Origin of the sequence: Paenibacillus sp. AD87 (assembly GCF_001659845.1) — a bacterium.
Lineage (GTDB): Bacteria > Bacillota > Bacilli > Paenibacillales > Paenibacillaceae > Paenibacillus > Paenibacillus marchantiae.
Map to the genome: position 1 here is coordinate 4,598,587 of NZ_LXQN01000007.1, position 115,343 is coordinate 4,713,929.

General features: G+C 47.8%; 97 protein-coding genes and 1 pseudogene (2 of these 98 only partly in view). 39 read left to right on the forward strand and 59 right to left on the reverse strand.

Annotated elements, in window-relative coordinates; genetic code table 11:
• From gpAD87_RS20355 to gpAD87_RS20385, 7 genes are all read right to left on the reverse strand, one after another.
• Positions 1-1,821: the 5' portion of a transglutaminase domain-containing protein gene (locus gpAD87_RS20355; RefSeq protein ID WP_064640225.1), read on the reverse strand. Its footprint begins 813 nt before the window's first position; only the first 1,821 of its 2,634 coding nucleotides appear in the window; the start codon lies at positions 1,819-1,821; its stop codon lies off the left edge, out of view.
• Between the two features lie 7 nt (positions 1,822-1,828).
• Entirely contained in the window at positions 1,829-2,851 is a 1,023-nt protein-coding gene (locus gpAD87_RS20360) for a carbohydrate-binding family 9-like protein (RefSeq protein ID WP_064640227.1), read from the reverse strand.
• Positions 2,852-2,914: 63 nt separating this feature from the next.
• Positions 2,915-4,201: an alpha-L-fucosidase gene (locus gpAD87_RS20365; RefSeq protein ID WP_064640228.1), complete on the reverse strand. Its 1,287-nt coding sequence runs from the start codon at positions 4,199-4,201 to the stop codon at positions 2,915-2,917.
• 33 nt (positions 4,202-4,234) lie between these two features.
• Positions 4,235-5,830, reverse strand: coding sequence for an extracellular solute-binding protein (locus gpAD87_RS20370; protein WP_064640230.1), 1,596 nt, complete (start codon positions 5,828-5,830; stop codon positions 4,235-4,237).
• A gap of 41 nt (positions 5,831-5,871) precedes the next feature.
• Positions 5,872-6,780 carry a carbohydrate ABC transporter permease gene (locus gpAD87_RS20375; protein WP_063564587.1) on the reverse strand — a complete coding sequence of 303 codons (909 nt, stop codon included), beginning with the start codon at positions 6,778-6,780 and terminating at the stop codon, positions 5,872-5,874.
• A gap of 16 nt (positions 6,781-6,796) precedes the next feature.
• Positions 6,797-7,768 carry an ABC transporter permease gene (locus gpAD87_RS20380; RefSeq protein WP_063564588.1) on the reverse strand — a complete coding sequence of 324 codons (972 nt, stop codon included), beginning with the start codon at positions 7,766-7,768 and terminating at the stop codon, positions 6,797-6,799.
• A 1,195-nt stretch (positions 7,769-8,963) separates the two neighbouring features.
• A complete protein-coding gene (locus gpAD87_RS20385) occupies positions 8,964-9,887 on the reverse strand; it encodes an S-layer homology domain-containing protein (protein ID WP_064640232.1) in 924 nt (307 codons plus the stop codon).
• 359 nt (positions 9,888-10,246) lie between these two features.
• On the opposite strand from gpAD87_RS20385, the gene gpAD87_RS20390 reads away from it, so the two are divergent.
• From gpAD87_RS20390 to gpAD87_RS20400, 3 genes are all read left to right on the forward strand, one after another.
• Complete coding sequence (locus tag gpAD87_RS20390) at positions 10,247-11,989, forward strand: ABC transporter ATP-binding protein (protein WP_063564590.1); 1,743 nt, start codon at positions 10,247-10,249, stop codon at positions 11,987-11,989.
• Entirely contained in the window at positions 11,982-13,844 is a 1,863-nt protein-coding gene (locus tag gpAD87_RS20395) for an ABC transporter ATP-binding protein (protein WP_064640234.1), read from the forward strand. The genes gpAD87_RS20390 and gpAD87_RS20395 overlap by 8 nt, the downstream gene beginning before the upstream one ends.
• Before the next feature lie 105 nt (positions 13,845-13,949).
• Positions 13,950-14,465: a hypothetical protein gene (locus tag gpAD87_RS20400; protein WP_064640236.1), complete on the forward strand. Its 516-nt coding sequence runs from the start codon at positions 13,950-13,952 to the stop codon at positions 14,463-14,465.
• Positions 14,466-14,477: 12 nt separating this feature from the next.
• Here the strand turns inward: gpAD87_RS20400 and gpAD87_RS20405 are convergent, their stop codons facing one another.
• Complete coding sequence (locus tag gpAD87_RS20405; protein ID WP_064640238.1) at positions 14,478-14,909, reverse strand: Lrp/AsnC family transcriptional regulator; 432 nt, start codon at positions 14,907-14,909, stop codon at positions 14,478-14,480.
• Between the two features lie 127 nt (positions 14,910-15,036).
• On the opposite strand from gpAD87_RS20405, the gene gpAD87_RS20410 reads away from it, so the two are divergent.
• Positions 15,037-15,810, forward strand: a complete 774-nt coding sequence (locus gpAD87_RS20410) for an MBL fold metallo-hydrolase (RefSeq protein ID WP_064640240.1) — start codon at positions 15,037-15,039, stop codon at positions 15,808-15,810.
• Between the two features lie 219 nt (positions 15,811-16,029).
• Here the strand turns inward: gpAD87_RS20410 and arfA are convergent, their stop codons facing one another.
• Positions 16,030-17,535: an arabinosylfuranosidase ArfA gene (arfA, locus tag gpAD87_RS20415; protein WP_064640242.1), complete on the reverse strand. Its 1,506-nt coding sequence runs from the start codon at positions 17,533-17,535 to the stop codon at positions 16,030-16,032.
• A gap of 179 nt (positions 17,536-17,714) precedes the next feature.
• On the opposite strand from arfA, the gene gpAD87_RS20420 reads away from it, so the two are divergent.
• A complete protein-coding gene (locus gpAD87_RS20420; protein ID WP_082935196.1) occupies positions 17,715-18,623 on the forward strand; it encodes an ArsR/SmtB family transcription factor in 909 nt (302 codons plus the stop codon).
• Positions 18,624-18,711: 88 nt separating this feature from the next.
• Here the strand turns inward: gpAD87_RS20420 and gpAD87_RS20425 are convergent, their stop codons facing one another.
• The 5 genes from gpAD87_RS20425 to gpAD87_RS20445 form a co-directional block, all read right to left on the reverse strand.
• Entirely contained in the window at positions 18,712-19,512 is an 801-nt protein-coding gene (locus gpAD87_RS20425) for a C40 family peptidase (protein ID WP_063564594.1), read from the reverse strand.
• 426 nt (positions 19,513-19,938) lie between these two features.
• Positions 19,939-23,214, reverse strand: a complete 3,276-nt coding sequence (locus gpAD87_RS20430; RefSeq protein ID WP_064640244.1) for a glycoside hydrolase family 48 protein — start codon at positions 23,212-23,214, stop codon at positions 19,939-19,941.
• 77 nt (positions 23,215-23,291) lie between these two features.
• A complete protein-coding gene (locus gpAD87_RS20435) occupies positions 23,292-26,285 on the reverse strand; it encodes a glycoside hydrolase family 9 protein (protein WP_082935311.1) in 2,994 nt (997 codons plus the stop codon).
• A gap of 330 nt (positions 26,286-26,615) precedes the next feature.
• The gene (locus tag gpAD87_RS20440) at positions 26,616-28,352 is read right to left on the reverse strand and encodes a methyl-accepting chemotaxis protein (RefSeq protein ID WP_231952684.1); all 1,737 of its coding nucleotides are present in this window, start codon (positions 28,350-28,352) and stop codon (positions 26,616-26,618) included.
• A 200-nt stretch (positions 28,353-28,552) separates the two neighbouring features.
• Positions 28,553-29,104 (reverse strand): undecaprenyl-diphosphatase, encoded by a 552-nt coding sequence (locus gpAD87_RS20445; RefSeq protein WP_063564596.1) that lies wholly within the window; start codon positions 29,102-29,104, stop codon positions 28,553-28,555.
• Positions 29,105-29,288: 184 nt separating this feature from the next.
• Here gpAD87_RS20445 and gpAD87_RS20450 point away from each other — a divergent pair, with 184 nt between their 5' ends.
• Positions 29,289-30,278, forward strand: a complete 990-nt coding sequence (locus gpAD87_RS20450; RefSeq protein ID WP_064640246.1) for an LCP family protein — start codon at positions 29,289-29,291, stop codon at positions 30,276-30,278.
• 162 nt (positions 30,279-30,440) lie between these two features.
• Positions 30,441-31,691, forward strand: coding sequence for an acyltransferase (locus gpAD87_RS20455; protein WP_064640247.1), 1,251 nt, complete (start codon positions 30,441-30,443; stop codon positions 31,689-31,691).
• Between the two features lie 50 nt (positions 31,692-31,741).
• On the opposite strand, the gene gpAD87_RS20460 is transcribed toward gpAD87_RS20455, so the two are convergent.
• Complete coding sequence (locus tag gpAD87_RS20460; protein ID WP_064640249.1) at positions 31,742-32,476, reverse strand: hypothetical protein; 735 nt, start codon at positions 32,474-32,476, stop codon at positions 31,742-31,744.
• 219 nt (positions 32,477-32,695) lie between these two features.
• On the opposite strand from gpAD87_RS20460, the gene gpAD87_RS20465 reads away from it, so the two are divergent.
• Both gpAD87_RS20465 and gpAD87_RS20470 read left to right on the forward strand, forming a co-directional pair.
• Positions 32,696-33,643: a hypothetical protein gene (locus gpAD87_RS20465; protein ID WP_064640251.1), complete on the forward strand. Its 948-nt coding sequence runs from the start codon at positions 32,696-32,698 to the stop codon at positions 33,641-33,643.
• A gap of 36 nt (positions 33,644-33,679) precedes the next feature.
• Positions 33,680-33,940 carry an NHLP leader peptide family RiPP precursor gene (locus gpAD87_RS20470; RefSeq protein ID WP_231952686.1) on the forward strand — a complete coding sequence of 87 codons (261 nt, stop codon included), beginning with the start codon at positions 33,680-33,682 and terminating at the stop codon, positions 33,938-33,940.
• A 77-nt stretch (positions 33,941-34,017) separates the two neighbouring features.
• Here the strand turns inward: gpAD87_RS20470 and gpAD87_RS20475 are convergent, their stop codons facing one another.
• Both gpAD87_RS20475 and gpAD87_RS20480 read right to left on the reverse strand, forming a co-directional pair.
• Positions 34,018-35,877, reverse strand: coding sequence for a sensor histidine kinase (locus tag gpAD87_RS20475; protein ID WP_231952688.1), 1,860 nt, complete (start codon positions 35,875-35,877; stop codon positions 34,018-34,020).
• Positions 35,878-36,082: 205 nt separating this feature from the next.
• Positions 36,083-36,364 (reverse strand): hypothetical protein, encoded by a 282-nt coding sequence (locus gpAD87_RS20480; protein WP_063564602.1) that lies wholly within the window; start codon positions 36,362-36,364, stop codon positions 36,083-36,085.
• Between the two features lie 144 nt (positions 36,365-36,508).
• On the opposite strand from gpAD87_RS20480, the gene gpAD87_RS32260 reads away from it, so the two are divergent.
• From gpAD87_RS32260 to gpAD87_RS20490, 3 genes are all read left to right on the forward strand, one after another.
• The gene (locus gpAD87_RS32260) at positions 36,509-36,670 is read left to right on the forward strand and encodes a hypothetical protein (protein ID WP_017690239.1); all 162 of its coding nucleotides are present in this window, start codon (positions 36,509-36,511) and stop codon (positions 36,668-36,670) included.
• A 204-nt stretch (positions 36,671-36,874) separates the two neighbouring features.
• On the forward strand, positions 36,875-37,243 hold the full coding sequence (locus gpAD87_RS20485) for a hypothetical protein (RefSeq protein WP_064640255.1): 369 nt from the start codon (positions 36,875-36,877) through the stop codon (positions 37,241-37,243).
• A gap of 38 nt (positions 37,244-37,281) precedes the next feature.
• Complete coding sequence (locus gpAD87_RS20490; RefSeq protein WP_064640256.1) at positions 37,282-37,491, forward strand: hypothetical protein; 210 nt, start codon at positions 37,282-37,284, stop codon at positions 37,489-37,491.
• 177 nt (positions 37,492-37,668) lie between these two features.
• On the opposite strand, the gene gpAD87_RS20495 is transcribed toward gpAD87_RS20490, so the two are convergent.
• Complete coding sequence (locus gpAD87_RS20495) at positions 37,669-38,880, reverse strand: MFS transporter (protein WP_064641080.1); 1,212 nt, start codon at positions 38,878-38,880, stop codon at positions 37,669-37,671.
• 256 nt (positions 38,881-39,136) lie between these two features.
• Here gpAD87_RS20495 and gpAD87_RS20500 point away from each other — a divergent pair, with 256 nt between their 5' ends.
• The gene (locus gpAD87_RS20500; RefSeq protein WP_064640258.1) at positions 39,137-39,784 is read left to right on the forward strand and encodes a peptidylprolyl isomerase; all 648 of its coding nucleotides are present in this window, start codon (positions 39,137-39,139) and stop codon (positions 39,782-39,784) included.
• Positions 39,785-39,972: 188 nt separating this feature from the next.
• On the opposite strand, the gene gpAD87_RS20505 is transcribed toward gpAD87_RS20500, so the two are convergent.
• Positions 39,973-40,155 carry a hypothetical protein gene (locus tag gpAD87_RS20505; RefSeq protein ID WP_064640259.1) on the reverse strand — a complete coding sequence of 61 codons (183 nt, stop codon included), beginning with the start codon at positions 40,153-40,155 and terminating at the stop codon, positions 39,973-39,975.
• Positions 40,156-40,283: 128 nt separating this feature from the next.
• Here gpAD87_RS20505 and gpAD87_RS20510 point away from each other — a divergent pair, with 128 nt between their 5' ends.
• Both gpAD87_RS20510 and gpAD87_RS20515 read left to right on the forward strand, forming a co-directional pair.
• Positions 40,284-40,541: a YqkE family protein gene (locus gpAD87_RS20510; RefSeq protein ID WP_064640261.1), complete on the forward strand. Its 258-nt coding sequence runs from the start codon at positions 40,284-40,286 to the stop codon at positions 40,539-40,541.
• Positions 40,542-40,698: 157 nt separating this feature from the next.
• Positions 40,699-41,493 (forward strand): SDR family oxidoreductase, encoded by a 795-nt coding sequence (locus gpAD87_RS20515; RefSeq protein ID WP_064640263.1) that lies wholly within the window; start codon positions 40,699-40,701, stop codon positions 41,491-41,493.
• 156 nt (positions 41,494-41,649) lie between these two features.
• On the opposite strand, the gene gpAD87_RS20520 is transcribed toward gpAD87_RS20515, so the two are convergent.
• Positions 41,650-42,411, reverse strand: coding sequence for a YwaF family protein (locus gpAD87_RS20520; RefSeq protein WP_064640265.1), 762 nt, complete (start codon positions 42,409-42,411; stop codon positions 41,650-41,652).
• Between the two features lie 227 nt (positions 42,412-42,638).
• Between gpAD87_RS20520 and gpAD87_RS20525 the strand changes: the two genes are divergently transcribed.
• Positions 42,639-43,613 (forward strand): ring-cleaving dioxygenase, encoded by a 975-nt coding sequence (locus gpAD87_RS20525; RefSeq protein WP_064640266.1) that lies wholly within the window; start codon positions 42,639-42,641, stop codon positions 43,611-43,613.
• 103 nt (positions 43,614-43,716) lie between these two features.
• Here the strand turns inward: gpAD87_RS20525 and gpAD87_RS20530 are convergent, their stop codons facing one another.
• The 3 genes from gpAD87_RS20530 to gpAD87_RS20540 form a co-directional block, all read right to left on the reverse strand.
• Positions 43,717-44,430 carry a stalk domain-containing protein gene (locus gpAD87_RS20530; protein ID WP_064640268.1) on the reverse strand — a complete coding sequence of 238 codons (714 nt, stop codon included), beginning with the start codon at positions 44,428-44,430 and terminating at the stop codon, positions 43,717-43,719.
• Between the two features lie 248 nt (positions 44,431-44,678).
• A complete protein-coding gene (locus gpAD87_RS20535) occupies positions 44,679-45,524 on the reverse strand; it encodes a hypothetical protein (protein ID WP_064640270.1) in 846 nt (281 codons plus the stop codon).
• Positions 45,525-45,693: 169 nt separating this feature from the next.
• Positions 45,694-46,971: a methyl-accepting chemotaxis protein gene (locus gpAD87_RS20540; RefSeq protein WP_064640271.1), complete on the reverse strand. Its 1,278-nt coding sequence runs from the start codon at positions 46,969-46,971 to the stop codon at positions 45,694-45,696.
• A 321-nt stretch (positions 46,972-47,292) separates the two neighbouring features.
• On the opposite strand from gpAD87_RS20540, the gene gpAD87_RS20545 reads away from it, so the two are divergent.
• Positions 47,293-48,723, forward strand: coding sequence for an aspartate ammonia-lyase (locus gpAD87_RS20545; RefSeq protein ID WP_063564614.1), 1,431 nt, complete (start codon positions 47,293-47,295; stop codon positions 48,721-48,723).
• A gap of 158 nt (positions 48,724-48,881) precedes the next feature.
• Here gpAD87_RS20545 and rpoN read toward each other — a convergent pair whose 3' ends face one another.
• Positions 48,882-50,186 (reverse strand): RNA polymerase factor sigma-54, encoded by a 1,305-nt coding sequence (gene rpoN, locus gpAD87_RS20550; protein WP_064640273.1) that lies wholly within the window; start codon positions 50,184-50,186, stop codon positions 48,882-48,884.
• A 118-nt stretch (positions 50,187-50,304) separates the two neighbouring features.
• A complete protein-coding gene (gene pruA, locus gpAD87_RS20555; RefSeq protein WP_064640275.1) occupies positions 50,305-51,852 on the reverse strand; it encodes an L-glutamate gamma-semialdehyde dehydrogenase in 1,548 nt (515 codons plus the stop codon).
• Between the two features lie 244 nt (positions 51,853-52,096).
• Here pruA and gpAD87_RS20560 point away from each other — a divergent pair, with 244 nt between their 5' ends.
• A complete protein-coding gene (locus tag gpAD87_RS20560) occupies positions 52,097-53,020 on the forward strand; it encodes a proline dehydrogenase family protein (RefSeq protein WP_064640276.1) in 924 nt (307 codons plus the stop codon).
• Between the two features lie 222 nt (positions 53,021-53,242).
• Here the strand turns inward: gpAD87_RS20560 and gpAD87_RS20565 are convergent, their stop codons facing one another.
• Both gpAD87_RS20565 and gpAD87_RS20570 read right to left on the reverse strand, forming a co-directional pair.
• Positions 53,243-53,599, reverse strand: a complete 357-nt coding sequence (locus gpAD87_RS20565; protein ID WP_064640278.1) for a hypothetical protein — start codon at positions 53,597-53,599, stop codon at positions 53,243-53,245.
• A 58-nt stretch (positions 53,600-53,657) separates the two neighbouring features.
• Entirely contained in the window at positions 53,658-55,184 is a 1,527-nt protein-coding gene (locus tag gpAD87_RS20570) for a collagen-like protein (RefSeq protein WP_064640280.1), read from the reverse strand.
• A gap of 454 nt (positions 55,185-55,638) precedes the next feature.
• On the opposite strand from gpAD87_RS20570, the gene gpAD87_RS20575 reads away from it, so the two are divergent.
• Both gpAD87_RS20575 and gpAD87_RS20580 read left to right on the forward strand, forming a co-directional pair.
• Entirely contained in the window at positions 55,639-57,333 is a 1,695-nt protein-coding gene (locus gpAD87_RS20575) for a sigma-54 interaction domain-containing protein (RefSeq protein WP_064640281.1), read from the forward strand.
• A 93-nt stretch (positions 57,334-57,426) separates the two neighbouring features.
• Complete coding sequence (locus gpAD87_RS20580; RefSeq protein WP_231952690.1) at positions 57,427-59,376, forward strand: AraC family transcriptional regulator; 1,950 nt, start codon at positions 57,427-57,429, stop codon at positions 59,374-59,376.
• Between the two features lie 192 nt (positions 59,377-59,568).
• Here gpAD87_RS20580 and gpAD87_RS20585 read toward each other — a convergent pair whose 3' ends face one another.
• Complete coding sequence (locus gpAD87_RS20585) at positions 59,569-61,638, reverse strand: ATP-binding protein (RefSeq protein WP_064640285.1); 2,070 nt, start codon at positions 61,636-61,638, stop codon at positions 59,569-59,571.
• A gap of 344 nt (positions 61,639-61,982) precedes the next feature.
• Between gpAD87_RS20585 and gpAD87_RS31905 the strand changes: the two genes are divergently transcribed.
• Positions 61,983-62,267 (forward strand): hypothetical protein, encoded by a 285-nt coding sequence (locus tag gpAD87_RS31905; RefSeq protein ID WP_143021552.1) that lies wholly within the window; start codon positions 61,983-61,985, stop codon positions 62,265-62,267.
• A 54-nt stretch (positions 62,268-62,321) separates the two neighbouring features.
• On the opposite strand, the gene gpAD87_RS20590 is transcribed toward gpAD87_RS31905, so the two are convergent.
• Positions 62,322-63,992: a PucR family transcriptional regulator gene (locus gpAD87_RS20590; RefSeq protein WP_064640286.1), complete on the reverse strand. Its 1,671-nt coding sequence runs from the start codon at positions 63,990-63,992 to the stop codon at positions 62,322-62,324.
• A gap of 190 nt (positions 63,993-64,182) precedes the next feature.
• Here gpAD87_RS20590 and ald point away from each other — a divergent pair, with 190 nt between their 5' ends.
• A complete protein-coding gene (ald, locus tag gpAD87_RS20595; RefSeq protein ID WP_063567665.1) occupies positions 64,183-65,316 on the forward strand; it encodes an alanine dehydrogenase in 1,134 nt (377 codons plus the stop codon).
• Positions 65,317-65,467: 151 nt separating this feature from the next.
• Here the strand turns inward: ald and gpAD87_RS20600 are convergent, their stop codons facing one another.
• On the reverse strand, positions 65,468-66,385 hold the full coding sequence (locus tag gpAD87_RS20600) for a PD-(D/E)XK nuclease family protein (protein ID WP_064640288.1): 918 nt from the start codon (positions 66,383-66,385) through the stop codon (positions 65,468-65,470).
• 492 nt (positions 66,386-66,877) lie between these two features.
• Between gpAD87_RS20600 and gpAD87_RS20605 the strand changes: the two genes are divergently transcribed.
• Positions 66,878-67,561, forward strand: a complete 684-nt coding sequence (locus tag gpAD87_RS20605; RefSeq protein WP_064640289.1) for a hypothetical protein — start codon at positions 66,878-66,880, stop codon at positions 67,559-67,561.
• A 20-nt stretch (positions 67,562-67,581) separates the two neighbouring features.
• Here the strand turns inward: gpAD87_RS20605 and sigJ are convergent, their stop codons facing one another.
• From sigJ to gpAD87_RS20620, 3 genes are read right to left on the reverse strand one after another with little or no spacing between them, the layout of a single operon-like run.
• Positions 67,582-68,493 (reverse strand): RNA polymerase sigma factor SigJ, encoded by a 912-nt coding sequence (sigJ, locus tag gpAD87_RS20610; RefSeq protein WP_064640291.1) that lies wholly within the window; start codon positions 68,491-68,493, stop codon positions 67,582-67,584.
• Positions 68,483-69,802, reverse strand: a complete 1,320-nt coding sequence (locus tag gpAD87_RS20615) for a phytoene desaturase family protein (protein WP_064641082.1) — start codon at positions 69,800-69,802, stop codon at positions 68,483-68,485. The genes sigJ and gpAD87_RS20615 overlap by 11 nt, the downstream gene beginning before the upstream one ends.
• A gap of 58 nt (positions 69,803-69,860) precedes the next feature.
• A complete protein-coding gene (locus tag gpAD87_RS20620; RefSeq protein ID WP_064640293.1) occupies positions 69,861-70,760 on the reverse strand; it encodes a helix-turn-helix transcriptional regulator in 900 nt (299 codons plus the stop codon).
• A 197-nt stretch (positions 70,761-70,957) separates the two neighbouring features.
• Here gpAD87_RS20620 and gpAD87_RS20625 point away from each other — a divergent pair, with 197 nt between their 5' ends.
• Together gpAD87_RS20625 and gpAD87_RS20630 are read left to right on the forward strand one after the other, a co-directional pair.
• Positions 70,958-71,776: a sugar phosphate isomerase/epimerase family protein gene (locus gpAD87_RS20625; RefSeq protein ID WP_231952693.1), complete on the forward strand. Its 819-nt coding sequence runs from the start codon at positions 70,958-70,960 to the stop codon at positions 71,774-71,776.
• Positions 71,777-71,851: 75 nt separating this feature from the next.
• Complete coding sequence (locus gpAD87_RS20630) at positions 71,852-72,907, forward strand: Gfo/Idh/MocA family protein (RefSeq protein ID WP_064640295.1); 1,056 nt, start codon at positions 71,852-71,854, stop codon at positions 72,905-72,907.
• Positions 72,908-73,207: 300 nt separating this feature from the next.
• Here the strand turns inward: gpAD87_RS20630 and gpAD87_RS20635 are convergent, their stop codons facing one another.
• Positions 73,208-74,527, reverse strand: coding sequence for a glycoside hydrolase family 125 protein (locus gpAD87_RS20635; RefSeq protein WP_064640297.1), 1,320 nt, complete (start codon positions 74,525-74,527; stop codon positions 73,208-73,210).
• 248 nt (positions 74,528-74,775) lie between these two features.
• On the opposite strand from gpAD87_RS20635, the gene gpAD87_RS20640 reads away from it, so the two are divergent.
• The gene (locus gpAD87_RS20640; RefSeq protein ID WP_064640299.1) at positions 74,776-75,834 is read left to right on the forward strand and encodes a LacI family DNA-binding transcriptional regulator; all 1,059 of its coding nucleotides are present in this window, start codon (positions 74,776-74,778) and stop codon (positions 75,832-75,834) included.
• 149 nt (positions 75,835-75,983) lie between these two features.
• Here the strand turns inward: gpAD87_RS20640 and gpAD87_RS20645 are convergent, their stop codons facing one another.
• The 3 genes from gpAD87_RS20645 to gpAD87_RS20655 form a co-directional block, all read right to left on the reverse strand.
• Positions 75,984-77,582, reverse strand: a complete 1,599-nt coding sequence (locus gpAD87_RS20645) for a DUF4179 domain-containing protein (RefSeq protein ID WP_064640300.1) — start codon at positions 77,580-77,582, stop codon at positions 75,984-75,986.
• Entirely contained in the window at positions 77,563-78,135 is a 573-nt protein-coding gene (locus gpAD87_RS20650; RefSeq protein ID WP_064641084.1) for an RNA polymerase sigma factor, read from the reverse strand. Before gpAD87_RS20650 ends, gpAD87_RS20645 begins: the two co-directional genes overlap by 20 nt.
• Before the next feature lie 199 nt (positions 78,136-78,334).
• Positions 78,335-78,850: a mismatch-specific DNA-glycosylase gene (locus tag gpAD87_RS20655; protein ID WP_064640302.1), complete on the reverse strand. Its 516-nt coding sequence runs from the start codon at positions 78,848-78,850 to the stop codon at positions 78,335-78,337.
• 121 nt (positions 78,851-78,971) lie between these two features.
• Here gpAD87_RS20655 and gpAD87_RS20660 point away from each other — a divergent pair, with 121 nt between their 5' ends.
• Positions 78,972-79,892: an AEC family transporter gene (locus gpAD87_RS20660; protein ID WP_063567676.1), complete on the forward strand. Its 921-nt coding sequence runs from the start codon at positions 78,972-78,974 to the stop codon at positions 79,890-79,892.
• Between the two features lie 196 nt (positions 79,893-80,088).
• Here the strand turns inward: gpAD87_RS20660 and gpAD87_RS20665 are convergent, their stop codons facing one another.
• The 4 genes and pseudogenes from gpAD87_RS20665 to gpAD87_RS20680 all read right to left on the reverse strand — a co-directional run bounded on the left by gpAD87_RS20665 (position 80,089) and on the right by gpAD87_RS20680 (position 83,151).
• Positions 80,089-80,340, reverse strand: a complete 252-nt coding sequence (locus gpAD87_RS20665; protein ID WP_063567677.1) for a hypothetical protein — start codon at positions 80,338-80,340, stop codon at positions 80,089-80,091.
• Between the two features lie 247 nt (positions 80,341-80,587).
• Positions 80,588-80,842, reverse strand: a pseudogene (locus gpAD87_RS32265) (polynucleotide kinase); the annotation flags it as partial.
• On the reverse strand, positions 80,826-81,632 hold the full coding sequence (locus gpAD87_RS32270; protein ID WP_064640304.1) for a nucleotidyltransferase domain-containing protein: 807 nt from the start codon (positions 81,630-81,632) through the stop codon (positions 80,826-80,828). The pseudogene gpAD87_RS32265 and the gene gpAD87_RS32270, both read right to left, overlap by 17 nt.
• Before the next feature lie 25 nt (positions 81,633-81,657).
• Positions 81,658-83,151, reverse strand: a complete 1,494-nt coding sequence (locus gpAD87_RS20680; protein WP_064640306.1) for a TROVE domain-containing protein — start codon at positions 83,149-83,151, stop codon at positions 81,658-81,660.
• Positions 83,152-83,585: 434 nt separating this feature from the next.
• Here gpAD87_RS20680 and gpAD87_RS20685 point away from each other — a divergent pair, with 434 nt between their 5' ends.
• Together gpAD87_RS20685 and gpAD87_RS20690 are read left to right on the forward strand one after the other, a co-directional pair.
• Positions 83,586-84,941, forward strand: coding sequence for a helix-turn-helix transcriptional regulator (locus gpAD87_RS20685; protein WP_064640308.1), 1,356 nt, complete (start codon positions 83,586-83,588; stop codon positions 84,939-84,941).
• Positions 84,889-85,782, forward strand: coding sequence for a WYL domain-containing protein (locus tag gpAD87_RS20690; protein WP_082935199.1), 894 nt, complete (start codon positions 84,889-84,891; stop codon positions 85,780-85,782). The genes gpAD87_RS20685 and gpAD87_RS20690 overlap by 53 nt, the downstream gene beginning before the upstream one ends.
• Positions 85,783-85,933: 151 nt before the next feature.
• On the opposite strand, the gene gpAD87_RS20695 is transcribed toward gpAD87_RS20690, so the two are convergent.
• The 6 genes from gpAD87_RS20695 to gpAD87_RS20720 form a co-directional block, all read right to left on the reverse strand.
• Positions 85,934-86,431, reverse strand: coding sequence for a hypothetical protein (locus gpAD87_RS20695; protein WP_064640310.1), 498 nt, complete (start codon positions 86,429-86,431; stop codon positions 85,934-85,936).
• A 134-nt stretch (positions 86,432-86,565) separates the two neighbouring features.
• Positions 86,566-87,306 (reverse strand): hypothetical protein, encoded by a 741-nt coding sequence (locus gpAD87_RS20700; protein ID WP_064640312.1) that lies wholly within the window; start codon positions 87,304-87,306, stop codon positions 86,566-86,568.
• Positions 87,303-88,001 carry an ABC transporter ATP-binding protein gene (locus gpAD87_RS20705; protein WP_064640314.1) on the reverse strand — a complete coding sequence of 233 codons (699 nt, stop codon included), beginning with the start codon at positions 87,999-88,001 and terminating at the stop codon, positions 87,303-87,305. The genes gpAD87_RS20700 and gpAD87_RS20705 overlap by 4 nt, the downstream gene beginning before the upstream one ends.
• Complete coding sequence (locus tag gpAD87_RS20710) at positions 87,994-88,404, reverse strand: GntR family transcriptional regulator (RefSeq protein WP_064640316.1); 411 nt, start codon at positions 88,402-88,404, stop codon at positions 87,994-87,996. The genes gpAD87_RS20705 and gpAD87_RS20710 overlap by 8 nt, the downstream gene beginning before the upstream one ends.
• Before the next feature lie 189 nt (positions 88,405-88,593).
• Entirely contained in the window at positions 88,594-89,460 is an 867-nt protein-coding gene (locus tag gpAD87_RS20715) for an aldo/keto reductase (RefSeq protein WP_064640318.1), read from the reverse strand.
• 35 nt (positions 89,461-89,495) lie between these two features.
• A complete protein-coding gene (locus tag gpAD87_RS20720) occupies positions 89,496-90,065 on the reverse strand; it encodes an STM3941 family protein (protein WP_082935200.1) in 570 nt (189 codons plus the stop codon).
• A 344-nt stretch (positions 90,066-90,409) separates the two neighbouring features.
• On the opposite strand from gpAD87_RS20720, the gene gpAD87_RS20725 reads away from it, so the two are divergent.
• Positions 90,410-92,410, forward strand: a complete 2,001-nt coding sequence (locus gpAD87_RS20725) for a S9 family peptidase (RefSeq protein WP_064640319.1) — start codon at positions 90,410-90,412, stop codon at positions 92,408-92,410.
• Between the two features lie 351 nt (positions 92,411-92,761).
• On the forward strand, positions 92,762-93,973 hold the full coding sequence (locus gpAD87_RS20730) for a MalY/PatB family protein (RefSeq protein ID WP_064640321.1): 1,212 nt from the start codon (positions 92,762-92,764) through the stop codon (positions 93,971-93,973).
• A gap of 329 nt (positions 93,974-94,302) precedes the next feature.
• Here the strand turns inward: gpAD87_RS20730 and gpAD87_RS20735 are convergent, their stop codons facing one another.
• From gpAD87_RS20735 to gpAD87_RS20780, 10 genes are all read right to left on the reverse strand, one after another.
• A complete protein-coding gene (locus gpAD87_RS20735) occupies positions 94,303-94,905 on the reverse strand; it encodes an ABC transporter ATP-binding protein (RefSeq protein WP_064640323.1) in 603 nt (200 codons plus the stop codon).
• Positions 94,895-95,851, reverse strand: coding sequence for an oligopeptide/dipeptide ABC transporter ATP-binding protein (locus gpAD87_RS20740; RefSeq protein WP_064640325.1), 957 nt, complete (start codon positions 95,849-95,851; stop codon positions 94,895-94,897). The genes gpAD87_RS20735 and gpAD87_RS20740 overlap by 11 nt, the downstream gene beginning before the upstream one ends.
• A gap of 2 nt (positions 95,852-95,853) precedes the next feature.
• A complete protein-coding gene (locus gpAD87_RS20745) occupies positions 95,854-96,837 on the reverse strand; it encodes an ABC transporter permease (protein WP_064640326.1) in 984 nt (327 codons plus the stop codon).
• Positions 96,834-97,829, reverse strand: a complete 996-nt coding sequence (locus gpAD87_RS20750; RefSeq protein ID WP_064640328.1) for an ABC transporter permease — start codon at positions 97,827-97,829, stop codon at positions 96,834-96,836. Before gpAD87_RS20750 ends, gpAD87_RS20745 begins: the two co-directional genes overlap by 4 nt.
• A 41-nt stretch (positions 97,830-97,870) precedes the next feature.
• Positions 97,871-99,514: an ABC transporter substrate-binding protein gene (locus gpAD87_RS20755; RefSeq protein WP_064640330.1), complete on the reverse strand. Its 1,644-nt coding sequence runs from the start codon at positions 99,512-99,514 to the stop codon at positions 97,871-97,873.
• A 310-nt stretch (positions 99,515-99,824) separates the two neighbouring features.
• On the reverse strand, positions 99,825-100,346 hold the full coding sequence (gene nikR / locus gpAD87_RS20760) for a nickel-responsive transcriptional regulator NikR (RefSeq protein WP_064640332.1): 522 nt from the start codon (positions 100,344-100,346) through the stop codon (positions 99,825-99,827).
• Positions 100,347-100,454: 108 nt separating this feature from the next.
• Positions 100,455-101,348: a hypothetical protein gene (locus tag gpAD87_RS20765; RefSeq protein ID WP_157258499.1), complete on the reverse strand. Its 894-nt coding sequence runs from the start codon at positions 101,346-101,348 to the stop codon at positions 100,455-100,457.
• A 446-nt stretch (positions 101,349-101,794) separates the two neighbouring features.
• Positions 101,795-103,819 carry a hypothetical protein gene (locus gpAD87_RS20770; RefSeq protein WP_064640336.1) on the reverse strand — a complete coding sequence of 675 codons (2,025 nt, stop codon included), beginning with the start codon at positions 103,817-103,819 and terminating at the stop codon, positions 101,795-101,797.
• Complete coding sequence (locus gpAD87_RS20775; protein ID WP_064640337.1) at positions 103,794-104,696, reverse strand: ABC transporter ATP-binding protein; 903 nt, start codon at positions 104,694-104,696, stop codon at positions 103,794-103,796. The genes gpAD87_RS20770 and gpAD87_RS20775 overlap by 26 nt, the downstream gene beginning before the upstream one ends.
• Positions 104,689-105,078, reverse strand: coding sequence for a GntR family transcriptional regulator (locus gpAD87_RS20780; RefSeq protein ID WP_053783970.1), 390 nt, complete (start codon positions 105,076-105,078; stop codon positions 104,689-104,691). The genes gpAD87_RS20775 and gpAD87_RS20780 overlap by 8 nt, the downstream gene beginning before the upstream one ends.
• 477 nt (positions 105,079-105,555) lie before the next feature.
• Here gpAD87_RS20780 and gpAD87_RS20785 point away from each other — a divergent pair, with 477 nt between their 5' ends.
• Positions 105,556-106,428 (forward strand): futalosine hydrolase, encoded by an 873-nt coding sequence (locus gpAD87_RS20785; protein WP_064640339.1) that lies wholly within the window; start codon positions 105,556-105,558, stop codon positions 106,426-106,428.
• On the forward strand, positions 106,425-107,267 hold the full coding sequence (locus gpAD87_RS20790) for a 1,4-dihydroxy-6-naphthoate synthase (protein WP_064640341.1): 843 nt from the start codon (positions 106,425-106,427) through the stop codon (positions 107,265-107,267). Before gpAD87_RS20785 ends, gpAD87_RS20790 begins: the two co-directional genes overlap by 4 nt.
• A 261-nt stretch (positions 107,268-107,528) precedes the next feature.
• Here gpAD87_RS20790 and gpAD87_RS20795 read toward each other — a convergent pair whose 3' ends face one another.
• Both gpAD87_RS20795 and gpAD87_RS20800 read right to left on the reverse strand, forming a co-directional pair.
• Positions 107,529-108,149 (reverse strand): pyroglutamyl-peptidase I, encoded by a 621-nt coding sequence (locus tag gpAD87_RS20795; protein ID WP_064640343.1) that lies wholly within the window; start codon positions 108,147-108,149, stop codon positions 107,529-107,531.
• A gap of 21 nt (positions 108,150-108,170) precedes the next feature.
• The gene (locus gpAD87_RS20800) at positions 108,171-109,172 is read right to left on the reverse strand and encodes a Gfo/Idh/MocA family protein (RefSeq protein WP_064640345.1); all 1,002 of its coding nucleotides are present in this window, start codon (positions 109,170-109,172) and stop codon (positions 108,171-108,173) included.
• Positions 109,173-109,400: 228 nt separating this feature from the next.
• Here gpAD87_RS20800 and gpAD87_RS20805 point away from each other — a divergent pair, with 228 nt between their 5' ends.
• From gpAD87_RS20805 to gpAD87_RS20830, 6 genes are all read left to right on the forward strand, one after another.
• Positions 109,401-110,141 carry an ABC transporter ATP-binding protein gene (locus gpAD87_RS20805; protein WP_064640347.1) on the forward strand — a complete coding sequence of 247 codons (741 nt, stop codon included), beginning with the start codon at positions 109,401-109,403 and terminating at the stop codon, positions 110,139-110,141.
• A 9-nt stretch (positions 110,142-110,150) separates the two neighbouring features.
• Complete coding sequence (locus gpAD87_RS20810; protein ID WP_064640349.1) at positions 110,151-110,900, forward strand: ABC transporter permease; 750 nt, start codon at positions 110,151-110,153, stop codon at positions 110,898-110,900.
• Positions 110,901-110,933: 33 nt separating this feature from the next.
• Positions 110,934-112,652: a helix-turn-helix domain-containing protein gene (locus tag gpAD87_RS20815; RefSeq protein WP_064640351.1), complete on the forward strand. Its 1,719-nt coding sequence runs from the start codon at positions 110,934-110,936 to the stop codon at positions 112,650-112,652.
• Positions 112,653-112,854: 202 nt separating this feature from the next.
• Entirely contained in the window at positions 112,855-113,826 is a 972-nt protein-coding gene (locus gpAD87_RS20820) for a FecCD family ABC transporter permease (protein ID WP_064641087.1), read from the forward strand.
• A 2-nt stretch (positions 113,827-113,828) separates the two neighbouring features.
• The gene (locus gpAD87_RS20825; RefSeq protein ID WP_064640352.1) at positions 113,829-114,845 is read left to right on the forward strand and encodes a FecCD family ABC transporter permease; all 1,017 of its coding nucleotides are present in this window, start codon (positions 113,829-113,831) and stop codon (positions 114,843-114,845) included.
• A 90-nt stretch (positions 114,846-114,935) separates the two neighbouring features.
• Positions 114,936-115,343, forward strand: partial view of an iron-hydroxamate ABC transporter substrate-binding protein gene (locus gpAD87_RS20830; RefSeq protein WP_064640354.1) — the 5' end (the start) only. Its footprint extends 540 nt past the window's final position; the window shows 408 of its 948 coding nt (coding positions 1-408); the start codon lies at positions 114,936-114,938; its stop codon lies off the right edge, out of view.

Sequence of the window (115,343 nt, forward strand, 5' to 3'; positions counted from 1 at the left end):
TGCATCCTCCCAACCTTTGTCACTAAGATACTGCGGTTTCTGCTCGCTCGGATGCAATCGGGCCGGAATGCCCAAACTGCGGCACACCGCGACAAACAGAATATCGAGCGACTGTGGATCTCCCTTCATCAGGCTGTAAGTACCTACAGGATTTCCCTTACCTTTCAGGTTAGGAAGATCCTCATAATACGAATAGCTCTGTTCCAGCTTGCATGCAAGCTTCGAAGGATCTTCCCTGAACGCCGCTGTTTCTTCCTCGGAATAAGCATTCTGGAATACGGATCGATAAGGCACCATCATTTCATAGGAGACTCTTGGGCACAGGATGTACTGCACAAACGTCTCTTCTACCCATTGTCCACGCTGCGAAAGTGAACCTATAAGATGATCGTCCAGTGTCGGCCGAAAAGTGTCGATCAAGTCTTTTTCGTTCATCGACTCCAGCAACTGTAGTGGCCACTCACCAAATTCGCCGGAACATTCCTCTAGGAAAGCTGCGATTTCGCGGCTGTTGCCCCGTGCCTTCTGTAAAATATCCCATACCCGCTCCGGAGGCAGTCCTGCCAAACGAGCCAATGCAAATGCATCTTCCTCACTCAGGAATGTTTCTTCATATCCACTCCGAATCTTCGTACCATCCTCCAGGCGGCGGTTGTGATCCCGGATCTTCTCTTCCGGTAACGAAGCCACTACTTCTCCCTCCCCTTCCGGAGGAGGAACCATATCAAAATCCAAGATCCCTGATGGCTGCTCTAAAGAGTCCAACACGAGCTCAACATGATCGCTGTCCTGAGCTTTGAATAGAATTTCCCCCCACTTGTCACCACTAACCGCACGAATCAACAGGTCGCCATGACCTGTCTTAAAGGAGGCTTCTCCTTGTGCATCCGTCTTGATTTCGGCGATCGGATAAAATTCAGCACTATTGTATACCTCAAAGCGGACACTCGCTTCAGGCACGGGCGCACCCTGCTCATTTATCACCTTCACGCAGATGGTATGCGCTGGCGCATAGTTCTCCAGTAAATTGATCTCCGTATATCCCTTTTCGGAGAGTGTTATATCCTCCGGTCCCGGATAGTCGGCAAATATTCTCGTATTAATCAGCATGGCCCTGCGGGCTGGTGGACTGAACCACCCTTGATTCAATCCAGCTTCCGGCTCGCATGCCCCAATGTAATACCATTGGCCGTCCGCCCAGGCTTCTACCCAAGCATGATTGCTGTCACAGTGAGCCCAGCGTGGTGTGTAGACCTGACGGGCAGGTATGCCGATGCTACGAAGAGCGGCTACCGCCAGCGTGGATTCTTCTCCACAGCGGCCGCGGGCATTTCGAATCATCGTCAGTGGCGATATCGTTCGCAGATCACTGCCAATATAAGTCGCTTTTTCATGACACCAGTAATTGGTCTCCAGAATGGCATCCGCCATGGATAACTTCGCTGTCCGGTCGGCCAACTCGTCAAAGATAATCCCACGGAAATCTTCAATATTCTCTGTATTAATTCGATAGGGAAGCACAAAATGCAGAAATAGATGATCTGGTACGCGCTCCCCCCAAGGCACACGCTTGCGAATGTCCAGTGCCCGACGCACATGACTGAGGAACAGTTCCCCATCATAATCAGCCAGGTCGTTCACTGGCATGTAGGCATACACATATTTCAAAGCCCATGCCTCTTCTTCAGTTAATGGCTGCTGAAACACATGAAACAGCTTATCTTTACGGGTATCTGCAAAGTTTAACTTCTCCTGGAACTTCTGCTCGATCCGCTCCAAGGACTGTGCATCCATTGAGAACACCAAGGTTTGGCTGGTCATCGCTAGCTCACTCCTTCCACAGCTTTCCGTCTTCCCGAATACAGATTAAGGTAGTGCCATCCGAGGAAGGCGTACTAATCTGGAATAGGCTACGGGTCGTTTCAATTACAGGCTGGCAAATCAATGATTCCTCACCCATAAGTAACTTCACATCTTGTGTAAATTCACCATGGGCTTCATAATAATTGCGTTCACGGTAATAGAGTCTGCGAAGCTCCCATTTAATTCGTTCATCTTCTGGCAGCTCAAAGGGCTGATCCGTTCCGTCATCCGAAAATACGACATATCCCCATAGCTCCGGATAATGCATGTTGATAATACCCATGGGCGACCAGACCCAGTTGTCCTCCGGATAAGGTTTGCCTGTATCCGGATTCAGCACTTTGCGGTACTCACCATCCTGCACCTCAGTCTGCCATTCCACCCGTGAGAAGTTGACACGCCAGAACTCACCCGGTGCTGGCGGACGGTTACCTTCGGCACATTCCTTTAGGCTGGTCCAGGGAATCGCGACCTCGACGCTCCATTTTCGGTTATCGGCGCCAGGTGTGTTCAGCTCCCCATCGATATGTACGGCTGTCTTAAGACCGCTGATATCCCAACCGTTGACCGGAGGTCCACCATCCCGATATGGCTTCACCAATAACAGGTCCCATACTGTATTCAGCGCATTGATCTCGAACTCATAATATTGATGGGTATCCCCGTCGGGATCGATAAAAATCTCAAAATCATTGTCATAGAAAATAACAGAATCCCGCTCGGTCAACGTAGCCCATATCTGATCTTCAATAAGTTCGGCAGCAAAGTAGAAATAGTCGTCATCCCACAGCATTTTTACCCGAGTCTGTTTTCCGGGTTTCGGACGAAGATCCCCTTCGATATCAACGAAATCCTCCGTCCAATCGGCCGCACCCCAGAACGCCTTATCTACGCAGCCGTCCAGCATCAGCGGTTCCTGCGCACGCTTGCATATATAATGTTTGGGAGCATACTCAATCTTCGGCTCAGGTACTCCACTTTGGTTCATATCGCTCTCTCTCCGCTTCATGAGGGAAGGCATGCATCTATAGGTGCATGCCCTCCCGTAATGTTAGTTATGAGTAACAACGGCCCCTGAACCGCCGTACATTTCCAGTTCCTCGTCGAATTCGAGCTTAAGAACCGTCACCTGCTCATGTGTATCCTCCGGAGTCATTTTGATCCACGTTGTCCCCGGGATATTGAACCAAGGCACGCCCCCATGAATCTCATGGTTAAGTTCTTTGCCCGAATGCAGCACAGTAATCTTCTTGATCTTATTGCATAATCCCTTGATGCATACATTCTCTTTTGGATCGTCATAAACAAACAGGTACAATGTCTTTCTGTCCTCGGATACGGTGCTTCCCCCCAGATAATATCGAGGCATAATACCTTCGCCCGTTCCGAAGACGGCCTCTTCATGGGTTCGGATCCACGCTCCCAGCCCAAGCAGGATATCCTCCTGCCTCTCATCGATAGTGCCATCCTCGCGTGGACCGATATCCAGCAGCATATTGCCACCCATCGAAATACAATCACAGAACATCCGAATGATCTGATTTAACGATTTGTATTTATGGTCTGTTGGCACATAGCCCCATGATGTGTTGATCGTGGTGCAGAACTCCCATGGTCCCTCTGGTCTTGTAATCGGAATGCCTTGCTCTGGCGTTTTATAGTCTCCATAACCTTGAAGGCGGGAGTTGATGATGACATCCGGGTTAAAAGATTGCAGGTAATGCTTGAACTCCGGCAGATTCCACTGCTCGGCGCTCCGCTCCCAGTCCCCATCGAACCACAGCAGATCCACCTTTCCGTAATTCGTCATGATCTCTTGCAGCTGGTGGTTATTGAACTCAAGGAATTTCTTCCATTTCTCCTGATCCTGAACACCATCTACAGGACTTGAATGCCGATTGACATTGCTGAGATCCTCTGGTACCTTTCCACCTTCAAACACGCTAGGATAATCCGGGTGCGACCAATCAATCAGCGAAAAGTACATCCCAAGATGTATGCCTTTCTCCCGAATTGCTTCCGCATATTCCCTCACGAGATCCCGATTCGCTGGTGTCTGTTTAACGACATTGAGGTCACTATACTGCGTATCCCACAGAGCAACACCATCATGATGCTTCGTTGTCAGCACGGCGTATCGGGCTCCGGATTTCTCAATCAAGTCCGCCCACTTCTCCGCATTAAACTTCGATGCCGTAAAGCCGTCCAGCTGCTTCATGTACTCTTCGTAGGAGATCCTTCCATTATAGAAGGACCACGATTCCGAAACCCCGTCCACAGCATAGATGCCATAGTGGATGAATATTCCCAGCTTGGCCTCTTCAAACCATTTCTGCATCCTTGTTCACACCTCTTTCTGGAGTCCTTGTTCTTATTGGCCTGTGTTCCAGCGATCGTAGGCTCCTTGATACAGTTCAACGATACGGTCGCTGCCCATTTTTTTGATCTGCGCAATATACTTATCCCAGTTCTCAAGCGGCTCTTGGCCTGTTACGAACTTCGCTTCCATCTGCTTGACGTACGTATCCAGATCAGATAATAAAGCGGTCGCTTCGCTTTGCTCTTCATTTGTTAAATAAACGTTAGGGAACGGTGATTTTCCGATAGGTACCAACTTCTCTTGATTCTGCTGGTCAAGCCATTCATCAAATTCGGTGCGAAGACCTTTCGCTATATCCGGATCATTAATACCCGGTGTCAAAATGCCATAGTTCGGCGTGATTTTACCGCGATATTCCTCACGATCCCCGCCGCCAGGAACAGGCAGCCACTCTTTTACAAGATTTTCCTTGTCTTTGAATTTCCACAGCAGACCTTCAGGACCTTGATTGAACAGGGTAGCCCCATCATAGCTGTACATATAATCGATCCAACGCATAGTTGCCTCAGGGGACGGGTTGCTGCTAGTAATAGCAAAGGTACCACGTGCCGATATGCCTGGGTGTTTACCGTATACAGGTGAGTCTGCGATCTCACTCTTCACGGGTGTCATCAGCGGATGTTTTGTGCTAGGCTCGCCGCCGAGTGTGAAGTATGGATGGTAGTCATTGAACAGCGCAAGCTTGTTGCTTTCGCCTTTTGCTTTTTTCTGATCGCCGGTTTGGGAGAAGGTCTCATGATCCAGCAAATCTTCTTTCCACAAGCGGTTCATGAACGTCAGATAACCTTTGTAGCCTTCTTCTTGGTAAGGATAGTGAACTTTTCCGTCCTTATCCGCATAGATTCCTTCGTTGTACATTCCCCAGAATCCGAAGAAGTACATACGAAGATCATCCAGTTTTACAGAAGTAAGCGGAATTTCATCTTGTTGTCCGTTGCCGTTAGGGTCTTCTTCCTTAACACGTTTCAGGTACGTATATAATTCTTCCGTAGTCTTAGGTTCCTCTACATTAAGTGCTTTTAGGAATTCCCCGTTATACCACATTGGGCCTCTGTACCATACGGCAGCCGTATCGATAAATGGCAGTGCATACATATGTCCGTCAGGCGTTGTAAATGATTTGCGAACATCCGGGTTTTCGTCGAGAATCTTCTTAATATTGGGGGCGTAGCCCTCATCAATGTATTTTTCCAGTGGGATCAGAATGCCTTGAGTTCCATAAGTAACCTGCTCAGCTGGCTTGAGATCCGCAGCATAGAACATATCCGGTAAATCGCCGCTTGCGAATACCAGGTTCTTCTTTGTTTCAAAGCTGTCGATCGGCGAAAGCTGGTACTCCAGCTTGATGCCTGACAATTTCTCCATCTCTTGCAGGACTGGCATCGTGTTCCAGTCGGCAACGCCCGCATCCTGGGACATGACCTTTAACGTAAGTGGTTTGTCCACAATTGGGAATCCTTCTTTTTTGACCCCTTCGACATTTGAAGTCGCAGAACCTCCATCTTCATTGGAACCACAAGCTGCAAGCAATGCTGCTGATAGGGTAAGGCAGAGTACAATGGATGAAGCCTTGCGAAGCTTTTTCATGACGACAACTCCCCTTTTTTAGTGTGGATTATGGTTTAAGATCATCCCTTGACGGAACCGATCATAACACCCTGTACAAAGTAACGCTGAAGGAATGGATAAATCGCAATCACAGGTAAGGTTGAAACAATAATGACGGCATATTTGACCAACGCAGCAATTTCCGCTTTGGAATTCATCGCCGTTGCTGAAGAGGTATCGATAGCTCCACCGCCCTGTGCTGCCATCTCCTGAAGTACCAGGATTTGGCGAAGAAAGAGCTGCAGCGGATACTTCGAGGAATCATTTAAATAGATCATGGCACTGAAATAGCTGTTCCAGTGTCCGACTCCGTAGAAGAGCGCCATCACGGCAATGATCGGCATGGAGAGCGGAAGCACAATTCGGATGAACAACCGGGTGTTGGTACACCCGTCGATATGGGCCGCCTCCTGCAGCTCCTTGGGAATGGTCGATTGGAAAAACGTACGGCATACGATAATATTCCAGATAGATGCAGCTCCTGGCAGAATAAGCGCCCACATGCTGTTCACCATACCAAGATCCTTAATCAGCAGGTAGCTCGGGACAAGCCCTCCGCTGAAAAACATCGTTACCATAAACATCGCCATGAAGAATCCGCGTCCCACAAAATCAGAGCGGCTGAGCGCGTAGGCTGCCGGAAGAGTGACCATCAGGTTGACGAGTGTACCTACGACGGTATAGATGATCGTATTTTTGTACCCAATCCAGATGTTGGTATTCTCAAACACACGGGCATACCCTTCAAACGTAATTCCTTTGGGTAGCAGCCACATCTCACCGGAGCTTACAAATTTGGGATCGCTGATTGAGGCGCTAATGATGTATAACAGCGGGTAAAGCACAATGACGAGCGCTATCGTCAGATAGATGTAGTTGCACCATAAGAACACTTTATCGCTTCTGCTTTCCTTAACCGCGGTTGACATGTGTTTTCCCCTCCTTTTACCACAAACTGTTTTCACTGGTGCGACGTGCAATTTGGTTCACCGTAATCAGCAGAATCGCATTAACTACCGAGTTGAACAATCCTACAGCTGTGGAGAAACTGTACTGTGCATCGACCAGACCGGACCGATAGACAAATGTCGAGATAACATCGGATGAACCCATGTTCAACGGATTTTGCAGCAGTAAAATTTTCTCGAATCCGACGCCCAAAATACTGCCCATATTCAGAATTAACAAAATGGTGATCGTAGGGATGATCGCTGGAATGTTAATATGCAGAATCCGTTTAAACCGACTCGCACCATCCACCACGGCAGCTTCATGCAGTTGAGGGTCCACACCCGAGAGAGCTGCGAGGTATATAATGGTACCCCAGCCTGCACTCTGCCAGACACCTGAGAGTACGTACACCGTCTTGAACCACGCAGGGTCCGTCAGAAATTGAGGGGCCTGAAATCCAAGAGCCTCCACCAAATTGACAATCATGCCTGACGAAGGTGACAAGAAGGTAATGATCATACCCGACATGACTACGACCGAAATAAAATGTGGTGCATACGTGACCGTCTGTACGGTACGTTTGAAGAAGGAGTCCTTTACTTCATTGAAGGCTAACGCCAGAATAATCGGCAGTGGAAAACCTATAGCCAGCTCATACAAGCTGATACTGAGGGTATTCCATAACAAATCCCAGAAATAATACGAATTAAAGAAGCGGATAAAATGATCGAAACCAACCCACGGGCTTCCTGTAACACCAAGCGTCGGGATAAAGTTTTTGAATGCGATTTGTATGCCGTACATCGGCCCGTAATGAAAAATCAGAAAGTATAGAAATGCTGGCGCGATAAACAGATACAACTCCCAGTTTCGAATCATCCTTCTCCATAATTTATTTTTCTTGCGGTTCGGAATCGTGTACACCGATAGGTTTTGCGACAAGGCGGACTTCCCTTCTGGCTGCATCAGTTGTTTCCTCCTTTTCTAAATGAAAATCCGTCCGTTTTGTAAGAAGAGCGAAACACTCCTGTTCAAATGTAAGGAATGAGTCCCGGACCACATTTCTATCATGCGAGGCCCTTGTTTCCCTCGCGAATTGGTAACGCTTACATACTGAGTTTATGGATCATTTCCGAATTCGTAAATATGCTATTTCGATCTTCACTCTTAAAAACACGGAAAGTACTGTTAAAACAGGGGTTTACGCTTTTGGTTCCAGCTTGTCATTGTCATTTTGGAGACATAAAACATGTGGAATTTGACCCATTTCCCTCTTGAAGTTGTCGTTTGGAGTAGCTTCGCATGAACTTGAGAGATGTCCGATCTGAATGAAAGTTGAGAAACAGACCTTAAAGTCAAAACCCACATATGTTTAGGAAAGAGCTATTCCATGTGTAGGTCGCATTCTGGATTCACATCGGTCATACAGGTCGCAAGATCTTAGTATGCATAGCGCATTACCATCTTGAATGTAATAGAAGTTCCTCTTCATTGCTACTGCGTTTCGACCTCCTCCTCATGTATTTGACCTTCTAATGTCTTTCGGTCTACTTTTGTAATGGGTGAGGCGCACCTTTTCTCTCTTGATGCTTAGGAAAAGTAATAAGGATAGATTTAATTCAACCATATAAATGTAATATTTTCTATCATATATTTACCACCTGCATCAAGCTCCCTTATGGCTTGGCTTTATTCTATGAGTTTCTTCCCGTCTCCGTAAATATGTCGTTTTCACCCTTGGCTACAAGGCACATAAACGCAGATAAACACTGGGTATATCCAGTCATATATGTTGAATTTGCACATGACATGGAGATCTTGAATGAATGATAATTTCCGGATCAGGCCAGAAAAATAGCCGCTCCGTTAACACGAAGCGGCTTTATCGCTTATATAGATATTGATTTACATCTTATAAACGACACCTTTAATGTTATTTAACATCACATTAATTACCTTAATTCCACTTTTCGAATTACTTACGAGTTACAAAATGTAACATATATAAATAGAATCAATACTTTTCAGTCGGACTAATCAAGATTCGGACTGAAAGACAGCCGCTCTCCCTACGCAAGCTTTTTCATATCGATCGTCGGTTTCAAAAAAAATAAAAAAAGCGTGCTCCGATCTGAGATCGAAGCACGCTGGCAAGGCTTGATTATTTTCCAGAAGGCTGTACTTCTGCAGTGTATCCTGTTGGAATGTCTGTCTCTGCGGTTACATCGGTAATAACCATTGGATACATCATGTCCGGGTCAGGTTGGATAATCGTATACAGCACGATGGCACGTCCATCCTTCTCCAGTTTCACATCTTCAATCTTCAACCCATAACCAGGATGAGGCATTTGCGCGGTCAGTTTGACTTTTACCGTCTTGTCATCCACTTTGGTTGATGTCACGGTAGGCACAATCCCCTGTTGTCCTTCGCCTGGATTCGTTGGAGTCGGTTCTGTCGATCCGCCATTGCCGTGCTTATCTACAAATTCAAGTGCATTGAAGATCATGCTTGCAGCCTCCATACGGGTAAGCGACTGATCTGGACGGAAGTTTCCGTCCTTATCCAGTTCAATGATGTCCATGTTCAGCAGGTTCTGGACCGCAGATTTGGCGTCCTTACCGATTTTATTTTCGTCCTTAATATCATTATACAGCATGATCACCGGATATTCTCCGGTTGTGTTAATCCCTTCAAGGAGCAAAATGGCAAACTGCTCACGCGTCATTTTGGCCTGTGGATTCAACTCCACCGGAATGGACAAACCATTCTGTGTTGCAGCCTGAACCGCATCGGCGTACCAAGTCTTTGGACTAATTTTATTTTGTGCCGAAGCGGCAGCGTATTCATTTTTCAGACCAAAAGCGTTCACAATCAGTTGAACACCCTGTGGCTCGGACAATGCGAGATCCGGACGAAATAGATCCGCCGTTACTCCATTAACAACACCCTTAGAATGTAACGAGTCCACAATCGTTTTTTGTCCTTCATCTTTTACATCCGAAAATGCAAGTACCGATGCACCTCCTGCCGTCAAAGACACGCAGAGCGCAAGCGTTGCAGCCAATCCTTTTTTATGTTTCATTTCTTGGCACCTCCATATTTAGTAAACCCAATTTTTGACCTCTTCAATCCTACAGACGGCAGCCCCCCCTGAAATGTTTCAGTAAAATCGACATCTGGTGAATAAATGATGGAAATACTGCATATATCCCTTACCCTACGGGCGCCGATCTGCTTTCTTTCCATTATGCTTGCTTGCTTCGTTGACATCCTTACCGTTTAGCGCAAAAATAAGAATAGAGAATTCTAGCGAATAACGGATAAACTGCAAACCGGATCGCATAAAGTAAGAGGGCACGACGCGCTATTATCAGGTGTCGGCCCTTTTCTTGACTCCGATTCCAAACCGACTTTCACCCTGAACAAAGGAGAACAAATCTTATGTCCAAGAAAGGATTACTACGAGGCTATGTCATTGCCAACTGGCCCGTATATCTGTTCGCTGTACTACTGATTATTGCCTCCAATGTGGGTCAGGCGTCCTTACCCCGAATTCTGGGCAGTTTCACGGATCAACTCATGCAGAACACACTTCAGATGAATACGGTCATCCGGTACAGTCTTTCGCTTTTGGCTATAGCCATCGCTTATAATCTGTTATTCGGTACCGGACAATTCATGATCATGAAGCTCGGACGCCGCTTCGAATTCATGACACGCGAGCGCATTTTCGGCAAGTTTTCCGAACTTAGCGAGTACTATTTTTCCAAACAAGGAAATGGGAAACTGCTCAGTTACGTCATGAATGATGTTACCTCTGTACGTGAAGCCATCTCCAACGGCGTCACCATGATGACCAATGCAACATTTCTATTATTATCTTGCATCGTGATGATGTTGCTCAGCGGAATCCCGATGAAACTTATTCTGATCAGTATTGTGCCTTTGCTGGCCATTCCCTTTCTGGTCGTTTTTTTCGGTCCGCGAATTCGCAAGCGCTCTCGTGATGTGCAGGATGCTCTTGCAACGATGACGGAATCCGCAGAGGAACAGCTCGGTGGTATTCGTGTAACCAAAACATTTGCCATAGAAGACAGCGCCCGTGAACGATTTGGGTTCACAGTAGATGCAATCAAAAGCAAACAGCTGCGGCTTGTTCGTCTGTCCTCTCTATTTCAGGCCTTGCTACCGCTACTGGGTGCCATTTCATTGGTTGTCTCCCTGCTTGTCGGCGGAATTTTGACGATGCAGAATTCCATTACACTCGGAAGTTTTGTCGCATTGACGTTATATTTGCGTATCATCATGGGACCGCTTCAACAAATCGGTAATGTGATCAATACTATGCAGCGTTCTGGAGCATCACTTGAGCGGGTAAATGATCTGTTGACGGAAGTGCCTGACGTGCGCGAGCTTCCCAATGCGACAAGTCTCCAAGCCGTGAACGACATTACGATTGAGAATCTATCTTTCTCCTATCCCGGCAGTTCATCCGCTGCGCTCAAAAACATCAGTCTGAATATCCAGGCAGGACGAACCGTGGGTATTGTGGGTAAAACAGGTTCTGGTAAAAGTACCTTTGTGAAGCTATTGCTGCGTACATATGAGCCGCCTGAAGGCACAATCCGCATTAACGGCACCGACATCCGGCAGCTGTCGCTGGAAAGTCTGCGATCCCGCATTGCCTACGTACCGCAGGATGGATTCCTGTTCAGTACAACCATTCGGGACAACATCGCTTTTAGTGACCGCGAGGTTCCGCTGGACACCGTAGAGCACAGTGCACGACAAGCGATGATATACGAGAACATTATCCGGTTCCCTGATCGGTTCGATACCCTGCTGGGCGAACGTGGACTCACGTTGTCTGGCGGTCAGCGTCAGCGTACCAGTCTGGCGAGGGGGTTGATCAAAAAAGCGCAGGTGCTCATTCTAGATGACAGTATGAGTGCTGTGGATGCCGTCACCGAAAGTGGCATTCTACGCAGCCTGCGTGAGATTGGTAAAGGAAAAACAACGCTGATTATCTCCCACCGGATCAGTGCAGTCCGTCATGCCGACGAAATTATCGTTCTGGATGAAGGTCGAATCGCTGAACAGGGAACACATGCAGGGCTGATGGCCGCAAAAGGGTTATATGCTGCAACCTATCGTTTGCAGGAGGAGGGATTACATCATGACTGACCGTAACGCTGAAGTTCGTTCAGATGCGGGAGCCCAACCAAAACCGTCAGGCCATGGGTCCGGTTCCGACGCAGGCGCAGACCAGAATAAGCGGACTTCCTTCAAAGCGATGATGTCCTACGCCCACCCCCATAAATGGGCCTTTGCAGGTATCTTTTTCTGTTCGCTGCTGGGTATTTCCGCCGATCTGCTTCAGCCTTATCTGGTGAAGATCGCGATCGATGATCATCTGGCAATTGGTCAGACTAGTGTAGGCTTTCTTGTCCAGTTGGCAGCTATCTTTTTGGGGCTGGCTGTAATCAGCTTTATTTTTACCTATGTACAAAACAACCTGCTGCAACATGTCGGTCAGAACATTGTCTCTCGCATTCGTAAGGACCTGTTCAAGCATATCTCCAAAATGTCGATGTCTTTCTTCGATCGCTTCCATATCGGCAGTCTGGTGACGAATGTATCCAGTGATACGGAAACGATCAGCAGTTTCTTCACTCAAGTACTGCTAAGTCTCATCCGGGATGGCATGATGCTGGTGCTGATTATCGTCTTTATGTTCCAGCTCGATCCGGTACTCGCAGGGTACTCTCTCATCGTGCTGCCTGTGATCGCCATCGTTGCTGTATTATTTCGGAGCCAACTGCGCAGGGCTTATCAGAATGCCCGAACTCGTCTCTCCCGTTTGATTGCATTCACGGCAGAGAACCTGTCCGGCATGTTTTTGATCCAGGCGTTCCATCAGGAAGAAGAGCAGAAGAAAAGATTCACGGAACAGAACCAACTTCACCTGAAGGCCAATATCACACAAGCCCGTTCGAATGTCATATTCAACCGGACGTTTGATATCCTTGGCAATGCGGCGCTCGTTATGATGGTCTGGCTTGGAGGACGTGCCGTGCTGGGTGAATCATTGCAGGTGGGTGTGCTCTATGCGTTTATCAGTTACATCCGTCAGTTCTTCCAGCCAATTAACCAGATCACCATGCAGTGGAACACATTCCAGTCGACCACCGTATCCATGGATCGGATCTGGAACATTCTGAGTACCCGTCCGGAAGTCGCTGACCCCAAACCCGGGACTGCCTCCACACTTGAACCACGGAACGTGATGGGACAGATTGATTTTAATGATGTTTCGTTCGGTTATCGGGCAGATCACCCCCTGATTCAGCATATGAATCTGCATCTCTATCCAGGTGAAATGGTGGGCATTGTAGGCACTACAGGAGCTGGCAAAAGTACGTTGATCTCCCTGCTCAATCGCTTTTACGATGTGAATCAGGGCAGCATTGAAATTGATGGCATAGACATTCGCCATTTCCCGCAGGCCAATCTTCATCGGATCGTTGGTCTGATCCAGCAGGAACCATTCCTTTTCTCGGGCTCCATCATTGACAATGTACGAATGTTCCGCGAGGATATTACTAGAGAGCAGGCTATTCAGGCCTGCCGATTCGTCGGAGCACATGCCATGATTTCACGTTTGCCGCAAGGGTATGATACACGTCTTTCCGAACGCGGAAGCGGTCTGTCCGCCGGAGAACGTCAACTGATATCGTTTGCCCGAATCGTGGTCTTTCAGCCCCGAGTGCTTATCCTGGATGAAGCAACCGCGAATCTGGATTCGCATACCGAACAATTGGTACAACAGGCGCTGGAATCCGTCTCTCAGGGAAGAACAACAATTGTTATTGCGCATCGTCTCTCTACGGTCATGCATGCAGATCGGATTCTCGTTATGGAGAATGGTGAAATTGTCGAAGAAGGCTCACATCAGAAGTTGATTGATGCTGAAGGGGTATATGCTGATCTTTACACCCATGCTCGTGAAGCCGGTAATGATTCAGCTATTTCTGGATAGCTCATCGAACCAAATGGGGTTAAATAAACGTTGAACGTGCCGCTCTGCGATGCAGGCGGCATGTTTGATATATTTTCTGGGAAATGATGTTAAGGAGGCGTATTTATGAAACCTGAATTATATAAATCATCAGAGTCGAAGCTGGAGCATCGACAGATTGGCTATCGCCGTTTCACGGCTGTATGGAAAGGAGCAATATGTCTTCTGTTCTTGCTATTATGTGTCACCCTGTTATGGATCATCTATGAAGATCACGCTGAACAACTGGAGACATTATATTATTCCATCGCAGCCATTCTTGGCATGTGGTTTATCGGGCCCGTATTTTTTATGTTTCTGTCCCGGGCAATCGCAAGTTCCCCTGTGTTATTATCCTGGAATGATGAAGGGCTTCGTATCCTTAAACGGACCATTCCCTGGAATGAGATTCGTAAAATTGAGATTGGCTCTCCCGCCTTCAGCAAATGGATATTGTCTGCTTCCCCCATGATTGCCCTGTATTTGAAAGACGGCACCCGGCGTCATATCCAGACCGATCATTTGCTAACCAAAAAAGAGCTCAGTCGAGCAGTTGGTCTTCTGCAGGAGACGTTGCGTGAGAAACAGCAACAGGACATCTGAATTCAGCTCACATCATTCCGACTTTTCGATACCAACAGACAGGTTCATTCTATAATTTCCATACGGCAAAATGGCTTCCAGCAAACTGCCAAGCTGCTCCATTGTTCCTGTGCGTACGATCATCAGATAACAGCCCTCTCCGCTGACACGGTGAACCTCCACGATGTCTTCACGTGCAGCCATAAATTCACGGAAGGCGGCATGTAGGTCGCCGGAATTCAGAAAAATCGTTACAAATGCCTGCAGGCCCAAGCCGAGGCGTTCCGGGTTCCATTTTACAGTATAGCCTTCAATAACACCCAGATCATGCAGCTTGCGTACTCTCGCACCTACAGCCTGTCCGGTCAAATGTACCTCTTCGCCGATCTCTTTGTGAGAGCGTTTGGAGTCCCGGATCAGGCTTTTCAGTATGCGTATATCTGTATCATCAATCGTCTCATTCATCTATTTTGCAATCCTTTCAACTTGAAATTAAAGTGGCCTGTTTTCTTTCAGTGTGTTATTTACGCCCATAAACGGGTTGTATAACATATAGGATAATAACATTAATTCCCGAAGGAGTGCAGGTTCAATGAAAATTCAATTGATTCGTAATGCTACATTATGGTTGGAATATGGAGGTCTGAATATACTGGTTGATCCCATGTTGATGGATAAAGAAGTGATGCCTGCTTTCCCGAACACGCCCAATGAATTACGCAATCCTAGAGTCTCTTTACCCGAGACGGAAACGGATTATGTGAATCCGGATCTGGTGATCGTTACGCATACCCACCCCGATCACTGGGATGAAGCAGCAGCAAAGCAGCTCCGCAAGGATGTACCTCTGCTATGCCAGCCAGGAGATGAGGCCGTGTTCACTGGAGCCGGATTTACCAACGTTACCGCCGTGGATGAGAAACATGAGTATCATTCTGTACGTTTTGTCCGCACCTCAGGACAACACGGAACTGGAGAAATCGGCGAACGTATGGGCAAAGTGTCTGGTTTTGTATTGGAAGCTGACGAAGAACCTGTCTCCTATATCGCCGGGGATACCATCTGGTGTGAAGAACCCGCCGAAGCCATTCGTCAATATCGACCTGAGGTAATTGTGGTGAATGCTGGCGGTGCCCGCTTCCTGCAAGGAGATCCGATCACGATGGACGGGCCTGACGTAGCTGCCGTGAAACGCCATGCGCCGGATGCTCATGTCATCGCTGTGCATATGGATGCCATTAACCATTGCATGATGTCCCGTGTGGACCTCGCGAGTTATCTGGCATCCGAACAATTGGATGGACAGGTGCTCATTCCACGCGACGGCGAGAGCTTTGTATTCGGACCGGATACTGAGTTGAAATAAAATAAAGTTCATTGATACGGTGAGTGACTTTTAACAAACGGAGTATACTCTAGTAGTTCTCTCCATGGAACACGAAAAAAAGCTGGATGCAATTCGTTCGCATCCAGCTTTTATTTGCGTTTATAGTTGAGGAAAACAGCGATCCGAAGATAGTTGTGCCATCGGAGTGCTCTGTATCTCTGTGTAAGCCAGAATGATTCCCTCGTCTCATTTCACCTATTATTGAACTTTCAATCGGATTACATTCCACGATGCTTTGGCCAGGCTTGCCGTGATCAGTGTATCTGATACTTCTGCATCACCACGATTATGCGGAGCAACGCGATTCGGCTGTGCTGCGGTATTGGCTGCTTTTAGATCATCACTTTCCAGCACAATATGCTCAATCAAGCGGCACTTCCCAAAGCTGCGCAGATCCACTTCAAGCGGCAGTGATTCTTCCAGATGACGGTTTACGGCAAAAACAGTCACTTCACCCTGCTCTTCGTTATACACCGCAATGCCCTCCAGATAAGGAACATCCGTAATTTGTTTGGTGTCATATTTCGGGGACTGAATCAACGGTACAAGTGCCGTTCCACGTCCAAACACGGAAGCATGCATGAACGGATAGAAGATCGTCTGTCTCCATGCAGCACCACCATTATCCGTCATGATTGGAGCGATAACGTTGACGAGCTGCGCCAGACATGCCATCTTAACTCGGTCCGCATGTTTCAGCATGCTGATCAGCATACATCCCACAAGCAGTGCATCTTCATGGTTGTATACGTCCTCCAACTGTGGCGGAGCAATCTGCCATGGGTCCAGCTTCTTGTCACTTTCATTGGAGTGGTACCAGACATTCCATTCATCGAAGGACAGGAACATCGTCTTCTTGCTGCGCTTCTTCGCTTTGATATAATCACAGGTCGCTTTTACCGTCTCAATAAAACGATCCATCTCAAGGGAACGCGCAAGGAATGTTGGCGTATCCTGTTCAGCATTACCGTAATACTGGTGGAGCGACAGATATTCAACATGATCATACGTATGATCCAGCACCGTTGCTTCCCATTCCGGGAAGGATGGCATACCCAGGGATGAACTTCCGCAAGCGACCAGCTCAATCGTTGGATCTGTCCACTTCATCACTTTTGCCGCTTCAAGTGCAATCCGTCCATACTCTTCTGCTGTTTTGTGACCAATCTGCCACGGACCGTCCATTTCATTGCCAAGACACCAGGTTTTGATGGCATGAGGCTCTTTGTATCCATGTTTAATACGCAAATCACTATAGTAGGAACCTTCAGGATGATTGCTGTACTCCACGATGTTGCGGGCTGCGTCTACACCCCGTGTTCCCAAGTTGACGGCCATCATCACTTCCGAATTCGCCTGTTTGGACCAATCCACAAATTCGTTGAACCCGAATTCATTGGTCTCGATAGTTCTCCAGGCTAGTTCAAGTCTGCGTTTGCGTTCAGACACAGGCCCAACCGAATCCTCCCAATTGTAACCGGATACAAAATTACCGCCAGGATACCGCACTATCGGAACCTGTAGCTCCTTAACCATCTCGAGCACATCTCCACGGAATCCCGCTTCATTCGCTGTAGGATGACCCGGCTCATATATACCACCGTATACGGCACGTCCCAGATGTTCAATAAATGAACCGTATAAACGTTTATCAACTACGCCAATTGTGAAATCCTTGTCTACCGTCATTTTTGCTTTTTCCATCGTGAAGTTCAGCTCCCTAAGATTAATATAAAAATTAATTGATAATCTATGGATCAACGTTCATATTTATATTAAAATCGATTATGGCACCAATTTCAACCTGAATTTTGCAAAATGTTATTCTTTTCATTGGATTTATGTTTAACTTAATTCTATAAATCAAAAATGGAGGAACAGATGTGATCAGAGCAAATACCGATGCAGAATGGCTGCCCCTATACGAGGCACTCGCGAGTGAAGTCCGTCTGCAGATTATCAGGCTTGTCGCGGAGACCCCAATGAACGTGAAGGACATTGCCGCATCCCTCGGCCTGAGCAGCGCAATTGTAACCATGCATGTTCGCAAGCTTCAGGATGTGGGCATTATTCAGTCCAAAATGATTCGTAAGGATGGCGGCACGCACAAAATGAACAGCCTGGCAGTCGACTGGATTGGCATCTCTATGCCACAGGAAACGGGCACCATCCGCAAGCTTCATGAAGTGGCAATCCCTGTCGGGCATTACACCCATTTTGATGTGTATCCAACTTGTGGTCTGGCTACATCCAATCAGGTCATTGGACAGTATGATGATCCACGCTATTTTCTAGATCCCGAACGCATGCATGCCCATATTCTCTGGTTTGGACGCGGATTCGTGGAATACAAAATTCCAAACTATATCTTGTCAGGTCAACAGATCAGTGCCATTGAATTGTCACTTGAGATAGGTTCAGAAGCTCCTTCGGTCAACCCAAACTGGCCTTCGGATATTACCTTCATGCTCAACGGAATTCGACTCGGTGAATGGACAAGTCCTGGAGATTCCGGAAATGGACGAGGCATGTTCACCCCGGAATGGTGGAGCGACAGTGTCAATCAATACGGCATGCTCAAAGTGCTGCGGATCACCCATGAGGGCACCTTTATTGATGGACAGCATATGTCCGAAATTACGCTTGCGGATATTCCCGTGGAACGCAACCAGTGGACATTGCGCCTCTCCGTGGAGGAAGATGCGCAGCATGTGGGTGGGCTAACGTTGTATGGTCAAGGATTCGGCAACTATGATCAGGATATTCTGTTCCGTCTGTACTACCAGGACTAATAAACAACAAAAAGAACCTTCCATCCCCCGTATAGAGCAGAGATGGAAGGTTCTATATATGGTCATTATTGAATATGCATCCTGGAACTTAAAGTGCACTTCCACCGAACAAGAAACGGTACTCCCAATGTTTGCCGGAGATATCACTAATCGTTACACCGCCGCCAGCGTTGGAATAGGTGTGCAGTATTTTGCCGTCACCCAGATAAATTCCCGTGTGGGTAATCGTAGCAGTAGATTTGTTCACACTAGAATACGATGAAGCCGAGCTGCCTTTGTAGGACATAAAGTACATCAGGTCACCACGCTTCAGATTTTTCCAATTGGTCTGAACGGTACCATTGGCTTTCACATAAGCACCTTGTTTACGCGAATCGGATGGAAGCTTGATTCCAAGCGCATCAATAAATGCCTGGCGGACAAAGCTTGAACAATCGAACGTAGCCGTACTGTTACGACTTGCGCCAAACTCATAAGGCGTCCCCCAATATTTCATACCGGCAGCAATCACTTTCTCCACCGAAGCACTGCCTGTAACTGAACCAGACCCACTAGTACTGCCACTTCCTGTTGTCGTGTTGCCTTTCACAGCTTGTGTATATTTTGAAGAAGAAGATATGTATCCTGTCCGGTTACCGGAGTCCGTAACTTTATACCAGCCTGATCCGGATTTTTGCACTACCGTGACAGTCTCTCCTTTTGGCACCAAACGAACAATGCTTGCGGAAGAAGATGGCGATGTACGCAAATTAACTCCCCAGATGACTTTAACTTTTGAATTATCAACTGCCGCTGCTGATGCAGGTGTCGTTAATGCTCCTGTTGTCAGACTTCCCATCAGCATCGTTGCTGTTACACTTGCAGTAATGATCTTGCTTTTCCAGTTCATGATGTCGTGTTCCCCCTGATGTTACAGAATTTTAACCTGGCCTCATTCGCCGGGCTTGCCCCATTGTAAAACGGGCTGTCCATAACGATCATCAGTCCAAAGTCCTGTATTCGATCAGGCAGGCTTGAGCACTAAGAATCAGGGAAACCTCTCACACCAGTTGGCTAAAACTGCCGCAAATCTCTTCTTTTTCAAAGGTTAAATTATTGTAACTATTTGCTACGCTTCGTTTTGCGCAGAAAAGAGACCTAAACCGCGCATCACTTAGGACATGCGTCATATGACCTATATTTTAATATTTAAATTCTATATTTGGTAAACATTACTATGGTTCATTTCCCTATTATGAGTACCTGTAATCCTAAAATCATCATACAAAAAGCCGGAGATCTCTCCCCGGCTGTACTCTGTCTCAATATGAATCGACTATGGCTCAATCCCCCAAGCGTTGACTCCGCTAATATAAGCGGTCACTTTGTTCCAGGCGCTAAAGGCCGTTTTGGAAGCATCAAAAGAATAGTCATTGGTCTGATCAAAATTCGTCCAGTTGTTCTTCGAGAAGCGCCCCTGGATAATTCCCGTCTCTGCTCCGGCAGCCAGACTGCCTACCCCGGACTTAAAACCAATCTCCAGATACGTATCCGCTGTCCCTTTAGCCGGATCTACCGTCACAAAGTGAGCTTCAACGTTGGCGCTGCCAATCTGAGCGTAATCACACCAGAAACTCAGATCTGATGCACTATCCTTCGTAAAGTAATACCGCACCTTCACCTGGCTCAGATCCACTGCTGTCGTGCCTGTGTTCTTGATATTGAACTGCGGGGTCACCGCATTGCCTGACGTCCCTGAACCACCATTGCGGTATTGTACTTCAAGTGCACCTGTTGTTACAGGAGGCGCTGTTGGTGTCACCGTCACTACGTTGGACAAGGTCTGCCCGCTTGCATTTACTGCCACCACTCGGTAATTATATGCGGTACCGTTCACTGCCGTGGCATCCGTGTAAGTCAGCACCGTCAGACCTGTAGCCAGATCGGCGTAGGCTCCACCTGCAACCGAGCGTTGTACCTTGTAACTTGCAGCTCCGGTCGATGCGGTCCATGTCAGCACAGCCTGATTATTGCCTGCCGTTCCCGTAAGGGTTAACACTCCCGGTATAGAGGTTCCCGCTTGCGGTGTTGCAGAGGCCTGAGCAGAAGGTGCAGATTCACCCGCCGTATTCACTGCAGTCACCACATAATAGTACGTTTTTTCATTGGTCAGTGCTGTATCTGTGAAGGTCGAACCGGTAACACCCGTTGCTACGGAAGTATACGGGCCACCGTTCACCTCTGCACGTTTTACCGTGTAAGAAGCGGCACCAGTGGATGCGGTCCAGTTCAGAGCAACCTGCTCACTGCCTGCAGCAGCTGTCAGACCCGCCGGAGCTGCTGGCACTTGGACCACTGGGCCTCCTGTGTTACCCAGGAGACGATCATATTCTCCATACGCGGTAGCCATATCCACCTGTGACCAGAAACGGTGATACGTAAACGTTGGTGCGCCATTTTCCCATTTTTTCGTTGTTGGATTATAAGACGTTTTGTACAGATTATCCAGATAAGCCCAAGCCGGATCTTGCTTGATGGCTGGACGCAGGTCAGAGTAACCAATGTATACGCCATTACCACCTTTGGCCGGGTCAGAAGGTACGCCGGCTGTACCCGGTATCGTGTTCCCCTGCCCGAAGGTTCCCGTCCAGTTTGCCGGAATATAGATCTCTTTGGCAAAGAAGCGGAAGTAGTCTTTACGGACTTCTTCAGTCACGATCCCCACACCATCATTGTAATCCCACGCCGTATTCAATAGTTTCTCGGCCATATCTTTGGCTTCCTGGCCTTTGGCACTGAGTACGCCGCCTTCGGCTTGAGTCCCCGCAGCAAAGAACGTCAGGGCTTTGATATAGCTCCCCAGTACGCCTGTATCCTGAGCAGGATCTTTGGTTACCACATGGAAATTCGGATTTTGCGTAAAGGCACTGAACCCATTCCATTTATCCGGTTGCCCCTGCCATTCCTGGCTGCCTGGAATCCAGAATTCGCCCGGTGCAGGTGTAGTAGCAACCTGTGCATTGGTACCTCCAAGTATCCGTTGACCTGCCGCATTCAGATAATATCCTTGTGCATCCGTCACCGGACGCTCATCGACGAATACATAATCCTTGGCCCAGTCGACCCACTTGGTAATGACTTTTTTGGCCATCTGGAAGTTCTCAGAACTGAGGTCCCCGCTCTCAGCAAGAATGTAATACATCTCAGCTACACGCTCCAGCGACCAAGCCTGGAAACCAAACCACGTGTTGGAGTCGGGGTCCCGATATACAGGAGCTTCCTGATAAGCCATGTCATAGAACGTACTGGTTCCAGCAGGATAAGCTTTGTAGGAGCCATCAAAACTGTTCGTCGCTCCACCGCCAATTGCCCCTTCGTGAGACTGTAACCAGGTGTAGAACTCCAATTGGCGCTTCAGCGATGCATTCCAATCTGCCTTGGCAGTTGTCGATTTTGGAATCAGGCCACCTGCCGGATCAGACAAGGCATACGCTGCCACCGGATTCTGGTAAGCCTGGTGCGTATGACTGGCTCCAATCCGCCAAGCCCAGTTCCCACCCTCGCCAAGGCCGCCGCCCCATGAGGTATACCATGCCATCAGATACATATTAGAGTCTTTGCCTGTACCGGCAGTTGGTGTGCCGTTCTTGGCACTTCCGATCTTCTGGAAGTACTTGTCGTGCATCCCATAGCGCAGATAGTCGCCCATCTTCTTCGCTTTGTCCAGATACGTTGTATTGGTGTAGCCCATCTCCTTCGCCCAATACAGTACCTGCACCGCACGTGCGTCAGCATCCGTTGCGTTGGTATAACGCCACTGGGCAGCCGGTGTCTGAGTCTCCTTGGTAAACAGGCTCATGAAACCTTCGCCCGTTTTGCCAAACGTTTTATTGTCCTGGGATGGGTGTGGAATGGCTTCCCATACAGACTCCTGCTCTCCACGCTGGAATGTATTCACGTAAGCCGCTGTATGATTCGGATTCAGCAGGTTACCATACCCGTACCAGTTATCCACATCCAGCAGCCAGTGCATCAGGTACGTCTGATTGTTGCCGTAGGAAGATTTCAGCTCGGCATCAAGTGGGTCTTTTCCGGCCGCATATTGACCGTTAATGGCAGAAGGATATTGATCCGGAAATGGTTTTTCCGCTGCATAGGTGGCCGGGCTGTTCGGATTGTAATAACTCATCGTAGGCTGCTCTTCCTTGCCGTCACCTTCATTGACAGGGATGATGTATTTCTCCATGCTGTCCCAAGCCGCTTCCAGTTTGGACCAATCTCCCGTATAGTGACCATACATCGTTTCCAGCCAGAGCCAGTAACTGTATGCCTCGGATGTCGTCATGTGCCCATAATCCGGTGCCTCGCTCATCAGCGTTTCAATGGAATGATAGGGAATGCCCTCTGGAGAAAAATAACCGTTCGCCGGTTCTTTCAGCTGATCATACAATTGCAAAAATCGAGCTTCATTTATTCCGTCCGCCTGAGCATCAATGTTCTGCTCTTCGGCATAAACCGTTTGGGGACCTGCCCACAAACCGGTGTACCCGGTCAGCATAACGGTCCCTGCTAGCATGGCAGACAAACTTTTTTTCGCAGCTGATTTCAACATGTATATACCTCCCTGGAATGGTGAAATTCAATTTGAATTACCGTGGGTCTGCCCATGCTGTTGAACTCCCTGTTAGGTTATGGCTCAATGCCCCAGACTTTCTCACCTCCCTGAAACCCAGTTACTTGATTCCATGCGGTAAAAGCTGTCTTGGTTGCATCATAGGAATAGTCGTTGCTCTGATCGAAATTGCTCCAATTGTTCTTGGAAAAGCGCCCCTGAATCACACCCGTCTCCGCTCCAGCAGCCAGGCTGCCAGCCCCGGATTTGAAGCTGATCTCCAGATACGTATCCGCTGTGCCCGTTGTCGGAGTCAGCGTGACAAATTTGCCTTCAATATTAGCCGTGCCGATCTGAGCATAATCACACCAGAAGGTCAGATCCCCTGCACCGTCCTTGGTAAAATAATACCGGAGCTTCACGGTACTCAGATCAATCGCCTGAGTGCCTGTGTTTTTTAGATTAAACTGCGGAGTCACCGCATTGCCGGAAGTACCTGACCCTCCATTACGATATTGCACCTCAAGCGTGCCCGTCGTTACCGGAGGCGCACTCGGTGTCACCGTCACGATATTGGACAACGTCTGTCCGCTCGCATTCACGGCGGCGATTCGATAACTGTACGCCGTTCCATTTACCGCTGTTGCATCGATATAATTCAATACTGCCAATCCAGTTGCCACATCGGTATATGCACCACCCACAACGGAGCGCTGTACCTTATAAGTCACAGCTCCCATTGCTGCCGTCCAGGTCAGAATCGACTGGGCATTACCTGCCGTACCGCTTAATGTCAGTGCGCCAGGCAACGATGTTCCAGCCTGCGGCGTGGCAGAGACTTGTGCAGAACCGGGCGATTCTCCGGCTGAATTAACAGCCGTCATCACATAATAATAGGTCTTCCCGTTGGTAAGCCCCGTGTTCGTGTATGTCAATCCATGTACATCTGTAGCTACAGAAGTATATGGACCCCCATTCACCTCGGCACGCTTCACGTTGTACGATTCTGCCCCAGGTGATGCTACCCAGGTCAGGATGATCTGAGCATTCCCTGATACAGCCTGCACGCCAGAAGGTGCAACAGGAGTGACAACTGGTGTAACACCAGGTTCCTGACCGTATATCCGTATTCCCGCATCGTAGACTGGGAGATATACGCTCTTCGCCACATTACCTGTGCCCAAGCCCTGGAATGAATGATCATTATTCGCATTCCAGGCGCCTTGCGGGCCGGTAATGCGGAACTGGACCTCTTTGCGATAATGTCCTTCCCCGCCTGGATATATCTTGGTCCCAGTAAAGTCCGCCGTAACAGCGTAGATTCGTTTCGCTGCATCAACCACAACCGGTTGGGATACGGTAGCACCCTCGGCGTATGCGGTTGTAACCTTGACATCAGATACGGTATATCCTGCAGCGTAAACTTCACTTAGATCCAGAAAATAGCGAAAAGACAACTTATCCCCCATCCGCGCAGGCCAGCCGGAACGATTGTTTAGTTGAGCCTTGATTTCCGTGTAATTGGGACCGGATGCCTTCACGGCAGCTTCGACAAAGAACTCATCTGTCTTCACTTCCGGAGCCGGAAAATTCGCGATGGGCTGATCATTCTGGCCGAATAACAGATTCATCTTGGCTAACGCGCCTGTAAAGCCTGCATTGTAATCGGTTGCCACCTCATTGCTGACATAGTCGCCAATGGAATCGGTATAGGCATCCGTTGCATCCGGTCCACCAACCATCGCTCCGTACAACGTGTGACGGTGCTCTGAAGGTGTATTTTCATTGTTCGTCCATGAACTGTGAGAGGTCCGGTGATGAGGATGCTTAGGCGGATTCTGACCATAACCGACCACATAACTGCTCTGGCGAGGATTATCCCCCAGAATGTAGTTCATTTGAGAGACGGCAAAGTCCTGATACCTTGCCTTCTTCACCGGATCACTGACCCAGTCGGAGTATACAAAAGCAATAAAAGATGCATTCGCTGCATATCGGAGCGATCCCCATGTATCAAGCCAGGCAAGCCCGCCCGGTGTATACTTGATTCTTTGTCCATTCGTGCCTACAGACCAATAATCCAGATTGCGCTCCGTGGATTGAATGAACCGCGTCGCTTCTGGCATGTTCAGACTCGACGTAATGCGAGCCAGCAGAATCTGGGCTCCGTAGTGTTTGTCATCCCAGCCTTGGGTCCAAGTATAGGCCCAGTTCCCGTTCTGTCCATCTGCCTGCCACAGATTCGCTGTAGCAATCGCCTTGGACAAGTAAGCGCTATCATTTGTCGCCATATATAACCATGTTGCAGCCCAGGCGAGTTCATCATAGTAACCTGTCCATGAATTGTAGAACGATTGGGCATCTGTAATGCAATCCGAATATTTGCCTCGATACGTATCCGCGAAGCTGTACAGTTCCTTGGCATGTTGAAGTAGTTTGTTGGCATAAGCCGGGTCACTGTCCCGGAACACAATGGATGAAGAAGCGAGTGCCGCTGCAGTTTCTCCCGCAAGTTCACTTCCCGGACAGGATGCATCGATCTTATAAGCAGGACGGTTCATCTGCATCACTTCAGCCGGTCCCCACCAGGCATGGTCTGTATTGCCCGCTCCGACCTGTCCCCATAATTCATTTGGTTTCGAATGCGCTTTCACAAAATAATCTGTGGCCCATCTCAAGTTATCCTTAATCTGCTCCAGTTGCCCTGCCTGCTCGTATCCCTCGCGGTATTCCACAACAGACCAAGCTAACATCGTAGCCGAATAGGCCATGGGCAGACCAAATTTCACATGATCTCCAGCATCGTACCACCCTCCGGTCAAATCAACCCCAACATCCGCTCCGTCATTTAATCCGGAATCACCACGCCATTCCACCCGATTGTCTTCCGGCAATTTCCCTGAACGCTGAGTTTCATAGAAATAAACCGCCTTTTGTAATGCCTCCGCATAGTTATGATTTCCGGCAGCCGCATCTGCCTTACCACTCCATGCCTGTATGGATGTACTTCCTGCCAGTAGCCCTACCGATAACGCGAGGATAGCGATTCGTCTCCACCAGCTTCCCTTCATCTTCAACCATTCATCTCCTTTTGCAATAGTCGTCTCGTAATTTTCCAATTACACTGATGTAATGACCCGCTCCTTTCTATGGTGTGACTCCATGTATTTCCACCATTAATTACCATTATATCCTTTTGCCCCAGTTGCAATATCAGCGCTGGTGACTTCTGAAATAACATTGTTGTGACATGTTTGGGTAGTGATATGACAAAAAAGACTGCCCCTCATATCGCTTGAACGCAATATGAGAAACAGTCCTGATATTTTGAATAACCCGTGCTACAGGTTGCATGATGATCCATGGTACTATCCAGTCTGAACACCCTACTTTTGGATCGTTTACACTCTGAATTTGTTGATTTGCTCCTGCAACTCTTCAGCCATTTTGGACAAAGAACCTGCGGAGGAAGCGATCTCTTCCATTGAAGCCAGCTGCTGCTGGGTTGCGGCAGATACATTATGTACCCCGCCTGCTGCTTCTCCCGCAATGTTAGAGATCTGATCCACATACCCTACAACTTCATTCGTACTTGCTGACATTTCCTCCGAACCTGCAGATACTTCCTGGATTTCACCAGCGACCTTGTTCACTGCATCCGAAATCTGTTCAAAGGCTTGTCCAGCCGCTGTTACAATCTCAATGCCGGCTTCCGTTTCATTGCTGTTCACTTTCACAGCCTGCACCGCATGATCTGTATCCTTCTGAATCAATTGGACAAGATCCGTAATCCGCTGCGCGGATGTAGAAGACTCCTCTGCGAGCTTCCGTACTTCTCCGGCTACGACTGCGAAGCCACGTCCGTGCTCACCTGCACGTGCCGCTTCAATTGCTGCATTCAATGCAAGCAGATTAGTCTGACGGGCAATATTGTTGATAACCTCGGTAATGGTACCAATCTCTGCGGAACGTTCTCCCAACCCTGTAACCAGTTCTGTCAGTGATGCAATGGAGTTGCGAACAGATCCCATCTGTTCAACAGCCTGCTGAATAATCATATTTCCTTCGGCTGACTGATTCGCTGCATCAACAGCAGATACGGATACACTTTGAGCAAGCTCAGCGATTTGTTCCGAACCAAGAGCCATTTCACTCATCGCCTGTGAAGAACGTTTCACCATATCTACTTGATCCGATGTGCCTACAGCCAATTCCTCAACCGTCTCGGAGATCTGTTCCGACGCCCTTGTATTCTGCTCAGCACTCGCGAGAAGTTCTTCCGAGGAAGCGGCTACCTGTTCGGATGTCATCGATACAGATTGAATCATCTCCCGCAGGTTGCCAGTCATCACATTGAAGGAATCGGCCAGCGTTCCCAGCTCATCCTTGTTCTTGAGAACAATCTTCTCACTGGTCAGATCCCCATCTGCAATCAACATCGCTGCTGCATTCATCTTCTGAATTGGACGCGAGATGATGCTTGCAATGAAGAAGGCAATAAACATGGCCACCAGGAAAGCAACAATAGTGACTCCCAATATAATATTAAATGCTTGTTCAGCAGACTCAACCGATGTATTCGTTGCTGCATCCGACAGTGAGTTCCCCATCGTGATTAATTGGGCAATGGTATCATTCGCTGTATACCATAACGGATAGGCCTCTGAATGCAATCTGCTGGCTTCTTCGTAATTGTTAGCCATGCCCAATTTCATAAATTCCGGCATTTTCGCCAAATACGCCTCATAGTTCGTGCTAAATGTATTGTACATTGCCACTGCTTCGGTATTGTCTGAGATGAGTGAAACCAGTTCCTTGCGCTCAATCGCAATCTTGGCTTGGAGCTGTTCCAACACTTCATTCATCTTGGTGATTTCAGTTGGATTTGTTTCGACAATTACGGCAAGAGCAAGCCGCTCGACGTCCGAAATATCACCATTCATCATCCCAAGCAGGCTCACACTGGGCATCCACATCTTATCGATTTCATCGGCCTTTTTGGACATATCATGAATTTGGGTTAACGCATAAATGCTTACAAAAGCCAGTAAAGCCACTACCATTAGAAATCCAGTCAGTAATTTCATTCGAATTGTTAATCTCAATTTCCCCTTCACGTTTCCCCGCGTATCTTTCATGTTCCCCACTCCTCAACTAGTACATATTTATAGTATATCGACACGTATCGTCATGAATTGTAGATATCTGAATTCGATTTTTGTAAATTTCAGTTAACTTCGAAATAAACACAAAAAAGCCTTAAGTCTTTGGCTCACCAAAAACTTAAGGCTCTCGTATCCAATACTTCTCTTCCAACCTCTACTATATTCAACTGTTTCTAACGGAAAATCCGCCGATGAATGTTAATGAAGAAATCGGGAATCGACTTGGTATAATTACGCGTAGCGATCAGGATCACACTGACCAGGCTACCTAGAATGAATCCGCCCAGAATATCTCCAGGATAATGTACACCTACATAGACACGCGACACTCCTGTCAGCACAGCAAGTAACAGCATCCACATACCGAAGCGACGCCCGATAAAAAACGAAGCTGCAGCGAGCGCGAATACAAAGGAAGCATGTTTACTTGGAAATGATGGATCTGGTACATGCGGAACCAGTTGATGCACCGTGCCTTCCATGAACGGCCTTGGATGACCTACCACAGGTGAAATTCCCCATTTTGCCAAAACAAGTGCTACAATCGAAGCTACACACGCATAAAACACAATTCGTTGCTTCGACGGATTGCCAAGAAACCACACAATCACAAGAAGCCCTATCATAACCCAAACCGCATATTCAGCTGATGTAATCATAAACCAGTCCAGAAACGGAATTCGGTCTGCAAACTGGTTGATCCAATTAAATACAGATTGATTCATAACAGTCGTTTAATACCTCCATTACACAAAACACGATTATTTTTTACATAATAAATATACACTAACTATTTGTCAAATATGTCGCCTAGTAACCGAACTTTCGAAATCAAAGAGGACATTTCTCTTACTTTTTGTTAAACTAGTTTGGGTTACATAATAGTTCATTCATAGAAAGGTGAAGATTATGCTTAAGAAATGGTTATGGGGGACATCCCTAACCCTGGCACTTGCCATAACCGGTGTCATTGTATATTACGGATACTCGATCGTTCATTTTGCCAATAGCATCTCAACCGCTTCCGAGACTTCCACTTCTGACACAAACCAAAATACGGACACTCCAACCACCCCTGTTCCTAAATGGGAAGGGAAGGAACGAGTTAACATTTTGCTGCTTGGAGGTGACACCAGAGGGGATGATGCCGGCCGTTCAGATTCGGTCATGGTCGCTTCCATTGATCCGGTATCCAAGAAAGCCCATCTCTTCTCTGTTCTGCGTGATACATATGTTGATATTCCGGGACACGGAAAGAGCAGACTCAACGCGGCCTTCTCTTACGGCGGAGCGGAATTAACCAAACAAACGGTCGGTGACTTGCTCGGCATCCCTATCCAGCACTACGTGTATACCGATTTTATCGGATTCATGGCGCTGGTTGATGCTGTAGACGGGATCGATATTGATGTGGAGAAAGACATGTATTATACCAGCAAAGCAGATAAACATATGTACGATATTGATCTCAAAAAAGGACTTCAGCATATGGACGGTAAGACCGCCCTCCAATATGTGCGATTCCGGCATGATGCCACATCAGACTTTACGCGTACCGAGCGGCAGCGGATTTTCATGACTGAGCTGGCTAAGAAGATGCAGAGCACTACGTCACTCTTCAAGATTCCTGAAATATTGGAAGCTGTCGCTCCATATATCGAGACAGACCTCAGTCCAACACAGATGTTAAAATTGGCTTCGCTCGGATTCGATATTAACGTAAATGAAATCGATAAACAGCAGATCCCTCCTAACAAGTTGCTAACCAATGAACTTGCAGGTTCTGCCCAAGTACTCGGTGTGAATAAACCGAAACTCCAAGCATACATTCAGAATTTGTTTGAGGAAGATGCGAAATCCTCAGAGGATGAATCAACAAAAGTACCAGACTTAAACTAAATGGAATGGAAACAAAATGAGGCAGGTATCGCAATGATACTCCAATTAAAAAGATGGCTGCCGCCATCTTTTTTTGTACCTATTTTCCCCATTTAATGCAGCCTTAATGTTCAACAGGTACCCTTAAATGATGAATTCCGGTTACACGAAGGAGGAATACACGTGAATAAACCGCGAATCGTGGAATGGACTCAGCTGCGCGGCCTTGCATTTCTCGCTATTGTGATGCAGCATAACATCGCGGAATATATATATCGCGCCGATATTGAACAACCCGATTCCATCATGCTGACCATGATTTATCATCTGACTCGTTTCGGTACGCCGACATTTGTCTTTCTGTCCGGTGTAATGCTGTTCTATCATCATAGTCACACCAAACCGGATTACCCCCGTTTTATCCGTAAGCGGTTTGGAGATATCTATGTGCCCTTTGTGGTATGGACATTCATCTATTGGTTGTTTGTCCGGATATTCACGCCTGAGTTCTGGCTTTCGGGTATGCCGGACTTCCGGAGTTTTGTTCGTGAACTGTTCCTCCCCCAGACGGGATATCATCTGTGGTTTGTGATTATGGTGTTTCAGTTCTATATTCTGTTTCCCCTGTTTCTTGCGGGAGCCAAGTTCATTCAGAAACGTATTGAAAAAGTTACACGCTTCACCCCGATGCAATCCGTCATCACGCTGATTCTCATTGGGATGGCATTATACACTTTACTTATGAAATGGTCCTACTACGATATGGGCGGGTGGACAGCTTCCTTACCCCAACCCTGGTCGGGTTTGCTGCAATATCGCTCTTATTCATGGGTTATGTACTGGTTTTACTTTTTGCTGGGGGCAGTCTGTGCCTGGTCAGTGGATAGTTGGAGAAGTTGGACTGCAAAGGTATTGCCCTGGATGGTCTGTCTGTTTATCGGCATGTACATCTGGCTTGGATATGATGTGCTGCGGGGATCAGACGATGTCGTTAATCTGAATATCTCAACCTATCTGAAGCCCACGACATTCATCATCATCATGGCTCAGATGTTCATGTTCTATGGGTTCCTTGTACTGCTGCGAGGCAAAGATACACCATTTCAGCGTCTCCTGACGTGGATTGGCCGATATTCCTTTGGTGGCTATCTGGTTCATGCACTGGTTATCTATTGCATTGCGTATATTACCCGGCCACTTACACTAACCGGATGGCATCTACCGATAACATTGCTTTCGTTTCTTGTTACCGTAGCAACGTCCCTTGCAATCAGTTGGGGACTTTCCCAACTTCCTGGTTCTCGCTTCACCATAGGATTACAACGGAAGAAACGCCTAAGTCCCCGTTTGCATGATACTATTTCTGCGAGCAGAAATAGTTCATCCGAGCGCAATCCGTCAGCCAACGCAAATCGCAGTCCGGAAACCAGCTAATTCTAGTCGAATATAGAAAAAGCGTCTCCCTTCGTGGAAGACGCTCTTTGTCACTTCACTTCTGTGGAAGCGGATCGACCGGGTACAGGTTCGTGAGGACCAGGACCTTGATGTGCATTGCCCTTCTGATTAACGAACCTTTTCAGGTCACCCGTCAACTGCTCCTTCAGCTTGTCTACCAGTTGCGTTTCACTGATGCCTTTTGCCTGAGCAATCTCAGCCAGTGATTTCCCGCTTTGAAGCTGCTGATGGAGCTGCTCCGAGGTGATGCCGATAAAGCGTGCAATAGCCCCCTTGTCCATCATCGGACGTCTGTTGCCGTGGTGAGCGAACTCACGTCTTAATTCCCGCAGTGGTGTGTTAATTACCTTCTTCAGCTTGGTATCCATTCCTGCTTTGGCTGCTGCTGCCTGCTCTTTCGTGAGACAGCCTTCTTCGGCTGCTTTATCCAATCGCTGAGAGAGCGAGGGCTTCAGCTTCTCCAACAATTGATTTTCACTAAGTCCCTTGCGCTCCTTGGCAATCTGAGTCAACGTTTTGCCAAGCTCCATCTGTTCCTTTAAATCACGGAGCCCAATACCGAGCAGGTCCGCGGTTTCTCCAATCATAAACAGGCCATGACCTGCTTGCATGCATGGCTTGGTCTGGTTTGAGGAGGAAGATGGTGTCGCCATATGATCCTCAACAGATCCATTTGGATCAGCGGATGCCGTATAGCCGGTTGATGCTGTTATAAATACGGCTGCCAGTCCGGCTGCCATCCATTTTTTCCATCTGTATTTCATTTCTCTTCTTCCTTTCATATGTCAAAATCCTGTGCTCTCTTAGTTTGAGCCTAACTTCCGCTTTTTTATGCCATAAAAATACAAAATGTCATTGTTTTTTTCACAATTCATCACAAAACCTCCTATTTTTTTCAATTCATTTCCGGTATACTGGAAGTAACTTCATGATCTAGTCGAATAGTCCTTATTACTTTACTTTGGGAAGGGCGTAACCAAACGATGCGGAGAGAATGGTTTGATCCGTTTAGATCCGATGTGGAGGTGGTGTTCGCTGCAGCAGAGCAGCTGGTACAGAAATATCCTGAACCAATGTCAGAACATGCACTAGAACAACTTCATTTGGTCAATCCTTTGTTACGAGATTCGGGTCACAGTTACATTGGCTACATTATTCCATTGTGGATGCAACTCTCGGATGGTCTACCTCCAGAGAAGGCACACAAACTGAGTACTGCTTGTCTCCTGCATATGCTATATTTTCTGAATCAGGATGAAGTTATGGACGAACAGCCAGAAGATGTGACACTGAAATTATCACTGGGTAATCTTTACTACGTGGATGCGATCTGTGCCTATTCAGAGCTATTCAGCGTTTCTTCCCCGTTCTGGACGTATTTCAGACAGTATGTGGAGGATTGGGCTATGAGCGTCACCGGTGAGAACACCATCGATTATTTCAAGAGAAGCCCGCTATTAATCGCCCAAAAAGCTGCCCCACTTCTGCTTGGAGCTGCTGGCTCACTGCTTCTTTTGGAACAGGAGCATCGTATCACTCCGGTATGTTCTGCCGTCAACATTGCACTGATGACTCTCCAGATGACAGATGACTTCACAGACACCAAACAAGATGCTGTGCATGGAAATTACAACAGCTTCCTCTCCCACATATCCGCAGCACTGGAACATAATTACCCGGCTCATCCTGTAAGCGAACGTGTACATGATAATGTATACAATACTCAATTGATGAACTCCTATGTAGACATTGCTCAGCAATATAACATCAGAATAACATCTTCTAACTCGGGAATTTCACATCTCGAAGCGTTTAATTCTTACTTATGCGGCATTCTGGGACAAACTGTTCAGGACATTGAACAACACAAAAAAATGCTTTTTCAAGGCGGGTTTCATTACTGGATCAGCGAGAAACAACATTTGTCCTAATCACAAAAGAAGAGCTGGTACAGTTGAATTTTAAATATGAAGGGAATGTTGACGATGATGGTATCAGAGAAAACGTTGCACGAGGATATTATTGAAAAGGCCTGGACCGATGAGCACTTCAGACAACAACTGCACTCCAACCCGAAGCAAGCGCTTCGTGAAGCATTTGGCATTGATATTCCTGAACACATTCAAGTCCGTACCGTTGAAGAACAACAGAACGACTATGTTCTCGTGATTCCTCCCAATCCAGCCAAAGTGGATTATGACGTAAATTGCGGACCGTGGAGAAGCTAAACGGATTAGATTGAATATGTAATTGATCGACATCAGGGGTAGCGAACAAAAAAGCCATCGTACACTTCTACCGCTCGTCATTCGACGAACGCGGCAAAAGATACAACGGCCTCTGTTCCTACCCCTTTTGTGCTTGTAAAGCTAATCTGCCCATGCATGGCTTCAACGATTCGGAAGGTCACCATCATGCCAAGGCCTGTCCCCTTAATTTTGTTCGAGAAATAAGGCTCCCCAAGGCGGACCAGTGCTTCCTCATCCATGCCCTCACCGTTATCCCTAACATGTACCTTGATAACCCCATCCTGAGCATAGGCCCAAATATCAATCTGACCCTGTCCTTGCAGCGCTTCAATACTATTCTTAATAATATTAATAAAAGCCTGTTTGAACTTGGAAGAGTTCCCTCTAATCCATAGATCTGGCGGAATGTCAGTTGTTATTTTACCGCCTTCCAGATTAGCCATCGGTACAAGAATGCCTTCAATATGATTAAATTCATCCGCGATATTGAGAGAGACAATATGATCGAACTCCGGTTTGGCAAACGTTAGGAAGTCGGTAATAATGCCGGAAGCCCGATCAAGCTCCTCCAAAGCAATCCGCACATATCCCTTGTTTTTGTTGTCTTCCTGCTCTGTCATGAGCTGAAGGAATCCTCGTGTCACCTGCAACGGATTACGAACCTCATGAGCAACCGACGCCGCCAGTTCGCTAATGATTTCCATTTTCTCGGATCGCTGCAATTCATTATTGAACAATTCCAACTCTTTCGAGTATTCAAGCACTTTGGTATGTTTTTCAGCAAATCGGCTTCCCAGTATGGCAATAAGTGAGATAATAAAAGCAACCATGGACCATTTCCACCATATCAGATGATATGTTCCATTACGCTGGTAATACCACAGTAGTTCAGCAACACTGATTAAGGCAAATGTGCCGAATCCCGTAGCAAGCAAAAGAGCTTCCCGGCTCCGTTGAAGCGCTTTGGAGATGGTGCCGATCATTAAGATGCTCAACAGGATTACGAGAACGAATCCAATCACGTTCTGAACCAACAAACTATAGAGCATGTCCCATTGACCGCCTGAAATAAAATCAATCATCAGAGCAGCCACAGCAACTACAGAATAGATGAATTGGAATTTTCTTAGTTTGGTAAAGATGCCATAACGACCTGGTCCGATAATTTGTTCAAAAAAATAACAGAGTGCAGGCATGCCCATCAGCATAGCCAGGTCAAACAATACGGAATACAGATTACCGTAAACCTGGTAGAACGTATATAAAAACTGTGAATAGGTGATAATCATCGTTCCGATTGAACCCATCACGATACATAGCGAAATCCACAACCCTTTATGGAATTTGCCCAGGAAAAAAGTGCAACTCAGCATCGTTAGAGCCGTGAACACAAAGGTCGCTCCCAATATCACATCAAGCAGTCCATTGTGAATGTACTTTTCCTGTAATGTAGCATAAGGCCCAACCTGAACCGTTCCGTAGATGCCAAGTCTGCCTTTTTCATTCTCTGACCATACGTAAAGTTTTCCACCTGAATTCTCACTTGATAAGGGTAACAACACAGCGTTGTTATCATAATTGTAATGATAATTCTCATATACCCTACGATCGTCCAAGTAGATTACAATGTGGTTCCCTTTAATATTCTCAAAACGGATTGCCGAGCTATCTTCGTTTATTTTAGGAATGGACACACGAGTCCACATGGAACCCGAAGGAGCTTCTACGCTGCTGTATTCCAGCTTTTCAGCACCTTGCTTCTCCCAGATCTCCTCCGTACCTTGAACCTCACTGATGAATCCCTGATCGTGTACGTTCCCCCATTTTACTTCCCATCCCGTAATGGATACAGGTTTGTCAACTTCTCCTGCAGTCGCTGAGACGAAATCATGCGGCAAGCAGAGAATATTCAACATACTTATCCATAAGATGATGATAGCTTTGGGCACATTTTTCATTCACAGCACCTCAAAGTTCTTATTTTCTCTATCCCCAAGTTCTCTCATTTATCATTCGCCACAGTTTGACGTGTCACCTTCTTGTAGGAAAATGAAAATTCACATTTTAGTAGATTTATAGTTTTATTTCCATTTTTTTGATAGGTTCTGAGTGTTTTCTCCATTATCCGCGCAGATCTTCGAACTGGTTCTCAATCATTTCGCGCTCTTTCTGTTCAATCTTTGTGCGATATTCCAACCACTGCTCCGTTTCCTCATCGTCATAGATCGTCCATATATCCGAGAAAAGATAATCCCGCAACTGAACAATCTGTCCTGACCATATCCCGCCTACCCAGAACAGCCCGTCCGGACGACGTATAACGGTACGGGAAAACCCGGGCGTAGACGCTTTTTGCCCGATTCGGATTTGAGTGATCATATTCCCCAGCGTAAACCAATCCAATTGGAATCCCTCCCTCATATATCCATGTTTCATCATATCATAGGCCAAAGATGAAAAGCTGTAAAACTGATCTCTGCGATTCAATCGTCCCTTCCAGGTGTAATGTTCCTCAAAGCAAACACTTACCAATGAGGAGTGATTCAAATGAATGAGCCACACAGAACGGTAGAGGTAGAACATAAGGATGTCCAACACAAATCGGATTCAAGTATGGTCGCTTCCACGTTTATCAAGTATGCGGCTTATATCATTATTTTCTTTGGATTTCTGTACTTTCTGGTCAAATATGTATTTCCTAAATTTTAAAGCATACACGTTGAATCTGTAATCCGTACATTGTTCACTTTCAGCTTATATTTATATTTTGGGAACACAAGGGAATCATAATGGGTGCGAGATTACAACGTTAGCCCTTTGGGTAACTACGAAATAAGAACCTTTCTTTTCAAGATAACTGCACAATCAAAAAAACAACCATTAAATATAATCCACTGAGAGGGAGTGCTACTTATGTCAGACAGACCGATTAGCAATGAAGAGAGTGAACGTTACTACGACCGTTATCAGAGGTCCCGTGATATTCCACTGGAAACCGAAGTCCCTGAAGGTGACATAGACACTTTTGATGAAGTTACAGGAAAACGTATTGATACTGATAATACAGTGAATCCGCCCCTTGTAGCGGCTACGGAAGAACCGGAATTGGAGTCACGGACAGCGGAGCCTGCACTCGAATCCGTACCTGATGCTGATCTTATTCAACCGAATAGTCCGGTTGATCCTGCGGCACCCGACCCCAACGCTCTTCACGGGACGGACCTGCTAAACGGCGCTGGGGCAGATGCGAAACCGGAGAACGATATTCCACCACGGCGCTAATCTTCTTGTCACAGCCTGAATTAGGAGGTGCAGACACGATGAAGGATAATCACAAGCGACAAGTACATGAGCCCGATAATCTGGTAACCGAGCGGAATATTGATCCGAATTTTGGATTGTTCACGGAAGATTCCTTTCCCGAAGCCTTAGCAGATGAGGATCAGCTTGATGCTGTTGAACATGCCATTCCGAAGGAGAACGTTGAAGGCGTTGAAGTTCCCCTAAAAGATTCATCCTCAGATGAATAGGAACGCATTACAGATCCAATGAGAATATGAGGAAACCTCTTTACCAAGAGGTTTCTTTTTGCTTTAATTTCGTAATAACAATGACTTTATCCTGAAAAAGAGATGGCTACCGTATTCGTACGGTGCCATCCCTCTCTCTGCTATCCAATTAGCCATTTCACGTTTTGGCGTTTTTGATTACTTCGCCAAAGGTTTGCCCGCTCCCGGCAACTTCTCCTCCAGTCGGGACCATTTCGCAACAATGGCGGTAATCAGCAGCGCCACTCCATTGATGATAAAAATCCAACGAATCGGCAACCAGCCACCCAGAACACCACCGATTATCGGCCCCGCCATCGTACCGATCTGGGAAGCCGACTGATTCAGGCTGAATGCTCTTCCCCGGAAGCCAGGTTCAGTCACTTGCACAATCATCGCATTAATCGCCGGGAACACCGCAGCAAAGAACAATCCATACACAAAACGTAATACTCCGAATCCAATATAACCTGTAGTGAAAAATTGCAGGAGGTTACCAATCGCCCCGCCAACAAGGCCAATGATCAGTACTTTGCCATAACCGATTCGTGAACCGATCTTCCCCCAGCGCGGCGCCATAATAACCGTAGCTACGCCAACTGCAGAGAAAATAATTCCTGAGCTGAGAGAAGCACGATCCGGCTGAATGCCCATTTCCATCACGTATACGGTCAATAATGGCTCCAGAATCATCACGGAGAAGGTACATATGCCCATCATGCCAAGCACCGTAATAAACAAGCGATTGGCCCTGGCTTCACGGATGTCGTCCATCACATGAGAACGTGCCTTGTTCCGATTGAAGTTCTCTTCTTTGACCCAGAAGGTCGCGATTAACGCCGAGACCAATACTACGATACTGGAAAATAAAAACGCATTCCGGTTGCCATAATAGTGGCTTACCACCCCACCAATTAATGGTCCGATTATACCTCCTGTTGCACCGGCTGTTGACATGATACCAAGTGCATACCCTGTCTTCTCTTCCGGTGTGTTGGTTCCGACCAGTGCAATCGCCGCCGGAACAAACCCCGCGAGCAATCCCTGAAACAAACGAACCACGATTAATGAATAGGGGTCCTGCACAAAATAATTGATCAAATACAAAACCGCAAGGCTGTATCCCGACCGGATCAGCATTGGCTTGCGCCCATATTTGTCAGCAAGTGATCCCCAGAAGGGAGACACCAGCGCACTTGCCAGAAACGTGATGCCAAAGGCAAGCCCTGACCAGAACTCCAGGTGATCACGAACGCCCAGATCGCCACTCAGAAACAAAGGCAGAAATGGGATGGAGATCGAATAAGCGGTGCTGCAAAAAAACACACCAATCCACAAAATCACCAGATTACGCTTCCACGAGAAGTCCATATACCCGCACGCCCTTTCCGTTACTGACGCCGGGACTGCCGTGTATTGGAGCGGACGGAACAGACCCGTACGTCCTGACTGCGGAAGCATTTTCCTTATTTTACACCTCTGTAAGCATTTACACCATCCCTTATCGCCCATAATATCCTGCCTTGCATTGCCATCTTGTCCGCAAAAACGGTATGATAGTTGAAGGATTATCCGAAAATAATTCTGACTAAATATATTATGCAGAGATGCAAGGGGGAACGTTCTCATGTCTTTTCGGTGGAAAAAAACAACAGCTGTGTCGCTGGTTCTAGCGATGTTGCTTATCGTCATTAGTGGTTGTGGGCGCCCTGCAAGCAGCGCGACGGAAACACCGGCTCCAGTGGAGCCTACTGGTCCCAATCCTGTAGCCACAATTGAAATGTCAGATGGTCAGAAAATCGTCATCGAGCTCTATCCGGAGATTGCACCAAATACGGTGAACAATTTTATCTCATTGGCGAATAAAGGTTTCTATGACGGTTTGATCTTTCACCGTGTTATCCCAGGCTTTATGATTCAGGGTGGTGATCCAAACGGAGATGGTTCGGGCGGCCCAGGTTATGCCATCAAAGGAGAATTTACATCCAATGGTCATAAAAACCATCTTAATCACACGCGTGGGGTTATCTCCATGGCGCGGACAAATGATTTGGACTCCGCAGGCTCCCAGTTTTTCATCATGTTAGCGGATGCTGATTATCTGGATAATGCCTATGCCACTTTCGGTAAAGTTACAGAAGGTATGGATGTCGTTGATGGAATTGCTGCTCAGGAAATAGGCGGACAAGACAAACCAGTTACCGATCAGGTAATGAAAAAAGTCACTGTCGACACTCAAGGAGTAGAATATCCTGAACCGGTAAAAATGCCTTAACCTTACCTTTGGAACGGATTTTAGTTATCCATCTTAATTCACAACCTGTAAGACAAAATAAAGCTCTGTCCTGCGTATTCACGCAAGGCAGAGCTTTATTCAATGTTAGCGTTTACATAAATGACTTTATAAAAAATTTCCCTCTTCTGGCACAACTCTATATGCAGCAGCTCTGTAACCCGCTCGTCTCAATACATCCATCCCATCAAACGCAACCAACCGATGATCGCAATCCATAGCGGACAGCTGAAAGCAACACCCCATGCAAGCCCTTTCAGTAAACTACGGTTTACTTCCACGAACAACGACTCCTTTCTCCAGGGAATAGTCGCAGTATCGGTAATATTATATGAATTTATACCCGTTTTCATTCGTCACGTAACCCCCTATTTCCTGCTTTTGTCCCGCAGTTTCATGGAATGGGTTTGGTGAACCTGATATAATATATTTACTGAACGATAATGGAAGCTGATTCATGTTTTTGAGAGGAGATTATTATATGGCAAAATCCAAAAAACACACCCCTGCTCCCAAAGCAGTACAGGATAAACCGACCACACTAAAGGATCTGCTGAGCAGTGATGTGTTAGAGAAACTGAAAGCTCAGGCGGATGAAGCCAAGGCTGCCGAGGCAGACCGCAAAGAGCAGGAACGCCTGCAGGCGGAAGAAGTTCGTAAAGCGGAACAGAAGCGGAAAGATAATGATTTTGAATACCTGTTGAACAACAGTTCGTTGGACTGGAAGAAACATAAGTAACTTTTGCAGCGATCAGATCATCATGATATCTAAATTATAGAAACAGGGCCGTTTAACGATCCTGTTTTTTTGTGTGGTGCGTATGATTCATGACTCTTAAGTCGGGTATGTAGAGATAGAGAGTTACTGATAATTCATACGATACGGAGGGATCAGGATGACTGAACAACGTTTGCAAGGGAAAGTTGCGATTGTAACCGGAGGTGGCTCAGGAATTGGTCAGGCAACCGCCATTCGTTTCGCTGAGCATGGGGCCAAAGTGTTCATGCTGGACCGGACCCCGGAGAATGCAGAGAAAACCCAACAGACGATTGAGAATGCAGGCGGAGAAGCCCACGTCATTGAATGTGATATATCCAAACCGGACAACGTGCAGAAAGCAATCAATCAGGTGGCAGAGCAAGCTGGACAGCTTGATATTGTATTTGCCAATGCGGGCATCAACGGCACGATGGCTCCCATTGAAACGATGGAACCTGAGGACTGGGATCAGACGATGGGCATCAATATGCGCGGCACGTTCGCAACTGTGAAGTACGCCATACCCCATTTGAAAGACCGCGGAGGAAGCATTATTATTACGAGTTCCATCAACGGTAACCGTGTATTCTCTGGCATAGGGTTCTCTGCATACGCTTCCAGTAAAGCAGGTCAGACGGCTTTTACAAAGATGGCAGCATTGGAACTGGCTCGTTACAAGATTCGTGTCAACGCCGTCTGCCCAGGAGCCATAGACACGAACATCGATGACAACACCTATCCTTCGGACGATCTGATAGAAGTACAGATCCCGGTTGAATTTCCGGAAGGTCATGAACATCCACTCAAAGGTGAACCTGGAACGTCGAAGCAAGTCGCCAATCTGGTGCTCTTCCTCGCTTCTGATGAATCTTCCCATGTGACCGGTACCCGGATCTACGTGGATGGAGCGGAATCTTTGCTCCGTGGATAAAAATTAGAAACATGTTCCCTGTGGAGTTAACAGCCAAACATCCCGCTAACGATCTGGATATCCAGACCGCTGCGGGATGTTTAGTTTGAAATATATCTTTATAGAAGAACGAAGAACAGCTCCCTCTGCCTACCATTGGTATCGGATGACCTTTAACTAGAGCGCTGAACTCTTTCCTCTCTTCACTCGATTATTCAGCCGCTCCGGAATGGCAAAGAGTAGAACGTACATTAGGGAGAACATGACTAACGCCAATACCTCTTCCCCAAGAATGTACAAGGGATAGGGGCCCAACATGTCGAGCACTGAAGGCGTATTCGGTTTGTGTCTCAGGAACATATAATTGGCGTCAAGCAGGACATCCACACTGTATACGACCAACGCAGCCACGTTCACGAATATCATCGAACCCAACACAGCTCTCCAGCTTGGACGAAGCTGTTCCACCCAAGTCATATAGAGCAACGCCAGAATAATACAAGCGTGAGCAGTAAAAAATTGAATGAAACGAAAATGTGCAAAACCATAACCGAGATTAGGCGTTACGATAGCCATCAAGGCTCCTGCTATACCTGCGAACAGCAATGCAGAATGCAGCAGTCGGCTGCGTGTCAATAATAGCAGCGCAGATAACAATAGGGACAGACTGCATAACTCCAGCGGCAATGAAGTCTGTAGACTCCACACCTCCCCATATACATACCAGAGCTGAAGCACAATCTCACAGCCGAACATGACACATGCCAGAGCGATCCGAAAGGTACGGCGTGTGTGCGGTGCCCAGGACCGCAGCCAATTCCGAAACAGGAACATCAATATAACCAGTGCAGCAATCACACCGATCGCCCATAGGTGCGAAGTGGAAAACAGCATAAACGGTTTTGCATCATAAGGGTCTAGCCACTGAGGATAAGCCATGTTCCTCTTCTCTCCTTCTCATTACACAAACACAGTTTATCTCTTTAATGTTAACTTTTTCATTTTGTCATTGAATGAATGCACTGTCCAGATGGAATTCTAAATTAGGATTGTATTTTAAATATCTTTATGTTAAGATAAATTCAACAACAAAACACACAAAAAGTTAGTAACTTTCTTAACGGAAATATTATAAACAATAAATTAGCCACCAGGAGGAATTTAAAATGCAAATTAAAGGACTTCACCATGTATCTGCACTGACCGCACACGCCGCTGAGAATTATCGGTTCTACACCAACGTCATGGGTTTGAGATTGATCAAAAAAACAGTCAATCAGGATGATGTTTCGGTCTACCACCTCTTCTATGGAGATGAAAAAGGGAATCCGGGTACCGAACTTACCTTCTTTGAGATTCCGATGGCCGGACAGACACGCGAAGGCGTGAATAGTATCTCAGCCACATCACTTCGTGTTCCTAGCGATGCAGCCCTGACGTACTGGCAACAGCGTTTTGACGAATTCGATGTTCCTCATGGAGAAATCACTGAACGCGGTGGGCGTGCCACTCTCTCGTTTACGGACTTTGAAGGACAACGTCTGATTCTGGTTTCTGATGAACACAATACAGGTGTTGCAGGGGGCAAACCTTGGGAACAAAGCCCTGTACCTGTCGAGTATGGCATTGTAGGCTTAGGCCCAGTCCATCTTACCGTTAGAGATGCGTCCCTTACCGCTCCAGTTCTTACTGAACTGCTCGGCTTCCGTCAAAAAGGAACCTATCCTGCTTTTGTCGCAGGCCAACCCGATGTACTCGTCTTCGAATCCGGTGAAGGTGGAAATGGCTCTGAGGTGCATGTCGAAGAACGAAATGACCTTGCCCAAGAACGCCCTGGACGAGGCAGTGTGCACCATGTTGCCTTCCGCGTCGATAATGAAGAAGAACTGAAACAATGGGTAGAACGGGTTCATAATTTCCGATTCCCGAATTCCGGTTTCGTAGACCGTTTCTACTTCCGCTCCCTGTACTTCCGTGAAGCCAATGGCATTCTGTTCGAGCTGGCAACCGATGGTCCCGGCTTCGACACGGATGAAGAATTGGCTCATCTTGGAGAGTCCCTGGCATTGCCTCCATTCCTTGAAGGTCGCCGTGCAGAGATTGAAGCGAATCTCAAACCGCTCGATACAGTAATTCGCTAACCTGATCATACGTCCCAAAAGAACAAAAAAACGATTATCACTATGCCAATCCGGAACAACCATCCGGCTGATGCATAGGCGATAATCGTTTTTAATATCTCGTTTATTTTTTGGTTAAATATGAGGTCGTCAACGGAACAAACAGGGAGGCACCCGGGTCCTCATCAACTATTTCAACAAAGATGGCATCCGTGTCTGCAACATCCACGTCTACCCCAACCAATCCGTCTTCAGGAGCAAGCGATACCGTCTTGAGCGTTGTATTGTTTTCGTCCATAATCTCAAGCTTCTGTGAACCGCCAAGAACAGCCAAATCGAGATGAAGCTTGGCATACTTTTTCTGGGTCATAACTTGGAAGCTCTTGCCTTGCTTGGCTGTGTCGGTATGCAGGTAAACATCTTTGTAATCTTTGCCTTTGTACGCCGTTTCGGCCGGATCTTTGGTATGCCAGTCCGAGGTGCCCAAGGCTGCAGTTCCCAGCGAACTTAATGTCAGCTTGCCGGTTTCGGATGGCGGTGCAGATCCATTACTGCTGCCAATGTTAACGGATGATGTTGCGCTGTCATACGTAATTTCTGTACCGAGCAGTGTGCCGACTGCACGCACTGGCAAATAGGTCGTTCCGTTGTAAGTAATCGGCAATACCGTTTTCCCATTGGCATCTTTGGCTGTTACCGTTGTCCCATTTAATTTCAGAGATATCTTGCTGTTTAAATACGCTTTGATCGGTTCCAGACCCGTTGCTGCGAGTGCGCCAGTGCCGATGCCGAGAGTTAGTGTACCCACCATTAAGCCCAATACAACCTTCTTCTTCATGAATGATCCCTCCTAAAGTATGAAATAGATGAGTTCCATCCTTTATACATTTAAACGACTAAAGTGTTTGTGTCAACCATTTCATGGTAAATCTCTGAAAAAAAATTCGATTTTGGATAGCACAAAGCGAGGCTAAAGGTTCATCATTTTTTTCAGCCTCACCCGTTTCCCTCTGTCAGTTCAGACCATGGGGACATATTTTTTTATCATTGTTCTCAGCTATTCTGCGTTTCTCTGATTACTTCCGTTCAATCAAAAGATTCATAGTACTCATCTTCATACTCTTCCGTGCTGTATTTCAAGTCCACAGCCTGCCACTCGCCATCTTTATAGTCATAGGCAAAGTTCAAGTCACCGTCATATAAACCCATACCGTATGCACCGGATGCCGACACAACCAACTTGCCATTCTCCACACTGTAATAAACAACACCGCCGAACTTGAGCTGCTCGTTATACACGCCCTCGCTCGTGTCTTCCTCCATCAGGGAAGGTTCTGAATGAACACCATCAACGGTAACGTTGATCGTCACCTGACCTGGTGTAACACTGACTTTCGAATTTACATGCTGCTTCACAATCTCATCCAGTGATTGCATTTTCATCTCTTCCAGCGTTTCTGGATCGATAATATGTGCTTCACCCAGATAGATGCCTGTACCATGACCGGCTGTAAACAACACAACAATCTCCTTCTTGCCATCTCCATTCAGATCCAGTTCGTGCACTTCGGGTTTGTAGGATCCGCCTTCTCCTTGCCATTTGCTGAATTCACGTTTCTTGCCGTTCACTTCCAACACCATTCCGTTATATATATATCCTGAACCTTCGACTTTCATGGGGTATAGTCTTACATTCTCATTTTCCGGAGCAACCGAAACGTACTCTCCCTTAACAGGAATCGATTCCTTCGTTGTAAACGCTGCTTCATTCATTGTTTCTATATTGGAAGCCACGACCGCTGAGGTCTGGCTGGATTGATCATCTATGTTAAGCTGTTTTTGCGATTCATTCATGGTTCTGGCAGACGAGGTTGTACTAATCGTCGCTACCGCCAAAATAATCATCAGCAGGATACCTGTCCAAGTTTTCAATATGCTGGGCTCCTTAATCTGTAGTGGAATACTACCATTATATCTTCATTTATCGCCCAAGCGTTGCGAATTTGTTAATGTTTCATAAAAAAATCTTTACATATTTCAGTTTTTACGAAAGAACGTTCGGCTTTAACCATAATAAGCAAAAAAACACCCCGGAAACAGCTCAAGGCTGCATCCGAAATGCTTTCGTTTTATCCATTAATCGATCTGTTAACTGTCTCAGCTCTTCAGCCGAGGATGAAATCTCCTGCATAATTGCCGTCTCTTCATGTGCCGCATCCATAATCCGTCTTGCCTCATCCGAGAAAGATCCGGCTTTCCCTTGAATCTTTTTCACATGACCGTGCGTTTGTTCCACGCGGCTGGTCTGTTCCCCAATTTTGGATCCGATTTCATGAGCGCCCTTCATAAACACTTCTACCGTACCTGTAAGCTCGTGCAGTGTCTGATCAACAGAGATCGTGCGCTCGGATTCGTTCACTACGAGACCATGCTGTTCATGAATCAGTTGGGCTGTATCCTTGATACGCTGCTGAACACGGCTGATCAGCTCATTAATCCGATGCACCGATTGTTTACTCTCATCTGCCAGCTTACGAATCTGCTGGGCTACGACAGCAAATCCTGCACCCTCTTCTCCCGCACGCGCAGCCTCAATGGAAGCATTCAGGGCAAGCAGCCCTGTTTCCTCTGCAATGTTTTTGACGGACTGGGTAATGGCTTCAATATCCGAAGCTTCCTTCTCAAGCAACACCATGATGTCCCGGGAACGGTTGTGAGATTCCGTCAGCTCGTCCATTCCTTTCATCAAAGAAGAGAAGGTCTGCTTCGTATGATCTACCGAACGTTCCATCTGGCCGGACATTTCTGTCATCCCGATCGACTGACTGTGCATGCGCTGAAAATCGTTCAACATCTCATCCGCTGTAATCAACGACTGATGTGATGTCGTCTTCTGCTCTTCCACACCCACAGCAATATGATCCACCGCATCAGACATCATCTCGATCTGCTCCGCTGCCTGGGCGATTGCTTCGCTAAGTGACTGAGCATTCTGTGAGGTTGTACGTGTACTATCTGTAATATCGTTTACAATACTTCTCAAATTGAAAACCATTACGCGAAAAGCATCATATAATACAGTAATTTCATCCTGTGTTCGCCGCTCTGGAATCTCGGCCGTCAAATCCCCCGATGAGACTTGTTGTGCCGCACGGGACAAGTGCACAATTGGACGAGTTAGCCAACGAGAGGCAAACCAGCCCAGAATCGCGTTCCAGCATACGCCCATGATGAGTACGATAGAGATATACAACCAGCTTGGCATGGAGAACGAGAGCCAATCCTGAAGGAAAAATATAAAAAAGCCGCTAGTTCCGTACGTAATCAGTGAAATCAGTACCAAACCTGCGACGGTTTTTGCGCCTAAAGTCCATTTCATATTCACACCTCATAGTCCTTTTTTCCTATTTTACCAATAGATAACCAAATTACATGTGATTTAGATCACTGAAAACGACAAATTAACCCCCATCTTATTCTTCATGCATGACTTCTCCTCTAAGTGGAGCATAATTGATAAGACGAGTTTTGACTGACTGAACCTTTAATCTGCCAAGGTGATATCCTTAATTTAAATTATTTATCGGCAAGTAGGGTGAAATGATTTAGCTTGGCATCCATTTTGCTTAAATGATATACTGAGTGCGCTTCGGCATTGCCGGAGCTGACCTATTTTTGGATGCCACTGGAGGCGAACGAAATGTCTACAATGTCCACAAGGACGGAGAAAGATTTTATTGGAGAAAAAGAAATTCCTGCTTATGCTTATTACGGAATACAGACGGTTCGGGCTGTAGAGAACTTCCCGATTACCGGCGTTCCTGTGCACCGGGAACTGATTACAGCTCTGGCTGCGGTGAAAAAGGCTGCGGCAATCACGAATATGGAGCTGAAGATGCTGCCACGCAAAATTGGCGATGTCATCGTCATGGCTGCTGAAGAAATGATGAAAGGCCATCATCTGGATCATTTTATTGTTGACTCCATTCAGGGCGGTGCAGGCACCTCCATGAATATGAATATGAACGAAATTCTGGCCAATCGTGGACTGGAACTGTTATTGCAGAACAAGGGTGACTATTTCCACTGTAACCCGAATAACCATGTGAACATGTCCCAATCCACCAATGACGTGATCCCAACTGCACTGCGCATTGCTGCGTATCGGTTGTCGGAAACGTTGCTTGATACGATGAAGCGTTTGCAGGATGCGTTCCGCAAAAAAGAACAGGAATTTAACGATGTAGTCAAAGTAGGCCGGACACATCTTCAGGATGCTGTGCCTATTCGACTTGGACAAGAGTTCGGTGCCTATGCGCGTGTTATCGGACGTGATATTGAGCGTCTGGAGTTCGCAAATCGCCGCCTGCTCACCATTAACTTGGGTGCGACGGCTGTAGGTACAGGTCTCAACGCGAAACCCGAATACATTGTTAAAGTCACGGAGCATCTGTCCGATGTGACAGGATTGAATTTGCAAACGGCCGAGGATCTTGTGGATGCCACACAGAATACGGATGCCTATCTGGAATTGTCGGCTGCACTGAAAGTATGTGCTGTCAGTCTGTCCAAAATCTGTAACGATATTCGTATGATGGCTTCTGGCCCACGCGCAGGATTCAATGAGCTGCGTCTTCCACCGCGTCAGCCAGGTTCGTCCATTATGCCGGGCAAAGTGAATCCGGTTATGGCGGAAGTGATCAATCAGGTATCCTTCCAGGTTATGGGAAATGACCATACGATCTGCATGGCCTGTGAAGCTGGTCAATTCGAATTGAACGTCATGGGCCCCGTTATTGCGTTCAACTTGCTGCAATCGCTGAAAATCATGAATAATGGTATCGACGTCTTTACTCGTTATGCTGTTGAAGAAATGGAAGCAAACCGTGAGCGTTGTGCATTGATCATGAAGCAGAGCTTTAGTGTAATTACAGCGCTCAATCCACATCTGGGCTATGATGTGGCAGCCTCCATTGTGAAGGAAGCGTTGAAGACCGGAAACACCTTGCAGGAGATCATTCTGGAACGAGGTCTACTGACACCGGAAGAACTGGAAGAAATTTTGCATCCGGAGCAGATGACTACTCCAGGTATTGCAGGTGAGCACTTCCTGCACAATATGGAACGGTAGTAAGCTGTTTAAGTTCCACTAATAAATATTTACATGGACACTCCGATGATAGAACAACCTCTTGATCGCTGTTAAATCGGAACGAATAACCCCCGCAGACCGTTACCACGGCTCGCGGGGGTTACTTGTTTAGGATATATAATGAAGGCAAACGTCATTCATGCCCAGCGCTTCCGTTCAAGTGAAGGCAAAATCTGAAGCTCTTCCCTGTATTTCGCGACCGTTCTACGGGAGATAACGATGCCTTCATTCGCGAGTAATGTGGTAAGTTGGCTATCCGAGTATGGGCGTTCCGCGCGTTCAGAACGAATCAGCTCTTTCAGTCTGAGCTTCACCGCCGGCGCAGAGGCCATTACTCCGTTCGTTGTTTCAAGACCTGATGCAAAAAAAGCCTTGAGTTCAAAGACACCATGCGGTGTCTGAACATATTTGCCATTGACCGCACGGCTCACCGTCGACTCATGCATGCCGATGGCCTCGGCAATGATCGCCAGATTTAGCGGCTTCAAACCGGCAGGTCCTTCACGCAGAAAAGATTCCTGTTCGCTCATGATCGCAGCTAGGACACGCATCAGAGTTCGGCGACGCATGCGCACACTGCGAATGATCGCTCTCGCCTCTGCTGCCCGGCCTAACCATACCTCATCAGCATCAATCTCCTTGATCCAGCGACAACAAGCTTCGTTCAGGGATACCCGCGGCACACCCGCTGAATTTAAACGTAGAGAAAGTTCATCATTCCTTATCTGCACAACGGCATCCGGAATAATATAATGTGGACGTTCCGTACAACCGATGGATCTGCAAGGTTTCGGGTCTAGACAAGCAATATAGTCATAGGCTGCCTGAGCCTGCTGCGAAGAAATCCCTAGTCTTGTTCCTGCTCTGCCTGGGTGGAAACGAACCAACTCCTCCAGACCTTTCGCCACCATGTACTCCGCATGCTGGTTAGCTAATGGATCACTCCTAATCTGAAGCAACAAGCATTCACGCAAGTTGCGCGCTCCCACACCTGCCGGGTCCAGCGACTGGAGAATGTCCAGGGCTGCTTCAGCCTCAGGCATCGATATTCCCCTTGCCGATGCAACCTCATTCAATTCCATCGGTAGATAGCCATCATCGTTGACACAACCAGCCAAATATACAGCTGTTGTCTCCATTGCAGGTGTAAGATTCTGCAACCGAAGCTGAGATATCAACAGATGTTCAAGTGTAGGTTCGGCACCTTTCATCTGTAACAGCGGATCATAAGAGGAGAACCTCTCCTGATTCAACCGTCGGGGAAGATGGGTGCGCAGGGTAGAGGGCTCTTCTAGCTCAAGCACCGGATTTTCATCCGCCGCCTCCTGCAAATAACGAGTCAGCTCCTGTCCCGACAAGGTCAGCAGATGAATGGATTGCTTCATCTCCGGCGTAATGGATAATCGAATACGCCCCTCCTGCACCAACTGAAATCCTAACATCCGTCTCCCCCCTTAAGCGCTGCTCAAGCTACTCCAGTATACTGACGAACAAAGACTATTTCAGGAAATGATAGCATAAAAACCAAGCGATTACAGCGGGCCCAGACCCAATTTTCAACTAATATTTCTCGGATACCAACTTCGCTTGGGTGAACAGCAGCAAGTAGTCCCTTCCTCCTGCCTTGGAATCTGTTCCCGACATGTTAAATCCGCCAAATGGATGTGTACCCACCAGTGCACCTGTGCATTTACGGTTAAAGTATAGATTCCCCGCAAAAAATTCCCGTCTGGCTTGTTCCAGATGTTCGCGATTGCGAGAGATCACCGCACCTGTCAGTCCATAATCGGTATTATTGGCAATATCCAGTGCATCCCCGAAGGATTCTGCCTTGATAAAGGCCAACACCGGTCCAAAAATCTCTTCCTGTGAAATCCGCGCTTGCGGGTCCACATCAGCAATAATGGTCGGTTCAATGAAGTAACCTGCCTCGTTCCCTGTACTACCACCGAGTACAAGGCGTCCTTCACCCTTGCCTATTTCAATATATTCTGTGATCTTGGCATACGCCTTGTCATCGATAACCGGACCTACCTGATTTCCGACTTCAAGCGGGCTGCCCATGCTCAGTTGCTTGGTTCGTTCAATCACTTTTTGCAGTACCTCGTCATATACATCTTTATGAATAATGGCACGGGAACACGCAGAGCACTTCTGTCCCGAGAAGCCAAACGCTGAAGCCGTGATGGATTCCGCAGCCAATTCCAGATCACTGTCGCTATCTACAACAATTGAATCCTTGCCACCCATTTCAGCAATCACCCGTTTAATCCATTTCTGACCCGGTGCGGTGCGTGCTGCACGTTCATTGATCCGCAGACCGACATCTCTGGAACCTGTAAAGCTGATAAAACGGGTGAGCGCATGGTCCACCAGATAATCGCCAACCTCACTGCCCGGTCCTGGCAAATAGTTCACTACGCCATCCGGCACACCCACTTCTGCAAGCAGCTCCATGAATTTGGCGGCAATAACCGGTGTTGTGCTAGCTGGCTTCAATACAACCGTGTTGCCAGATACCAATGCAGCAGAAGTCATGCCTGCCATAATCGCGAGTGGGAAGTTCCATGGTGGAATTACAACCCCCACACCAAGCGGAATATAACTCAATTCATTATCTTCGCCTGCAATTCGTGTGAGCGGCTGTGGTTCACTCAGACGCTGCATCTCACGGGCATAAAACTCCATAAAATCAATAGCTTCGGCTGTGTCCGCATCCGCTTCTGGCCATGTTTTACCTGCTTCGTACACCATCCAAGCGGAGAATTCATGCTTACGACGCCGCATGAGCGCCGCCGCTTTGTACAAATAACGGGCACGTTCATTCGGGTCCGTATGTTTCCAGGTGCGAAATGTTTCCGCAGCCGTTTGGATGGCCTGCTCGGCAAGCTCTTGATCGGCCTGATAGATCTTTCCGACGATCTGATTTTTGTACGCAGGATTTACGGAGGTTACCGTGCGGGCGCTCGTTATTTTTTGCCCCCCAATAATAATAGAGTATTCCTGGCCAAGTTCAGCCTCCACCTTGCGAAGTGCGTTCTCAAAAGCTTCCCGGTTGGCCGGGACTGCAAAGGATGTAAATGGTTCGTTAACAAAAGGGATATTCATGAATGATTTCCTCCTTCAGATGTGGGGGTTCGCTGGCTGTTTGCCTGAATTGCCATGCATTTTACTCATCACCCAATATATGTAGCAAGATCCGTGCCAACTCCGGTTGATGAAGGAATATTTTTTGAAAATAAATGTTTTTCTTCAAAATAACCGCCCGTTTTCTTCTATGAGAACAATCTTGGCATGATTATTGCTTGATATCTTTGTTATAAAGAAACATGATCCATAAGGAGGAACCCCGATGAGTATCGGAACCGAAATGTACCGTAAAACGCTGCTGACCGTCGCAGGTAATAAAGCTGTGGAGAATCTCTCCATCAAATACGGCAAAAAGCTGGCTGGCAAGTTTATCGCAGGCAACACACTGGAAGAAGCTCTCGAAGAGATTCGGGTACTCAACAACAAAGGCATTATGGCTACACTGGATCATCTGGGCGAGGGCATTACCCATTTAAGAGAAGCCGCGTTGTATCGGGATGAGTATATACGTCTGGTGGAAGGCATTGCCCGTCAGGGTGCAGACTCCAATGTCTCGCTAAAACCAACCCAAATGGGACTCGCGCTGGACCCTGAGGAAGGTTATCGAAATATACGTGCGGTTGCCACCCAAGCGAAGCTGCATAATCTGTTCGTCCGGATCGATATGGAGGACAGCCCGTTTACCCAAGCGACTTTGGATATTGTGCGCCGTTTACACTCTGAAGGACTGGATAATACAGGTACGGTACTGCAAGCCTACTTGCATCGTACCGTGGAAGATACACGTGATATGATTCGGGAAGGAATCCGGCTGCGTCTGGTCAAAGGTGCCTACAAGGAACCTGCATCCGTAGCTTATCAGAACACTTCAGAAGTCATCGATCAATTCAAAACGATGATTCGCAATCATCTCGATCAGGGGGTATACACAGCAGTTGCATCACATGATGACCATATAATTGCCTGGACCAAGCAATACGCGAAGGATCGGGGAATTTCCCCGGATGCGTTTGAATTTCAAATGTTGTACGGCTTGCGCATGGGCGAACAGGAACGCCTGGCCAGAGAAGGCTACCGTATTCGTTGTTACGTGCCCTATGGAACCATGTGGTACCCGTATTACACCCGCCGTCTGGCCGAGAAACCCGCAAATCTCTGGATGGTGGTCAAAAATATGTTTAGATAATTTCCCGGCTGGACTCCCTTATATAAAATGCAATGATAAAAAAAAAAACCATGCTGCCACTTTCTTTCAGGGCACATGGTTTTTTTGTATACACAGTATTCCAGAGCATCCAACTTTTCTTCTCTCTGGTTCATCTCTTAATGTCTAAAAAATGAGCATCCCCAATTTAAAATGTCTATTTTTTTGGACACTACCCTTTTTGTGTTCTTGCGTGGACTCCGCTCATTCAGAGCCTAATTGTTCGAAACCTACTAGGCGATGGGCGTCTACCAGCTCACCCGAAGATGTTTTCCCCCACACGGAAACCTCGGTCTCATTGGCAGCCGCACCTGTGATGGTGAACACGAATTCATAAGAAATGAAATTAGCACTATAATTCCTCGTTAATACTTGGTTGGGCAAAACTTCGATCAACTCACTGACATACATCGTTCTCTCTCCGTTCAAGATGTAACCGTAAATCTGAAGAGCTGAACTATTGACCAAATCCCTGTTCACAATCCTCACCGTTACAAAACTCGAAGGATTCACACCAAGAACTGGACTATTGTCAATGGGGCCGGTTGATAGAACAGTCATACAATCCCCTCCTTCAGGCAGCCTATTCCCCATTTTGCTTCAGAGCTCACAGCTTGAGTTAGCTGCTCAATTGTTGAATAAGAATAGACGCATTGGCATTGATCTGTGATCCACCTGCCAGAGTTTGCAGATCAACAGCCGATGCACTTGAATGATTTCGTAATGTCAACACATCACCGGGAGCGGCGGTGATAATAATCATTCCTGGATTCGGTTGAGTGCCAGCTCCTGAACCATAGACACTACCGCCTACAGGGGCTCCGTTTTGATAAAGGGTGAATTGGTTTGCCTGAACGCCTGCAACGATGAAGAATATCGCATAGTCCCCAGCATTACCAATAATAATTCCAGCCGTACCCGGTGTATGAGTAATGTTAGTAAGGTTTTCATTGCTATCGAAGGTTATATCCGTCTCGGTAGCTACGGACTGAGTTGAAGTATTAAAAATGTAGCCATAGGACGACAAACCTTGCCCTGTAGAACCCGTGGCTCCTGTTGCTCCTGTAACACCAGTAGCTCCAGTGACTCCTGTTACTCCGGTAACTCCAGTAGCTCCCGTTGATCCCGTCACTCCGGTGCTGCCTGTTGCTCCTGTCACTCCAGTAGCTCCCGTTGATCCCGTCACTCCGGTGCTGCCTGTTGCTCCTGTCACTCCAGTGCTTCCTGTTGATCCCGTCACTCCGGTGGCTCCTGTTGCTCCCGTCACTCCAGTGGCTCCGGTTGCTCCCGTAACCCCAGTGTCGCCTGTCACTCCTGTTACTCCGGTGGCGCCTGTTGCACCCGTCACTCCGGTGCCACCTGTTGCTCCCGTCACTCCGGTGGCTCCGGTTGCTCCGGTTGCTCCCGTCACCCCGGTGCCGCCTGTTACTCCCGTCACTCCAGTGGCGCCTGTTGCACCCGTAACCCCAGTGTCGCCTGTCACTCCTGTTACTCCGGTGGCGCCTGTTGCACCCGTAACCCCGGTGTCGCCTGTTGCACCCGTCACTCCGGTGCCACCTGTTGCTCCCGTCACTCCGGTGGCTCCGGTTGCTCCCGTCACCCCGGTGCCGCCTGTTACTCCCGTCACTCCAGTGCCGCCTGTTGTTCCCGTTACTCCGGTGCCGCCTGTTACTCCCGTCACTCCAGTGCCGCCTGTTGTTCCCGTTACTCCGGTGGCGCCTGTTGCACCCCTAACCCCGGTGGCGCCTGTCGCTCCTGTAGCTCCAGTTACACCTGTTGTGCTCAGGGTTTCACCCAACAACTCCTGGGATACCAATCGATGAGCTGTGACCAACTCACCTTCGGCGTCTTTGCCCCATACGGAGATTTGCGCTTCCGGGGCAGCGAGGTCTGCTGTGGAAAATATAAACTCGAACGCATCAAAATTTGCACTATAGTCTTTGGTTATGACCTGATTGGGCAACACATTAAACAGTTCTTCCACATATAACGTTCTGACTCCATTGAGATAGTAACCCAAAAGAAGAACGCTATATACATCTATTGAATCCCGATTATCGATTTTGACGGTGACGAATTGAGTGGGACGGGTACCAGTTACACCTGAAATATTATTTTCAATAGGGCCGGTTGATAGAATGGCCATTTCATCAGCCTCCTTTTTATTTTTCTTCATGCGCATTGAGCCTTCGTATAGCATTATTCAGAAGTTTCTTAATGGTGTGGACAATTTATGTTCTATATTAATAATCACTTAAACAGCCCGGTACTGGGTGAGAGATAACAGTGTAGTTCACTGTTTCTAATGTTAGTTTTAATAACTCATATCTCACCTGAAATTTTAATTCGCCCATTTTAATTAACAATTATTCCTAAACCGCAAAAATGAAAGCGCATAACAAAAATAATAAATCGATACCCCTCTCTTCTGCGCCGATATCATGTATGCTTCATGTCAAAAAATATATACACACTTCATTTGGAAAGCTATAATATGGGTAACTATCATCCCCACAATCATTTCATCTGGGGGCCGCTTGTAAGCAGCTCGTGCAACAGGTATAGTTTTCGAAAGTTATGCCCTAACTGAGGTGATATTGATGAAACATTTACTTCCAGAATTAATGACCTTATTACGTACAAATATGAGTATCCTGGATTCGGGCCTTTCCATGCCCGTTATCCCTTCAACCACTGGGCTGGCAGACGCCATCCCCCTTTTCAATACCAGTCCTTACCTGTTAGTGCAGGATGATGGACCTCTATTGGGCTATATCGCTGTATCCGATGTTCTAGAAGAAATAATGCATGCCCATCGGCTTATGGAGGCTTATTTCGAGACAACACTGGAGACAGCAGGCTCAGCTCTAACATTGATTAATGAAGAAGCAAAGGTGACCTACTGGACATCGGGTGCGGAGCATGTTTTTTCCATCAACAAAAAAGATATCATTGGGAAACCGGCAGCGGATTTCTTTCCCCCGGATCGCCTTCAATCGCTCAAAACGTTATATACAGGGGAAACCGTGTATCGAAAGCAGCACCAGCCAAGGCCCGATCTATTCGCCCTGATTAATGCACGTCCAGTGCAACTCGATGGACGTATTGTAGGCGCGGTTGCTGCTGAAGTGGATATAACAACTGAAATACGTCTGCATCAAGAGTTATTACATATGACATCCAAAGTCCAGCATCTGGAGAAAGCCGTTGCCCGTCTGCGCCCGAATTCCGATCCGTTTGCCAGAATCAAGGGTAGCAGTCCGGTAATCAACCATTGTCTGGAGACTATTCGCAAGATCAGTACTACCTCAGCTACCGTGCTCATTCTAGGAGAAAGTGGAACGGGCAAGGAGCTATTCGCCAAAGCCATTCATGACCTGCGTGAACCGCAGACAGCTCCATTTATTGCCATTAACTGCGGAGCTATTCCTGGTTCATTATTTGAAAGTGAGTTATTTGGCTACGAGAAAGGTGCATTTTCAGGGGCTGATCCCAAAGGAAAAAAAGGGAAAATCGAATTAGCCGAAGGCGGTACGCTCTTTTTGGATGAAATAGGTGAAATGCCGCTGGAGCTTCAGGTGAAGCTGTTGCGTGTATTGCAGGAGAAAAGTTACTTCCCTGTCGGTGGAACACGCATGAAACAGGCAAGCTGCCGAATTATAGCCGCAACCAATCAGAATCTACTGGGCATGATTGCCCGCAACCAATTCCGGGAGGATCTCTATTATCGACTGAATGTCATTAATCTCGTTATTCCTCCCCTGCGTAAGCGCAAGGAAGATATTTACGAGTTGACGCAGACCTTCCTGCAAGAGTTTTCCTTGCTCTATAATCGTCATATTGAACTGGTTCCTCCGGAGGTGTTCAAGCTGTTATTCCAGTATGACTGGCCGGGTAATGTACGGGAATTAAGAAATGTGATTGAGCGGATCACCATTCTCACCACGGATGGCGAGGTTAAGCCTGAATATCTCCCTGACACCTTCATTTCATCCATTGATCAGGCACAATCCATATTGAACGAGACAGTGCAGCTTCATCCACAGCCTGGCCTGGAATCAGGCTCGTCTCGTTTACCTGGCAGCTCGGACCCAGCTGTTTCAATACATGAAGGAGAACAAGACGAGTCGCAAGATACTTCCACCCTATCTTATCAGGAGCAGTTGGACACCTATGAGTCGGAACTGCTGCTGCAATATCTGAAAGCCGCCGGAGGTAACAAAAGAACGCTCGCCCGGCAGCTCGGTATCTCCAGAGCAACGCTCTATAACCGCATGAAGAGGCTCGGTCTATGACCAGCCTCTTCTTGTCGTTATAATGAATGATACAGAGAATTGTTAAGCCTCGATGGAGAAGGTTGGTTGTAGCACATGGAGATACAGAATCACATGATGTTGTGGAATCATGCTTCCTTCAACATATTTGATATCCGCCGCGTGGTAGTCCAAGCAGGTCAGAATTTGCGATCTTATGTCTTGCCAGCCAGTGTCTTCATCATGTCTGTCCGGGGAAGTGCTCAGATTATACTCGATGAGACATCACATAATACAAGACGTTTTCAGATATTCCATGCGGGTAAAGGAAGCCTTCTGAACGTAGAAGCCGGACAAGAAGGGTTCGAATATTATTGCGTTTATTACAAAGCAAAACTTTCAGTGCCAGCCCATAGCGAACTTGCAGCACTTGCTGAACGTCTACGCCCTTTCCACATTACCTACAGCCTGATTCCTGCGGAACCCGTTATATTCTATCGCTGTTTGACGGACATGTATAAGGAATGGGGCAAAGCCGAAGCGCTCGGACATTTGCGTGCCAAGACCCTGCTTCTTCAATTCATCACTGAAGTGCTGAATCAGATGCAGACTCAAGGTGCACGTTCTCAGAAACGCGATCTGGCTGCGCAAATTATCACGATTATTCAGTCTCGATACACCGAAGCCATTACGCTGGAATTACTATCAGAAAATCTAAATTACAGCGTTCCGCATCTCTCCTCTTATTTTAAAAGCCGGACCGGACTCAGCCCGATTGATTACCTTATTAAAGTACGGATCGATAAGACGGCAGCATTGCTGCTGGAGACAGATGCCACGTTAAAAGAGATTGCATCCAGCGTTGGTTATCAGGACCCCTACTATCTGGGCAGGTTGTTCAAAAAATATAAAGGCGTCTCCCCCTCTCATTTCAGAGCAGAACATAGAGCCACCCAACGAGAAGATAGTCCTTCCACAACCATGAGATTATCCATTGGCCCTCCAAAACCCCTCAGCTATACTATTGTAGATGATAATGATTATCAACTAGTTGGAGATGGAGAGGACGAATTGAATATGTACAGAGGATCAAGACCACCCATTACGGCGGTATTATTGCTTAGCTTTATGCTGTTGATCAGCGCTTGCGGGACGGAGACTACAGGTAACAGCTCCTCGGGAGCAGGAGAGAATGCGACAACTCCGACCAATACCAAACAAGGACAAGCTGCGGGAACTACAACTGCCGAGCAGCCACAGACCAAAACCGTATCCACGGTTACAGGAGATATTGAAGTGCCATTGCAGCCCAAACGAATCGTAGCGGGTGAATACCTGGGCAGTCTGATTGCTCTGGGTGTAACTCCTGTCGGAACATCAAGTCACCACATTGCAAACCCCTACCTGCATGACGCGTTGAAAGACGTGGAGGATCTGGGAGATGGCAACGGTAACTTGGAGAAGATTGCTGCCACGGAGCCGGACTTGATTATAATGGATGATATGTATGCTGAAATGAATGAGCAGTTAACTAAAATTGCCCCGACTGTAATCGTACCCTATGCCTCATTCAAAACCGTGCATGAAGAAGTCAGCTATTTCGGTGAGCTACTGGGTAAACAAGAGGAAGCAAAGGCATGGCTTGCTGATTATGACCGCCGTACAGCCGCAGCGAAAGAACGAGTGCTCCAGGTTATCCCTGCCGACAGCACATTCTCCATTCTCGAATACATGGGGAAAGATATTTCAACCGTTGGCGCGAACTATGGCAAAGGCGGACCTGTAATATATAATGTGCTTGGTTTCAAACCTCCAGTTGAGGTAATCGCTGAGTTAACCGATCCAGGCTGGGCTAGTCTCTCCATAGAAGTTTTGCCTAAATATGCTGGGGATTATATTGTTCTGACGACTGATAACCAGACGATGCAAGATCTAAAGGCCGACCCCATCTGGGGTGGATTGGAAGCCGTCAAAAATGATCATGTGTATATCTGGGGTGCCGACCGCTCCTGGTATTGGGACCCCATTGCCATTCTCACCCAAACGGAAGAGCTGGCCGATTGGTTAGTGGAAACAAAGCATTAATGCTTCAATTTTACTAACCAATCAGCTTTATGAACTCTGGATCTCGTAGTTACTGATTGAGATTGATTCCATCAAAAAAACACGCAGGACTGGCTCGATAGGCCGGTTACTGTGTGTTTTTTGGTTTATTCCAATGATATTAATTTCCGATGATGCTAATTTCCAATGAAATCATATTATTCTTTCTATCACCTATAGCACTCTTGCCAGTCGGACCAAAGCCGCTCGCAGATGCCGATAGAATGTCGCCCGACTCATCGAGCATGCTTGTGCTGCGGCAGTTGGATTGCCAGCATGTGTCCAATAGGCCGTGTATAACAGCATCTGATCCTGATGGGAGATACCATGAACCCGGCCCTCCAGCAAATCCAGGATATGAGTCTGTAATTGAATTCCATCCGTCAAGCCATTCACTCGCGCTGCGTACCCATGCAATTCTCCGGGAGAGTGCAGATGAGTCAGCATTTTGCGTACATCCTGTTCGGACCAGGGAACCTGACTCACGCCAGATGTCCCCTGTTGTAACCCGCTGCTCTTTGTATCCGGACCCAAAAGGGACATCACCCAGTCACCGAATTGCCCGCTACGTAAATCCAGATCCAGCACAGATGCCTGATCTTCATACAGGTCACATAAACGAGTACGTGCTCTTTTACTCCGAAAACCAATGTTCTGCAAAAACAGCTTCAGATACGGATTGGTTGCGACCAATATGACCCTGGCCCCTTCTCCCAGTAGTGACAGCCGATCCAGCGACATATAACCCACAAGTTCTTCACGTTTGTAACCTGGCACATCATCCCTTGCTGCAGCGAGTACCGCAAAGTGAGTATCCGTCTGGTCCGGATCACAATCCAGCTCTTCTGGTGTGAAACATTCCTGCATTTCGGCTGGAAAATAGTTGCACAACATCCCGCTGCTCTCCCGGTGCACGAGTACCGTAATGAACATCGCGATCGGATCGCCCTCCTTGTCTCGCATCAGTACAATCCCCTCAGGATAACGCTGTGCAAGTTCGTCTAAAAAAGCAGGATAAGACGGCGCCTGCCAAGGCTCCACACTATACTCACACCACTGTTGGAGTAATTTTTGCAACGCTGGCAAGTCCTCCGATCGCATCACCTCCATCGGAGAAAACAGTGAATCCGCCGACACATCAGCGTACTTCCGATGCTGGAGCATGGATTCCTGACACAAAAGGAGCATTTTCCTCGTAATCTGGCGTCTCTCATGTGGACCCGCTTGTTCATGGAGCGGCTTCAGCAGCCCCGCTATTCGCACACGCATGGCTTGCAAACGCTGTGGTTCACGTTGGCGAAAATCCCGAAGCAAATGTAATCTGGCCATATCATGCAGCGCCAGACCATTAGGACCGGAACGGATGAACGACATACGTCTCAAGACGTTATATTCCTCAAGCGTCACCTCTGTTTGCAGCACGGATGCCAACAATTCCTGATTCGCCGTTTCCAGCAGCGTTAATACCTCTACCATTGGGTGCAGGCGGGGAAGCGTCAATTCAAGCAGCAGCCTGGCACTAATCATTTGTGATACTTCGGTCCAATCGGAGATGGGAATATTCCTGCGCTGATCCGCAGCCTCTACAGCAAGCGCTAACCCGAGCGGATGTCCATCCGTCATACGCGCAATCGTCCCCGCTATGCTCCTGTTCAATGATCCCGCCAATGCAATGTATTCGGACACTTCTTCACCCGTAAAATGTTGAAGAGGCATCTGCACGAGGCGCTGCCGCAACCTTGGATGTGTCCGCCATGCTGAAGCCGGCTCCGGTCGTGAGGCCAGAATAATAAGTACTCCATATAACGGGAGCTTGGATACGAAGACTTCCATAAACCAACTCTCCAGAAGAGCCAGCTCCTCATAATTATCCACAGCAAGGACCAGCCGCCTCTGAACTGAAGTTTCACTCAGCAGGCTTAATGGCCGCTTGTTACCATCACTCCCCATTGTCTCAAGTCCCAATGTAGAGGAGAGATACTCCAAAAAAACCGACGGTGTAGAGCCGCAGGATCTGCCATCCATCCATATGGCAGTTGCCCCCTGGTTTCGAGCAATGGACAACATCTCGGACAGCAAGGATGATTTACCGATCCCCCCCATGCCCGTAACTGAAAAAATGGTTAAAGGTGCTTCCGGATTGCTGAGCCATCGGTCCAACAGCATCAGTTCCTTGGCTCGACCCACAAAACGTTTTCCATGACCATAATGGCTGTCGTATTGAATCTCACTACTGTTTTCCATCTGTGTCCTCCGTACTAGATACTGGTACTTTCCCTTAACCGTATTTTCTCACAAGTTGAGACTATATTGAGACGCACAGTTACATGTGAAGTGATAAAATCTAGATAAAAGCCAAATTATAGTAAAATATACAAAACAGCTGTATGCAAACGTTTAACACTGGGTACATACATCTTTCATGAGGATGTTCAACATATTCGCCATTCCGCTAATCGAGCACACCAATCAAGTGGGCATTTGATGTGATTCAGAACGCTGAAGTCCATAAGCAGCTACTATTTTCAAACTTCATGCTTCCCTTTCAGAACCTATACAGCCCGATATTCCAGGAAAGGCGGATTTGTGTGAGAAAAAACCTCGATATCTGTAATCTGAGCGGACAACTAGGAATCAACCGTGAACGACTTGATGAATGGTTGCGTCAAACCAATGTTACATCCAAAAAAATGGAGACGGGAACTCTTCCGGAGCGCAGCTCTTCACCATATCGCTTGGCTGCTCCCACCTCATTATCCCTTGCACCTTCCTCTGGCCAACCGAGACTGTTTCGCGGCCGCCGTCCGGATTCTGGCAACCCTGTATTACCGAGAGCATTACGACAAACTCGTCGCATCAGTAAAAATTGCTAGACTGTGCATGTTTTTCAATAGTGCACAGTCTAGACTGTCTTCCAGCCTGATCCATCAAGACGAAAAATCATGTTCCTCCTCGATCATGGCATGAGCAAGCAGCGCCATCTCCAGGCAGATTCTTCTTTCCTGATCCATAAAATCAGGTCCCATTAATTCTTCTAACTTCTCCAATCTATTGTACAGAGTTTGCCGATGTATGAACAATTGAGCAGCTGCATCCCGCTTGGAACCGAAGTTTTGCAGAAAGGCATCCAAGGTCTCCACCAGCCTTAGATGATGTGTCCGATCATATTCAATCAGAACACCCAGATGGTCATTCACAAAAGGCTGCAGAAACGATTGAGGCAATGCTTTTAACATTTGATATATACCCATACGTTCGTAAAAATGAATATGTTCTAGCCGATCTACGGATCGTGAAACTTCGATGACCTGATACGCTTCCCGCAGACTGTCTGGCAATCCTGTTAAACGGTTACGCACCTTGCCAAATCCGGCATGGATCGTAACCTGCTTCAGGTTGCGACTCGCAAATCTCTTCACATCAACAATAGTGCCTTCAAGTGACTTTACCAGTTGATTTCGTGTGGATGTCTTGCTCTCTTCCTTGGCACAGCATACATATACCTGATTATTTTTCAGCATGATGAGGCTGGCCAGATTGTTCTTTTTGAGTAACGAACGCAGCAGAACCAGAATATCCTGATGGTTGGTTTCCATTCGCTCACGGCCGATGCCTTTCAGACGGTGCTCCATCTCAATAACCCCGCCGGCAAACCAGTACTGTCCCTTTACCAGCAGACGGAGCCCCATTCGGGTCTGCGCCTGCTCTTCATGAAGAATGTTACCGTTCATCAGATCCTGGATCAGTTCATTCTGGTTGCGTACCATCTTCTCCTCCAAAAACTGGGAGCGCAGAGTCAGTGCCGCCGCAGCCTTTGCTGTATAATCGAGCAACAGCTTAAGATACTCAACGGGTGCTGAAGGATGTACAACCATGCCTACCGCGGAAAAAACCTGACCAAAACATACGACCGGGTGACACAGTAACACCTGTTCCTCATCCAGATGGAACCATAACTCCGTGTCTGAATCATTGAGATCCAGATGCTCAACCTCCTGTTCGTACCATGTGTAGATCGCTTGCTGTGTCTCGGTGGGTAGTTCCGGCACAAAACTGCCCGGTTCCATGGACGAGATATACACAACCGGTTTGGCCGCGTATTCATGCAGAAGATGAAGTACAGCCGGCATGTCTGTACTCTGTAATGTTCGCTGCTGAAGCTGACGGGAATAGGTTTCCAGACTCTTAAGCAGTTGGTGTTGATGATTAATAAGCAAAGCGTGAATATCTTGCGTGATCTCAACAAAACGTACCGGTTGCTCAAACACGATAAGTGGGAATTGATGCCTGTCAGCCAGTTCAATCAATTCTTCGGGAATGCCATGAATGCTCGTACCAAATTCCACGCAGAGCCCCGCCGCTTCGCTCCGGATTAACTGGAGCAGATATTCTTCGCGCCCTTCTTCCGATTGAAGCCATAGTCCAGTGGATAAAATAAGATCATGGGGACTTACAAATGGAGAAACATTGGTAATCTCCAACACATGAACCCATCCAACCTGACGTAATGTTCCTTCTTTCCCCGCAGCAAGCCGGGCTTTGGCAAAGACGGGGCGAGCCAGAATATCCTTTATCGTAAACACGCGGTCATTTCTCAATATCGATCCCTCATAGTGTCATTTTTTCTTACATTATAAGCGATGGGCAAATGTCCTGAATAGTCTTTTCTCGACATTATGTTGAATCAATTCTTCAAAACATAGACATGAGGTAAGGTGCAAAACGATGATCCAGGTCATAAACTTGTAGTATAAGCTAACAACCATTAAATGGACGAGGTGCATGGCGATGAGAATCGGAATTCCGAAAGAAATCAAAAACAATGAAAACCGTGTAGCAATGACCCCAGCTGGAGCTGCTGATTTTGTCAGAGCCGGACATCAGGTCATGATCGAACGTGGCGCAGGATTGGGCAGTGGATTCACAGACAACGAATATCAATCGGCTGGAGCGGAGCTTCGGGATACAGCTTCAACTGTGTGGGCTGAGGCAGATATGATCATCAAGGTCAAAGAGCCCCTTGCCAGCGAATACGCCTATTTTCGTCCTGGCTTGATTCTCTTCACCTACTTGCACCTCGCAGCGGAACCTGCACTGGCAAAGGCACTGATTGAAAGCCGGGTAACTGCCATTGCGTACGAGACACTGGAAGTTAACGGTACGCTGCCTCTGCTCACACCGATGAGTGAAGTTGCCGGACGGATGTCGGCTCAGATTGGAGCGCAGCTGCTGGAGAAAACGGAAGGTGGCAAAGGCATTCTGTTATCCGGCGTACCCGGCGTAAGCCGTGGCAAGGTCGTCGTTATTGGGGGCGGCACGGTGGGCACGAATGCTGCCAAAATCGCGATCGGTCTGGGTGCGGATGTGACCATCCTCGATTTGAATCTGAATCGTCTGCGCCAGCTGGATGATATTTTTGGCAATCAGATTCATACGCTGGTATCGAGTCCATCCAATATTGCGTCGGCTGTTGCGGCTGCCGACCTGCTAATCTGTGCAGTGCTGATTCCAGGCGCCAAAGCGCCAACCCTAGTCAGCGAGCAAATGGTCACCACCATGGCACCCGGTTCGGTCATTGTCGATGTGGCGATTGATCAGGGCGGAATTGTGGAGACCATTGATCATATCACGACTCACGATGAACCGACCTATGTGAAGCATGGTGTTGTGCATTACGCGGTAGCGAACATGCCGGGCGCGGTGCCGCGCACGTCTACGGTGGCGCTGACCAACGCCACCATGCCTTATGCGCTGCAGCTGGCGAACCACGGTGCAGCCGCCGCGATTCGCGGCAGTTCGTCCATTCGCAGCGCGATAAACGTGCTGAATGGACATATCACGTATGAGGCGGTTGCCCGGGATCTCGGGCATGCCTATGTTCCCGCAGGACAGGCGCTGGAGAATACCGCCGCGGTCCAGTAATCTTGATATGACCGTTCCACCTGGCGCCTTGTCGCCGGCCTGTGGAACGTAATAGAAGCGCCAGTCCGGGCAGATCCTGTCCAGGCTGGCGCTTCTTGTTTTATTTTTACATGAAATAGGAATGAGATCTGAAGATGCTTCGGGTGGCGCTCTATACTACACGTTCGCTGCATACCTCACGGAAATTACAGTCCCGGCAAGCACGTCGTGAAGGCATTGGCGTGAAATACGAAACGTCCTTGGGACGGTTGTAATACTCATCATCCACACAGGAGCGCATCTCCGCAATATACCGCCCCACGTTCTCCTCCACCTTCAGGATATCCTCTTCCGTTGCCGTAAACTCTCGGTGTGTCCCGGTTAACAGGTACTCCACCCGCAGCTCAATCTGCTCCAGCGGAACCCGGTAATGTTCCCTCACATAGGATGCGTACAGCATCAACTGATCCGAGAAGTCATCCTCCTTGCCCGTTTTCCAGTCCACAATGACGATGTTGCCGTTGCTGCGACGATATAACAAGTCCATCTTCACATACACACGCGTATCGTGCAGCATCATCGTATCCCATTTCTCAATCTCCAAAATATCCGTACTTGCACGGGACAGGTCCTCCCACGTAAGTGTCTGATACAAATTGCCAACACAGGCCGAGGCTCGTTCTTTAATCGTTGCAATCCGGTCATTCAACGTATCATCCCCGTAATACATCTCAGACAACATCACCCGGTTCTTGGGGTCGAGCCGCCACTGATCCTGATCCATGGATTCCAAATACGCCTGATTCAGCAGCTTGCGCATCGTCAGTTCCAGAAAGTGTTCACGCGGTTTATCCTTGCCTTCTTCCCTGCTGCGAACCGCCGATTCACACATCCGATGCGCGAGGTCACCGAATACGAGGTAAAGATTACTGAGCTGCTTCAATCGATACAGACGTACCTGCATCTCATCAGCTGACTCTGCCTTCCAGCCGTTATGGGCTCCATAATAATGATAATAATATTTGCGCAGGCACTCATCGAACATACTCGCCCGCGACTGCGAATAAGACCACTGCGGGTATTGTGCCATAAGATATTCTGCCTTTCTGTATGCCGGATCTGCATGAGATCCCTTAATGCTCACAGTATATAGGAAAGGGCAAAAACGCCGCAAGCACCCTTCCGTAATTTTCTTCTATCCGCAACCGTTTCCGATTCAATGCGTAACGTTTATATAGTAACATCACCAAAAGATGAAATTACAACGCAGAACACATACTATACTAAAAGAGTACAGGATTTTGCTTTGATATAAGATCAACCATAGATTTACACTAAAACGGAGAGGGCAGAAAAAATCTGAAAAAGCGAAGCGTTCGCCTGAAAGCTTTCTGAAAGAAAGCTACATCGGAAGCATACGCTTATCACCGGATTTCACCTTTTAGAAAGAGAATCAGAGAAATCTGGGGGTAACAGCGATTGAAAGATTATTCTGGACGCGGAGCGGCCGAGTGTAAAACTCATGAGTTGATCTTATATGAAAAAATATTGTACAGGCATATCCTAAAAGGAGGCACCACCCATGAATCGACCGGATTGGTTCCAGGCGGAAGAAGCATTACAACAAATCCAAGTCATCGGAAGCGACCGGAATGAGCTCGTAAACATCATTGGCCATGTAGAAGGACTGAATTGTATTGGTACAGGAACGGATGCGGCGGTATTTACGTATGACGGCTTGCCACAGTATGCCTTCAAGATGTACTCAGATCATGCCCTGGACAAACTTGAAAATGAAAAACAGGTATATGAGCAGCTCAAAGGCCTGCCCTACTTCCCTACCTATTACGGCAGCGGCCGGAATGTTCTTGTGATCAGTTTTGAAGCGGGAGATACCTTGCTCGAATGTCTGGAAAAAGGAATCCCGGTCCCCGAGCAGGTCATGCTCGATGTGGACGAAGCTCGTGAGGCAGTACGCAGCCGTGGCCTGAATCCACGGGACATTCACCTGAAAAATGTAATTCTCCAGAATGGACGCGGAAAAGTCATCGACGTCTCGGAGTATATTCAGGACGGCAACGATAATCGCTGGGAGCATCTCGTCTGGGCCTATTACAACATTTATCCACGGATCAAAGGTACGCCCATCTCCCCACGCATGCTGCAAACGATCAAATGGGGATACAATCAACTGGATCAGGCCAATATCAAATTGGACGACCTCTCCAAGAAGGCCAATCGTCTGTTCTCCAGATTTATGAAATGAGTATCCAAATTCACTTCACTTTAACCTAAATTCAAATGTTGCAGCTTATCTGGATTACGCAAGATATAGATCCGCTCAATACAATCATTTCTAAAAGCTAGGCTGACCACAGTCGGGAATGCCTCAGAGGGGCTGCTTAATACAAATCCTAATTGTCCATTGACCTTGACGAGACGTACAATACCAGCGCTGTCCCCTTTGGATAAGAGCCCTTGAATGAACGCCAGCACCCGCTGGCTTGATGTAACTGGCTTAATTGCTGCTACAACTTTACCACCACCATCACTGTACAAGGCGACATCGTGCGAAAGCATTTTTAAGAGTCCTTCCATATCTCCACTCGACGTGGCTTGGAGGAAACGAAGTGCAAGTTGCTCGGACTGAACGCTGGGAGTCAACTCGACTTCCGGCTCGTCCTGGATTTTACGTTTAAGACGACTGTATATTTTCCGGCATCCGACCTCCGTCTTGTTCAAGAAGTCTGCTATATCACCATAATCAAATTCAAAAGCTTCTCGCAGAATAAATACCGCGCGCTCAATTGGGGTTAGCCGATCGAGCATGACCAGGAAGGCGTACGAAATCGTATCTTCCAGTTCAATTGTTTGAAGTGGATCATGTTCCACCGCTGAAACGGATTCTCGAGCGTCCTTATGATTTTGCACCAGAGGTTCCGGCAGCCATGTCCCGACGTATAGTTCCCTTTTTTTACGTGTTGATTTCAAGTAATCGAGACAACGGTTAGTCACCATTTTGCATAAGTATGCTTTCAGGTTCCGAACAGAGCTACTCTCTTTATGAATACCCTGCTGCTGTACTGTTAAAAATGCGTCCTGAACCACATCCTCAGCATGAATGACAGATCCCAGCATACGATATGCGATAGAAAGAAGAAGGGGTCTGTACGTCCTGTATACCAATTCAATCTCCATAATGTATTCCTTCCTTATCTTTTCCTCTACTTTCTATTATCGTTTGAGCAGCCCGTTTTGCGCTCACCAGAGAGGCATTAATTAACATCCCCTCGTTCCCTACCCAATCGCCAGCAACATAGAGCCCCGGTCTTCCTGTGATCTCAGATCCAGGTCTACCCGAGAAGCCTCCGTTCTCGGCTGTGACACTGCCATGCGAGACAAGCATTCGTGGAAGGAAACGCTGTTTAATGATATGCTCGCGCCACCCCGGCTGAATCAAATCGAGAAAGCCCTTTAGTTCGTCTTCATCCTGCCTTGGATCCGATTTTGATGATTCCGACAAATACTTCATCACATGCACAACCTCATGTGCCGGGTTCTCTGATAAAGAGGCCACGGCGGAATGGTTCGAGTAGTACCAAGGATGATCTACGCCTAAAACAAATTTCGTTTTCGGTTGAGGCATCCCGGATACGACCAGATCCAGACACGCGGCGCGAACAGGAGTTAGCTTGTGATACAGTTTGGCTTCAATGGGTGAAAGAGCAGGATTAAGCAGAGCTAAGGTATCCAACGGGCCTGCCGTCGATAAGACGTGACGAGTCGTCAACTGTAAACCACCTTTTAAGGAAACCATCATTTGGGGATAACTCCCGGCAATTTCTCGCACGACCGAGCTCGTGCGGATGGATACACCTGCCTGCTGAGCTTGTTCTGTGAGCCGACTAACGAGGAATTGCCAGCCTCCATCTATATACAATACTTGGTCCTGTTTGAGTTGTTCAATGACGGCGCCAGCACTTACCTGATCAGGAGCATCGCAATAGGTGCTCAAACGAACGAGCGCAAACACGACACTACGTATACGGGGACTCGATATCAGGGTTTCCAGGTAAGTCTGCAAACTAACGTTATGCAAAACGGATGTATCTACCTTTCGGAGAGAACTGTAGAACCGAATGAGCTGGCACTTCTCTCTCCATTTCAAAAACGATCCAAGCAAGAGCTGTGCTAGGGAAATTGTCTTTTTCCCGCCGTTTGTTCCTTCAAACACCAATGTATCTGGCGGTTTCGGTACTGATCCGATAGGTGTGACGCCTACCTCATGAAGAATGGGTAACGCCGCTTTACTGAGAGCATGAGCCCCCAGGTTTACGCGTGCTCCTGCGATCTCATTTGAAATAGCGCGTCCTCCGAGCTGTACCCCTTTGTCGAGCAACAGCACAGTCTTTCCTGCACGGGCCAGATAAATCGAGGAGGTTAATCCGGCAATGCCTGCTCCAATGATGACAACATCCCATACTTGCTCATTATGATGCTCTGTCATGTACATCAATCCCCTCCGCTTAATGAATACATGACGATGAACAGAGGACTTTTGTGACTCAGACCTGCTTCTTCACTCTCCCCCCGGAAGGAGTTACCCCCTTATACTGTTTGTATAACTTCGTAAAATAGTTCGCATTGTCGCAGCCTACTCTGGCGGCGATCTCCGTAATGGTCAGACTGCTGCCTTGCAGGAGTTGTTCTGCCTCACTCATCCTGCACCCGTTTACGTATTCCACGAAGGTACGTCCGGTCAGCTTTTTGAACATTTTGCAGAAGTGATACGCATTCAGTCCCACATGGCTTGCTGCTTCCGTAACAGACATCTTACCTGTGGGGTCGGCTTCAATCTGTGCGATCAACTCCTTGAAGCGTTCGCGGTTGGGAAAATATGATCCGACCGATGATTTATCCGGCAACTGCTGCGGCATAAATGTACGAGCAAGCAGGGTGAACAAAGCATGCAGTTTGGACTTCACCACGAGCTGATAAGCCGGGGGCTGTAAGGCCATCTCCTCCACAGCTTCATTCAGCAAAGAATAATAACCTGTGCAGGCTGCGTTTTCCTCTGCTGGTTTGACCGGAAACCTCACCCTGCCTTCCAGATACGGCGCGACATATTGCTCATGCACGGGATCATGAGTGAAATCATGGAACAATGCACGGTTAACTACAACGGAATCATAATCCACATCCCCATCATCCAGAGCATACCCGACATGCAACGTGCCTCCGGGAATAATGATGACCTCACCTGCTTGAACCACATAAGGTTTGCTATCGATATGGAACAGCGCACTGCCTTTACGCATAACAATCAGTTCAAAATGTTCATGCCAATGCAAATATAGAATACATTCTTCCTTTTTCATATCCAAACACCGATTTTGGAACAACTGAAATGGATGTGATTTATGATCAATTCGGGTATTTTCGTGAAGCGCTTTCAGATCTAGCACGACTTCTTCCCCCTCTTCACAAGATCCGACTAATATTACACAAGATTGTGTAGAGCCATCCCGTTAATGCACGGCTATAATGAGTGTGTCACGAAGTACTATAAGCCAATATTGGAGTGAAATACAACCATGAATAAATCATTACGCATCGGTACCCTTGTAGGCGGGCAGGACGCGTCCGCGTTATCCCGCAGATCATGCAACACGGCTTCGAATCATTTAACCTGACTTTCTGGCAAACGACAGGCGATCTGGATCTGGCTGAGACAGCCAAACGTGTCCGTGAAATTGTGGACGAACAAGGCATTGTCATCTCTGCGGTGAGTGTGTTTGGTAACCCACTAACCGGAGCTGGAGACAACGCCGATACACTGGCGAGCTGGGAGCGAGTAATTGATCACGCACAACTCTTCGGTGCAGATATCGTCTCCGGGTTCACCGGACGGCTGACCGATCAACCCATTAACGAGTCCATCCCCCGGTTCAAGGAAGTATTTGGTGAACTGGCACGCCGGGCAGCAGACCGGGGTGTACGCATTGCTTTTGAAAACTGTGATATGGGCGGTACATGGCAGACAGGCGATTGGAACATTGCGCATAATCCAACGGCCTGGGAGATGATGTTCGATGCGGTTCCTGATGACAACATCGGATTGGAATGGGAGCCCTGCCATCAAATGTCCAGCCTGATCGACCCGATTCCTCAGCTGCGCAAATGGGCGCCTAAAGTGTTCCATGTGCACGGCAAAGATGCCACCATTGCCTGGGACATCGTCAAAGAATATGGCGTGCATGGCCCACGTGAATTCGTCTGGCACCGTACGCCCGGCTTCGGGGATACCAACTGGTCCGACATCATTACGATTCTGCGCCAAAACGGGTATCAGGGAACGATTGATATTGAAGGCTGGCATGATCCTGTCTACAAAGATGAACTCGAAATGACCGGACAGGTGCACGCGTTAAAATATTTGAAACAATGTCGTGGTGGAGATTTTGTTCCTAATCCGGTATAAAAACGGGATTAACATTGAGTTACATGATATCCATTGCACGAACATAGAAAATGAGAAGCATAAGGAGATGATAGGATGAGTCACCCTTATCGGGTAGTTGTGGCAGGTTGTGGGGCCATGTCCAATACCTGGGTTGATTACGCCATGCAAAGGCCGGACACGGAAATTGTGGGGCTTGTCGATCTGTATGAACAGACTGCCGTTGCACTCGCTGCACGGCACGGCCTCTCCTGTCCCACGTTTACGGATATTGGTGAGGCCATTCGAGCAACAGATGCCAACATCGTATTTGATGTTACCATTCCAGCGAGCCATTACGGTATTGCCATGACGGCGTTACAACAAGGATGTCATGTATTTGGCGAAAAACCTCTGGCGGAATCCTTCTCTGACTGTGAAGATATTGTTCAGACTGCACGCCGTACGGGCAATATTCAGGCTGTAATGCAAAATCGCCGTTTCGATCCACGTATTCGCGCCTATCGGCAGTTGATTTCCGACGGAACGATTGGTCAGGTCGGTTTTGCAGGGGCAGATTTCTTCCTGGGACCTCATTTTGGAGGATTCCGTGACCTAATGGATAGTCCACTGCTGCTGGATATGGCGATTCACACCTTCGACCAGGCACGCTATATTCTCGGTGCCAACCCGGTCTCGGTGTACTGCCATGAATTTAATCCTCCGGGGTCATGGTATCAAGGTAATGCGATGGCACTATGCATCTTCGAAATGTCCGATGGCTCCGTGTTTAACTATCGCGGGTCCTGGTGCGCAGAAGGTGTACCTACTTCATGGGAAGCATCCTGGCGCGTAACCGGAGAAAAAGGAACCGCCATCTGGGATGGCAATGATGACATTTATGCTGAAGTTGTCTCGGCGCAACATCTGGATGCGGAAGGCAAACCGTCCTTTTTCCAACCGTATGAGCGGATTGAGGGACACCTGCCCGTCATGGAGAAAACCGGACATCACGGCTGCCTCGAAGACATGTTCGCAGCGCTGGAATCCGGGCAACTGCCTGAGACCGATTGCAGTGACAACCAGTTCAGTATGGCCATGGTACTCGCATCCCTCGAAAGTGCCCGCACAGGTCAAAAGGTGTTCATTGCTGATCTGCTGAAGACTGTATAGTGAAGCCGTGAGCCGAATAGCCCTCCTCATAAACCAAGCCCAAACTGCGAACCTTCTGCAGTTTGGGCTTTTTGTCTGCTTACTCTTCTATTCTAGAAATGATTAAAAAATGTCATGCCAAATAGCAAACGCAGTGAAGGGGACGAAATCGATTCTGGAGAAACGAAGTGCTCGCCTTTATCTCCGGATTTCGACTTTTCAAAAGGCGATCAGGAAATCCGGGGATAACAGCGATCGAAAGAACGATTCGTAACCGGAACGGCTGCTTTGCAGGCAGTTATTTTTTGAACTTACATCATTTTATAGGATTCCTTTTTTCATTGCCTTGTACACAAGCTGCGAGAATAGGCTGTTCGACCAAGCAAACCACGGCCTTGTGAACGTGTTTGGATCATCCGAATGAAAACCTTCATGCATGTACCCGGTACCTGCATCTGTGTTCTCCAGCAGATCTATCATCTCCAGCATTTCCTTATCATTGTCTGCGGTCAGACCTTGCATGGACAGCGCCATGTGCCAGATGTATCCGGGCGGAGTATGGGGGCTGCCGATGCCTTTGGCTGCTTGCCCTTCATAATAAAACGGATTTTCCTTGCTCAAAATAAAGCGCCGTGTATTCTGGTACACGATGTCCTCGGTGGAAGTATACTCCAAATATGGAATAGACATAAGTCCCGGGGTACCTGCATCATCCATTAGGCAAAAGTTGCCGTAACCATCCGTCTCATAGGCATAGATCTGCCCATACTCGGGGTGACGGTAAGTACCGTATAAGGAAATACCATGTCGTATTTCTGCTTCCAATTGGGCCATCTCGCTGACCAGCTTCTCATCCCTGAATACCCACCTTGCAATCTCCCCCATTTGGCGCAAAGTCACCGCTGCGAACATATTTGCCGGGATATTATAATGAAAATCACATGCATCATCGCTGGGGCGGAAACCGGACCAGATCATCCCCGTATAATTTACCGGCATCCCCAATCCTTCGTTACGGAGTGTATCATGGGCTGGACAATTCCGGCGCATGAATCGGTATGGCGACTGCTCACCATGGCGCTGCTCCGTTTTCCACAGACTGACTATGCTCTCCATCACCCTCTTGAAACGCTCGTCAAATATATCCGTCAATTCCGTCTCACGCCAATACGCATAGGCGAGCCGCATAGAGAAACAAAGTGAATCCAGCTCAAACTTGCGTTCCCACACCCAAGGCGACATCTCTGTCTCATCATTCGCATCCCAATGCCATCCATTAGCCGTTTCGTTAAACGCATTGGCATAGATATCGATGTCCGCATAGAATGTATGCCGTTTGATCAGCCCTCCAATGATCCGCTGCAGCTGTTCGTCTTCCTTTGCCAGCGGAACGTAGTGCATCACCTGCTCCACTGAATCACGCAGCCACATTGCCGGGATATCCCCTGTAATAACAAAGGTTGTCCCATCATCCAATAGCTTTGTCGTCGTTTCCAACGTGTTGGGAAAACAGTTACGGAACTGTGCCAGCAATCTTGGTCTATGTTGCAACCGTTCCTCGGCCTCGGTAAGAATGCTCTGTACAGCTTGCGGTAATTCCAGATGCGGCATGGGGATTTTCGGTAATCTGAACTGTTCCATGGATGTCGTCTCCTTTGAATTGAAGTTTCCATATTTGTTTGCATCGTTTCATTCAATGATTTGTGTCGCATTGTTATTTTCGTTATGATAAATTATAATAACATTATTATTTGTAAGTGTACTGTGCCGGAAGATGATCGTCAATTCATAACGGATGGTTCATTGAAAAAATAAATTGGATCATATGTTGTAGATTGAAATGGCTCGTTGGTTTTATGCAAATTGTTTACATATGAAGGAGTAATGAAATGTCACGTAAAGTATCTATCCAGTCGCTGGCCGACCAGCTTGGATTATCCAAATATGCCGTCTCCCGTGCACTCAGTGGCAAGACTGGTGTCAGCGAAGCGACTCGCGCCCGTGTGCTGGAATTAGCCCGTGCCTTGGGATATCGCCAAAGCACCCCAGGAAGCAGCACTGTTCCAACTGCAACCCATACAGAACAATCCGAACCCCCATTTGCTCTCATCTGCATGAATCAGCTCAACCGGGGTGAGCCCCACTACTGGCAGCGCGTCCTCTCAGGCATGATCTCTGCCTGTAATGAGAGAGGATGGCATCATGCCATTGTATCTCCCTCTCTGGGAGTCGCTGATGAACACACGCCGCCAGAACGGGCAATCGCTCCTCACTTGGATTGGGAACGTTGTGCAGGAGTCATCGCCATGGGCGCTTTCCCCCATGCAGTCCTGCAACGACTGAGCCAGACAGGCCGCCCCATTGTGCTCGTGGATCATCAGGAGCCACTGTTGAACTGTGATACCATCAGCCATGATAACCTGGAAGCAGGCATTACTGTGGCTAGATATTTAATGTCGATGCAGTGCCGCCGCATCGGTCTGATTACGGATGATGGCCGAGCTGCCAGCTTTGCACAGCGGAAGATCGGCATCGAACTGGCTTTGAACCATTTTCACGCAGACAGCAGTCGGTTGACCACGTTCAGAGAATGGAATATTCCTTATGAGAACGGCGAATGGATCGACCAATTGGCTGCCACAATCAAAAACATGCCCGCCGACGAACGGCCCGATGCCTGGATTGGCGTCAATGATGATATCGCCTTGCAGTGGATGAATAAGTTGCAGGAAATGGGTTTCTCCACACCTGGGGATTGCCTTGTCATCGGTATCGACAATGTACATGCCGCCGCTACATCGTCCCCGCCCCTGACCACAGTCAATCTGTGCAAAGAGGAGCTCGGTCAGCGTGCGATTGAAGCTTTGCAGCGCAGGATTGAACGTCCGGGAACACCAAAGGAAACAGTCATGTTATCCACGTCCCTCATTCCAAGGGAATCAGCGTAACTTAATGTGCACAACTTTTTTAGCATCAGAACAACTTAACTTTATTGAATATCAAAAAGGCCCAGCATTTTATTATGCGGGGCCTTTTATCACTATCTTATTATTCATCTAAGTTTAGTCCATTCTTAGCAGAGAATAATTCATGACTTTTATTTTTGCCAAGGCAGACTGGTGTACGACGGAAGATCTACTTCCCATTTCACATCACGATACTCTCGATTAATTGCTGCTGTTCTTTTCAAGGTTAATTTCGTCCCATCTTCTTTGTTAAAGCCGCGGATGACCAATTTCAGATTGTCTGCAACGTATTCTCCGTCATTATTAGGCTGGTCTGGAAAACCGATTACTTGAACAGGATACTCTGTTCCTGCCTGATCTACGGCCACCCAACGATCGCCATTTATAGCATTTTGGAACATCCCTCTTCCCTCCAGCACAAGTGAGGAGTTTTTGTCATAGGATTCCCACACCGGTTTGTAATTGAAATCAGAAAATAAAATTTCATCTCCATATTGTTCAAATTGCAGTACGTAGGTGTAAATTTCAGCATCCTTACGCATCTTTTCCAGATCTACTTCCACGGACTTCTCTTCCCACACCGGGATGGTGTAGCCATCCAGAACAAAGCGAATCTTCTTCGCATCCACCGTAACATAAGCAGGGTCCCATGTCTCAGAAAACTTCATCTGACCATCATTATTCTCACTCAGTCTACTCATATCTCGGAGCCGGAATTTGGCTTGACGGGCATTTGGCCTGCTCTCGTTAAAAATTCGATACTCATTCGTTTCCGGGATTTCGATATGATACATGATGTCCATATCTTCCGCCCAATCTTCGCCGACTTTGGCACGCAGTTGATCATCCAGACTCACATTCATGTCGAGACGGGTCCCGTTTGGTGTACGTACAAGCTGTGTCATATCCAGTTTTAAGCCCTCTGGAGTGGTGTAGGTGTTGTTCATGGGAGCCTCAACAGCCATTAATTTGGCTTTGGTCATATCGATGTTGAATTGGAAGCTCCAGTCCACTGTTGTATTACTTGCTGTAATTTTCCCAGTATCAATATTATAATGATCAGGGATTTTTAAATAACTTAATTCTCCCCGTACAAATACGTGATCTGGAATATCATCATTCAACTGGAATACAAATCTTTGATACTTCCGACTGCTAAGCCTCGTATCTACCGTCATGGAAGCAACACTGTTCCCGTTTTCATCTGTAACATGAATTCTTCCTGCATCCAGATAAACAACCGGTATCGTGCTGCCTTCAGGGTTGCTTTGTTCTATTATAATAATTAGTTGTGAACGATCCACTAGGACATCTCTAATCTTCAGCGTATACCCCTGATCTACAATTTGAATATTCGGGTTAATTACAAGATCAAGTGGTTTCAGACGTTTGTAATCGTCCGTCAAATAATCAGATCTCACCTCTATTGGAACAGGTATGTCCGGAAGCCGCTGATTTACAGCATTTACCGTAGGCTTGGATTTTGCTGTGTGATCAAAAGCAAACCAGGCCCCTCCCACAAGGATCACAACTGCCGCCGCTGCGATTCCCGTACGGCGCATCCAATGGGACTTGGAAGCCTTTTTCGTAAATGGATCCCCGTCTTCTGCGCTCTCCATGGACACCCCTTCCAGCTTCCGCATCACCTCAAGCGTAAAGTCCGCATCCGGTTCCTCACGGAACAAATGCTGTTCCCACAATCGATCCTCATCATTTGGAATAGGCTTCATACGTCGATAAACCTCCTTTGCGCTCCATTTGTTTCTTCAGCGTTTTCTTCCCTCGGTAAAGTGCATTACGCACTTGAGCCGGACTCATGTCCGTGATATCTGCAATCTCTTCATAGCTCAGCTCATTCGTATATTTAAGCAGCAGCACTAGCCGATACGATTCCGGTAGTTGGTCCATCTGGCGATAGATTTCACGCTGCATTTCCTTATGCAGTACATGTTTCTCTGGTGTTTCACCATTGGTTTGTTCCAAGCCCGTATGAACAGCGGTCATCACAGGTTTCTGTTGCCGCATAAAATCCCGCATCCGATTCACAGCGATGGTGTATACCCAGGACGAGAAACTGCTTCCTTCCCTTCGTGTCGGAAGATAGCGGTAAATCCGAAGAAACGTATCCTGAGCGAGATCCTGTGCATCCTGATGACTCGCACCCATTCCACGCAAAATGCCGAAGACTTTATTTTTATATCGATCCACGAGCACAGCGAATAGCTGTTTGTCCCCCGCAATAATACGCTGAATGAGCTCCTCCTCTGGTATCTGTTGAGTCATGTAATCCCCCTTCTCTACAGCTTCCATGCATGGTTCTGTACTATATAGACGGAAACACTTCCTGAAACCTCTCACTTTATCCAAAAAAAAGAATTCGCGCCACCCGGTGTAAACCGGATGGGCGAACTCTGCAACCATTGAAGTTTCATTATTGCTGCGGCGCTTGCTGCCATGTGGAGTTTCTTTTTCGCTTCGTTTTTCAGTCCTCCCTGCTTTTCTCTGAGACAAAATCACTAAGCTGGGAATAGATCGCTACGATCTCGTCCATCGACATACGCACTAGCCCACTGGATGACGGGGCTACAAATTCATGAATTTCCTTGACGACCGGGTCGTCCTGAAATCCCCATTCCACTTTAGCACGCTGACTGTACTGGGTGTATACCCCTTTCCCAACAAAACAGGCGATGTCTGGTCGGTATTCCTCCAGCTTTTGCCTTAAAATCTGCCGTCCCTCTGCATATTCTTCCTTTGTAATATCGTCCATACCTCTTGTCGGTCGGGCCACAATATTCGTAAATCCGTACCCCAGCTTCAGCAACTCTCCATCCTCTTGTGCATCATATAAACGAGGGGTCAATCCGGAACGTTCAAGAATCCGCCAGAAACGGTTTCCTTTATAAGCATAATGATGACCCGTCTCTCCAGACGTGATGCTGGGGTTGAATCCAATAAATAATATCGATAAACCATAATCCAGATGATCTGGAATCATAATGAAAAGCCCCCTTATCTTTTTTAGTCATTTACATCTTTCATCTGTGTATAAAATGATATAATGGTTGAAGTATTTTCGAAATCGGACTGAAATTTTCATGAAAAAGGAAGCTGAACTGATGATTGCAGACATCATGCTTGAAGTCGTCCTGCCCGTCTTTCTCCTGATTGCCGTCGGGTCCTGGATGCAAAAGGTGTTCAAGTTGGACTTGTACACCCTCGCCAAAATCAATTTCTATTGTATTACCCCCGCAGCCGTCTTTATGAGCATGTATCACTCCGATATGTCGGGGGAATTGCTCGGAACTGTCACGCTTTTTTACGCCTTATATGTACTTATTCTCTATATTGTGGGGTCTGTGTTCGCACGCTCGCTTCGCATGAACAAAGGCATGAAGGCTGCCTTCAACAACAGCATCATGCTAGACAATGCAGGCAATTATGGTCTGCCCATTAACTCCCTGGTATTTCGTGGTGATCCGCTGGCCTCTTCCATCCAGGCACTGGTCATGTCTTTACAGGCATTACTGACGTTTACCTATGGTGTGCTGTCCATTCAGGGTGCCAAGCTCAAAGGCAATTACCGTGCGGTGATCATTGGATTTCTAAAAATGCCCGTTCCTTATGCACTGTTGCTCGGCATTTTGTTTCATATGGGAAATATTCCACTGCCCACTTTCCTGTCCATGCCGCTGACTTACGCGCAGCAAAGTATGGTCGCTGTAGCATTGTTGACACTTGGCGCCCAAATTGTGAAATATCCAATCCGCCTGTATCGTCTTGATGTGTATATTAGCACATTTCTGCGTTTGCTGATTGGCCCGGCCATCGGGATTTCGATTGTATTGCTGCTCGGTTTGCAAGGTATCGCCGCTCAGGCCCTTATTATCGCATCCGGTATGCCTACCGGAGTCAATGCGTCCATTCTGGCCGAGGAGTATGATAACGAGCCAGACTTTGCGGCCCAGACAGTTTTGATCTCGACGCTGCTTAACATCATTACGATTACCGCACTGATTTCGTTTGCGAAGACGTTCTAATGCCATATTTTAAAAAATGTCCAGTTCACTTTCCTCCAAGGAGCAGTGAACGTTTTGGTTATGCGGATATGGATGATATAACAGCTCAACTAAAAAAAGTCCAACGCATCCATATTCCGGATGCACTTGGACCTCTTTTGTTATCTTCATATGCCATCTGATCAAGTCTGTTGTTCGACTTACCAGCCTTAAAAAACTAAGATTCACATGTCGTCCGTTCAGGGAACTTACCGCCTTCTCTGAACAAACATCGAACCAGTCGCTGTGCGGCCCGATTGAAATAAAAACTCGGACTGACACCCTCGACCTGAACAGGTTCCAGTTCTTTCACACTTTCCTTGACCTTATTCATTTCAATGAGTCCCATCTTCCGCTCATTCGGTCCGAATCGATAAATAACCTTTTCATCGTCTTCCGTCTGTTTCACCAACAGAATCATTGACGCCATACAGGTTACCCCCTATCGTTACGTTGTGAGATTCCAATGACCACTTGCTTACTATTAATTATTACCCAGAATGGATTGGAAACATATAGGGCTTTAGTTATTTATATTAACGTTAAAACTCCTAATTTTAATTATCTTGAATGAAATATTTTGACGAAAAATAAACAAAAACAGGCTTGGATATACCAAACCTGCCCTATTACCTTGCATCTAAAGGAATCAGAAGTCTCATGCTTCACCAATCCTGTTACAAACGTGGGTCCACCGGTTCAGACTCCAAAGCCAATGTTGCGAGCACACATTCATGCACTCTTTCCACAGGCTCCATGCGCACAAAACGCTCGATTCCCTCCATACCCAAGGCACTTTCCATCAGAGCGTGGCGCTCTTTTTTGGACGTTTTGCGTTTGCTGAGCCGGGACAAATTGTCCGGTGCGAGGTAATCCATACCATAAATGATGTGCAAATACGCACGACCTCGTACTTTAATCGCAGGTTGGAGTCCACACCTCTTGCAGTACAAAACGGAAAATCCGGTCCAGTTCTTCATATTTAATAATCTGTTCATTCTCCAGCTGGGCGGCCAGTTGTTCAAAATGCGCGATCTTCTCCGCCAAAAAAGCCTGTATCGCGGGTAGCTGCGGTTCCAGGTCGAGTTCCTCACCCGCCTTTTTCCGACGTAGCAGTTCATGGATTTCCGTATAGAGCGGCGCGCTCTGAGGAACAAGCTCCTGCACCAGCTCTTCAAATGCCATCGGCGGCATCGTATCATAACGTTCGATCCAGCCACAGGCGAGCAGTGGGCGCAGCACATAGAAATACTTTTTGATCTTCACCTGCTCACCCTGCAAATAATCCCGGAAATTCCCCTTCGCCATATTCAGATAATGGTACATACAGGACTTTGGTGAGAAGGTCAAAGGCGATAGTGCACGAATATGCTCTGCCACGCTGTACGGCTCGTCATACTGAATCGGGGATTGCAGCCACTCCAGCAGCGGTGGATTCGACTTGCGAAACAGCTTCAAAGCTTTGCGTAAATCCCAACCATTGATATCAAGCTGATCACTGATCGGGCGTTCGATAACATCCCTTTTATCCTCAATGGACAAGTACCATTCCAGCGGTCTCACATACAGGAAACGAACATCATAATCGCTGTCCTGTGAAGGAAATCCCCATGCCCGACTGCCCGATTCACAGGCATAGATGATCCGCACCTGCTCCTCCTGTTCGATCTGCTTCAGCTGCTGTCTAATCGTATCTCTCATTTCTTTATGAACATGAGTCATTTCTGTGGCCTCCACATTTTCCAATTTAAATCTCTATCTCTCTCACCCGGTTCGCAAGTGTTTCATATCCCGCTACAGTCTCAGCAATATACGTCAGTACCGTTTCACTCCACCCATAGATATAAAAGGTATTGCCATCCCGTGGCGGCACCATTGCCTGCTGATAAGGTGCAATATCCACAATAAATGCTTTCAGGTCCGGATTCATCATCCGCCGATAACGTACAAGCTCAGCATATAACGGACTGCCTTCATTCTGCTGTTCATCGGTGATCATAATGATCTGATCCACTTTCTCTCCAATATCCCGAAGCTCTCGTACAGGCCGTCCCGTGTCAGTTCCACCTTGTGCGCGAATCCGATGAGCTTGGGAAAGGATACTTTCATCCATCTTGGGACGAGCATCCTCAACCATGTGGTCGAATAACCAGAACAGCGAGTTGCCTCGTGTTTGTTTATATAGCGCCAGTGCCAGCACCGATCCAATTCGCAAATAATCCCCTTGCATGGAACCGGAGCGATCCAGGAAAATAGCGGTTCTTCCCGGCAACGATGGCAGGTTGCCAATCGATAGCTCCACCGCTTCCCGCAAAGCAGAGCGCAGCTCTTCTCTTGCGATCATTTCATATGCACTGGCGAATCGGAAAGGTAAGATGCGCGACTTGCGCAGAGCTTCTGCATCCGTTAGACGACCCGTTACGTAATCGATATTTTTCGATTTCTCAAACACTCCCGCCCGATCCATCGCATTCAGATGACGTAACAATGCAAAGGTCGGCATCTGGGACATCAACGCCTCCCATACCGTACGTGTCGGCTGCATGATCGATGTGACCACCGAATACGACAGTTTTCCTTTTTCGATCAGATGCATCCGACTTGCAGGGTTTGGGGTAGCCTTCAGCTTTTCCAGCGCCTGCAACTGCGGCAGGTCTGTAAGATCCACTTCATGTCCTCGCAAATAACGGAACAAGGCTTGCTGCTTCATATCTGTCGGCTTGGGGTGTGCTGTAGCGATCATATCGCCCAGACTGTATCCACGGCCGCGCCCGTTGTATTTGATCGCCCAATATTCAGTGATGCCGTTCAAAAATTGACTCACCTGGCGCTTCACCGCTCGACCGCCCTGTCCTCGCCCCGTTCCTCTTAGAATCGTCAGAAAATCGGCCAAGTCAGCCGGTGTCTGTACTACCTTGGAGAATACTTTCGCAAACTGATCCGGGTCCACCTTGGACAAGAGTGCCAGCCCGTATAGAGGCTGTAACCGCATCAAGCCTTCATTACGAGCATAGACCAGCGCCCGTGCCATAAACCCTGGATCGACCTCAGCCATCTCCTGATGACTGACCATCGCATCATCCATCAGTTGCTGTGTATCTGCATAAAACGTATTGTTCAATGTATTGGTCATCAACATCTGTATATATTGTTCCTCCACCAATCGCTCATAGGCTCCGTAGCCCCCATGATTACGTGTCGTTGGCTGAGGTTGATTAAATAATTGTTTCGCTCTGCTCATCCCTCATGACCTCCCGGTGTGAGTCTATTTACTGATATTCCATAATAAAATGTTCCGAGGAAAAAGGTGGGAAGGTATAATACCCGCTCTACCGCTGAGCTACACCGCCATGAACGGCGGCGATTGGATTCGAACCAACGACCTGGTCGATTAACAGTCGAAGTAACCCTCCCTGGCGCCTCGGAACCTTGATCCGCAGAGTTTGTTGCTGTCCCGCTTCACAACCTTATTATGCCTCACACGTCTGCACGCGAACATGGCGAAAGTATGGCGACCTCCATAAGTTTAAAATGAAACCAGCCACTCATCCTGATACAATGTAGGGTATAGTAAATGGGAAGATCACGAATGTTTCTATATATCGCAGAATTGTTCTGCCAACATAGTCATTCACTATATCCGCCTGACTCCAGGCCACCAAGGAGTGAATATTCATGGCTAAAGAAAGCTTTGACAAAGAAATTCAATTTCTGCGCATGTTGTCCCTGACAAGTGGTGCGTACAACCGTAAACAGTATGCCGAACGACTCGGCATCTCCGTACATACATTTGATAAAACCCAACGCAGATTAAAAGAAATCATGCAGACCGTCACTGACCAACGCTCAGGCTCGGAACAAAACAAAGAAATGGCGGATCTCGTTCGCTTCCAATATGGGGAATCTGCAGAACCAATGCTGCTCTTCCTCTTTCGCGCCAAGTCGATGAAAGAGACTGAAGTTCAACGACTTTCCGTTCTTTTGCATACCCTGCAAGATCAAGCTTTAACCGCAATGGAATTACTGGATGCCTGCTGCGCTGAACTTCCGGAGGAACTAGCGCTACCTGACGAGAAGACCATTCGGTCAGATCTGAAGTATCTGGAAGAAGTGGGGGTGATCCGCAAGGAACCTGGCGGCAGGCCTTATCGTTACCTTTTGCAACAGGACGTACTTACGGGTCTAACCGTGGAAGAACAGCTGGAGCTGTATGATTTTGTGGATATTATGGCAAACACCCAGGTTCCGTCCGTACAAGGGTATATATTGCGGGATAGTCTCAAAAAAGCCATTGGCGCAAGTTATCCGCAGGAAGAAGCCACCGAGCCATTCATATACAAGTACCACTATTATTCACGCATTCTGGACGAAGCACATCTGTACACTCTGCTTAGTGCGATTCGCCAACGAAAACATGTCCAGTTTCTATATTATTCACCCAAAAAACCGTCCAGCTACAGCTCGCAGAATACGAATCCACGCTTTGAACGGGAAGCAGGCGGAAGATCCAACCGGATCGTACCACTTGAAGTTGTCTATGACCATCAGTATGGCCGCTGGTATGTCATTGGATATCAGGGACGCCGTGGCTTTGTGAAATTCCGGATGGAAGGCATTACACAGCTGGAGGAACAGGATTCAATTGAAGAAGAATATATGCTCGAATTGAAGCAACAGTGGGCCGAGATCAGCCGCTACAGCTGGCTGGTGGATACGGGAAACACCGTGACGGTTCAAGCCCGATTTTTCCATCCTCAGGACGGCCAGCGTAACTTCATTCTGGATCGGGTTCGTTTGCAAGGCCAATGGGGAACGATTACGCCCGAAACGGAACATACCTTCCTGTATGAAATCCAGGTCAACGGTATCACCGAGATTAAGCCGTGGCTTCGGAGTTTTGGCTCAAGCTGTGAGGTGATCGCTCCACAGAGGCTGCGTCAGGAGATGATTAAGGAATGGAAGGAGATTGCGCAATATTATGAATCTGTTCGAGAAGATGTTCAACTACCAGATGATGACGAGATTGAATGAAACCGGACTGTTCACCTGGACATCCCAGGAACGGGCCTGGCTGCGCATGATGCTGAATCACCCTGCCGCACCAGAAGCGCTGCACCCTGACACGTTGCACAAAATGCATGAAATGCTGGATGCAGAGCAGGATCTGGACCTTCAGGATTACCTGACCGAAAAAGCCAAAAGTGAAGAAAACAGTGTCTTTCATCCGCTGCTCAAACCATTACGGCAGATGATTTTGCACCATCAAGGGTTTCGTTTGACAGGGCGTGTACGCAATGGACGAATCAGCCAGGATCAGTTTGGATTTCCCTACAAGCTCGAATATTCCATGGTCAAAAAAGAATGGTACGTACTCTGGTATGCTCCACTCTATAACAAACTGATGTCTACGAAGCTGCACAGCATCATTACCGCGGAAGCCCAGTCGCTTCAACCGGAAACTGCTTCTCAATATGCTGCCAAAATAGCCATTTTAACGGAGAACCGGAAGACGACCGTAACGATCGAAGTGCTGCCGGAGTTCAATCAGGAGTTGTCGCGAATTCTGTATGCCTTTTCCTGCTTCGAGAAGCAGGTGGAATTTGTGGAAGCCCAACAGACGTACCGCATTGAGCTGACCATTCCGCGTAATGAGATGGATTACGTACTGTCCAAAATGCGTTTTCTGGGCAAACGGGTACGGATTGCAAACAATGCTGTGCTTCGAGAGCGAATGTCCGAGACAGCCGCCAAAGTATTAGCACGCTATGCGGAAACCGAGCTTGAAGCAATGCCTGAACGGACTTCTGGAGGAGTACGGAGCCACCCCATTGAAAAGCCTTTCGCCAATGCAGACGACAGTGATTCTGCATAGCTCATGTTAGTTGTGATTCGTTAAACGTCCGACTTATGCAAATGGGAACGAATAGAGCGTGTTCGTTTCATTAGAATAATATAATACAAAGAGGGCTGTCCCCCGTTATGCTAACGACCTAAGGGACAGCCTCTTTGTTCATATGTTTTCTCTACGCGCCACTACCGGCAGCCGAGTTCCTTCTTTTATTAATCGCATGCACACCCATCACAACCGCTATCAATTCATACGTATCCAGATGTTCTGATTGGTTGTCTAACACAAATGCGCCTGAACCGAACCAGCCACTTGTACGCCTGAAGCTTGCCACAACTTTACCGCCCATCCCGGTGATATCATATTCATGTGAAAACGCCGGAGCGGAGACATCATACACACCACGCGGTCCTGCATTGTACTCATACTTCTTACTGAAGAAACTGATCCTCGCCCGTAAGACACCCCATTCCCTTCCATCGGCTGAGGTTACATCCCAACGGTTACTTAACATGCGGAATTTACCACTGCAAATGAGTCCCGAGTTATCGAATACATCAAGCGATGAACCAAAGGCACTTTTCAAATCGAGATGACCTGCCCGTTCCTGTTCATGGTTCATAATCTCGGTGTACCCTGCATTAAAGAAATTATCTCTGAAATAGAGTTCCATGAAACCCCTCCCTTAAAAGAAATAAACCTTCCCCCTTGTTGTAAAACGACATATATCCCTATTTACGTATAAGAAATGGGAATTGCTTCAAATAAAAAATCTGCCAGCTAAACTGCAGCTGACAGAATCTTAACTTATACTTCTACTTTTTTATTATTCAGATACACGGCAACGCCAACCAAAATTACTGCCACAATAATTTCAAAAATGATACTTGCCCACGTTCCATCTGACCACATGATTCGATTGGACATAATGGAGAGCCCTGTACTTTTTTCCGTTACCTGAAATAATTCATCCGGGTTAAAGCGACCCGAGAAGATGGTATTCTCCAGCCAGCTAATGACATTGATTAGTACGAAAAATGCGACGATACTAATCCACGGTCCTGTTTTAAAGCGGAAGCTGCCTCCAATCGAAATGGAGAGGAAGATGATTATGATACAGAACAAAGCTACCCACCAGAAAAACAATAGCAACGAAACAATCTCCGAAAGATGAATACCCGAATCGTTCATGTAGCTGGTAAAGTTAATCCCTGTGTGTGTTGCATTGTAAATAAAATAGTGAATGGTGGCAACAACCAGTAAACCCAGCCCACAGAGTGTTCCGAATATGATAGGAGACAAGACGTGAGACAATCCCGTTACCGGCACAAGACGGCGATTATACGAACGGATGTTGGACCAATACGTTTTGATCATTTTCACATAAATGGATACGCCTACTCCGAAATATGCAATAAAACCTATAACACTTCCTGTTATATCTGACACGAAAATTGCTAGCCCAATTTGAACGATAATTAATACGGCTAGCCAAGCCAATAATGTATCCCAATTCCTTCTAAAGTCATATTTCAGCAGTGTCATCATTCCGCATAGACCTCCTTGAACATCTCATCCACACTTTTACCGTACTTGAGACGCAGTGTCTCCACTTCTTCCCGCATCACCAATTCACCTTCACGGATGAAGATCACTTCATCAAAAATCCGTTCAATATCATTCACGAGATGTGTAGAGATGATCAGACTGCTGTCTTCGTCATAGAACTTCACAATCGCATCCAGAATTTTGCCCCGGGCAACCGGGTCTACCCCGCCAATTGGTTCATCGAGCAGATAAAGACGAGCTTTACGGGAAAGAGCCAGTGTTAATTGCAGTCGTTCATTCATACCTTTCGACAAATGTCTTACCTTTTCTCCCTCTCCAAGCTTCATGAAATCAAGCATCTCTCTCGCTTTCTCTTGATCAAAATCAGCGTAGAAATCGCGGTAATACGCGATCGCGTCCCGTACCTTCATCCAGTTCTCGGTCAATGGGCGGTCCGGCATGAAGGATACCAACGACTTCGTTTCCAAGCCAACCGCTTTCCCCGTGACACGAACATCTCCACTGCTGGGGTGCAGAAGCCCTGCAACCAGCTTCATCAAAGTGCTTTTACCGCTACCGTTACTGCCCAGCAAACCTACAATTCGGCCTGGTGCGATATCAAGCGTGATGTCATGAAGAGCTTTCTTGCCGCCATACGTTTTGCTTACATGGTTCAGCTCAAGAATATTACTCATTCACTGTTCCTCCTATTCCATCGCGATGCAGTGATTGCTTTCCTTCCGCAACGGCATCAGCGACGATATTTACGATATCCTGTTCTTCGATGCCCAGCTCCTGCATTCCTGTCAGAAAACGCTCCAGCAATTCACCAGCCATCTCTTTTTTGATCGTCATAATTTTCGACTCCTCACTTGTCACGTATCGGCCCAGACCTCGCTTGGTTTCAACCACTTCTTCCCGCTCCAACTCCTGAAATGTTCGCTGTACTGTATTGGGATTGATCTGTAATTCGGCCGCGAGCTCACGAACCGAAGGAATTTTATCGCCTGCCTTAAGTGTCCCGGTCACAATCTGTCTTTTGATGTACTGCATAATCTGCAGGTAGATTGGCAAGTTGTTGTCAAATTCGATGCTCACAATGTCCTCGCTCCTCTCTGTATCTGTGTGTTAGTTACATAGTACACTAGTGATTTGTTGTTGTAAAGCCCATTTATTTAAAATGGCTCCAAATGCAAAAAAAAGAACAGATCCTCAGATCTGCTCTTATTACTCTTGATTCTTCCAACTACGGTCATTGTATGATGTAATCGGTCTCACAAGAAGTTTCTATACGATATCCAAAGGCACTTTACCCTTAGGTGCAGGGAATGCCTCATTCAACCGAACAACTTCATCTTGGGTCAAAATAACGTCCATCGCCGCAGCATTTTCTGCAACATGATTCAGCTGTACAGCTTTCGGGATCGCCAGTATGTCTCCATCCCTGATAACCCAAGATAACGCAATTTGCGAAGGACTGACTCCTCGATCCTTGGCAATCTCACGGATGACTGAATGCTCCAACAATTCTTTACGAAGCCTGCCACCTTGGGCCAGCGGACAATAGGCCATCACAGGAATACGGCGTTCCTTCAACCAGGGAAGAAGCTCGTATTCAATACCACGAGAAGCTGCATGATACAGCACCTGATTCACTGCACAATGCTGACCAGCTGGAATGTTCCATAGCTCCTGCATGTCCTCTGTATCCAGATTCGAAACACCCCAGCGCAGAATTTTGCCTGATTGTTTCAACTGTTCCAGAGCTTCAACCGTCTCTTCCAACGGCACACCTCCACGCCAGTGCAGCAGGTACAGATCCAAGCGATCTGTACCCAGACGCGAAAGGCTGCGCTCACAAGCGGTAATCATCTGCTTCCGATCCGCATGATGAGGATACACTTTGGATACCAGGAATACATCATCACGACAGTCTTTTATTGCCTCACCAGTGACCTCTTCCGCCCCGCCTTCAGCATACATCTCAGCCGTATCTATTACTGTCATTCCACGTTCAATACCATAACGCAGTGCCTGAACTTCTTCTCTCCGACTGGATTGCTTCTCACCCATATACCATGTTCCCTGTCCGATTGCAGGCAGTGTTGTCCCATCGGGTAGCTGGATCGTACGCATCTGATTTCCTTGTTGCATCTGTACTCCTCCAATCTGACAATATTCCTCATTATCTATTCATTATTAAATAGATCAAAGCTACTTCCTTCACTCGCCCTTTCATTCGATTGCTTCCAACGCTCCACCATCATGATATACAACTGGTCCAGTGGTAATGTGAGGCTGTTCTGGGCAATGCTTACCGTAGCATCGACTATGCTGCTGTTTACTGTCATTAATTTGCGCTTCATCCCATTCTGACGATCCAGAAACGCTTTCTCGTCCCACAATTTAACCCCAATCATCTTCTGTCCCATGAATTCATACATAAAAATATTCTCAACATCTTTCCAGGCAATTAACCCTCCTGATGTGTAAGAAGATGAATCCACAAACCCATGTTCATCGACAACAAAGGAAGGTTCCTTCTTAATCATCTTCACCAGGCTGTAGCAGAGACAAAGCCCAAAAAATATAATGGAGAACAAGCCTATAACGGAAGAAATGGCAGATCCCTTGGCTGAAGAATCATCAAACATCAAAAAAAATCCGGCGGCTACAAAAAGTGCCGCCCCCACTGTAAGCCATGCCATTCGTTTCCGGCTCGGGTATTCCACGTGCTGTTGATCATAGGATGTGGACAAAGTGATGCTCCTCCTTCATGGTGACTGAGACAAGAATGATCTATATAAACGGGGTACAGCTCATTAAATGAGCTGGATAACCAAATATAACTTAAATAGCATTGTTGATTAAACAGATTCAACTGACATTAAACATCATTTTCAGACAACATTTCGTCCATTTCATGACTATTCAAGATTAGGATTCGTCATGCTTCCAATAATTCCTTTCAGGCACAGGCGATATTGTTAAGAAATAGGAGTACGTTCGTTCAGAATCGTGTTGTCCTGCCTCATGCTTTCCGTTAATATAAATGGAAAGGTTAGGAAATTAAAACAATCTGATCGTGGTGGGAGGACAAACAATGAATAGTCTGCGCGGCATAACATCGGAAGATCTTTTTCAGATTACATGGGTTAATGATCCAACTCCGTCTCCTCAGGGCGGACAACTGGTATATGTAAGTCGGAAAACAAATGAAGCACGAGACGGTTATTCTTCTCACCTGAGACTCCTTAACCTGGAGAACCAGAAGGACAGAGCTTTCACATCCGGAGATAAGGATCACGCTCCTGCTTGGTCGCCGGATGGTTCACAGCTTGCTTTTTTACGAGAACATGAAGGCAAAACACAAGTGTGGCTAATCGCCTCAGATGGTGGAGAAGCACAGCAAATCAGTCATTTAGAACATGGCGTCAGCTCCCTGCTCTGGTCACCGGATGGGCTCACTTTGCTTGTTAAATCATCTGTGGACATGAGTGAAAAAGACGAAGATGAAACTGAAGACATAGATAAAAAACTGCTGCAAGAACTTGTCGTGGATCGAATTCGAATGAAATCTGACAGCGGTGGATTGTGGAACGGTCGACGAACCCATCTCTTCCGTGTTCCAACTGAAGGCGGAGAAGCGATCCCTGTAACGACAGGCCATTATGACGTCGGGGACTATGCGTGGTCGCCGGATGGAGAGTCCATTGCCTGGATCGCTCAGTTTCCGGAAGAAGGCGAGCAGCATAACGATTACACCCTGACAAACCATGTGTATCGTGCCAAGGCTGACGGATCTGACGTGCAGCAGTTGACTCCGGAAGGATACTCTTTCGGCCGGCTGACGTACGCACCTGATGGACAATCCCTTGCACTGCTTGCCAGCGACCGTTCCTATGGAAATGCTACGTTGGTCAAGCTCTATACCCTTCCGATCTCAGGCGGCCAACCCGTATGTATGAGCAAGGATTGGGATGTACAGATCAATCATAGCCTCGTTGGTGATATGCGCTCACACTTAACTAATACGGGCCCGGTATTCAGTCGTGATGGTTCATCCATTCTCTGTCTTGCTACTATTGAAGGTAGTGTCCGGATTGCCCGATTTGCACGGGACGGCAGTCATGCCGAATACATCTTGGCGGACGAAAAAGAGTTCTATCAGTTTGCTGAGCTGGAAAATGGACAGATTGTGGCTGCCGTAGCAAATGTACTTAGTCCTGGTGATCTCTTTATGTATAATCAACCTGATGAAGTTGGGGCCGAGCCTATTCAATTGACCCATAGCAATCCTCAACTGGTTGAAGAGATTCAACTTAGCACACCCGAGACCTTCTGGTTTGATTCCTCTGATGGCCTGCGACTGCAAGGCTGGATGCTGAAACCGGCTGGTATGGTGGAAGGAGTCAAAGTCCCAACCATCCTTGAAATTCATGGCGGTCCACATATGATGTATGGCTTTACGTTTATGCATGAGTTCCAAATCCTCGCAGCACAGGGCTATGCTGTTGTATATATCAATCCAAGAGGTGGGCTCGGATACGGGCAGCAATTCGTGAATGCCTGCCGGGGTGACTATGGCGGTGGGGATTATCGTGATCTGATGGAAGCCATGGATTATGCGGTTTCCCGATATCCGTTTATCGACGAGTCCCGTCTGGGCGTCACTGGCGGCAGCTATGGTGGCTTCATGACTAACTGGATTGTTGGACATACTGACCGTTTCAAGGCAGCCGTCACTCAGCGTTCCATCTCTAACTGGCTCTCGTTCTACGGAGTTAGTGATATTGGATTCTTTTTCACGGAAGACCAGATTGGCGGTAATGCATGGGATGACACCGAGAAGTTATGGAAACATTCTCCGCTTGCATACGTGGGTAATGTCAGCACGCCGCTGCTGATTTTGCATGGTGAGCAGGATCTGCGTTGTCCGATTGAACAAGCTGAACAACTATATGTTGCCTTGAAGCGACGCAAACAGACCACTCGGTTCGTTCGTTTCCCGGGAGCCAATCACGAATTGTCCCGCGGAGGTCACCCGCACTTAAGGGTACGTCGTCTGGAGCATATTGCTGGATGGTTCAATGAGCACCTGTAACGCCATCATAAGATCACATTTATGAAATAAAAGATAAATATTCTTCCTCCGGCTACCTATGTCTGCCTTGACGAGACGAATCCAGGATCAGCAAAAACCACCAGTAGAAGCGGTCATATCATGACCTTCTCTGGTGGTTTTTTGCTGTTTGGACATATGGAAATGGGAAGGTTATTGCGTTACTATCCGTGCACAACCTCGAATCATTGTTATTACATGAATAAAATCCTGGATACAGCCCCATACAAAATGGAATCCATCCGCTGTTACAAGTTGCGAAATCACCAAATTTATTAGATAATAATCTGTCGATTGTAGTCGAAGGAACGGATTTCAAGGGGGATTTAAGCAATGAGCAAGAACAATAATCATACATTTGACGAGCCGATTAATCGGCTCTCCACGGGATCAGAGAAATGGGATGCGCTTGAGGAGATTTTTGGTGTTGCGGATGCACTCCCCATGTGGGTTGCTGATATGGATTTCGCCGCTCCACCATCGGTCATTCAGGCGTTGAAGACTCGAATGGAACATGGGATTTTTGGCTATACGGTGCGAACAGATGCGTATCACGCAGCGCTATCGGGATGGATGGAGCGACGTCACAACTGGAGCATTAACGATGAATGGATCATATTCACCCCAGGTATTGTACCTGCACTCAGCATTGCTGTACAACGGTTCACCGAACCGGGTGATGCGGTAGTGATCCAGACGCCTGTATATGCTCCCTTCTATGAAGTAGTACGCGGTCAAGGCAGAGAACTGATGACCAATCCGTTGGTGGAGAACGATGGACATTACTCCATGGATCTGGAGCATCTGGAATCCTGCCTGAAGACGGGTCGGGTCAAAATGTTAATTCTGTGCAGTCCTCACAACCCGGTTGGACGGGTATGGACTCGTGAAGAACTTCAAAGCCTTGCTGCACTCTGCGTGCAATATAATGTACTCATCGTTTCAGATGAGATTCATGCCGATCTGGTCCACCAACGCGGTGCGCATACACCAATGGCCCTTATTTCTGATGCTGTCGCTGATCTCAGCATCATCTGTACAGCACCAAGCAAAACGTTCAACATTCCAGGTCTCTGCACCTCCAATATCATCATTCCAAATGCCAAGCTACGGGAATCATTCATGCAAGGTGTGAAAACGATGGGACTTGCCAACATCAGCACGTTGGGAGCAGTGGCAGCAGAAGCGGCCTACAACGGTGCTGAAGAATGGCTGGATGACTGTCTTGCCTATATCCGCGGAAATATGGAATACGTGCAGGAGTATGTCACGGAACATATGCCGCAAATCGGAATCCGGCTTCCAGAAGCGACTTACCTGCTGTGGATGGATTTCCGAAAGTTGAATATTCCGCATGCGCAGCTGTGTATGATGCTGCTCAAGGAAGCGGGACTCGCCTTTAATGATGGAAGTATCTTCGGAGCAGAAGGCACAGGATTCATGCGCATGAATGTGGCTTGCCCACGTTCAACAGTGGAAGAAGCCATGCGCAGATTGTCTGTGCTGGTGGGCAGGCTGTCGGACAATAAGTTGAATTACGTTTAAAGTAGATTAAGGACGCTAACGAATCGGTTACACCTTATTCGAAAGTTTAGCTTGAAATGGGAAGGCTAACAAACTTCAACCTCTTTATTATCGTTTGCGTAGCCAAAGTCTGTGAAAATATAGGCAGTACGTGCATATAAGGTGTCTACGATTCGTTCCAACACCCAAACTGTAGAATTTCGTCTAATAGCACGTGCTCAATTCGTTGAAACATTGAGTTCGTGAAAATTGCAAAAGGGGCTGTCCCTGTAGTCAAATCCATGATTCATGCTCATGATTGACTACTCGGACACCCCTTTTATATTGGAAAACGGTTTATACCCCGTAAGTTATGAGGTTGGCATCTGCACAATCCGATCGCATAACCTGTCCAGTAACTGCCGATCATGGCTGATGATCAACAGTCCCAGGTTACGCTGACGCGCGATATTCATCACGGTATGCCAGATCTGCGCCTGTGTGATCGCATCCAGCATGGTGGTCATCTCATCAGCGATCACGTAACGAGTTGCTGTGCCGAGTGCACGCGCAACGCAGAATCGTTGCAATTCTCCGCCTGACAACTCACCGGGCCTGCGATCAAGCCAATTCATCTGGATACCCAAGTCATCGAGCAGCTCCTGATCCTCGATCATGGCTTCCTTCAAGACACGGCGCATTCGCCAGCGTGGATTCACCGCTTTCTCCGGATGCTGGAATACAAGCTGGACCGGACAGGCTCCGGTTTTGGGCAGCGGCTTCCCATCCAGCAGCACTTGACCTGCCAACGGTTCCACATACCCTGCAAGGATACGTCCAAGACTTGTTTTGCCACATCCACTGGGCCCCCATAAGCCAAGGACTTCCCCCTGCTGTACTTCCATACTTATATTCTGAAATACCCAAGCGCCTTTGCCATAACGATACCCTGCATCACTAACCTCAAGTGGCATGAACGCACCTCACTTCCCCACCACGAACTTTGCGCAACTCAGGACGTTCATTTGTGCAATCCGCGGTCGCTCCGATACAGCGTGGTGCAAATGAGCATCCTTCTACCTGCTGCCGACCTGCTGCAGGCTGGGTACCCGACAGAGGTTGAAATTCATTTTGCGGCAACGCATTCCAGAGCGCCTTCGTGTATGGATGTCGTAACCTTTCGCCCTTACCTGTAAAATCACAAGCCTTTGCCGTCTCCACATTGGAGCCTGCGTAAAATACGGATATGCGGTCGGCTGCCGTCAAGGCAGTCGTAATATCATGGGTAATCCAAAGGATGCCCACGCCTTCAATGGCCAGTTGACGAAAATGCTTCATCGTTTCAGCCAGAACTTCGGGATGGATGCCAGGTGTTGGCTCATCTGCAATAATGAGTTTTGGAGCACCGGAGGTGGCCGTTGCCATCAACACCCGCCGAGCCATACCACCTGACAGCTCAAACGGATATTTGCCCGACGTGCCCTGTGGCAATCCATAACGTCCCGTCAGTTCCTGCTCTGCCTTTTGCACCGTGGATCGGAGCGTCGATCCGTGCTTACGCCCTGTCTTTTGGCTTACAGGTTGAACCTGCCTGCCCACCTTCAACAACGGATCCAAATAACTGACCGATTGCGGAATGTACACCAGTTCATCTCCACGCAGATGAAGCTGCCGATCCATGGTCAGGGGCTCGCATGCATAGCTAATCCGACCTTCTATCGTCGCATTGGCAGGAAGAATGCCCATGATCGCCTGCGCCAGCACACTTTTGCCAGATCCACTTGCCCCTACAACGGCGACAATCTCCCCTTCATTGACAGACAGATTCAGATCCTGAATAACATGGTTCTCCTCGTGCCCAAACCATCCCCGAGCACGCCGGAACGAAACCGACACTCCCTCTACTTCAAGAAGAGCCATGTTTACACCACCTCCCTTGAACTGCCGGTTCCCGTTAATGTCTTCAGACTACCGCCCAACACATCAAACGCACGAACAACCAACAACAATGCGAGACCTGGGAAAAAGGCCAACCACCACATCCCTGCGGATAAATATCTCATCGACTCTGATAAAATAATACCGATCGCTGGTTGTTGCGGTGACAGCCCCAGCCCCAGAAACGTAATCGCTGCCTCGTGCAGAATGGCATGAGGGAAGATCAGCAGCACTCCCACGAATAACTGCGGGATCAGATGGGGCAGCATGTGCTGCACCGCAATACGCATTCGCGAATGACCCAATCTGCGTGAGATGTGAATATACTCTGCTGATCTCAGCTGAATCATCTCTGCCCGTACAATGCGAGCCAGATTCGGCCAATGGGTTAGGGCAATGGCTAACGCCACCCCAGGCAACCCTCCACCGAACACAAAAGCCAGCATCACCAGCGATACCAGGTGAGGAACACTCAGGAAGAGGTCAATGATCCATGAAATGACCCGGTCCGCAGCTTTCCCTGAAGCAGCAGCAAGACCCAGTAAAAGAGCGATAAGTCCGCCGCCACAAGCCGCGAGTAACCCCACCTGAATGCTCGTTGCCAATCCTTTCAATGTGCGCATAAACATATCTCGTCCCAGCCAATCTGTACCGAAAGGATGTGCCCAGGCCGGAGCCAGATTCCGATCCATCAAGGAGGTCAGCGTCGATTCAGCGGGCAGCAGTCTGCCTGTCAGCCACACGGTTGCAATCCATGTCACACCCAGGCCACCCCAGATCATCGCCCATTTGCGCGGATTATGGAAACGAGAATTACTGCCACCTGAATAACCTTTCCCACCATGAGTACGTGGAAGTACTGACCTCCAATTTCTCTTGTTCCCCGCCTCACTTTCGGGAGAGTTAACTTTCGGATGCTGTGCAGTCTGAGCCGCAGGCCGGGAGGGACGTTCCAATGTCTGTTTCATCCTATAGCCTCCTCCTTCATGCGCGGATCAATAATACGGTATAGAATGTCGGCAATCATATTGCCTGTAAACACAAAGATCGCACTGCACAACACAAGTCCAAGCAGCAGCGGCACATCACCGCGCAATCCCGCCTGGACCGTTGCTTGACCCAATCCGGGATAGGAAAATACTTGCTCCGCGAGCACAGCCCCACCGAACAATTCACTAAAAGATGCAAATTGCAGCGTCAAAGCTGGCAGTACCACATGCCTGAACCCATGACGACGAAACAGTTGAATACCTCGCTCACCTCGTGCCCTCGCAAAAAGAATATAATCCGAGTCCAGCACATCCACGAGCTTCTGCCGGGTGTGTAAGGCAATAGCAGCTACGCCCGTCAGACTCAACGTCAGCGCAGGCAGAATCATGTGCATGGCCCGATCTCCCCATGTCACTTGATCTGCTTCCATGCCCGCAGGTACACCAAGTCCGATTGGCAGCCAGCCAAGCCATACACCGAATACCATGAGTAGTAACAGCGCGATCCAGAATACCGGCGTGGAAGCCAGTGTGTAACAGTACCAACAGATCAGACGATCCAGCCGTGAATCCCTTTTCATGGCAGCAACGACGCCCAGACCGAATCCAATCAGACCGGATAACACCCATGCCACCGCCATAAGAGCGACAGAATTCATGAATCGTTCCTGGATGATGTCCGCAACCGGCTGCCTATAGATCATCGATGTTCCCAGATCACCCTGAACTAGTGCCTGTCCCCAAGTAAACAGCCGTTCTACGGGTGAATCATTGAGCCCCCAACGTTCTTCAATAAGACTGCGCTGCTCTGCGCTCACCCTGATCATATCTCCACCAATGTAAGCCTCCACCGGGTCCACTGGAGAGAACTGCATTAATATAAAAGACACCACGCTGACTCCTGCCAGCAAAGATAACAGCCGCAGCATTTTAAATCCGACAAATTTGGCCCATCCCATCCTGTCCTCCATCCAATCTCTCCCCAATTCAGGCTAAAGCTACCGCAGAGTCTCTATTTCGAATCTTCATCCCAGGACCATTCTTCCAGGTTGGATGTCACCGGCCACCCATGACCATGTGGATGGATCTGCTGTTCACCAATATTTAGACCATTCTTCACCAGATACAGATGATCAATGTTCACCAGCCATGCCCATGGCGCATCCCCTTGGTAACTAAATCCTGTCGATCCATCCCACTCCGCTTTCTGCCAGAAGGGCAGTGCCTCTTCTTCCGTTGTCGCTTGGAGAGCTTGTTGCATCCAGTTGTCCACAGTTGGGTTACTGTACAATCCAGTGTTGTAGTATCCTTCGCCTTTATGGGTACTGCTGTAGAGGTTATAGGTTTCAAGCTGATCATGACTGCCCCACCCAAATAATACGGCATTGGTATAGGCCAGCTTTTTCGTCTCTTCCCGGCTCTTTCCCTCTACATTGATCTTGATCCCTGCCTGGGCCACCATATCCGCAGCAGCCAGTGCCAGAGATTGTCTCGTTAGATCCCCTGCAAAATAAAGCAGATTAAACTCGGCCTTTGTGCCGTTCTTTTCCACAATTCCGTCACCATCTGTATCCACCCAGCCGCCATCAGCCAGAATCTGCTTCGCTTCACCCGGATTGGCATCCGCAAATACAGAATCCGGATTGCTCCACGGCAGGTCGTCGCTGACCGAGTAAGCTGGACGACCTTGCCCCTCCAGTACCCCCTCCACCAATGCAGTGCGATCAATTGCGACATTTACCGCTTTACGAATGGAGATGTCGGATGTAACATCATTGCCTGCGGGCAAGCCGTCACCAGACTTCGCGCCTGCGGGTTGCATCGGGAACATGATGCCTCGGTTATCGACTGTTTTCACTGATTCCAGCTTCATTCCGTTCACCTGCTGCTTGCTGAATGCCGCCGGGATAGCCGCAATATCGACTGTTCCGGCTTGCGCCGCCGCAAATGCCGCATCTTCATCCAGATAGAGGAACGTCAGTTTATGGAATGTGGACTTTTTCCCGTAATATTGTTCGTTAGCCTCGACGATCGCCTGCTGACCCTTATCCCACTGCACCAGCTTGTATGGACCAGACCCAACCGGATGCTCGGCGTAATCAGGACCATAGGCGTGCTCAGGCACAATACCGAGTGTAGTCAGAAGACTGATAAACGTGGACTGCGGCGACTTTAATGTAAAGACGACAGTTGTCGCATCCGGTGCTTCCACATTAGCCATATTGGTCAGATCGATGACCGAACCACTCTTGGCAGCCGTTTCAAATGTAAACCTGACATCTTCAGCCGTCAGTGGCTCACCATCGGAGAACTTTACATCATCCCGGAGTGTGACAGTCCAAGTCAGCCCATCTTCACTGACGGAATGCTCTGTCGCCAGATCATTGACCAGTTGAAGCTTGGCATCCCTTTTCAGCAAAGTGCTCTGAAAGAGCGGCGAACCGTACTGTCCCCAACCTGTAGTGGGATCAAATCCACCTTCCGGTTCCGTTCCAACGGCCAGCACCAATTCGTCTTTGGGAAGAGAAGTCGCCGCCTGATGGACGCTCTCTGTTGAGGATGTCACCTGTGTACATCCCGACAGCCCAACTGTGCATATAAGTAAAATGCCTGCTCCCGCTCTAACCGATCGTTTCCCCCATGAAAATCCGCGCATTTACGTTGTTCCCCCTTTAATTTTGACGATTAAATCTAATTCCGTGTTACTTTTTTTGAAAATTGTAGCACAAAATAGTTTTGTTGTGTCAACAAACTTAACTTCAAAATCCATTTATTTTCATTTACAGGGAATTTAAATAAGAATAATAGAGGTATCGATAGACGATACACTGTTTGGAGTTAGGTATTATAACAAAAACAAAAAGGAACAACAGCTTATCGGTAATAGACCAATAATCTGTTGTTCTAAATACGTGCTATGGACAAAGTTGGCTAAAGCCAATGAATCGGTTATTGAAATTTTGAAGTTAATTCGTTGAAGAATCAGGAGAATTGTGAGGATGGTGATGACTTTGTTGATTTTGGCTGTGATCATGGTTGTGAGGACTGTGGTGGTTTGCCATTTTGTTGAGCTCATCCACATACGTTACGGACAGCTCTGCATACAGTACTCCTTTTTGAACCTGGATCTGCTGATGCAGATGACGCAATCGTCCTAGGTTGCCCCGCACTGCAATGACCTCCAAACACTGATCATGGTTCAGGTGCACATGCATATTGGAGATGATGTCATGGTGTGCCTCGTGCTGCAGCTCCATTAACCGAATAGGGAGATCACTGATATGGTGGTCATACACCATCACAATGGTTCCAGCTACATCCTGCTCGGAATGCAATGCAGAGGGCTCCAGCAATGTTTTACGGACCAAATCACGGAAAGCTTCCGAACGGTTTTTGTATCCCTGCTCTTCAATATAGCTGTCAAACTGTTCGATCAGAGGCGTGGGAAATGCCACACCGAACCGGGTCAAATCTTCTTTGTCTGCCATTTATATCCTCCTGCCGCCTCGTTTGCTTCGAGTGTACCACAGTCCTGTCTTCTCATCGACTATACTGTTGTTTCTCGGTAGCGGTAAAAAAGATAATGTAGCTCGCATTTATTTAGGTCTCTTGGTCAGTTCCTGTCTGACTTTGCCATAGGTAGCACTTACCTTCTGTTCCAGTGTATAGATATGTTGTTTGGAGCCTGCCCATTTCTCCGCTGCTGCGGATAAGGAGTTCAACGAGCTTAATACGCGTGATGACTGGCCTAGTTTTGCACTCTGTTTGAATTGCTGCAACGCGTTTGAATATCGCTCTTTCGATAGGCTCGCCTGTTTTTTGCCCGTTTGAATCTGCTTCTTCACGGGATCAGCTCCAGCCAGTAAAGTACGCAACCGTTTCACTTCTGTGCTCTTTCGTTTGCGGGCTTCGGCAAGCTCCTTTTTCTTGAAACGAATGTCTTCTCGGGCAAGCTGAACAACTGGTTTCAACGTATCCGCTTGGGTGCGAATAGCCGCACTCCATTCCTTGTTTTTGATCGCTTTGGCGGCATCGAGCTGCTTATTCACTGAACTGTACAAGGCAAACAAAGACTCATACCGTGCCTCGGTTTGTTTTACCTTTTCATTTAGACCCCCGATCTTTGCATCATCGATTTGCCTTATACTTACACGTAGTTGTTCAAGCTCCCTGGTATTGGCGGCATGAATGGTCTTTGTCTTTTGTTCCCAAGCTTGTTCCTGCGTCGTCCAGTTGCCAACGTTCTCGTACGCTCGTTGCAGGGACAACTTGGTCTGCGAATCGGCCTTGCTCAGCACGGTTTCCCACGCCTTCTGGGCTGTTACGCCAAGCTCAGGGCCCGCTGCTTCAGCAGCGGAGGAATAGCACATCACACTGATACTGAGGATGAGGATGAGTCCCAAGCTCATACGGGTCCAAACGTTAGCGCGAAGGTTTGGGCGTGAACCGTATCGATTGCTCAGGTTGCTCATGAAACTATGATTCTTCATGCTCCTCATATGGTATTGGTTCATAATTTGTTGCTTGCCTTCATTTCCCTCATTTAAGTGGCTTTGCCTGGCTTGCACTGAACATGAACAAAGACCCGCCTGATTATTTTCCTTCCCCTCCAAAATTCCAGTTTGCATTCTCTTCTGCTCCCTTCAATATGAATTGATAGTTAGAACCTGCTGGAGTATCTGTGCGGTGATTCGATTACGATCCCTGATATACAAACTGGCAAAAAAACAAAAAAAAGCACCCGCAAGTCAGGCGTATTGCCTGCTCTTACGGGTGCTTCCCTCATAAGCCGTTCCATATGGGATTCGCCGAAATGACCATCATCTCGAATCGAATCATTACCTTTTTCTAATATATTCCATACTTGTATTCTGGTCAAGTCAGATCGAGAAATCAGCATATTTACCGGGAGAACCCTTCCCACTTGCAAATTATCTTACTGTTCGGCCAGGATGGCTTTCATTTCTTGTGTCAGGTCTTCTTCCTTCAGGATCATGTATACATTCTCACCACGAATGAAATTAAGCTTGATATGGTAGACCGTATCCTTCTCTGTCCGATATCCGGATCGTTGACGTTGAAGCAAATCGCTTATTATTTTTTTGTTTTTAGTTGCGATCTGTTTGTTACCACTTGAATTCCCGTCGATATAATCCGAATCAGAGTAAACCCACTTCGCCTTGCCCTGACTATCAATCTCCTGCTTCACAAATTGCGCCGAAGCGATTTCGTCTACCGGAACTTGAAGCTGGTCATATAACTTGTTCTCTCTCAACCATGTCAACACTCGCTCATAACTCGGTTTAATATCAAAATTCCACATCTCCTTCGGCTGATAAGGATCGGAAGATCTTGAATTCTGGTTCATTTCCGCGTAAGCAAAAGACTGCCAAGGGGAGCGCTGTTCTTCGTAGGTCTGATCCAAGATGTCCTGTTTCATCAATTCTTTGAACTCACGGACTTGTTCTGGATTGCTAATGTATACCTTACGAAATGGACTGAGACTTGAGCGCAGTCCAATACTGAGCGCATCCTCATCCAATTTAAACGTATCGTAGGCAACCCTTTTATAGTCCTTGGTCTGTTTTACAGCCATCAATTCCTTGTGGAATTCGGTTTCGGGAATATTATATCTGCGCTTCATCACCCTGCCGTTCTCCAATTTGTAGTTGATAAATACATTCTCGTCATAATCATCATCCGGATTAACTGGATCTCTCAAAGGCAGATCGGTATCGACAATTTTTTGATGTAGAGCAATGATTGCTTCTATATATTCCGGATCATTCGAATAGAATGACCCATCATCCAACTTTTGATTAATACCATTGCTATAAATGTAACGATCTCCGCCAAGCTTAATGCTGTTGACCTTGCTTATATCAGGCACTCGGGCGGCATATCCGTTCCAATCAGCGACCGGTACATACAAGATCAAACCAGCCAAGATAACGTATAGAACCAATTTCGGAACCAGTCTGCTGGTCCAAATGAGCCAGGTTTTGCGGATAATCATCTCGGCTCCAATATAGCCCACAATTCCACCAAGGACGTAACCACATATGTCCCACCCAACAGAAGCTCTGGGAGCAATCGAGGTGAAATAAGCCCCACCTACCAGAACCAGTGTAAACATAAATCCAAAACGGAATATCGGTTTTACAATACGGAACGTGATTGCCTGAGTGGCGGATTCCACTTGTCTTTTAGCATAAAACACATAAGCCAACGGGATGAACAAGATGGCTAAAGCCAAATAGATGATAAGTTCCCCACGTATTACAGGAGCTGTGCTGATTGAACCCATACGCAGGACTAATGAAAGTTTCTCCGCATTAAAGCCAATGTCTTCATAAGAATAACCAAGCAGATGGTTTTGCAGATGCAGCGAGAAAATGAACCAGACAACGACCGGCATCAATAAAATTCCATACACGGTAAGTCCCTGTAATACAGACTGTCCAATGCAAATGCCTACCACCACGGTCAGCATGAACATAAACAACGAGTAGATGCTCATACTGAGCCCCCACATCCAGATCTCACTACCACCGAAAGTATAGGCTGGCTGATCCAGTACTGCCCATACCCAACCGGTTATTGCCGTGGTAATCCAGACCGGAACCAAAATCATGACGAACCCCGTCAACAGATTAACCGTGAGTAGATGCTTTCGTTGCAGTGGCAAACTGTGGAACAAATCCGAAGGAGCACCAGATTGCATATAACGGAATAAAAATATACCCGCAGCTACCGGGAACGTAATGGCAAACAGAATTTGTAGTTCCCCATTCGCCTGGAACAAGCTCGTAATCTGCTGCGGTACTTCCCGGTACTCTGTACCGATATATAGCGGTAGCGAAAACAACAACGTGAGCAGATACAAAATGCCAATCCATCCATGCTGCCTGAAATTTTGGAACAGGATGCCCCGGTTACAGAACAATCGGTTGAATATCATATCCTGCATCCTCCATTTCATAGATAAATATTTCTTCCAGCGTCAGCGGCAGCACATCCAGCAGATAGGGATCAAATGCACGGAATCGTTCCGTTACAGCCTCGCGATTGCCTTTCACAATAAACAGAGATACACTTCCACGCTGCTCTTCATGCAAAATATTCACCTGTTCATCCATTGCCTTGGCATGATCAGGATGACGGAAAGCGACCTGAATTTTATGTGTATCAGCCTTCAGATCATCCAAATCTTTCTCTACGATAATCCGGCCCTTGTGCATGATGGCAACATGGTCGCATAGGTCTTCAATCTCGCGCAAATTGTGAGACGAGATCAGAATCGTCACCTGACGCTCCGCTGCTTCCTGGAACAGCAGATTTTTGATCTGCTGCCGCATGACCGGATCAAGCCCATCAATTGGCTCATCCATGAGCAGCACTTCAGGCATGCAGCTAAGTCCAAGCCATACGGCTGCCTGACGGCGCATGCCTTTGGACATGCGATGCAGTTTACGTTTCACATCCAGTTTAAATACACTGCCGAGCTGTACAAAACGCTCTTCATTCCAGCGCGGATATACCGAACGATAGAAGGCAGCCATCTGATGGATGGACGATTGCGGGAAAAAGTATGGCGCGTCTGCCATAAAAATGGTGCGTCCCTTGAGGTCCATATTTTCATATATTTCTTGTCCCTCAATGCGAACCGTTCCGCTATCCTGACGATAGATGCCTGCCAGTATTTTGAGCAGCGACGTTTTGCCTGCCCCGTTGGAACCGAGTAAACCGTAGATCGATCCCTTATGTACTTGCATCGTGACGCCATCAACGGCTTTTTCCTGTTCAAATGCCTTAATGACCTGATTCAGCTCAATCATGAGGCTCCCCCTTCTCTATACGGGCCATCGCTTCCTCAAATAAAAGCGTCATATCGGCTTTGCTTAGACCGGAATATGAAGCTTCCGCAATCAGCTTCACCAGAGCGGCTCTGATTTCATCTCTCATGGCTGCATTCGGATGTTCCACGGACGATGATACGAAGCTCCCTTTTCCCTGCAGTGAATAGATATAACCTTCACGTTCAAGTTCCCGGTACGCCTTCTGAATCGTATTCGGATTAACCGTGAGCTGCCCGGACAGTGTGCGAACGGAAGGCAGCTGCTCATCGGGTTGGAGAACACCGTACACGATCATTTCTTTGATTTTGTCCACTAGTTGCTCATAGATCGCCTTACGGCTGCGTACATCCAATTCGAACATCCCGCACCTCCTCTCTATAAAAGTTGTAATACCCTATTGATGAACGATGACTGTATATTGAAGTGTATATATCCAATCCTAAGGTGTATTAACTGTATTACTATTATTAGTACAGTTAATACAGATTGTCAACCATTTACTTTGACTTCTTATATGATTCGCGTTAGGTTTATATATATGATTAAAGTGACATATATACAGATAGAAATAGATTATTCTGTTATATAAAACGCGTAATTTCGGGGTTCAGCCTGGTTCTGACGGGTTGCTACTGTTCGTTAAATCGCTTATCTCGTTAAATACGTTCAAAGCTTGTTCTGATCTTTCCCCTTCCGTTATGATGGAGAAGAACGTTGTGCTCGTTCACTGGTTCACGTGCTCGCTTCGCTCGTTGTCAGTACAGTTGTCACTCCGTCTGGCCTATGCGTACATATTTTATAGATGGCTTTATAAAAACCTCATGAAGGAGAATTCGGGATGAATGAACAGAAAAAGAATGATTCTATAGAACGTAATCGCCCAGAAACTGCAAGCTTGTCAAGTAGCTTTGAAACAAACGCGACATCCACAGCTTCGACACAGCGTGTATTAATCGTAACCGCCGTTGATGCGGAAAAAGAGGCTGTACTACGCGGCCTGGGTGACCAAGCTGCGCACTTTGATGTGATTGCTGCTGGTGTTGGCCCTGCCTCGGCCGCAGCAGGAACTGCTGCCGCGCTGGCCTTTGCCTCAGCAGCGGCTGGCGCAATTGCGCTGGCGCAAGGCTCCGCCGCGCCAAGCGAACCCGATGCGGCACAAGCATCTGCCGCATCCTCAAGGCCGGGGCCCCTTGCCGGGACCGGACTGACCCCAGCGTACACGCTGGTGGTCAGTGCCGGCATCGGCGGCGGGTTCCCCGGCCGGGCGGACGTCGGCTCCCTCGTGGTAGCCGACGCCATGGTTGCCGCCGATCTGGGCTCGCAGACGCCAGACGGCTTCCTCAGCGTGGACGAGCTCGGTTTCGGCTCGTCCCGTGTGGCGGCGGACGCGGTGCTTGCCGCGCGCCTGCGCCATGAGCTGCAGCGGGCAGGGCTCGCTGTCAGCGGAGGCACGGCGGTCACCGTATCCACGGCGACCGGAACTGCCGAGACGGCCGCGGAGCTGCGCCGCCGCGTGCCGGATGCCACCGCCGAAGGCATGGAAGGCTTCGGCGTAGCAACTGCAGCCCAGCAGTTCGGCGTGCCAGCACTCGAACTGCGGGCTATATCCAACGCGGTCGGTCCACGCGACCGCGACGCCTGGCGCATCAAGGACGCCCTGGATGCGCTCCAGGCTGCAAGTTCCATTTTACGGGAGGTACTTACATCATGAAAATTGCATTTTCCCCTTGTCCCAACGATACATTTATCTTTCACGCATGGGTGCATGGACTGATTCCAGGTGCACCTGAGCTTGATGTCCGTTATGCGGACATCGATATTACCAACGGCCTTGCGGCAAATCCGGATGGACCAGATACACCTGAAGTTATGAAAATATCCTATGCAGCACTGCCTTATGTGCTGAATGATTATGCGCTCTTGCCTGCGGGCGGCGCACTTGGCAGAGGATGTGGGCCACTGGTTCTGACCGCTAACGGCACAACAGATCCGGCCTATCTCTCGGGACGCCGAGTTGCCGTGCCGAGCGAACGTTCAACAGCCTACCTGTTATTCCGTCTCTGGGCAGCACAAAATGTTCCCGGCGGTGTAGGCGAGATTGTCGTTATGCCATTCGACCAGATTATGCCTGCTGTACGGGACGGCAAGATCGATGCCGGCTTGGTTATCCATGAAGCACGTTTCACGTACCAGAATTATGATCTCAAACTTATGACAGATCTCGGTAACTGGTGGGAAAGCGACACTGACCTGCCAATCCCGCTGGGTGCAATCATCGCCCGTCGTAACCTGGATGCTCATGCTCTTGCAGGTTGGGCACGTGCCTCGGTGGAATACGCTTGGGCGCATCCAGATGAGTCCAAAGCATACGTTATGGAACATGCACAAGAGATGGACCCTGATGTAACTGCGCAGCATATCGGCCTGTACGTTAATGAGTTCAGCGTCAACCTGGGCGATGACGGTTACGGTGCAATTACAGCATTGCTTGGACGAGCGATGAAAGAAGGACTTGTTCCCGAGTTCGATCTGGATTTGTTGCGGATCTAATTCGCACGGCATCAATACAAAATAGGAGGCTGTGCCCAATTTCGTTTTCCTATTTTCTGTTGGGCACGATCTCAGTGCTATGCTATTGACCTGCGTGTCCAAGGCGCTAACGAATCGTTAACACCTTATTAAAAGTGACTCTAGTTCGTTAGATAATACAAAGGGCTGTCCTATAAAGTCATATTCATGACAATAGGACAGCCCTTCTTAATCTATTCCAACAATAAACCAAACCTATACAAAATGTTGATCCAAACTCAATTACTCCGCCACTACCGTGCGAATCATAACCCGCAGAGCATCCAGCATCATGGGAATGGGTAGTGATGGCACCGAAGGCTGAAACACAGCCATCTCTGTTGAAGCTGGAAAATGTACAAATCCGGCACGAATCGGAAGTTGTCTCAATCGGATATGATCCAGCACCCGGTACATCGTATTGTTGCAAATATATGTGCCTGCTGTATTGGACACCGCAGCCGGGATGCCTGCTGCCCCCATGTTATTCACCATTGCACGAATCGGCAATGTGGAGAACAGGCCATCCGGGCTGCCTTCCACTATGAGCTCGTCCACGGGATTCTGCCCTTCGTTGTCCGCATAGGAGCCAGGAGGAATATCTTTGACATTAACAGCAATCCGTTCAACTGTAATGGCTGTCCTGCCTTTGGCCAGACCACAGGCGATGACAACATCCGGTCGCCAGGATTCCATCTCTGAGATCAGCAGATCTGCACATTCATCGAAGTGCACAGGCAGCAGCACTGTTTTCAGCTCTGCTCCCTCCATCACTTCCTGCGTAAGTGCCTCCATCAGCTCTCCCGTTGGATTAACCGTATCCCCGCCAAAAGGTTCAAATCCGGAGATCAGAATTTTCACCATCGCTTTTCCACTCCTGTCTATTTACTCGGATTTGTAACGCAGGCCCCACTGCCCACGAATCGTGTCCATCAACTTCATGATTTCCAGGGATTCGTCCAGTTGGATCGTTCTGCTCTCCGTACGTCCTTCCAGGATGCAGCGACCTACTTCCTCCGCTTCAAACGCATATCCAATACATGTACGGTCATCGGTAAATTTCTCAGGTTCGTCCTGGCCGTTCACGTGCAGATAAGCTTCTTTGCCTGCCAGGAAAAGTGGTAAACGAATGTACCCTTCCGTGCCATATATGACCGCTTCGTTACTCAGGTTAAGACGAATGGCCCCATTCAGCGATGCTGAACGACCTTCCGAATAAGACAACAGTACGGAGAACTGTTCATCCACACCCGTCTGTCCAATGTTCGCCGTACTCCACACATGCTGAGGCTGCTCACCAAAAATCATGGACGCGAAGGAGATCGGATATACCCCTGCATCAAGCAAAGCACCTCCACCCAGATCCGGGTTAAGCAATCTGCCTTCCGGCTCCCAGCCTACACGGAAACCGAAGTCTGCTTTGACCAAACGTACCTCGCCGATTCTGCCTTCCGCAATCCAGGCTCTGGCTTGGGTAATCGGTGGCAGAAAGCGTGTCCACATGCCTTCCATGAGAAAAAGATTGCGCTCACGCGCCTTCTCCACCAATTGTTCCAGCTGACGGGCATTCATTGTAAACGGTTTCTCACAGAGTACTGCTTTGCCCGCTTCCAGACAAGCAAGCACATTTTCCTTATGTAACGGATGCGGTGTTGCCACATAAATAATATCTACTTCAGGGTCTTGAAGCATCTCATCATATGAACCGTAAGCGCGTGCAAAACCATATTCAGCTGCAAATTTCTCTGCGCTTCCGGATGTTCGTGAACCCACCGCCGCTTTTACGGCGTTTCCGGCATGCTCCAGATCTCGTGCGAACTGGGATGCAATCCATCCTGTACCCATAATGCCCCAATTTACCTTGTCCCGTCCAACAACTTTCGTCATCGTAAAGCCTCCCCTGATATCAACATATTTTAAAAAGATCACGATCTCGATTAGGCCAACACGGAGTCTTCTTTATTTTACCAAAAAGAACCGCATGCGTCAGACCCGTTTCATCTTTCACATTCCATGTTGTCATTTCAATGATCTAATTGAGATTCACTCTCATTTCAATTTTTTCGTATTTTTGCTAAGATGATTGCAGATCACGGATGAAAGGACGACCCAACTTTGTCCACACTTTTAACCATTGATAATCTAGTAAAACGTATCGGTTTAACCGAGCAGCGAATTTTATTTGAACATGTGAACGCAGTAGTGGATCAAGGAGAACGTATTGCCATACTCGGTGCATCCGGCCAAGGGAAGAGCACATTGCTCCGCATTCTCGCCCTGCTGGATATTCCTGATGAAGGAGACCTGATCTGGAAAGGAATTTCTTATCGGGATTCGGACCCTCGTATCTGGCGCACACGTATGACTTATGTCGCACAGCAAGCTGTCATGCTGGCAGGCAGTGTGGAAGATAACCTGAAAACAGTGCATCTGCTTCACAGGCAGCCATACGATCAGGATCTCGCCCGCCGCCTGCTTGCAGGGATGGGATTGGAGAATCTTGATATTCATAAGCGGGCCATCGACCTCTCCGGTGGGGAGAAACAGCGCATAGCCCTAATCCGTTCCATGATGCTGCGTCCTGAAGTCCTGCTGCTGGATGAAGTGACTGCTTCCCTGGATCGGACCAACGCACGCCTGGTGGAAGAACAATTGACCCGCTGGAGTCAGCAGGAAGGTACTTCGCTCGTCTGGGTTACCCATGATCAGGAGCAGGCACAATCATTCAGTACAACCACCTGGTTTATGGGCAATCAGACATTGTTGGAGCGCCAGCCGACAGCTCATTTTTTTGACAATCCGGCCACGGACCTGGCCAGACAATTCATTATGCACCCTGCCCCTTCGGCAGAATAAGGAGAAATCATGTCACTCATCGCTCTGAGTTTTACCATTATATTTGTGATGGTCACCATGCTCATCTCTGTCTGGCAGAAGCTTGATCTGGAAAAGGATATTGCTATAGGCACTGTTCGTTCCGCTGTACAGCTGTTGCTTGTCGGATATGTACTTCAATTTATTTTTAACTCGGACCACCCCGTTCTTATCATTGCCATTGTCGGATTCATGATTATCGTAGCCTCCATTAATGCTGGCAAACGTGGCAAAGGACTTCGCTGGATTTCCTTATATATTGCGGCTGCAATTACGGTCACGGAGCTGCTCATGATGGGGCTGTTGTTAGGTCTGGGTATTGTAGAGCCTACTCCCCAATACATTATTCCATTGAGCGGGATGACCATCGGTAATGCCATGGTGGTGTCCGGGCTGTTTCTGAATCAGATGAAACGCGAGGTCGAGTCCTCCAAAGGAGAGATTGAATCCCTGCTTGCACTGGGCGCAACGCCAAGACGTGCTTTTCAGGACGTATTGAAACGTTCTGTAAAATCCAGCATGATCCCCACGATCGATGGCATGAAAACGGTAGGACTCGTACAGCTTCCTGGCATGATGACAGGCATGATTATTGCGGGTGCTGATCCGGTTGAGGCCGTGCGTTACCAGATTCTGATCGTGTTTGCTTTTACCAGCTCAGCCGCCATTACCAGCATTCTGCTCAGCATGATGACGTACCGACAGTGGTTCACATCGGATATGCGGCTGCGGTCGCTATGATATATCAACCTCGCGAGGAAAGGAGGTCACACCATGTTAACCCATCCAAGCACCAATAATAACGGCAATACCTCCAACACGTTGACCCAACCGGATCACCCGAAACGCACTGATGAATCCATGACACGAACGGAAATGGATGCTTTTTTGAACGATGCGCTGCTCGAACTGCGTCAGGCAGAGCTGGTTACCGTGAATACGCATTGGCAATGGAGTCAGACTGAGCTCCCTCACCATACCTTTGTCTACATGCACAAATTCACGGGCAAGCTGGTAGCGAACGGTATCGAATCCCTTGTCACACGTAAATCCGCCTTCTTGTCTACACCGGGAACTTCTCTGGAGCTTTTCTCTAATGTGGACCATGAGATTGAATTGTATATCATTCATTTCGATCTGTTTCGGGTTGCTGAGAAAACGAAAGAACGGCGAATATATGAGCGAGAGCTTGGTTCACCTGTAACTGGGTGGATTCAGGGCCCTTACTATGGGATACAGCGAATTGCCGCACAATTAACAACCGAAGCTTCACAGACCAGCCTGAAAGTGCAGCTGCTTCTGACCGATCTGCTTCATACGCTCTGGCCTCAGGAAGGTCAGGTGCATGCGGAAGCACAGGACGAGCCTGAACAGTGGCTCAGATCCACCTTGCAGTATATGCGGGAAAACTATATGAACGAAATCAAGCTGGAGAAGCTGGCCGAACTGGCAGGTATGCATCCATCGTATTATTCACAGCTGTTCAAGAGCCGGATGCAGAAAAATCCTATCGAATATATCACTCATTTACGAATGAATCGGGCCAAGGAATTGCTCATGACTTCAGATCTGCGTATTCGTGATGTAGCCCGCCAGGTAGGCTATCGGGACGAATTCTATTTCAGCCGCCGCTTCAGGAACCATGCCGGTTATGCGCCAACTTCCTATGCCAAGCAGGTACATCGAAATATCGTCTCACTCTCCTATCCATACACCGATCACCTGATGACTCTTGGCATCACACCATGCGCAGCGCAGATCCAGGGCCATCTGCCCCATGTTCCCAAATCGTTGACGCTGCCGTTCCATGCCTATGAACCGTGGGAACAGGGACGACAGGCATTCCTTGATGTGAATCCCGACTTAATTCTGACCAAGGACAACGCAGCCGCTAAAGCGATGGAACATATCGGAGATGTCGCTCCAATCATCACCATCCCTTGGAATCAGACAGACATGTTTGGTCATTTGCAGAAAATCGCCTCTATCGTGGATCGTACTCAAGCGGCAAGGGAGTGGCTGGATCGGCATGAGCGTAAGGCGGAGCGGGCTCGCAAAAAGATCAGAGATACAGCAGGTCAGGTCACCGTCGCGATCTGTACCTTAACTGCAAAAGGACCGCGCATGTACAGCAATCGCAACTTCGGTCATGTATTTTACCGCAGCCTGCAGCTGTCACCTCCAGATCGAATTCAGAAAGAACTGACAGGCAAACCTGACGGTGTGGGATTCAACTGGATGTCTTTCACGCCTGGAGAATGGGATGGCCTCGAAGCGGATGTGCTGCTGATTGCGGTTACGTCCATGCACGAACGTACTACTCTGTTACAGCAGATTACTGTTGATCCGTTGTGGGAAAACTATCCTGCGGTAAAAGCTGGGCGTGTGCATGTCATAGACTGGAATTCATGGGTGGTATATGCTCCGTATTCCATCAACATCCAGCTTGATGAAGCGCTCTCTATGTTGACGAACAAACCAGCATTTCTGTAATCTAAAAAATGTCCATCTCTATAATCTTAATTTATGCCATGTACGGGCCTGAATTAAGATTTTATAATGTTCACTAATTGATAATGATAATCAATAACAACAGCAATGCGTTGTTGGTACCAAAGGAGTGACCCGCATTCAACATCCGGGACTGTCACAACGTCCGTCCAAATCAAGAAAATCCGCAGTGACGGTTGTCCTGATGTTTTTGGCGGCCATTGCCGCACTGCTGCTTAGTATGTTTGTCGCCATTTCTCTTGGTGCCAAGGGGCTGACACTGGAGACCGTGTGGACTGCCATATTTCAGTACAATCCGGCTTTGACGCCGCATCAGATTATTCACGAGCTAAGGCTGCCACGTGTCATTGCTGCTGCTGTGATTGGCGCAGCCTTTGCTGTAGCTGGAGCGCTCATGCAGGGAATCACACGTAATCCGCTGGCAGACACCGGCATTCTGGGGATCAATGCGGGCGCTACCTTTGTCGTGGCGCTCAGCTTCGCCTTCTGGCCAGGATTGCCTTATGGCTGGATTATGTTCCTGTCATTTGTAGGGGCTGTGCTTGGCACGCTGCTCATTTTCCTGCTGGGCATGGCGGCACCCGGAGGACTGACGTCCATCAGGCTTACCGTTGCGGGTGCCGTTATTGCAGCCATGCTGAGTTCGCTTAGCACCGGTGTCGCCATATATTTTGACTTGAGCCAGGATTTAGCCTTCTGGTATGCGGGTGGTTTCGGGGGAATTGAATGGCGGCATCTGAAGCTGATTCTGCCTGTTCTGCTGGTTACTCTCGTGCTCACTTTGCCTATGGCCCGTCGGATATCTCTCATGTCGCTAGGAGAAGAAGTTGCGATTAATCTCGGAATCAACCTCCGCTGGACCAGACTGTTTGCCTTGACGGCGGTTGTTGTGCTGGCTGGCGTATCCGTTTCTGCTGTAGGCTCGATCGGCTTTGTTGGACTGGTCATACCACATATTTCTCGCAAATTGGTTGGCGTGGATTATCGACTCATCATTCCGATGTCCTCCCTGCTCGGAGCCGTCTTGCTGGTGCTCGCCGATCTAGGATCACGCATTGTGAACCCGCCTCAAGAACTGGCTGTAGGCATTATGGTTGCCTTTGTCGGTGTACCTTTCTTCCTCTATCTGGCCCGTAAAGAAAGGAGGGCCCTATAGCGATGAACACGAATACACCTTCACGAGGCAAACGTTCCATAGCGGTCAGCGTTGCGCTGCTCTGTATCGCCTGTGCCGTTATCGTTGTCAGCCTCAACTCGGGAACAATTCGCTTGTCACCAATAGCCGTGCTTCACACCCTGCTTGGCTATGGCACGCCGGATGATCAGATTGTATTGTTCGACTATCGACTGCCACGCATTCTGGTTACTGTGCTCGCCGGAGCGGGACTCGGTGTGGCTGGTGCAGCGTTGCAAGGCATTACACGCAATCCATTGGCCGATCCGGGCATCCTCGGCTTGCATGCAGGAGCGGCTTTTGGATTGATGGTATTCGTAAGCTTCTCCCATTCCATGAATGGTTCGGTGGCCTTGCTGATTCCGTTGTTTGCTTTTGCAGGCAGTGTCGCCGCGGCGTTAATTATCATGCTGCTATCCTATGACCGACATAACGGAGTATCCCCCATTAAGCTTATTCTGGTGGGCATTGCCGTAGCAGCCGGTTTCCATGCCCTGACGCTCTATCTGTCCCTGCGTTTGGATGAAGACACCTATTCCTTCGCCGCCCGCTGGCTGGCAGGTAGCGTCTGGGGCAGAGATTGGGTACATGTTCAGGCGCTGCTTCCATGGGTTGTGCTGTGCATCTCGTACATATGGAGCCGCTCCAAAACGCTGGATGCCTTCAATCTGGGAGATGCTGCCGCGACCAGTATTGGTACACCCGTCAGATCCCAACGCGTTATTTTACTATTGTGCACGGTAGCATTGTCTGCCGTCAGTGTGTCCATGGCTGGCGGGATCGGATTCATTGGTCTGGCGGCGCCGCATCTGGCCCGCAGACTGGTTGGCCCGATGCATCGCCATCTGATCCCAGCCGCAGGACTCATCGGCATGGTGATCCTGGTTACCGCCGATACGGTTGGGCGAACGATCTTTCAGCCCAATTCTATTCCGGCAGGTGTTGTGGTCGCGGCGATAGGCGCACCTTACTTTTTATATCTGCTGGTACGAACCAAGTAATAACTTTATCGGAACAATCCGAATAATTTCACCGTTATACCCAACATAAAAACGACATCCATGAGATGTTCAAGGAGATTGAGATTACCCATGTTAAAGAAAAACCTTATGCTCTTCATGAGCATCTGTCTGGTGCTTGTACTCGCAGCCTGCGGAAACGCCAATAATTCATCCTCCACTTCAGAAGGTTCTACAACGGACAATTCGAACACCACACAGGATACCAATTCCGCTTCCGGAGATCAACGCATCGCATCCATGTCGATCCATCTAACCAATGACCTGCTGTCCCTCGGCATTACACCGGTTGGTTCCGTGATCGGTGGGGAAGCCAAAGCCTTCCTGTCCCATGTGGCTGACCGTCTTCAAAATACAACGCCGCTTGGTCCCGTTAAGGATCCGGACATGGAAGCCTTGCTTGCCCTGAAACCAGATGTCATCTATCTGGACGAAGAATTCTCCGGTGATGATATTGCTAAATTCGAGAAAATTGCTCCT

Bases quoted from the DNA above. Each gene is read 5' to 3' on its own strand.
- gpAD87_RS20360 (WP_064640227.1), bottom strand. From the start codon at position 2,851: ATGAACCAAAGTGGAGTACCTGAGCCGAAGATTGAGTATGCTCCCAAA.
- gpAD87_RS20365 (WP_064640228.1), bottom strand. From the start codon at position 4,201: ATGCAGAAATGGTTTGAAGAGGCCAAGCTGGGAATATTCATCCACTAT.
- gpAD87_RS20370 (WP_064640230.1), bottom strand. From the start codon at position 5,830: ATGAAAAAGCTTCGCAAGGCTTCATCCATTGTACTCTGCCTTACCCTA.
- gpAD87_RS20375 (WP_063564587.1), bottom strand. From the start codon at position 6,780: ATGTCAACCGCGGTTAAGGAAAGCAGAAGCGATAAAGTGTTCTTATGG.
- gpAD87_RS20380 (WP_063564588.1), bottom strand. From the start codon at position 7,768: ATGCAGCCAGAAGGGAAGTCCGCCTTGTCGCAAAACCTATCGGTGTAC.
- gpAD87_RS20385 (WP_064640232.1), bottom strand. From the start codon at position 9,887: ATGAAACATAAAAAAGGATTGGCTGCAACGCTTGCGCTCTGCGTGTCT.
- gpAD87_RS20390 (WP_063564590.1), top strand. From the start codon at position 10,247: ATGTCCAAGAAAGGATTACTACGAGGCTATGTCATTGCCAACTGGCCC.
- gpAD87_RS20395 (WP_064640234.1), top strand. From the start codon at position 11,982: ATGACTGACCGTAACGCTGAAGTTCGTTCAGATGCGGGAGCCCAACCA.
- gpAD87_RS20400 (WP_064640236.1), top strand. From the start codon at position 13,950: ATGAAACCTGAATTATATAAATCATCAGAGTCGAAGCTGGAGCATCGA.
- gpAD87_RS20405 (WP_064640238.1), bottom strand. From the start codon at position 14,909: ATGAATGAGACGATTGATGATACAGATATACGCATACTGAAAAGCCTG.
- gpAD87_RS20410 (WP_064640240.1), top strand. From the start codon at position 15,037: ATGAAAATTCAATTGATTCGTAATGCTACATTATGGTTGGAATATGGA.
- arfA (WP_064640242.1), bottom strand. From the start codon at position 17,535: ATGGAAAAAGCAAAAATGACGGTAGACAAGGATTTCACAATTGGCGTA.
- gpAD87_RS20425 (WP_063564594.1), bottom strand. From the start codon at position 19,512: ATGAACTGGAAAAGCAAGATCATTACTGCAAGTGTAACAGCAACGATG.
- gpAD87_RS20430 (WP_064640244.1), bottom strand. From the start codon at position 23,214: ATGTTGAAATCAGCTGCGAAAAAAAGTTTGTCTGCCATGCTAGCAGGG.
- gpAD87_RS20435 (WP_082935311.1), bottom strand. From the start codon at position 26,285: ATGAAGGGAAGCTGGTGGAGACGAATCGCTATCCTCGCGTTATCGGTA.
- gpAD87_RS20440 (WP_231952684.1), bottom strand. From the start codon at position 28,352: ATGAAAGATACGCGGGGAAACGTGAAGGGGAAATTGAGATTAACAATT.
- gpAD87_RS20445 (WP_063564596.1), bottom strand. From the start codon at position 29,104: ATGAATCAATCTGTATTTAATTGGATCAACCAGTTTGCAGACCGAATT.
- gpAD87_RS20450 (WP_064640246.1), top strand. From the start codon at position 29,289: ATGCTTAAGAAATGGTTATGGGGGACATCCCTAACCCTGGCACTTGCC.
- gpAD87_RS20460 (WP_064640249.1), bottom strand. From the start codon at position 32,476: ATGAAATACAGATGGAAAAAATGGATGGCAGCCGGACTGGCAGCCGTA.
- gpAD87_RS20465 (WP_064640251.1), top strand. From the start codon at position 32,696: ATGCGGAGAGAATGGTTTGATCCGTTTAGATCCGATGTGGAGGTGGTG.
- gpAD87_RS20470 (WP_231952686.1), top strand. From the start codon at position 33,680: ATGAAGGGAATGTTGACGATGATGGTATCAGAGAAAACGTTGCACGAG.
- gpAD87_RS20475 (WP_231952688.1), bottom strand. From the start codon at position 35,877: ATGTTGAATATTCTCTGCTTGCCGCATGATTTCGTCTCAGCGACTGCA.
- gpAD87_RS32260 (WP_017690239.1), top strand. From the start codon at position 36,509: ATGAATGAGCCACACAGAACGGTAGAGGTAGAACATAAGGATGTCCAA.
- gpAD87_RS20485 (WP_064640255.1), top strand. From the start codon at position 36,875: ATGTCAGACAGACCGATTAGCAATGAAGAGAGTGAACGTTACTACGAC.
- gpAD87_RS20490 (WP_064640256.1), top strand. From the start codon at position 37,282: ATGAAGGATAATCACAAGCGACAAGTACATGAGCCCGATAATCTGGTA.
- gpAD87_RS20495 (WP_064641080.1), bottom strand. From the start codon at position 38,880: ATGGACTTCTCGTGGAAGCGTAATCTGGTGATTTTGTGGATTGGTGTG.
- gpAD87_RS20500 (WP_064640258.1), top strand. From the start codon at position 39,137: ATGTCTTTTCGGTGGAAAAAAACAACAGCTGTGTCGCTGGTTCTAGCG.
- gpAD87_RS20505 (WP_064640259.1), bottom strand. From the start codon at position 40,155: ATGAAAACGGGTATAAATTCATATAATATTACCGATACTGCGACTATT.
- gpAD87_RS20510 (WP_064640261.1), top strand. From the start codon at position 40,284: ATGGCAAAATCCAAAAAACACACCCCTGCTCCCAAAGCAGTACAGGAT.
- gpAD87_RS20515 (WP_064640263.1), top strand. From the start codon at position 40,699: ATGACTGAACAACGTTTGCAAGGGAAAGTTGCGATTGTAACCGGAGGT.
- gpAD87_RS20520 (WP_064640265.1), bottom strand. From the start codon at position 42,411: ATGGCTTATCCTCAGTGGCTAGACCCTTATGATGCAAAACCGTTTATG.
- gpAD87_RS20525 (WP_064640266.1), top strand. From the start codon at position 42,639: ATGCAAATTAAAGGACTTCACCATGTATCTGCACTGACCGCACACGCC.
- gpAD87_RS20530 (WP_064640268.1), bottom strand. From the start codon at position 44,430: ATGAAGAAGAAGGTTGTATTGGGCTTAATGGTGGGTACACTAACTCTC.
- gpAD87_RS20540 (WP_064640271.1), bottom strand. From the start codon at position 46,971: ATGAAATGGACTTTAGGCGCAAAAACCGTCGCAGGTTTGGTACTGATT.
- gpAD87_RS20545 (WP_063564614.1), top strand. From the start codon at position 47,293: ATGTCTACAATGTCCACAAGGACGGAGAAAGATTTTATTGGAGAAAAA.
- rpoN (WP_064640273.1), bottom strand. From the start codon at position 50,186: ATGTTAGGATTTCAGTTGGTGCAGGAGGGGCGTATTCGATTATCCATT.
- pruA (WP_064640275.1), bottom strand. From the start codon at position 51,852: ATGAATATCCCTTTTGTTAACGAACCATTTACATCCTTTGCAGTCCCG.
- gpAD87_RS20560 (WP_064640276.1), top strand. From the start codon at position 52,097: ATGAGTATCGGAACCGAAATGTACCGTAAAACGCTGCTGACCGTCGCA.
- gpAD87_RS20565 (WP_064640278.1), bottom strand. From the start codon at position 53,599: ATGACTGTTCTATCAACCGGCCCCATTGACAATAGTCCAGTTCTTGGT.
- gpAD87_RS20570 (WP_064640280.1), bottom strand. From the start codon at position 55,184: ATGGCCATTCTATCAACCGGCCCTATTGAAAATAATATTTCAGGTGTA.
- gpAD87_RS20575 (WP_064640281.1), top strand. From the start codon at position 55,639: ATGAAACATTTACTTCCAGAATTAATGACCTTATTACGTACAAATATG.
- gpAD87_RS20580 (WP_231952690.1), top strand. From the start codon at position 57,427: ATGATGTTGTGGAATCATGCTTCCTTCAACATATTTGATATCCGCCGC.
- gpAD87_RS20585 (WP_064640285.1), bottom strand. From the start codon at position 61,638: ATGGAAAACAGTAGTGAGATTCAATACGACAGCCATTATGGTCATGGA.
- ald (WP_063567665.1), top strand. From the start codon at position 64,183: ATGAGAATCGGAATTCCGAAAGAAATCAAAAACAATGAAAACCGTGTA.
- gpAD87_RS20600 (WP_064640288.1), bottom strand. From the start codon at position 66,385: ATGGCACAATACCCGCAGTGGTCTTATTCGCAGTCGCGGGCGAGTATG.
- gpAD87_RS20605 (WP_064640289.1), top strand. From the start codon at position 66,878: ATGAATCGACCGGATTGGTTCCAGGCGGAAGAAGCATTACAACAAATC.
- sigJ (WP_064640291.1), bottom strand. From the start codon at position 68,493: ATGGAGATTGAATTGGTATACAGGACGTACAGACCCCTTCTTCTTTCT.
- gpAD87_RS20615 (WP_064641082.1), bottom strand. From the start codon at position 69,802: ATGACAGAGCATCATAATGAGCAAGTATGGGATGTTGTCATCATTGGA.
- gpAD87_RS20625 (WP_231952693.1), top strand. From the start codon at position 70,958: ATGCAACACGGCTTCGAATCATTTAACCTGACTTTCTGGCAAACGACA.
- gpAD87_RS20630 (WP_064640295.1), top strand. From the start codon at position 71,852: ATGAGTCACCCTTATCGGGTAGTTGTGGCAGGTTGTGGGGCCATGTCC.
- gpAD87_RS20635 (WP_064640297.1), bottom strand. From the start codon at position 74,527: ATGGAACAGTTCAGATTACCGAAAATCCCCATGCCGCATCTGGAATTA.
- gpAD87_RS20640 (WP_064640299.1), top strand. From the start codon at position 74,776: ATGTCACGTAAAGTATCTATCCAGTCGCTGGCCGACCAGCTTGGATTA.
- gpAD87_RS20645 (WP_064640300.1), bottom strand. From the start codon at position 77,582: ATGAAGCCTATTCCAAATGATGAGGATCGATTGTGGGAACAGCATTTG.
- gpAD87_RS20650 (WP_064641084.1), bottom strand. From the start codon at position 78,135: ATGACTCAACAGATACCAGAGGAGGAGCTCATTCAGCGTATTATTGCG.
- gpAD87_RS20655 (WP_064640302.1), bottom strand. From the start codon at position 78,850: ATGATTCCAGATCATCTGGATTATGGTTTATCGATATTATTTATTGGA.
- gpAD87_RS20660 (WP_063567676.1), top strand. From the start codon at position 78,972: ATGATTGCAGACATCATGCTTGAAGTCGTCCTGCCCGTCTTTCTCCTG.
- gpAD87_RS20665 (WP_063567677.1), bottom strand. From the start codon at position 80,340: ATGGCGTCAATGATTCTGTTGGTGAAACAGACGGAAGACGATGAAAAG.
- gpAD87_RS32270 (WP_064640304.1), bottom strand. From the start codon at position 81,632: ATGACTCATGTTCATAAAGAAATGAGAGATACGATTAGACAGCAGCTG.
- gpAD87_RS20680 (WP_064640306.1), bottom strand. From the start codon at position 83,151: ATGAGCAGAGCGAAACAATTATTTAATCAACCTCAGCCAACGACACGT.
- gpAD87_RS20685 (WP_064640308.1), top strand. From the start codon at position 83,586: ATGGCTAAAGAAAGCTTTGACAAAGAAATTCAATTTCTGCGCATGTTG.
- gpAD87_RS20690 (WP_082935199.1), top strand. From the start codon at position 84,889: ATGAATCTGTTCGAGAAGATGTTCAACTACCAGATGATGACGAGATTG.
- gpAD87_RS20695 (WP_064640310.1), bottom strand. From the start codon at position 86,431: ATGGAACTCTATTTCAGAGATAATTTCTTTAATGCAGGGTACACCGAG.
- gpAD87_RS20700 (WP_064640312.1), bottom strand. From the start codon at position 87,306: ATGATGACACTGCTGAAATATGACTTTAGAAGGAATTGGGATACATTA.
- gpAD87_RS20705 (WP_064640314.1), bottom strand. From the start codon at position 88,001: ATGAGTAATATTCTTGAGCTGAACCATGTAAGCAAAACGTATGGCGGC.
- gpAD87_RS20715 (WP_064640318.1), bottom strand. From the start codon at position 89,460: ATGCAACAAGGAAATCAGATGCGTACGATCCAGCTACCCGATGGGACA.
- gpAD87_RS20725 (WP_064640319.1), top strand. From the start codon at position 90,410: ATGAATAGTCTGCGCGGCATAACATCGGAAGATCTTTTTCAGATTACA.
- gpAD87_RS20730 (WP_064640321.1), top strand. From the start codon at position 92,762: ATGAGCAAGAACAATAATCATACATTTGACGAGCCGATTAATCGGCTC.
- gpAD87_RS20735 (WP_064640323.1), bottom strand. From the start codon at position 94,905: ATGCCACTTGAGGTTAGTGATGCAGGGTATCGTTATGGCAAAGGCGCT.
- gpAD87_RS20740 (WP_064640325.1), bottom strand. From the start codon at position 95,851: ATGGCTCTTCTTGAAGTAGAGGGAGTGTCGGTTTCGTTCCGGCGTGCT.
- gpAD87_RS20745 (WP_064640326.1), bottom strand. From the start codon at position 96,837: ATGAAACAGACATTGGAACGTCCCTCCCGGCCTGCGGCTCAGACTGCA.
- gpAD87_RS20750 (WP_064640328.1), bottom strand. From the start codon at position 97,829: ATGGAGGACAGGATGGGATGGGCCAAATTTGTCGGATTTAAAATGCTG.
- gpAD87_RS20755 (WP_064640330.1), bottom strand. From the start codon at position 99,514: ATGCGCGGATTTTCATGGGGGAAACGATCGGTTAGAGCGGGAGCAGGC.
- nikR (WP_064640332.1), bottom strand. From the start codon at position 100,346: ATGGCAGACAAAGAAGATTTGACCCGGTTCGGTGTGGCATTTCCCACG.
- gpAD87_RS20765 (WP_157258499.1), bottom strand. From the start codon at position 101,348: ATGAAGAATCATAGTTTCATGAGCAACCTGAGCAATCGATACGGTTCA.
- gpAD87_RS20770 (WP_064640336.1), bottom strand. From the start codon at position 103,819: ATGATATTCAACCGATTGTTCTGTAACCGGGGCATCCTGTTCCAAAAT.
- gpAD87_RS20775 (WP_064640337.1), bottom strand. From the start codon at position 104,696: ATGATTGAGCTGAATCAGGTCATTAAGGCATTTGAACAGGAAAAAGCC.
- gpAD87_RS20780 (WP_053783970.1), bottom strand. From the start codon at position 105,078: ATGTTCGAATTGGATGTACGCAGCCGTAAGGCGATCTATGAGCAACTA.
- gpAD87_RS20785 (WP_064640339.1), top strand. From the start codon at position 105,556: ATGAATGAACAGAAAAAGAATGATTCTATAGAACGTAATCGCCCAGAA.
- gpAD87_RS20790 (WP_064640341.1), top strand. From the start codon at position 106,425: ATGAAAATTGCATTTTCCCCTTGTCCCAACGATACATTTATCTTTCAC.
- gpAD87_RS20795 (WP_064640343.1), bottom strand. From the start codon at position 108,149: ATGGTGAAAATTCTGATCTCCGGATTTGAACCTTTTGGCGGGGATACG.
- gpAD87_RS20800 (WP_064640345.1), bottom strand. From the start codon at position 109,172: ATGACGAAAGTTGTTGGACGGGACAAGGTAAATTGGGGCATTATGGGT.
- gpAD87_RS20810 (WP_064640349.1), top strand. From the start codon at position 110,151: ATGTCACTCATCGCTCTGAGTTTTACCATTATATTTGTGATGGTCACC.
- gpAD87_RS20815 (WP_064640351.1), top strand. From the start codon at position 110,934: ATGTTAACCCATCCAAGCACCAATAATAACGGCAATACCTCCAACACG.
- gpAD87_RS20820 (WP_064641087.1), top strand. From the start codon at position 112,855: ATGTTTTTGGCGGCCATTGCCGCACTGCTGCTTAGTATGTTTGTCGCC.
- gpAD87_RS20825 (WP_064640352.1), top strand. From the start codon at position 113,829: ATGAACACGAATACACCTTCACGAGGCAAACGTTCCATAGCGGTCAGC.